A 115,343-nucleotide genomic window follows, 5' to 3' on the forward strand; every position below is an offset into this window, starting at 1 on the left:
TTCATGATGGCCCGAGCGCTCCGCGCTCACCCCAAGGCCGAATACACGACTGCAACCGATCCGCTTCGCCCGTCAATGATCACGCTGTGTGCTGTTGCAAAGGGAGTCCATACATGAATTGTTAGGCCTCTGCCCGGCCATCCGCCAGATTCTGCAGCCAAGCAGCCAAGTCATCAACGGCCAATTGGACGGTCTCTTGAAACTCTGCAAGAGGAAAGATCATTTCCACAGTTCGTCCAACGTACAGGTCTTGAACGAACTCGATTTGCGGGAGGCCGGCCTCCGAGAAGCGAAGGATGCAGAGTCGTTGCCCATTGAACTGGATCTCCGAAGCGGGAGTGCACTCGGAGCCTTCAGTGATAAAGAGGGTCGCGAAAGACATGTGCTGAGGACTAACGCCTAAGTTAAGCCGCGCCGCAGCGGGGCGTGAAGCACATGGCAAACTCTACCTGCCATGTGGTTTGCGCCCCGATGCGGTGTCGGCTTGAACGCATTGTTAGGCCTTACCTGCCAAAGCAGCTCCGGCACCCTTGGCGCAGCCCGGATTGCTCAGCTCAAGCAGGATTCCTGGATCACCAAGCTCCTCGACGCGATTGGCCCCGCCTCTGGCACCGAAGCCTTGAAGCGAGTTCTCACCTCCAAAGGTTTTCGATAGCTGGGGCTGATCTGGATCACTCATGCTGTGCAGCGAAATCTCGACTAGATTGTCATCTACGGTCGCAAGCTTGACACCTAGATTGAATCCGTTGGGCAGCTCAAAAGACTTCATCTCGCCGTCAGTTACGTCCCAAGTGGCAAGATGGCTTCCGTCCCATGACAATGAAACGGCTTGCTGAGACTTGCAGCTACTGCTTTCGTCTGCGAATGCAGCAGGACACCAAACCGCCGATGCGGTAATAGCTATCAAGGCCAGCGTGCTCTTCATCTTCAGTCCTCCGATTAACCCCAAGTAAGGCCTAACGCTTAGTAGTCCGCGGTTCCGCGGGATAACGCCGAGTATTCATTCGCGTGAAGGCATCGTCAATCAGGTAAATATCGCTCTCGATCAACGGCTTGGAGGGTGCCTTGGAGCTGCGCGGGTGTCGGACCCTCCCGTGCATACGAAGCGGAATGCGGTGCGATGTCTTATCACCCCCGGAATGCGGTGCCATCCGAGGGAAGGGGAGCCACGTAAGCCGCAGCTGCACGAGCAGGTCCGGCAGCGGATCCGGGTGACGCATGACAGCCTGCGCACCGAGCGCAGCCGGGTCGCGTGGATCCGGCGTTTCATTCTGGCCAACAGCAAGCGGGACCCCGCGCAGACGGGCATTTCCAGGTCGAGGCGTTTCTCATCACACTGGCCACCGAGCGGCAGGAGTTCGCCGGTGCCCGCATCAGGCGCTGTCGGCACTGCTGTTGCGCTAGCGGGAGATGCCCGCATCGCGCTGCCTTGGCTGGAGGACGTGATCCGGGCGAAGCGACCCCACCCGGCATCATGCTGGCGACGACCTTCGTCACCGGCTCTCTGTCGTGCTGTCGAGGGCGAGGAAATCCGGCTGCTTGGTGCGTAGTGCGGCCCCCGGTCCGATCAACAGATCGCCATGCCCGTCAGGCGTCGCGCCCGAAGCGCGTGAGTTTTTCCAGCCACGCCTGCGTCCAGCGCGCGGGTGCGTCCTTGACCCGGCCGATGCGCGTGACCCTCACCGGCCCGACGCCGCAGAACTGCAGGATGGTGCGCTTGATCTGGTTGACCCCGGCGTCCCGGTAGAACAGCCGGAAGTACCAGGGCGGCGTATCCATGGTGGTGATGACGTGCGCCGACTTCCCGGTGAGATACCGGTCCCACCAGGGCGATCCCTGTCGGTACTTGAACGCGAAGCCCGGCAGGAAGACGCGGTCGATGAAGCCCTTAAGCAGCGCCGGCATGCCGCCCCACCAGGTCGGGAACACGACGACGATGTGGTCTGCCGCGGTGATCTCGGCCTGGGCGCGGACCAGATCGGCTTCCAGCGGCTGGATGCTGGCGTATCCCTCGTGCAGGACGGGATCGAAGGCGAGCTCGCGAAGGCTCAGCAGGCTGACCGTGTGGCCCGCGTCCCGCGCCCCGTGTGCGTAAGCCTGCGCCAGGGCCGCGCAGAAGCTCTGCCGGGCGGGATGGCCCTGGATGATGAGGATGCGTTTGCCCATGCGCAGTCTCCGTCGTCTTGTCCCGGTCTGGATGGCCCCCTGACGGCACTGCCCGCGATCAGGCGCCCAGCTCGGCGGCAAAACGCGACAGGAAGTCGTCGCCGGCCGCCGATTCGCTCAGCAGATAGTGCCCGGACCAGATGTCCCGGCCGGCGGCCAGCAGAAAGCCGGCGCCCTGGACGCTGGGAAAGATCTGCGAATCGAAGCCGCCGACCGGCGCGCCGACCAGCGTGCATCCGTGTCCGTCCACCAGCCGCAGCACGATCGCCAGCCAGTCCGCAGCGGGAAGATCGCCGAACTCGAGCATCTGGTGGCCGTTGGCGGCCAGATGCAGATCCATGTCCATTCCGTGGTCCCGACGCGGGCAATCGCGGAGCGTCGCCCGGATGATCGCCATGCGCAAGCGGCCTGCGCAGCGTGCGGCTGAAGATCCGCAAGAGTGCCGTACCGACACCGGCATCGGGCGGTACGGTCGGGAACGGCAGCGCAGCGCGGCGGCGCTTCCGGCACCGTCAAACGCCCTGCAGTGCCTGCAGCACGCGTCGATGCGGAACACCGACCGCGAACCAGGCCGCGCAGTCCGCCGGTTCGGGAAGCGGGTTGAGCGCGACGATGAAGTGCAGCGTCGTCGTGCGGGCGGCGGGCACGAGCGGCAGCGTGATTGCCAGCCCGTCGGCGCGGTAGGCGACGGGATAGCGATCCTCGCTGAAACCGCACTCCGGCAGCCGTGCCGACAGCGCGTCGCCGTCCTCCGTGCCGATCACGACGCGCCAGCCCGCTGCATCCCATTCCTGCGCATCCAGCCATTCGCCCGAGGCTGGACCGCCCTGCACCGCCGGCGTGCGCTCCCAGACCAGACCGACCTGCAGATCATGGAGCGCCTGGCCGGGCTGCAGCGCGACCACGACGCCGACGCTTCCGGCCACGGACATTCCGGGCGGAAGCTCTGGCGGCAGCGGGCCGCCGCGCATCGACCAGGTTCCGGGAGCCGGAGACTGGCTGCCCGCATCGATCACGCACGCCAGCACGCCGATGGGCGTGGTCACACGCAGCGAACCGCGCGACAGACACTGGACCTGGAGGTGCATCCGGCTCATGCCCGGAACACCCGATCAGCCTGCACGGGCGTCCACGGTCGCGCCGGAGCGTTCCGTGGGCTGCTGTTCCCTCGCTTGGAGCAGGGTGCGGTCACGCTGCGCCACCTGGCCTGGCAGCGCGCACGCGCAGTTGCCTCGCGTCACCGGTCCGGATCCGTGGCCGATCAGACATCAGGCGCGTCCTGGAACGGGAGGTCGATCCGGTGCTGACGAAGGACGTCCTTGTCGTGCGACAGCAGGTCCTGCAGCCTGCGATGCAGCGCGTCCAGTTCGTCCTGCGCGTCCGGACCACCGGCGCGTGCTTCGGCCGCCTGCGCACACACTGCATGCAGCGTGTCGCCCTGCACGAGGATGCCGGGGAACGTCCGCGCCGGATGCCTGAGTACGGGCATGTTGGCCTGGTCGGAATGGATCCCGACGCTTTCCATACGCATGAGCGGATGCCTCGTCTCGGATGACCACGCCACCTGAGGGTTCGGGTGGGGCGACGTCTCACGACCCACGCTAGCGGATTTCATCCGCCGCCTGTAGAGCAGCCCACGTGTCTCCCGTTGTCGCGCGGCAGGTCGGGACGCAGCCACGCGGCATCTGGTTCCCCGCCGCGAACGACGCACCGCCGCCAGCGGAGTGGTGGCCGACACCTTCGTCCGTCAGCGGGTCCGCGCTACCACGGAGGCGCCGCGTGCGTGCTCAGCCCCCGGTCGTGGGTTGCGCCGCGGCAGCCCGCGCCAGGCCGGTGACCACGCCCAGCGACGCGTCGCCCGCCACCACCTCGATGCCGGGGAACATCGCGCGCACCTCCACCGGCACGTACGGCGAACGCGACATGCCGCCGGTCAGGTAGATGGTGTCCGGGGCGTGCTCGGCGATGTCGGTCTTGGCGGTCTGCATCAGGCTGCGCAGCGCGCGCACGAACGGATCGGCGGCATCGGTCAGGGTCTGCCCGGTCAGCGGCTGCTGCAGCGCCGGTTCGATGTACTCCAGCGGCACCGTGGCGTCGACGCCATCGCTGAGGCCGATCTTGGCGCGCTCGACGCTGCGGTTCAGGCGCACGGTGTGGCCGGGCTGCTGCAGCGCCTGCAGGCGTGGTCCGTACGGCGGGTCGATGCGGTCGAAGCTGGCCTGGCGGAAGTCGCGCTGGGCGATGACGTCCCAGACCGAGGCCGCATGCGCGTAGAAATGCACCGGCGTGTTGGTGTGGTACTTGCCGAACAGCGGCATCACCCCGCGCAGGGTCAGCTCGCGGTCGACATCGGTGCCACCGACCGGCGTACCCCACGAACGGTGCACCGCCGGCAGGCGCGCGTCGCCGCCCAGATCGGCCAGCGCCATGTCGGTGGTGCCGCCGCCGATGTCGACGATCAGCACGCGGCGCTGCTCGGTGAGCTGGCCGTGGTAGCCATACGCGGCCGCGGCCGGTTCCTCGAGGAATTCGACGTGCTCGAAGCCGGCGGCGATCGCGGCATCACGGATGGTCTGCAGCGCCAGCAGTCCGCCCTCCTCGCCGCGCGAGCTGCGGAATTCGACCGGGCGGCCCATCACCACCGAGCGCACCTCGGTGCCGAACTGGGCCGAGGCGGTCTCGCGGATGTGGCGCAGGATGAAGGAGGTGATGCGCAGCAGGTCGTCGCGCACCGGGCCATCGAGGTTGTAACCCAGCATCGACTTGGGCGAGACCAGCAGGCGGCCGCCGCCCTCGTCCATGAAGGCCTGGATCGCGGCATCGCCGTACAGCGCGTCTCCGACGTCGATGCGCGCGGCCATCGCCTCGCGGGTCTGCTCGGCGCCCCATTCGCGGCGCACGGTGGCGTTGGCGGCACGGCGCAGCTGGATGTCGGTCTGGGCGCGGAAGGTCGGCACCAGCGCCAGCTGCGCGCTGCGCTGCGGCTCGGGCAGGCGCATGGCGGCATCGCGCAGGCCCTGCAGGCGCGCGGCCTGCTGGGCCTGGTCGCGGCGACCGGACTCGACCAGCCGGTCGACCCGTGCGGCCAGCTCCGGGGTCAGCTCGAACTGGGCCAGGTCCGGCAGCCTGGTCGGGAAGAACACCGCGGTGCGGAACTGCAGGTCGTCGCCGAAGCGGACCAGTTGGACCTGGCCGTCGACCACCGCGCCGGCGGCGGAATAGCTGGTTCCAAAGTCGATGCCGATCCGCATGTGCTGCCCGCCTGTCTTCAAGGAGGCGCGGATTCTGCCATCGACGCGGCCGAAGCGCAGCGTGCGCCCGCACGACATGGACAGGCCGCGGTTCAGCCCGGCCGCCACGTGCGCATGCCGGCATCCCGCGTTGGGCGCGCGCAGGATCCAAGGGGCGTCACGGGTCGCCGTTCGAACGGGCGCGCGACGGCGCGGCGCGCCACTCCTTCTTCGCCTTGCATCGCGCTGCCGGGCTCATCCTGTCCAGACCGATCGCGATGCAGCCACCGCATCGCGCGGCCCTCGTCCGCCACGCTCCACACGCTGCGCAGAAGACCGTCCCGCCGCACGCATGCCGCGGCCGGGCGATGTCGTTAAAGTGGCCTCACTGCCCGGACCCCGATCGCAATGACGCACGCTGCCGCACCGCAACCGCCCTCACCCGAGTCCGCACCGCGCATGGACAGCGCCGATGGGCATGTGTCGCACATGGATGCGGCGCGGCGTCCGCGACATGCCAGCCTGCCGCAGCGGATCGGCGCTGCTGATCGATCTGGTCATCGTGATGGTGGCCGGCGCCATCCCGGTGATGCTGCTGCCGGCATCGTTGTCGGACGATGCAGTGATGCTGGTGGCCGCATTGCCGATGGCGGTGTATCTGCTGCTGCGCGACGGCCTTCCCGATGGCCGGAGTCTGGGCAAGCGCCTGCTGCGGATCCGGGTGGTGGACGCCGACGGCGCAGCGTGCACGGTGTGGCACTCGATCGTACACAACCTGTTCCTGCTCACGCTGTCCAACCTCATCACGCTGCTGCTGGACTACCTGTTCTGCTGGCAGTCGCGCTACCGGCGCCTCGGCGATCTGGTCGCCAATACCGCGGTGGTGACCGTCGCCCTGTACGACACGGACCACCCACAGGCCGCGCAGGAGTGAGCCGCGGCGGCGGTGGACCCGCCGCACGGATCCACCCCATGACGTCGGGCGCCTGCACGCCGGGTGCCGGTTCGATGGACGCATCGGAGCCGCGCTGACCGCGGCGCGGCGGCACGTCGGTCGGCGCCGGCACCGTTCGTCGGCGGTCACGGTCGCGACGCCTGCCGGGCGTATGCTCGGGCCGGATCAAGGAGGAACGACGATGAAGACATGCATTTCCGCTGCACTGGTCTGTCTGGCGTCGCTGCTGTCGGTGGCCGACGCACGGGCCGCTGTCCCGATGTTCAACGCGACCTGCCCCGGCGGTCTGGACGTCCACGCCGATGCCGGCGGCCCGGTCTACGTGAACGGGCGGGAGACCGCGTTGAAGCGCTTCAACGAGGATTACTACGAAGCCCGCGACGGCGCCAGCGCGGTCACTCTGTCGATCAGCCGCGCACCCGACGGCACGGCGAGCGTGTCCTACACCGGTGCCAACCGCACCAGCGGCACCTGCACGCTGGCCGACACCGGCGGTCAGGCGTCGGCGATGGCGTATCGGCCCGATGACCGATCCGATGACCGATCCGATGACCGGCCCGATGGCGAGGGTGGCGGCGACGTCACCTGCGCGTCCACGGACAGGCGCCAGACCGAATGCGGGATGGATACCCGGGGTGAGGTGCGCCTGGTGCGGCAGCTGAGCCACACGCCCTGCGAGCAGGGAGTGAACTGGGGCCTGAGCCGTCACTCGGTCTGGGTGAAGGACGGCTGCCGTGCGACCTTCCGCAACGTCTCGGTGGACGGCGACCGGCATCACGACCATCACGACGCGGTGGGCGCGGGTGCGGCCGGTGTGCTGCTCGGCGCCTGCAACGTCCGCGCCGGCGACCAGGGGGTGCTGGTCACCCGCGTGTCGGTCAATGACGAGGTGACCGAGCTGATCGTCGACTACGCCGACGGGCGCTACCTGTGCATGGTCCGCAACGACGGACTGGTTCAATCGCTGACGCGGCTGCGCAAGCGCTGACGCACGCGCCCGCCTGCCCCTGTTGCAGGGCTGGCGGGCGCTCGGACATGCGGCGTCCGCGCGTGGACGGGGCGCCAGGCGCGTCGGTTGCATGCGCCGACGCGGTGCGGGGTCGCAGACTCAGCGTGTCGGAGTCGGAGTCGGCTCCGGCGGCGGCGTGGTGCTCTCGTGCGGCGCACGGCTGGCGCGCTCGGCCGCATCGCGCAGGCAGGTGTCGCGCGCATCGCCGGTCATCTCGGCGCAGAGGGGATCGCTCGGCGGCGGTGCGGCGGGCGGCAGCGGCGACTGGGCACCGGCGGGATCGGGCTCGGCCGCGCCTTCAGGCGTGGTCGCGACGCGCTCGCCAGCAGGGGTGTTGCTGCCGGCCGCGGCGGCATCGTCGGACTGGCGGCGATCGCCGCAGGCACCGAGCAGCAGCACGATCGCGATGGCGGGAAGGAAGCGATGCATGGTCGATCTCCTGTACGGATGTGGCCCCAGCCTGCAATCCGCATTGGGTCGCCTGCGTGAAGCGTGGCGCCTTTGCTGCAGTTCCTCGCCATGTCGCGTCGAGCAGCCGGCGGCGAGCATCCCGCATCGGATTCTCGACCCTGCTGTCACGCCGGGGCCGGGCATGATGCACGTCGCGCAGGACGTCAGGTCGATCGACTTCATCGCAGGCCGATGCCCGCGACGCGTCCGCCTCCATCGCTTCGGCCACCAGCTGCGCTGGTGCTGGAGCCACCTGGCCCGAAGCCGACGACACGGGCGACGGTCCGGACACCTGCGCGCCGCGGCGCGACCGGATGAGGTCGCGCGATCCGTCCCACCCTGGAGTCACCGATGAGCATCACCGACCGCGCCACCCTGATCCGCAAGCTCGGCACCGCCTGCCATGTCGAGGTCCAGGCGTTGAACCTGCTGCGGGGACTGGCGGCGGACCGGCTGCTCTCCAGCGAGATCCGCGACCGCGCCGAACTGCACGCAACCGAAACCCAGGCGCAGCTCCGCTGCCTGTCCAGTTGCCTGACCACGTTCGGCGGGCCGGCGACGCCCTGGGCCGATGTGGCCAGCCGCATGATCGCCCCGGCTGTGTCGCCCGCCGCCTGGCAGGCGCTCGAGCAGCGCGAGATCCGGATGTACCAGCAGCTGATCGCCTGCGACACGCTCGCCGACGACCAGCGCTTCCTGAACGACTGTCTGTCCGCGCTCGACGTGCAGCGCTCGGTGCTGCGCTGGCTGGACGGCATCTGCGTGCGCCCGGCCCGGATCGCCGCGCCGCGCACCGTCGTCGCGTCGGCTGATACCGCCGGTGCGAATGCGCTGGCCTGAGCTGCAGGCGGTGCGGGAGGCGTGCGCGCCCGGGTGATGCGCGGCATCGATCGATCCGCGTCGGACACCACGACACCGTGACTCGAGGGGCAGGTGCGCCGCTTTCACGTTCGGCCTGCGCCCCGGCCGATCGACGTTCCGCAGCGGAACGCGATGGCGCGCATGCCCGGGCGCGGGCAGGTGAGCGCGCCGGACGCGACGGACCCCGCACGCAGGCCGCCACACCATCCATCGTCGTGCGGCCGTCGCACGGTCGTCGCGGACGCTGGACGGACCAGCGTCTGGATCACTCGAAGCACGTCGCTGCCACAGCGCATCGCGCGGTGCGTGCGTCGCGCGCCGCTGGACACGCGGCTCACCGGACCATCAACGACAAGACCGGATGCCCACCCGGCGGAGTGGACATCGCGCTGCCTGCGGCCCGGCGTCGCGTGCGGGTGGGTGGTGGCGGTGCGGCCGCGCAACGTGCTTCTGCTAAGGGACAGGCGCCCCACGCAGCGCCTGCAGTGGCACCCGCGTCACCGCGATGTCTTCCTTGTTCACCGCGTATGCGACGTACAGGTCGCCGTTCCAGACCAGGCTCTTCGGGTAGTGGTAGCCGGGGCGTTTGTAGCGGCCTTCATGCCGCAACGCAGGCAGATCGCTGCGGCCGCGCAGCAGGAACGCGCGGTCGAATAAGTGGCCATCGGCCGACAACGTCACGGCCAATGGAATGCGCACGCGGTCGGCGTTCGGCGCGTTGACCAGGAAGGCGCTGCCGTCGGGCAGGTTGCCGGCGCTCTGCTTGGCGCGTGAGTCGGGCATCGCGGTCAGCGTCGGCGAGGTCCACCCCAGGCCGCCGTCGCAGCTTTCGCTGGCCAGCTGGCGCCAGCTGTCGGCCTGGTCGCGGAACACCATCACCGCACAGTCCCGGCCGTCGCGGCGGCGCAGGAACACGCTGGGTTCCAGCTCGCGGCTGACCCGTGGCTCGTCATGCGGATGGTTGACCATCGCGCCACGTCGCCAGCCGCGGATGCCGAGCGGATCGTCGGTGACGTGCGGTGCCACATGCATGCCGGGCCGCAGATGGAAGGCGGTGACGATGCGGCCGTCGGCCAGCCGCTGCGGATCCTGTTCGATCACGCCCTCGACCGGCGTTCCATCCGCGTCCAGCACGCGCTGCGGCGGCGACCAGTTGCGGCCGTCGCGGCTGAGCATGTACTCGGTCCAGCCACCGTCCTTGCTCTGGAAACCGGTCGGCCAGACGTTGATGTAGGCCACCAGCGTCTCGCCGTCGGTCCACCAGCCGCCGTTGGAATGCATCACGCCATCGCGGCCGGCCGGCCGCAGCACCTGCGGCGTACTCCACTGGCGGCCATCGTCGCTGTGGCTCATCGCCACCCAGGTGTCGGCCGAATCCTCGTCCTGCCGCGAGCTCTGCCACTGTGCGTACAGCCGGCCCTTGAACGCGACCAGCACCGCGCCGTTGTTGAAGCGGTCCTGGTCCGGCGTCGGCGCGAACACCGTGATCGTCTCCGTGCCCGGCGCCGGCTGCAGGCCGAGGTCGGGCGCGGCCGGGTCGAACAGGCCCGACGCGACCGTGTACAGCGGTGTCGCCGTGGCCGCGGGATCGACGCGCGCAGCATCGACTGCCGTCGTTGGAACGAGCGGCGACGCTCCGTTGCCGGCCGTCGCGGGCACGGCGGCGTACGCGCTGCCGCAGGCGCAAGCCAACAGGGCGGCCAGCATGGATACGCGACGACGCATGACGCTGCCCTCAGCGGACCGTGAAGTCGTCGAAGTCGGCATGGCCGACCCGGGTCGCGGTGAACGCCGGCGTGCCCGACGGCGCCTGCGCGAATACGCCGACCTGCGAGCCGACCCAGCGCCCGGGCGTGACCACGACCTCCCCGCCCAGCGGCTGGAAGCTGCGGCCATCCAGGCTGTAGCTGAAGCGCGCGACCGCATGCACCGCGCGCGTCATCGACGGCCAGTAGCGGGTCGGGTCGGCCGGCGGATCGATCGTCACGGTGCGCGGTTCGACCTGCACCTGCAGCCACACCGGTGCATCGCCGACCGCGACATCGGCCGCGACCACGCGCTCGTCGGCGTGTGCCGCCGCATCGACGCGGGCGACCTGGACCAGACGCACACCGTCGGCGCCGCGCTCCAGCCCGATCCAGCCATACGAGGCGCCGAACAGGGTCAGGCCCGCGCGCTCGCCGACCGCGACCGGCGCGAAGCGCAGCTGGGTGGTCGCGGTGAAGGCCATGCCCGGCAGCTTCTGGGTCAGCACGTTGCCGGCTTCCCACAGATTCACCGGAGTCGACGCCGCATTCAGGCGCAATACGCCGCGCGCGCTGCGGTCGATCCAGGCATCGGACGGGTTGGCGTTCCACTGCCAGCCCAGGTGCGGGCCGCTGTCGAAGCCATCGTCGACCACCGGGATCGCGACCGGCTGCTGCGGCAGCGCCGGCTTGCGATGGCGGAGCACCGGCTGGCCGTAATGCTGGCCCGGCTGGCGCTGGCCGATCACCGGCCAGCCGTCGCGGCCCCACTGCATCGGCTGCAGGTGCACGCGGCGGCCGTAGGAATCCGCATCGGAGAAGTGCACGAACCAGTGTTCGCCGCGCGGCGTGTCGATCCACGCGCCCTGGTGCGGGCCGTTGACCGGCGAGCTGCCCTGGTCCATCACGTTGCGGTGTTCGTACGGGCCAAGGATGTTCCGCGAGCGGAACACGCCCTGCCAGCCGCCCTTGACCCCGCCGGCGGGGGCGAAGATGTAGTACCAGCCGTCGCGCTTGTGCACTTTCGCGCCTTCGATCACCACCCACTGCTTGGGGCCGTCGGAGGTCTGCACCGGAGGCAGCGTGTCGCCGTTGATGACCACGTGTTCCTCGCCGACGGTCTTCGTGCCGTCGGCGTTGAGGCGCTTGAGCAGCACCTCGTTGATCCGTCCCGAGCGCGACTTGGCGTACGAGTACGCCAGCCAGCCCTGGCCGTCGTCGTCCCAGAACGGGGCCGGATCGATCACGCCGCGCGAATCCTCGACCAGCACCGGCGCCGACCACGGGCCGGCGGCATCGCGCGCGGTGACCACGTAGATGCCGAAATCCGGATCCGGGTAGTAGATGCGGAACAGGCCGTCGTGATGGCGGATCGCCGGTGCCCAGACGCCGCCGCCGCGGCGCGGGGTGGCGTGATGGCCGTCCTGCGGCAGCCGCGCCAGCGCGTGGCCGATCAGGCTCCAGTTCACCAGGTCCTTCGAATGCAACACCGGCAGGCCGGGCACGTTCGCGAAGCTGGAGGCGATCATGTAGTAGTCGTCGCCGACGCGGATCGCATCGGGATCGGAATAGTCGCCGGCCAGGATCGGATTGCGGTAGGTGCCGTCGCCCTGGTCGGGCGTCCACACGCCGGCGGGCATCGGCAGCACCGCGCGGCCGGCCTCCGCTGCGGGCGCGTTGGCGGCGAGCGCCGCGGTGGCCGGAACGGCGGCCGCAAGGGCCAGGCTCAGCAGGGTGGTGCGCAGGGGCATGGTCGGGCTCCGGTCGGGGCCGCTGCGGCGCGACCGCCGGCCGCCACCGAAGCGACCGCGGCCGGGCGGCGGGCGCCCGGCCGGAAGGGATCACGGTGGCGATCCCCGATGGTCTGCTCCGAACCTGTCCAGTCTCCTGCCGCGCGTGCCGGCTGGCGTGCGTGCTGCCCGGAATGCCGGCGTATCAGCCATACGCCGTGCTTCCCGCGCGCCGCCACGCGCCATCTGCCGGTGCGCGCGACAGGCCTGGAGCGGGTTCTCAGTAATCGAGCGCGCGGTAGGTGAAGTTGCGGAAGTGGACCTTGCCCTCGCCGGCGGCATAGATCGCCGGCTTCAGCGCAAGGAAGCCACCGGCCACGTTGTGGTGGTAACCGGACACTTCCATCTGCACCGGGTACTTCTCCCAGGTACGGCCATCCTTGCTGGTGTGGATGGTGACGATGTGCTGGTCGTGCTTGACCCGGATCCACAGCGTGCCGCCCTTGCCTGCCGGCAGGCCGTTGCTCGGGCGCTCCAGGCCGTAGCGGTGCATGATCGTGCGCTCGCCGTTGCTGCCGACGCCGACGTACAGGCGGTCGCTGTAGAACAGCAGCGCGCCACCGATGGCGCCCGGTTCGATCTCCATCTCGATCTCGAACTCGTAGGCCTTGTCGCCGGCGATCACGGTCAGCGGCGAAGTGTCGCGCGGGGTGCGGCCCTTGCCCTGCAGGGTCATCGCGCCGTTGCCGAACGACAGGCGCTCGTACTCGTCCTGGGTCGGGTTGAAGAACGACCACTGGTGACCCAGCCTGTCGCCGTCGAAGCGGTCCGACAGCGCCATGCCGTGCTGGCCCACCGAGGTGCCCGCCGGCTTCTTCAGCGGCTGGCCCAGGTCGCCGCCCTTGGCGACGTACCAGCCATCGTCGGTCCATTCGATCGGCTCGAGCAGCGCCTGGCGGCCCAGCGTCCAATAGCCGTTCTCGTAGCCGTGGTAGATCATCCACCAGCGGTCGTCGGTGCCCTCGATCACGGTGGCGTGGCCACGCGACCACCACGGCTCGCTGCGGTCGACGGTGCGCATGATCGGGTTGTGCGGCGAGTTCTCCCACGGCCCGTGGATCGACTTCGAACGCGCCACGATCACCATGTGGCCGGTCGGCGGACCGGCGGTGCCGCCCACCGCGGTGGTCATGTAGTACCACTCGCCACGCTTGTTGATCTTCGGGCCTTCCTGCGCGTAGGCCTCCACGTCCCAGTCGGCCGGGTACTTCCAGCCGTCGTAGACGTGCTTGGGCTCGCCGACCACGCGCAGGCCGTCGTCGGAGATCTGCACGTAGTCGCCGCCGGACAGGAACAGGTAGCGCTTGCCGTCCTCGCCCACCGCGTGGCCGGGGTCGATGTAGCGGCCCAGGCCCATGTTGACCGGCTCGCTCCACGGGCCGCGGATGTCGTCGGCCCAGACCACGTAGTTGCTGCGCTCGCTGCCTTCGGTGCCGCCGGTGCGGGCCGGGAAGTAGATGAAGTAGCGGCCGTTGTGCTTGACGATGTCCGGCGCCCAGATCGAGCCGACGTTCCTGGTGATCGCATGGCCCAGCGGCTGCCAGTTGACCAGGTCGCGCGAATGCCAGATCGGCAGGCCCGGATAGGCGTCGAACGAGGACATCGTCATGTAGTAGTCGTCACCGTCCTTGACCACGGACGGATCCGGCCGGTCGCCGGCGAAGACCGGATTGAGGAAGGTGCCGTCGCCGAGGTCGGCCTGGCGCTGGTGCTCGATGCCGCGCTTCCACGGGCTGGTCGGCGTGGCGGCGCTGGCCACGGAGGCGACGCCGGCCAGCAGCAGGGCTGCCAGCACGGGGACGCGGCGGGTGAAGGACGTCGGCAGGGCCATGGCGTTCCTTGGAGTGGGGGAATGGAGGGCGTCGACGGGATGCGGCGAGGCCGCGGATGACACCGATGGTCAGGCGACCGTACCAAACCGCGCCGATGCGGACATTCTGCGGTGCAGCAAGGCATCGTCATCGCTGCTGGTTACAGTGCGGCGCATCCGGCAGGGCCTGTGCGGCGTCGAAATGACACCGCTGGTCACCCTGCTCCGCCCGTCTCCTGTCCAACTGGATGCCTGCCGATGACTGCGCGTTCCCGCCGTTTGCTGCCCTGTCTGCCCCTGTTGATGGCCGCGCTGGTCAGCCCCGCCCTGCCGGCCGCGACGCCGGACCCGTCCACCGATCCGTCGATCCGCGAGCGCCCGGCCGTCACTCCGATCCGGGCCAGCAAGATCGTGCTGGTCGGCGATTCGACCACCGCGGTGCAGGGCGGCTGGGGGCCGAGCTTCTGCGCCGACCACGTCGCCTCGTTCGTGTCGTGCATCAACCTGGCCCGTGGTGGCCGCAGCACCTACAACTACCGCGCCGAAGGGTCCTGGGACATCGCGCTGCAGGAAATGCGCCCCGGCGCGTACCAGGAGGTCTACGTGCTGATCCAGTTCGGCCACAACGACCAGCCCGGCAAGCCAGGCCGGTCGACCGACCTGGCGCGCGAGTTCCCGGACAACCTGCGCCGCTACGTGGCCGAGGTCCGGGCCGCGGGCGCCAGGCCGGTGCTGCTGACCCCGCTGACCCGCCGCCAGTTCGCCGAGGGCCGGTTGATCGACGATCTCGCCCCCTGGGCCGAGGCGACCCGCAAGGTCGCCGCCGAACTGGATGTCCCGCTGGTCGACCTGCATGCGCGCAGCACTGCCGCGGTCCAGGGCATGGGCCCCGTGCAGGCGATGCGCTTCGCCCAGGCGCCGGCGCTGCCGATGCAGGTCAGCGCGGCGCAGGCCGGCACCACGGTCGGCGCACCGCCCGCGGCCGGTACGCCCGTCGCGCCCGGCGCCGCCCAGAACAACGCCGCCACCGAGCCGATGGGCCAGGCCAAGATCGCCTTCGACTACACCCACCTCGGCCCGGAAGGCGCTGACTTCTTCGCCGCCATCGTCGCCGACGAACTCGCCCGCCAGGTGCCGGCGCTGCGCCGCAACCTGATTCCCTGACGGCCGCCGCCGCGATTCCACACGACGACGAGGACGACATGGTCGACACCAGCCGCCGCGGCTTTCTGACCGCCACCGCCTCCACCGTGCTGCTCGCGCATCTGCCGGGCAGCGCCTTCGCCCAGCGTGGAGCCGCCACCGGCGGCGCGGTGCGGGCCGACGACGCGCTCACGCTCTGGTACCGGCTGCCGGCCCGGCAGTGGGTCGACGCGCTGCCGCTGGGCAATGGCGGCTTCGGCGCGATGGTCTGGGGCGGCACCGCGCGCGAGCGGCTGCAGCTCAACGAGGACACCCTGTTCGCCGGCTCGCCGTACGACGCCAACCCGCGCGATGCGCAGCCGGCGCTGGCCGAGGTGCGCCGGCTGATCTTCGCCGGCCGCTACGCCGACGCCGAGAAGCTCACCAACGAGAAGCTGATGTCCTCCCCGGTGCGGCAGATGCCGTACCAGGCGCTGGGCGACCTGTGGCTGGACCTGGACGGCCTCGGCGCGACCAGCGGCTACCGGCGCGACCTGGACCTGGACACCGCGACCACGACCACGCGTTTCAAGGCCGGCGATGTCACCTATGTGCGCGAGACCTTCATCTCGCCGGTCGACCAGGTGCTGGTGCTGCGGCTGACCGCCGACCGTCCCGGCGCGATCACCGGCTGGATCTCGGCGGCGAGCGAGCAGGACAACCGCGTCGCCATCGAGAACGGCGAACTGCTGCTGCGCGGGCGCAACGGCACCCGCTTCGGCATCGAGGGACGGCTGCGCTTCACCCTGCGCAGCCGGGTGCAGGCCGTGGGAGGCCGGGTCGACGGCATCGGCGGCCGGGTGCGGCTGGAGAACGTCGACGAACTGGTCCTGATCGCCGCGGCCGCCACCAGCTACGTGCGCCACGACGATGTCTCCGGCGACCCCGACGCGATCACCGCCGCGCGCGTGCAGGCGGCCGCGCGCAAATCCTGGGCGACGCTGCGCGACGCGCACGTGCGCGAGCACCAGCGCCTGTTCCGGCGCGTGCACCTGGACCTGGGCCGCACCGAGGTCGCCGCGCGTTCGACCGAGGTCCGCGTCGAGCGCTTCGCCACCCAGGACGATCCGGCCCTGGCCGCGCTGTACTTCCAGTTCGGCCGCTACCTGCTGATCGCCAGTTCCCGGCCCGGCACCCAGCCGGCCAACCTGCAGGGCATCTGGAACGACCTGCTCGACCCGCCGTGGTCGAGCAAGTGGACCATCAACATCAACACCCAGATGAACTACTGGCCGGCGGAGATGACCGCGCTGCCGGAGCTGGTCGAGCCGCTGGAGCGGATGATCGCCGACCTGGCCGTGACCGGCCGCGAAACCGCGCGCCGCATGTACGGCGCACCCGGCTGGGTCGTGCACCACAACACCGACCTGTGGCGGCAGACCAGCGCGATCGACGGCGCCCGCTTCGGCCTGTGGCCGATGGGCGGCGCCTGGCTGCTGATGCACCTGTGGGACCACTACGACTACGGCCGCGATCTGGCCTTCCTGCGCCGGGTCTGGCCGCTGTTCCGCGGCGCCGCCGAGTTCTTCGCCGCGGTGCTGGTCGAGGATCCAGCCACCGGCGAACTGGTCACCTCGCCGTCGCTGTCGCCGGAGAACCGGCATCCGTTCGGCTCCAGCCTGTGCGCCGGGCCGGCGATGGATTCGCAGCTGCTGCGCGACCTGTTCGACACCTGCGTGCGCATCTGCGCGCTGCTCGATACCGATGCCGCGTTCGCCGGCCAGCTGCGTACGCTGCGCGCGCGCCTGGCGCCGGACCGGATCGGCAGGGCGGGCCAGTTGCAGGAGTGGCGCGAGGACTGGGACATGGATGCGCCGGAGATCCATCACCGGCATGTCTCGCATCTGTACGCGCTGCATCCGTCCAGCCAGATCAACATGCGCGACACGCCTGAGCTGGCCGCGGCCGCGCGCCGGTCGCTGGAGATCCGCGGCGACGACGCCACCGGCTGGGGCATCGGCTGGCGGCTCAACCTGTGGGCGCGGCTGCGCGATGGCGAGCACGCGTACACGATCCTCGAGATGCTGCTCAGCCCGGAGCGCACCTACCCCAACCTGTTCGACGCGCATCCGCCGTTCCAGATCGACGGCAACTTCGGCGGGACCGCCGGCATCACCGAGATGCTGATGCAGAGCTGGGGCGACACGATCTTCCTGTTGCCGGCCCTGCCCGCGCGCTGGCGCGACGGCGAGGTCCGCGGCCTGCGTGCGCGCAATACCGCGACGGTCGATTTCCGCTGGAAGGATGGCGCGATCGACACGCTGTCGCTGCACAGCGGCAAGGGTGGGCGCTACACCCTGCAGCACGGCGCCGCGACCAGCGTCTGGGAGCTGAAGGCCGGCCGCCGACTCAACCTGCGCTGGACCGGCAAGGACTTCCGGCGCATCTGAACGCGCCGCATGCGAGGCCCGGCACCCGGTGGCGGTCGCCATCGGGTCGCCCTGCAGGGCAGCGCGCGCCGGCACCGGCCGACGGGTTCGTTGGCTCGGGGCTTGTGTGAAGTGATCGAGGATCGCGACCCGCATGGGGCGGCGCACCGTGATCGGGTGCGTGCGACCGGCAGCGCTGCAGCGCGCACTGGAACCGGCGTACGCGCGGCGTGGCGCACGTCGCACGAGGCCCTTCCCCACATCGCACGCGTGGGCGCCGGCGACTGGCGAAGCAGGCGTCCCGGCGTCGCGCTGCGCCGCCGCCAGGCCGCGGCAGGCGTCGTGGGCTTCGACGCGGCAGGACCCGGCGCGTTGCGCGCCGGGTCCGTCGTGCTTACTTCAGCTCGACCACGTTGTTGAGGCGGGTGACTTCCTCGCCGTCGTCATCGAGCGCGACGCGCACGCGTGCGGCGCTGCTGCCGGCCGGCACCTGCAGCTGCACGGTGGTGGTCTTCGGCACCAGGTCGCTGGGTGCGGCCAGCGCCGGCACCGCCACGCGGGACAGCTCGCGGCCGCGGGCATCTTCCAGCACCGCATGCGCGCTGCCGGTGCCGACATGGCCCAGGCTGTGCACGACGACCTCGACGCTCTCGCCGGCCACGCGCACGTCGCCGCGGCCGATACCCAGGTCCGCGCGCTGCTCGACCGGCGTGCCCGGGGTGACCAGCTCGAACTCCATCACCACGGTCTGGCCGGCCGGGAACACCACGTCCACCGAGGCGCTCTTCTCCAGCGTGAACTCACGCGTGGTCGCCTTGCCGTCGATCGTGTCGTCGCCATCCCGGTCGATGCCCGAGGTCATACGCCACTGGCCGGCGTCGATGTTCCAGCCGGTCATGCTGGCGCGCTGCGCCTTGCCGCTGAGGTTGTAGCCGATCACCTTGAAGCGGTCGCGGCGCGCACCCGGCACCAGGATCGCGACCTGCTCGGCCGCATCGGCGTTCTCGAAGCGCCAGCTCACGGTATGGCCGGGCCAGCTCTGGTTGCGCTTGAGCGCGATGCCGCCCAGGCGGGTGCGCTGCAGGAACTCGCTCGGCGCTTCCACGCGGTCCGACCACCAGTGGCCGTCGGTGTTCATGTACTCGCGCTGGGCCTTGGCCTGGATGCCCTCGGCATAGAGGGCCTCCAGGTACTTCTTGTCGCCGGTCTGCTGCCAGGCCACCACGCTCGGGAAGCCGGTGCTGCCCTTGTCGGCGGCCTCCACCAGACGCTTGCCCCAGGTGTCGCGCTTGCCGAGCACGTCGATGAAGTTCTCGCCGAGGTTGCCCAGCCCGCCCGGGCCGCCGCGATCGACGCGGTACTCCAGCGCGCGCAGGTATTTGTCGTCGCCGGTCCAGCGCCATGCGGTCCAGAACATGTGCATGGTGTCGCCGCCGCCGGAGCCGTCGAACAGCGTGCCGCCGCGCGTCTCGCCGGTCGGCCAGTGGATCTCGTTCGGCAGCTGCCAGGCACCCTTCTCATCGGTGTAGGCGTGGGCGAGGTAGCCGTCGGCCAGGCCGGTGACCAGCCTGCGGCTGGTCGGGTCGCCGTTGTACGCGCCGATCAGGAAGGCCGGGTGCAGCGCGGGGAACGAGTACGGCTTCTGCCACTGCCAGTTCGGGTCGCGGTAGACCTTGTTGCCGCCGAACCAGTTGCTCGACCACAGCAGGTGGCCCTGCGGATTGGTCAGGATGATGCGCTCGTCGTAGGCCTTGACCGTCTCCATCAGGCGCTCGACGGTCAGCGGATCGCCCCAGTTGAGGTAGAGCATCGCGCTGTTGGTGTTGATGCCTTCCTCGTAGGCGTGCAGCTCGTCGGTCTCGATCGTGCTGAGGCCGTTGCTGAACATGCCATTGGTGTACGCCGCCTCGGCAAGCGCGGTCAGCGACGCGTTGAGCTTGTCCGGGATCACGCCCATCAGGGCCAGGCCCGGCCACTGCTGGCTGAGGTCGGAGTCGTCGGAGATGCCGCCGCCGAAATCGCCGTACTCGACCTGGCGATGGTCGATCCACCACTCGATGAAGCGACGCACGTACTTGAGGTCCTCGACCTGGCGGAACGCCCACAGCGGCACGCCCTTCGGCGCGACCGGCTGCTCGAACGGCGGCTTGCCCTGGCTGTTGTAGCTGATGTAGTTCCAGTACAGGCGGCCAAGCTCGTGGTCCGGGTCGATCCGCAGCAGGTCGGACAGGTCGGCGTAGACGCGCGCGTACAGGCGCTGGCGCTTGGAGGTGGTGTGCTCCTCGACCAGGAAGCCCCAGTTGTCGCGGACCTGGTTGAAGCGGTCGGCGACGTGCTCCTTGACCGCCTCGGCGCGCTCCTTGAACACCAGCCGCACCTCGCCGCCATCGAGCGAATGCGCGTTGAAGCCCGGCGCCGCCGACGCGATCGAGATCCACATGCTGTCCGGGGTCAGGATGCGGTCGCGCACGTCCAGGAACACGGTGCGCTTCTGGCCCGGCTTGACCGACACCGACACGTCGATCATGTCGCGTGCCGGCCAGATCGGATCCTTGACCCGGATGTTGAGCGGGATCAGGCCATCGTGCGTGGCCGGCAGGTCCAGCGCCGGGATGTCGATCGCCACGCCGTCCAGGCCGTCGTACATGTTCTCCCAGCTGTGCGCCCAGCTGCGGATCAGCGGCTGCGCGGCCGGCGCATCGCTGACCCCGGACGGAATCAGGATGTGCACGATCGGCGCCGGGTCGGACGGCAGCGTGTCGGCGGTGCGGGTGCGCGAGCCGGCGCGGCCGGGCAGCGCCATCACCGTGCTGCGCTCGGCGGCGGGGAAGCGGCCGTCGATGTAGTCGCGCAGGTCGGCGATGTTGGTGTAGTCCGGCAGCACGCTGCTGTCGATGGCATAGGTCTGCTTGACCGTGCCTTCCGGCTCGGCCGCATCGGTGACGTTGTAGGCCCAGATCTCCTGGATCGGGGTTTCCTGAGCGGTGTTGGTGAAGCGCAGGTGGCCGCCCTGGCGGGTGGCGAACTGGTCGACGCTGCGGACTACGCCCTGCGCGCGCTGGAACAGCGGCGCCTGCGCATCGGCGTCGGTGCCATAGGTCATGCTGCCGAACGCGGCGCCGCGCAGTTCGATCCGGTTGAACGGCTCGTCCGGCAGCGCCAGGTCCAGCGCCATGCCGCCTTCGGCGTAGGTGTTCCAGTCCGGCAGCTGGAAGTAGTCGTTGCGGCCCGGCAGGCGCGAGCGGTTGTAGACGCCCGGCCAGGTGGTTTCGGCGATGCCGTCCGTGCCTTTCCACATCCACTGCTTCTTGTCCATCGTGTCGGCGAACTCGACCTTGCGGATCGTGGTCGTCTTCGCCTCCAGCGCCGGCGGCGCCTTGCCGTCGTCCCAGCCGTAGCGGTGCAGCCAGGCCTGGTGCGCATCGGCCTCGGCGATCGCCGGCGCGGCGCCGACCTGGGTGCGGCCCGGCGCGGCGCGGCGCGCCAGCGCGGCCATGCCGTCGGCGCCGAGCATGCGGTCGTAGACGCGGATCTCGTCGAAGTCGCTGCCACGCAGGAAGTTGTAGCGGCTCTGCACCTGGTAGGGCGCCATCACCCGGCCGGCCAGGCCGAGCTGGTCCAGGGCGGCGTCGTAGTCGGCGGTGGTATCGACCCGCGCGGCCTCCTTGCCGTCCACGTACAGGCGCACGCCGGCGGTTTCGTCCCAGGCGAAGGCCAGGTGCGTCCAGTCCTGCGGGCCCGGTGCGGCGTCGAGCTTGAACGAGACCCGGGTGCGGGCCAGGTTGGCATCGGTCACGAAGGCGTCGAAGCCTTCGCCGTTCCAGTCGATCCGCAGCCAGGCCATGTCCCAGCTGCTGTGGTCGGCGTAGCCGACGCGGAAGATCACGAACGGCGCCTCGCCGACCGGATAGCGCGAGCGCCAGAAGAACGACAGCGTGCCGCGCTGGGTGTAGATGTTGCCGGGCGCGTTCCACGACAGCACACCGTCGTCGGCCCACTCGATCGCTCCGCCCTGGACGCCGTCGGCGACGATCTTCACCTTGTCCTGGAAGTTGGGCACCGCGTCGCCGGCAGCCGTGTCGGCGACGAAGCCTTCGTCCGCGGAGACGCGGAACAGCAGTTCCGGCGCATCGGCGGCGCTGGCCAGCGGCGCGTGCAGCAGCAGGCCCAGCGCACAGGCAAGGAGGGTGGGTCGCAACGGGGTCTTGGCAGTCATCGGCTCGCTCTTTCCACAGTGTGTCGTCGTGGCCGCCGGGGCGGCCGCCGCATCAGGGCGCGCGCCCGCTCGCGCGCAGCGCCTGCTGATGGGTCTTGTACCAGCGCGGCAGCTCCTGCTGCAGCAGCTTGTCGGCCCAGCTGCCGTACCAGGCATAGCCGACGCGGCGCTCGTTGGGCATGTCGGCGAAGCTGGCCACCTGCTCGCCCTCGCGGTTCACGAACATCGGTTCCTGGCGTTCGAGGTCGTAGAAGCGCGCCCACAGCGAGGCGCCCGGCTCGGCCACGATCACCACGTCCTGGCCGGTCTCCTCGCCGGGCGCGTCGATCTTGCGCCGGGCCAGGTCGCGCATGCGGTGCGCCTCCAGCCAGCGCGCGGCGCTGTCGACCGCCGCCAGCACCTGCGGCGAGGGCTGCGGCTGGCGCATCAGCACGCGCACCACGCCGACCGATTCGGACACCGCCAGCGACGGCAGTTCGTAGGAGCGGGCCTTGGCCGGCTGCAGGGTGGTTTCGTCGTACTGCGCGGCCCAGATCGTGAGCTGGCTGCCGATCCGCACCTGGGTGGCGAGCACGCAGGCGATGCCCTTGTCGAGCGCGACCCGGGCCCGCTCTCCGTATTCGGGCGTCAGCTGCGCGAGCGCGCCCTTGCCCTCGACGATGTCCTGCAGCAGCTCGAGCACGCGGGTCATCGCGTCGTCGTTGAAGGTGATCTGGTGCCGGTACAGCGAACGGTCCGGGTAGTACTGCGGCCAGCCGCCGTTCGGGTACTGCGCGGCCAGCAGGTAGTCCACGCCGCGGCGCGCTGCGGCCAGGTAGGCCGGGTTGCCGGTGCGCTGGTGCGCCTCGAGCAGATGGACGATCTCGCGCGTGGTGGCCTTGTTGTCGATCGTCGCGTCGTCCTTGCGGTCCGGTGCGCGCAGCGCGGCGCGCTCGGCCGGGGTGAACGCGTGGTCGTAGTCGACCGCCTTGCCCTGGTGGTGCTTGGACCAGCCGCCGGATGCGGTCTGCAGCAGCAGCATGTTCTCGGCCACCGCTTCGGTGCGGGCGGCGAAGGCCGGCAACGCCGGCGCGCACAGCGCCAGCAGCAACGGCAGGCAGGCGAGACGGCGCAGTGCGGGGCTCATTCGAACGGTCTCCAGTCGCCGAGGATCGCCTCGCGCGTGTAGTGGGCGGCTTCAGTGGCGTCCAGGCCGCGCGACCAGACGACCCGGGCGCTGCGATCGGCGCCCGGCCCGCGGTTGCCGTGCTCGACGTAGTCCGCGGTGGCCCGGTTGGCGGCCTTGCCCCAGTCGTGCCAGCCCAGCACCGCGACGTGCGGGCCCAGCTGGCTGTCGACGAAGGCGACCTTGGCGTATGGGCGCCAGGGTCGGCCGAGATAGACGTGTTCGACCCCGGGGGCGGCGCTGAGTTCGCAGTCGGCGAACACGTAGCCGAACGCGCGGCCCTGCGGCGTCGCCGCGGCGGTCACGTAGCCGTTGCCGACCGAGTGGATCGTGCAGCGCTCGAACAGCGCGGTGCCGGCGCCGAAGATGAAGTCGACCGTGCCCTCGATGTGGCAGTCGCCGAACCAGGCCAGGGTGTCCTGGCCCTGCAGGTACAGCGTGTCCTGGTGGCCGAGGAAGCGCACGTCTCGGAATGCGGCGCGGGTACCGGTGACCAGCAGCGCCACGGCCTGGCCGACCGGGCCGGCATCGTTGGCGAAGGTCAGCCGCTGCGCGCTGAAGTCGTCGCTGCGCACGAACACCGTGGCCGAGCCGAAGGTGCCGAATTCCTTGCCGGTGGCCGGGTTCGGGCGCGAGGCGAAGTTGTCGAAGACGATCGTGGTCGTGGCCGCATCGTCGCCGACCAGTTCGATCGGCGGCGCGCCGGCCGGAATGTCGACCACCTCGCGGTAGGTCCCGGCGCGGATGCGGATCGTCGCCGGCTGTGCGCGGGCGACGGCGTCGTCGATCGCGGCCTGCACCGTGCGATGGGCGGCCTGGCCGCCGTCGGCATCGACCGTGATCGACACCGGCAGGCTGCCGGCCAGCGCCGGGAAGGCGATGGCCAGCAGCAGGAAGAAGAATCCGGCCGTGCCCCGCAGGCGCCTGCGCGCATGCGGGGACGACGGCCGGAGAAGCCGGCCACGTCCTGGAGAGGAGGAGCGGGGGCGCGGCTGCAACACCACGTCAGAACTTGTAGCGCGCGCCGAGGTAGTACTGGCGCCCGGTGACGGTGTAGCGGTCCTGCATCTGCAGCTGCGAATCGACGTAGCGGCTGTCCTCGGTGTCCAGCAGGTTGATCGCTTCGAAGGTCAGCGACAGCTTCTTGTTGATCCGGTAGGACATGTTGAAGTCGACGTTGCGCACGCTGTTCTTGCCGGTCACGTCCGGGGTCGGCACCAGCTTGCCGTCCAGGTCCCACACGTTCTCGCGGCTCAGCACTTCGCTGATGTAGCCGTCGCGGTAGCTGGTCGACACGCGCGCGCTGAAGCTGCCGTCGTCGTAGTACAGCGTGGCGTTGTACGAGTTCGGCGACAGGTTGACCAGGTCGTTCTCGGTGTAGGTGGTGACGATGGTGTTGCCGGTGCCCGAGCTGAACAGGTAGTTGATGCTCGACTCGACGTGCGTGTAGTTCAGCTGGATGCCGAACTTGCTCCAGAAGCCGGGCAGGAAGGTGAACGGCTGCTGGTAGGTCAGCTCGTAGCCCTTCAGCGGGCCGCCCTCGGTGTTGTAGTAGCTCTGCACGTTGAAGATCGTGTCGGCGGTGAAGCCGGCCGGCAGCAGATCCAGCGAGTAGCCCATGTCCTCCCAGGTGCTCAGCAGGCGGGTGCGCTGCACGTAGCTGTCGATGTCCTTGTAGAACACCGCGCCGGCCAGCATCGCGCCCTCGGCGAAGTACCACTCCGCGCTCAGGTCGTAGTTGGTCGAGCGGAACGGATCCAGCTTCGGGTTGCCCAGGTTGATCGAGAACGTCCGGCCGTCGTCGAAGTACTGGCTCGGGCCGCCGCTGACGCTCGGCGACATGTAGGCCAGGGTCGGGCGGGCCATCGTCTTGGCCGCACCGAAGCGCAGGACCACGTTGTCGGCCACGTCCCAGGCCAGGTTCAGCGACGGCAGCACGTCGGTGTAGCTGTGGCCGACCTCGGTGCGCACCAGGTAGCGGTCGCCCGCGGCGCTGGTGGCGTTGGCCACGCCGAAGAACGCCTCGCAGTTGGCCGAGTTGTTGGCGGCGTTGGTGGCCGCGCACGGCGCCCAGCCCGAAGCGGTGATCTTGGTGTTGACCACGCGCGCGCCGATGTTGCCGCGGAAGGCGCGATCGAGCAGGTCGGTGTTGAAGTCCAGCTGCAGGTAGGTGCCCAGGCTGCGCTCGTTGACCTCGAAGTTGTTGTTCGAGGAGCCGAAGTGGCCCAGGCCCGCCAGACGGTAGTCGCCGCCCGGGATGCCGGTGTCGCAGTTGCAGTTGATGTTCAGCAGCTCGGAGACCTTGCTGAAGTCCGGGATCAGCCAGCTGCCGGGCACGTTGCCGGAGAGGTTCTTGCCGAAGCCGTCCAGCGTGGTGCTCATGTCGCCGACGGTGACGCCGGCCGGCAGCGCCTGGGCCAGGCGGCCGTAGCTGATGTGCCGGTACTCCTCCGTGGACATGTCGTAGTCCTTGTAGGCCAGACCGGTCCGGAAGGTGAAGGTCGGATTGATGTCGAACTGCAGGTCGACCTTCGCGGTGTCGAAGGTGTTGCTGACGTAGCTCGGGTTCAGGCGCACTTCGCTGATGTTGGTGCCGCGGGCGGTGCCGTTGCTGTTGACCGGCACGGCGCCGTAGCCCAGCCACTGCCAGGCGTTCGCGTCGTTGAGCGCGAACGGGAAGGTCATGCTCGGCATGCCGCCGCCACGGCCGTCGAACACGAAGCCGTTGAGGTTGCTGTTGTCGAAGCTGACCAGCGAGAACACCGGGCGCTCGTAGTCGGACGAGGAGTGGCCGATCACGGCATCCAGGCGGACCGCGTCGTTGAAGTGGTGCTCCAGGTTCAGGCTGTACTGCTGGAACTCGGTCGACTCCTGGATCAGGCTCGACTCGGTGCGGAAGTCGACATTGTCGAACACGCCGTAGACCAGGCGGTTCATCTCGTCCATCTGCGCTTCGCGCACGATGATCTGGGTCTTGCCGCCGAGGTTGGCGGCGCGGTGCATGTTGGCGCCCAGCGAATCCTCGCGCTGGTCCTTGTCCAGCTTGGAGTACATCGCGTCGAAGCTGAGCAGGGTGTCGTCGGACACGCGGAACTGCAGCGCGCCGGTCACGCCCAGACGCTCGATCTCGTGCGCGGTGCGGATGTAGCGCGGGTAGCGCGGCAGCCAGCCGTTGGTCGCGGCCTCGTAGGCGGCGATGTTCTCCGGCGTAGCGGCCGGGCGCGGCAGGCCGGTGCCGCAGTTGTTGGCGTCGATGCCGTAGCTGCCCCAGCCGTTGCTGCGGTCCTGGTTGGCCTGGCTGCCGGTGCCGGCGGGAGTCTCGTTGGCCAGCGGGTTGCGCGGGGTCTGCGGGTTGTAGCCGACCGGCGAGCAGAAGCCCATGGTGCCGTTGTTGTTGGCGTTGGACTGGTTGGAGTTGCGGTAGTTGCCGTGCTCCCAGCGGACCGGGTTGTAGCCTTCCTCGTACACGTTGCGCTTGCTGTACGACGCCGACAGCAGCGCGCCGAAGCGGCCGTCCGCCCAGGTGTTGCTGATCAGGCCGGACACGCGCGGATCGTATTCCTTGGCCAGCTCGCCGTAGCCGACCTGGGCGCTGGCCGAGGCCTGGAAGCCCTTGAAGTCGAACGGACGCGAGCCGCGCAGGTCGACGGTCGAACCCAGCGAGCCCTCGTCCATCTGCGCCGACTGGGTCTTGTTGACCTTGACCTGGCTGAACAGCTCGGAGGCGAAGGTGTTGAAGTCGAAGCCGCGGCTGCGGTTGACGCCGGAGCTGCCGCTGCCGGCGGTGGCCAGCGCTTCCAGGCCGTTCAGACGCACGCGGGTGAAGTCCGACCCCAGGCCGCGGATCGAGATGCGCTGGCCTTCGCCGCCCTCGCGGTCGATCGAGACGCCGGCGATGCGCTGCAGCGATTCGGCCAGGTTCTGGTCGGGGAACTTGCCGATGTCCTCGGCGAAGATCGCATCGACCTGCTCGGTCGAATAGCGCTTCTCGTCCATCGACTTCTGCAGGCTCTGGCGGTAGCCGGTGACCTGCACGCTGTCGAGCTGGGTGACATCCGGGCCGGACGCGTCCTGGGCGAAGGCCACTGGCGCGGTCAGGGCGACGGCGATGGCCGTGGCGAGCAAGGTAACCGGTGTCTTCCGGACGTGGCGATTGCGATCCATGTGACTCCCTCCCAGGAGGAAACTGCTGCGTTGGAAAGATGCGGCGCCGCGGGCGCCGGCCTGGACCAGCGGAATGACACCGATGGTCAAAAGTGGGCGTACCGTAGCAGCGCCGTCACGGCGGAGCATCTTGCAGCGCAGCACGGGAGTGCCCGTTTCAGAGGCTGCGGGCTGCGCAGGCGGCAGAAAGTGGTGGGATCCACGGCTGGATCGGCAAAAAAAAAGCTGGGTCGGCAAGGCCGACCCGGCTTCGATGTTGCGATGCAGCAGTGATCAGAACTTGTAGCGCAGGCCCAGCATGTACTGACGACCGGTCTCGCTGTAATCCAGCGGCAGCCGCGAGTTGGCGCCGACCCAGGTTTCCGATGCCTCGTTGGTCAGGTTGATGCCTTCCAGGCTCAGCTCCAGCTGTTCGCTGATCTTGTAGCGGATCGAGGCGTCGATGAAGGTGTTGCCGTTCTGGCCGTGCACGTCGTTGGTGAAGCCCTGCTCGGTGCCCGGTACCTGGATCAGGTAGTCGTCACGGTTGGTCGCCGAGATACGGCCCGAGAACGCCTGCCCTTCGTAGAACAGGGTCGCGTTCCACGAGTGCTTGGACAGACCTGTCAGATCGGTGTTCAGCGAATTGCCGCCGGCCGCAGTCAGGTACTGGATCTGCGAATCGACGTAGGTGTAGTTCAGCTGGACACCGAGGTTGCTCCACTTGCCCGGCAGGAAGGTGAACGGCTGGGTGTAGTTGGCTTCCAGGCCCTTGAGATCGCCACCGGGGGTGTTGACCGGTACCGAGAACACGAAGTCGTCGTTGACGCCCGCGCCGGTGCCGTCGAGCAGGCTGGCCGGCAGGCCACTGGAGGCGTAGGAGCGCACCTCGCGGGTGGTCTGGACGAAGCTCTCGATGTCCTTGAAGAACAGACCCAGGCTCAGCATCGCGCCTTCCTGGAAGTACCACTCCGCGCTCAGGTCGTAGGTGTCGGCACGGATCGGATCGAGCGCCGGGTTGCCGCCGCTGACGGTGCGTGCGCCGCCGGCCACGTTGACCGTCACACCGGGGGTCAGGCTGCCCAGGCCCGGACGCGACATCACCTTGGCGGCGCCGAAGCGCAGCAGGAAGTCGGGCGTCAGTTCGGCGACCAGGTTCAGCGAGGGCAGCGTGTCGCTGTACTCGCGGCTGACCGTGGAGCTCACCGGGCTGCCGCTGGCGGTGGCGATGCCGGTCGAGATCTGCTTGGTGCGCACGTAGCGCACACCGAAGTTGCCCGAGAACGGAACCGAACCGAGGTCGGTCGAGAACTCGCCCTGCAGGTAGACGCCGCGGTCTTCTTCCTCGACGGTGCGGGTGTTCACCGCGCGCTCGGCGACGGCGAAGGTGCCGCTGTTGCTGTAGATGTTGTAGAACGCGGCGATCGCGTCCAGATCCGGCACCACCCAGGTGCCCGGCGAGCCGTTGACGCCCTTCAGGCTGGCCAGGTGGGTGAAGTCGACCGGCACGATCTTGTTGCCGGACGGGAAGTTCGGCGCAGCGCTCACGTTCTCGCTGCCGCGACGCCATTCACGCGTCTGGAATGCGTAGTCCTTCGCCAGCACGCCGCCCTTCAGGCGGAAGCCGGGGCTGATGTTCCAGTTGAAGTCCAGCTGGGCCGTGTCGAAGTCGTTCTTGACGTACTGCGGACGGATGCGGATCTCGGCCAGGGTCCAGCCGGCCGGATTGGTCGGATCGATGCCGTAGTTCAGCACCGGCGCCCATTTGTTGCCGCGGTAGTCGTAGCTGTAGCCGTCGACGTCCAGCTTGTCCATGATGATCGTGGTCTGGATCGGATTCTCGTGCTCGGAGGTCGAGGTACCGATCTTGCCGCTGATCTGGAAGTCGTCGGTCAGCTTGTGGCTGCCGCTCAGGCTGAGCTGCTTGAAGACCGTGTTCCATTCGTCGTGACGGCTTTCGGAGCGCACGTCGACGTTGTCGAATTCACCGTAGAGCAACGCGCCGGTCGCCGGATCGATGTAACCGTCCTTGACGATGGTCTGCGGCTTGCCACCCTGCGAGGCGCCACGGCTGAACGAGATCGCCTCGATGTAGCGCTCGTCGCGGACCGCATCGATCTTCGAGTACAGCGCATCGAGCGCGAACTCGGTCCGGTCGGTCGGCTTGAACTGCAGCGAGCCGGTGATGCCGGTCCGCTCCTGCGAGTGCTGCATCTGCGTGTAGCGCGGGAAACGCGGGTGGAACGTGTTGGGCGACAGCGCCTGGGTGAACGGCGAGGTCGGGCTGAAGCCGTTGTTGCTCGGGCCGTTGGCCCAACGGCCGGTGCCGGTGCCTTCCTCGATCCAGTTCTTCTCGGAATAGGCGACCGACAGCAGCGCGCCGAACTTGCCGTCGGCCCAGCTGTTGGCGACCAGCGCGGCCACGCGCGGGTCGGCCTGCGCGGACATCTCGCTGTAGGCGGCCTGGCCGCTGGCGACGAAGGTGAAGCCGTCGTAGTCGAACGGACGCGCGGTGCGCAGGTCCACGGTGGCACCGAGCGAGCCTTCCTCGACTTCGGCCGACGCGGTCTTGCGCACGATCAGCTGCGAGAACAGGTCCGAGGCGAACACGTTGAAGTCGAAGCCGCGGCCGCGGTTGGAGCCGCCGCTCTGGTCGGACGCACCGACCGTGGTCAGCGCTTCCATGCCATTGATGCGCACGCGGGTGAAGTCCGGGCCCAGGCCGCGCACGGAGATGTTGCGGCCTTCGCCGGCGTCGCGGGTGATGACCACGCCCGGGATGCGCTGCAGCGACTCGGCCAGGTTCAGGTCCGGGAACTTGCCGATGTCCTCGGCGACGATCGCGTCGACCACGCCGGCTTCGCCGCGCTTGATGTCCAGGGCCTTCTCGACGCTGGCGCGGTAGCCGGTGACGACGATGGTGTCGAGGTCGGTGGTCTGGGTCGCGTCCTGGGCGAACGCGCCGGGGACATGGAGCGCCAGACCGATCGCGGCGGCGAGCAAGGTAACCGGTGTCTTCCGGCGGCTGCTACGGGTATGCATAACTCCCCTCCCAAGGGTTGTGCGAAGCAAGTTGTCAGGTGTCGTCTCTGACATCGGATTGACACCGATGGTCAAACGCGACGCTAACATCAGCCCCGGGGCGCAGCATCTTGCAGCGCAGCACGTCCGACCAGCGGTCGGCGAACGCCGGCATCCGGCCGGGCCGCGGGATGACACCGATGGCCAGCCATGCCGCTCCGCCGGACGCTGCCCGTGGCACCATGGCCGCCCGCCACCAAGGGCGGACCACCCGTTAGGAGAGAGAAGATGTCGGCTCGTGTCGTGTGTTTCGGCGAAATCCTGCTGCGCATGAGCGCGCCCGGCCGCGAGCGGCTGCTGCAGTCGCCGCGCCTGGATGTCCATATCGGTGGCGCGGAAGCCAATGTCGGCGTGTCGCTGGCCCAGTACGGCCATGACGTGTCGGTGGTCAGCACCGTGGCCGACAACGCGCTGGGCGAGGCCGCGCTGGGCGAACTGCGCCGCTACGGCGTCGATACCCGGCTGGTACGCAAGGTGCCGGGCCGCATGGGCATCTACTTCCTGGCACCCGGCGCGATCCACCGCCCGGCCGAGGTCCTGTACGACCGCGCCGGCGCCGCCTTCGCCGTCGCGCCGGCCGACAGCTACGACTGGCCGGCGCTGCTGCAGGGCGTGGACTGGCTGCACCTGTCCGGCGTCACCCCGGCGCTGGGCAAGGCCACCGCCGACGCGGCACTGGCCGCGGCGCGCGCCGCGCGCAAGGCGGGGGTCAAGGTGTCCTTCGACGGCAATTTCCGGCCCAAGCTGTGGGAGGTCTGGCAGGGCGACGCCAGGGGCATCCTGTCCGAACTGATGGCCGAGGCCGACGTGCTGTTCGCCGACTACCGCGACATGGGCGTGGTGCTGGGCGGCACGTATCCGCAGGCCGAGGCGCTGGAGCGGGTGCGCGCCGGTGCGGCCGATGCGTTCAACGCCTTCCCCAACCTGCAGTGGATGGCGTGCACGATCCGCGCGCCGCGCAACGTCGACCAGCACGCGCTGTCGGGTGTGCTGACCGGCCGCGACGGCACCCTGGCGCTGGCCCCGCAGGAAGAGATCGGCCCGATCGTCGACCGGATCGGCGGGGGCGACGCCTTCGCCGCCGGCGTGCTGCACGGCCTGGTCCGCGGTTGGGAGCCCGAGCGCACGATCCGCTTCGGCCTCGCCGCCGGCGCGCTGAAGCACTCGATCCCGGGCGACTTCAACCTGGTGTCCGAAGCCGACGTGGAATCCCTGGTTGGCGAAGGGCGCTACGACGTCAAGCGCTGATCCGGCGCCAGCGCAGGCGTCATCGGAAAGGCGGCCGCACGGCCGCCTCTTCGTCTGCGCCGTGTGCGGAATGCGCGTGCCGTGTCCGTCGCGCACGATTCGCCGCGCGCGCCTGCGGCTGCGACACTCGGCGGCCCCCTCTGCAGGACCCGCAGCATGCACCTGATGATCGTCGGCGCCAGCCGCGGCCTTGGACGCGCCTTCGTCGAAGGCCTGTGCGACCCGGGCGACACCGTCGTCGGCGTGTCGCGCCGCCGGCCCGCGGCGCTCGACATTCCCGATGGCGTCGCGCTGCAGTGGATCGAGGCCGACCTGTCGCAGCCGCAGCGGGCGGCCGACACCATCGCCGCGGCCGCCCCACCGGTCTTGGATGCGCTGATCTGCAACATCGGCATTTGGGAGGAGACCGCCTTCACCGACGCCTATGCGTTCGCCGCCGAGAGCGACGCGGCGATCGCCGGCATGGTCGACGTCAACATCACCGCGACCCTGCTGCTGCTCCGGCGCCTGGTTCCGCGGCTGCTGGCGTCGTCCCGGCCGCAGTTGGTGCTGACCGGTTCGACCTCGGCACTGCGCGGCAGCGGCCGGCCGGAAGTGGTCTTCGGCGCGTCCAAGTCCGCCCTCAACGGCATCGCCGATGCGATGCGCGAAAGCTACCGCGACAGCCGCCTCGCGGTGACCGGCCTGCAGTTGGGCTACCTGAACACCGACGATCCGCTGGCGACCCCGCGCGACGCGGCGGCCGCCCGCGGCCAGGGCGGCCTGGTCCCGGTGCACGACGTGGTGGCCATGGTCCGCCCGCTGCTGCGCCTGTCCGACGCGTCCTTCGTCCGGGAACTGGTGCTGCCGGCGCTGCTGGACGCGCGCTTCTGAGCCCCTCCGGACCCGTCGCGTGAAGGCGGCGGGCGGCTGAGGGCACCCCCGGCTGGCCATGGTTCGGGTGTAAAATGGCCGTTTTTTCGCCACCAGCATGCAGGAAGCCCCGCCCCGGGCGCCCCTCAGCGGCCCGACCTTCATCCGGCTGCTGGCGCGCCTGACCGACGCCGACGTCCAGCCACCGGGCCAGACCCTGTCCGAACGGCTGGGCCAGTGGATCGACTGGACCCACGCGGTGGCGCTGTCGCGTGCGCTGGATGGCAGTCCCGCGGTTCCGGATCCGGCGGCCGACCCCGATGCCGATGCCGATGCCTGCGCGCGTGCGCGCGGCGTCGTGGCCGGCGCGATCGCCGCGCATCGCGACTGGGCCGCCGGTCTGGACGACGGCAGCGACTACGGCGCATGCCGGGAGCGCTACCTGGTGCTGCAGCGTTCGATGCTGGCCGCCACCGGCAGGCTGCGCGGCGAACTGCGCGATGCCCTGGCGCGTCGCTCGCCGGCGCTGGCGCGCCTGGCTGAAGTCGACGCACTCATGGAACGGGTGCTGAGCCCGCGCGAGCATGCCCTGCTCGGCACCGTGCCCGACCTGCTCGGGCAGCACTTCGCGCGGCTGCGGCAAGCCGCTTCCCTCCCCGACACGGCCGGCGCGCCGGCGTCCACGTCATCCCCCTGGCTCGAGGTCTTCCGCCGCGACATGCACAGCGTGCTGCTGGCCGAGCTCGATCTGCGTTTCCAACCGGTCGAAGCGCTGCGTGCAGCGCTGCACACCTCCTAACCGGCATGTCCATGCAAAGAAATGTTCTCGACTTCGTGGTGTTCGCGCTCGGCCTGGCCGCGGTCTGCTGGATCGGCGCCGGCTACGTGGGCACCAACACGCTGGCGCTCGCGTTCACCCTGCTGATCGCGGTCTGCTACATCGCCGGCGCGCTGGAACTGCACCGCTACCGCCAGGCCACCGCATCGCTGGAGTCGGCCGTGGCCGGCCTGGCCGATGCGCCGTCCAGCCTGCGCGACTGGATCGCCGCGCTGCATCCTTCGCTGCGCAACGCCACCCGGCTGCGCATCGAAGGCGAGCGCGTCGCCCTGCCGGGTCCCACGCTGACCCCGTACCTGGTCGGCCTGCTGGTGCTGCTGGGCATGCTCGGCACCCTGCTCGGCATGATGGCCACGCTGCGCGGCACCGGCCTGGCGCTGGAGAGCGCGACAGACCTGGACGCGATCCGCGGTTCGCTGGCCGCCCCGGTCAAAGGCCTGGGTTTCGCCTTCGGTACCTCGATCGCCGGCGTCGCCGCCTCGGCCATGCTCGGCCTGCTGTCGGCGCTGAGCCGCCGCGCGCGCCTGCAGGCGGTGCAGCAGCTGGATGCGCGGATCGCGACCACCCTGCACGTCCACTCGCAGTCCTTCCAGCGCGAGGAGAGCTTCCGCCTGCTGCAGCGCCAGGCCGAGCTGATGCCGGACCTGGTCGAACGGCTGCAGGCGATGGTGGCGGCGATCGAGCAGCAGAACCAGGCCGGCAGCGAGCGCCAGCTGGCCAGCCAGGAGGCGTTCCATGCCCGGACCGAGGCGGCCTACACGCGTCTGACCGGCGCACTGGAACAGGCGCTGCAGGCCGGGGTGGCCGACAGCAGCCGCGCCGTGGCGGCCACGCTGCAGCCGATGGTCGAGGCGACCCTGGCCGGGCTGGCGCGCGAGAGCGCGCAGCTGCACGACGGCATCGGCCAGGCGGTGCAGCGCCAGCTCGACGGCGTGTCCAGCGGGCTCGAGAAGAGCGCGGCTGCAGTGTCGGATGCCTGGACCTCGGCGCTGGCCGAACAGCGCCGCACCAACGAAACCCTGACCAGCGGACTGCGCGCCACGCTGGACGCCTTCGGCAGCGGTTTCGAACAGCGCGCGGGCGACCTGCTCGATGCGGTCGCCACGCGTCTGGACAGCAGCACCAGCGGCATGGCCGACGCGTGGAACGCCGCGCTGACGCGGCAGGACGCCGGCAACACCGCGCTGGCCGAACGCAACCAGCAGGCGCTGGAGGGCGTCACCGCCCGCTTCGCCACCCAGGCCGATGCGCTGCTCGCCAGTGTCGACCACGCCCACACGCAGCTGCAGGCCGCGCTGGCCGACCACGATGCACAGCGCCTGGCGGCCTGGACCGAGGCGCTGGCCGCCGCTGGTGCAGGCCTGCGCGAGGACTGGCAGCGCGCAGGCGCGCAGGCAGCCGCGCAGCAGCAGGCAGCCAGCGATGCACTGCATCGGACCGCACAGCAGATCGCCGACCAGGCGCAGGCGCAGTCCGAGCAGACCATTGCCGGGATCGCGCAGCTGGCACGGTCCATCGCCGACGCCGCACAGGCCTCGGCCGAGGCCACCGCCGCCCGCCAGCAGGCCATCTGCGATGCGCTGGCAGGCACCGCCCAGACCGTGGCGACGGCGGCGCAGATCCAGAGCGAGCAGACCATCGCCGGCATCGCGGAGCTGGCACGGTCCACCGCCGAGGCCGCGCAGGCCTCGGCCGAGGCGACCGCCACGCAGCAGCAGGCGATCTGCGACACGCTGGCGCGCACCGCCCAGGACATCACCCGCCAGGCGCAGGCGCACGCCGAGCAGACCATCGCCGAGATCTCGCGGCTGGTGCAGACCGCCTCCGAAGCCCCGAAGGCCGCCGCCGACGTGGTCGCCGAGCTGCGCGAGAAGCTGTCCGACAGCATGGTCCGCGACACGGCGATGCTGGAGGAGCGCAGCCGGCTGCTGGCCACGCTGGAGACCCTGCTCGACGCGGTCAACCATGCGTCCACCGAACAGCGTGGCGCGGTCGATGCACTGGTCGCCACCTCGGCCGACCTGCTCGACCGCGTCGGCACCCGTTTCGCCGACCAGGTCCAGGCGCAGACCGGCAGGCTGGACGCGGTGGCCGCGCAGGTCACCGGCAGCGCGGTCGAGGTCGCCAGCCTCGGCGAGGCGCTGGGCGCCGCCGTGCAGCTGTTCGGCACTTCCAACGAGCAGCTGCTGGCGCGCCTGCAGGAGATCGGCGCCGCGCTGGACCGCTCGCTGACCCGCAGCGACGAGCAGCTGGCCTACTACGTCGCCCAGGCGCGTGAGGTGATCGACCTGAGCATGCTGTCGCAGCAGCAGATCGTCGCCGACCTGCAGCGGCTGGCGGCCACGCGTGGAGCCGGGCCGGCATGAGCGCCGAAGTCGAGGGCATCCACGATGGCGATGCGGAAGCCGGAACACCGGTCTGGGCCGCATTCGGCGACCTGATGTCGGTGGTGGTCGGCGCGTTCGCGCTGATCCTGGTCGGCGTGATCGGCGTGCAGCTGCAACTGTCCAGCCGCCTCGACGAGGAGATGCGCCAGCGCCAGGCCGAAACCCAGCGCCGCAGCGCGCTCGAGCAGGCGCTGGCGGTGCCGCTGGCCAGCGGCCGGGTGACCCTGGTCGATGGCCGCATCGGCATCCGCGGCAGCGTGCTGTTCGCGGTCAACTCCGACCAGCTGCAGCCGGAGGGCCGGAGCCTGCTGCAGGAACTGGCCGGCCCGCTGTCGGCCTACCTCGGCTCGCGCGAGGAGATCCTGATGGTCAGCGGCTTCACCGACGACCAGCCGATCCACGACGGCAACCGCCAGTTCGCCGACAACTGGGAGCTGTCGGCCAAGCGCGCGCTGACCGTGACGCGCGCGCTGATCGCCGCCGGCGTGCCCGCATCGTCGGTGTTCGGTGCCGCATTCGGCGCCGAACAGCCGGTCGCGTCCAACCAGGACGAAGACGGCCGCGCACGCAACCGGCGCGTGGAGATCGCCCCGGTGCCGCGGCCGAAGACGCCCGCCGATGCGCAGTAGCGGCGACATCGCCGCGCAGCTCGCGACATGGCGCGGCTGCGCGTCCGATCGCCTGGATCCCGTGCGCTTCCATTTCATCGAGGCGCTGCAGCGCCGGGCCGCCACCCAGGAAGCGGCGGTGCAGGCCCTGCTGGCGCCACGGCTGGAGGCTCTGGTCGATGCCTATGCCGATGCGCTGGAACGCGCGCTGGCCACGGGCTGGCAGCCAGGCACGACGCAGGTCGAGGCAGCGTCGCGCCCGCGCGGCCCGCTGGCGCTGCTGGTCGGGCGGCTCGATGCCGGCCAGGAAAGCGTGTCCGCGGCGACCCCATCGCCGGCGTCCGGCGTCGGCGATGCGCGTGGGGAACCGGATGCACCGGCCGCCGATGCCTGGCAGCCGCCGTCCGCGCTGGACGAGGCACGCCAGCTCTGGTCGAAGGTGCGTATCGAGCAGCAGATGCGCGAATCGCTCAGTCATCTGCCGGAGGACGCGGGGCCGCTCAACTCGGTCGTGCTGGTGCATCGCGCGCTGACCCTGATGAACACGCTGTCGCCGGAGTACCTGCAGCACTTCCTGACCTATGTCGATGCACTGGTCTGGATGCAGCGCCTGTCCGGCGAGGGGGGCTCCGTCGCCGAGCCTGCGCGTCCTGCCACGGCGAAGAAGCGCGCGGCCGCCAAACCCCGCAAGCCGCGCAGTCCGCGCACGAATACAACGCCGCCGGCCGAGTAACCGCCGCGGTGCCCGCGGCGGGCCGTCGACGGCGCGGGGACCACCGACCGGTCTGGATCATCACGGCCGCTGCGAGGGGGGTCACGGCCGCTCCGGAGCAATGCCGGCAGCGTGGATGCAGGCCGAACCACACGGCGCTCGCATCCCGCGCGCGGTGATCCATCCAGCCGCGCCTCCATCGTCATCGGACGACGGTCGACGCCTGGTCCGGCGCAGGCAGCCATCGAGGCCGCCCGGCCACACCCGGCCATCGCACGCGAAGCGTGGTGGCTCAGCGCATCAGCCAGTGGCGCAGCAGCGCCGTGGTCGCCTCGGGCTGTTCCATCGGCGGCAGATGACCGCACGCCGGCACCGTGTGCAGTGCCGCATCGCGGATGCCGGCGGCGATGCACTGCGCTTCTGCCGGTGGCGTCATCGCATCGTCGGCACCGACCACCACCAGCGTCGGCACCGCGATCGCCGCCAGCAGCGGCCGCGCATCGGCACGGCCGAGGATCGCGGTCTGCTGGCGCAGATAGGCCTCCGGGCCGACGCGCTGGGCCATCGCCTGTACCTGCGCCCCCACCGCGCCATCGACGTGGCGCGGATGCACCAGCCGCGGCAGCAGCTGCCGGGTGACGCCGACGAAGCGACCCTGCCGCATGGCCGTGATCCCCAGCCGCCGCTGGCGCGCGCGCTCCGGCGAATCCGGCGCGGCGCTGGTGTCGAACAGCGCCAGCCTCAGCACCCGCTGCGGCTGCTGGCGCAGGATCTCGAACGCGACATGGCCGCCCATCGACAGCGCACCCAGCGCGAAGCGCTCCGGTGCGCCAGCCAGCACCCGCGCCGCCATCGCCGCGATGCTGTCATCGGCGGTCAGATCGGGCACCGATGCATCGGCGACGCCGGCCAGCGCGTCGACCTGGTCGCGCCACAGCCGCCCGTCGCAGAGCAGGCCGGGGAGCAGCAGCAGCGGGATGCGGCCGCTCACCGCCCACACCTGCCGATGACGGCGCGATCCACCGGACCGGAACGAACCAGCGACGCGGCGACACGGGGCGTCGCGCGGACGCCGAACGCGGGCGGCATCACCCGGCACGCGCGACGATGGCGCGAACCGGGGTGCGGGGCGTCAACGGTCGGCAACCGCGTGCGAGGCGGAGCGTCGTGGTCGGGGTGGTCCGTGCCTTTCCCGGCCGCGGCGAGGGTGCAGGCGTCCGCGGCAGGCAGGCGGCCCGGCGCATGACACGGTATCGGCAGGCAGGAACGCGGGTGATCCATCGGCGCGTCATCGGGCGGCGCTGCAGTATCGCGGATGCGCCGTCTCCTTGCCGTGCCGGCGTCGCGCCGTGGAGCATCGACGCCGTGCCCTGGACGACCTCCTACAGTGTGCCGCGCTGCACGAACGGCGCCTGCCGCCAGAACGCACGCTCGGCACCGCGCGGATCGTCGGCCAGCGACGACGGCGCATCGAACAGCATGGTCTGCCGCCGCGCCAGCGCGTACGGCTCCCAGCCGGGCAGGCCGGCGTGGTTCGGGTCGCCGCTGCGGGCGAAGGCCAGCAGCGCCGCGCTCATCGCATCGGCCACCGCCTGCGCCTGGGCGCCGTCGCCGGTGCGCGAACCGGGCTGGGCGATGTTGTCGAACACCAGCGGGATGTCCAGTGTGTGGAAGGCGCGGAACTTCCCGTCGTCCAGCGGCGAGCCCCAGTCCAGCTGGTAGGCCCAGGTCGGTGCCGCCGTCGATGGCTGCCGCGCGCGCGCCTCCAGCTCCTCGACCGCGCCACGCCAGGAGCGACCGGCGGTGGTCGCGGCGAAGAACACCTCCGACGGCGTGTAGTGCGGATACAGACGCCGGTACTCGGCCACCACCAGGTCGGCGCGGATGTCGACGTACTGCTGGGCTTCCAGCTTGCCCGGCAGTTCCTCCCAGCTCAGTGCGAAGTTCTTCGGATCGCCGCCGAGGAAGGCGCGGGTCTCGTCGCGGGTGTTGCCGATCACCATCGGAATCGCCGCCGACTGCGCCGGTGCGTCCGGGAAGAACGGATGCCGCGGCAGGACGTCGCCATCCATCACCGGGCCGAAGTACAAGCGCGTGTTCTCGATTCGCGAGAAGTCGCGCGCGGCGGTGCCTTCCAGCAGTTTTTCCGGCGGCAGCGCACGCAGCCGCGCGATCGCGTCGGGCGCGGCCGGGTCGATGCCGAGCGTCTCGGCGAACAGGCGTGCGCGCTGGGTCGCCGCACGCGGCCCGGCGGCAGTGACCTGCTGGCCGCTCATCGTCCAGGCGCGGTGGAACAGGCCCTTCGCCGCCGGCATCGCCATCAGCGTGGCGATCTTGGCGCCACCGCCGGACTGGCCGAACACGGTCACGTTCCCGGCATCGCCACCGAACTCGGCGGCGTGGTCGCGCACCCACTGCAGGGCCAGCACCAGGTCGAGCTGGCCGGCGTTGCCGGACTGCGCGTAGGCCGGATCGCCGAACTGGCCCAGGTACAGGTACCCGAACGCATTGAGACGGTGGTTGACGGTGATCACCACCACGTCGCCGCGCCGGCAAAGGCGGCCGCCGTCGTACAGCGCGTCGCTGCCGGAGCCGCTGTCGAAGCCGCCGCCGTGGATGTAGAACAGCACCGGCCGTTTGCGGCCGTCGCGCAGGCCCGGCGTCCACACGTTGAGGAACAGGCAGTCCTCGCTGCCGGGGCCGTCGTTGCCGCGCTGCGGCGTGGAGGCGCCATAGGCGGTGGCGTCGAGCACGCCGCGCCAGGGCTGCGGCGCGCGCGGTGCCTGGAAACGCACCGGCGCGGTATCGGCACCGTAGCGCACGCCGCGGAACACGTGCACGCCATCCTCGGTGACGCCACGCACGCGGCCGCTGCGGGTGGCCAGCAGCGGCCGTGCGGTCGTCGCCTGCGCGGTCCACGGCGCGGCACCGAGCAGCAGCGCGCCTGCACCGAGGCCGGCCGCCTGCAGCAGCTGGCGGCGCTGGGGATCGTGCATGCCGGCAGTGGCCGGCCTGGAGGGATCGGACGACATCGGGTTACTCCGGAGAAGTCGGGGAAGGGGCGCGCGCGGTCTGCGCGCGGATCCAGGCGATGGCCAGCTGCGGCCACAGCGCGAGCGTGCCGCGCGCTTCGCGCACGCCGAAGCCGTGGCCGCCGTGCGCGTACAGATGCAGTTCGTGTTCGATGCCGGCACCACGCAGCGCGGCTTCGAACAGCAGGCTGTTGTCGACGCTCACCACGCTGTCGTCCTGCGCGTGCAGCAGGAACACCGGCGGCGTGGCCGCATCGACGCGCTGCTGCAGCGAGTAGCGGTCCACCGCCGCGGCATCGGGCGCATCGCCGAGCAGGCGCTGGCGCGAACCGGGGTGCGCGTGCGCGCCCATGTCGATCACCGGATACACCAGCACCGCATAGGCCGGGCGCGGGTCGAGCGCATCGGCCGCGTCGACCGGCGCGTAGACGCGCTCGGCATGGCGGGTGGCCAAGCTGGCGGCGACGTGGCCGCCGGCGGAGAAGCCCATCACCCCGACCGTGGCAGGATCGATGCCCCACTCTGCGGCCCGATGGCGGATCAGGCGCAGCGCGCGCTGCGCGTCGGCCAGCGGCACGTCGCGCGCGTTGCGGTGGCCTTCGCCCGGCAGCCGGTACTGCAGGACGAACAGGGTCAGCCCCGCCTCCTCGGCGAAGGCCGGCACCAGCGCGGTGCCCTCCTTGTCCAGCACCACGCGCTGGTAGCCGCCGCCCGGCACCACCAGCAGCGCGCGGCCATCAGGTTTCGCTGGACGGTAGACGGTCAGGTTCGGCTGGTCGATGCGGTCGACGAAGCGGTCCGGCAGTGCGGGATCGTCGCTGCGTTCGACGGTGCGCTGGCCCAGCGCCAGGCCTTCCGAGCCCGGCGGCGTGCCAGGCCACAGCGGCAGCACGGCGCTGGCGGTCGCCACACCGGGACCGGCACGGGTGGCGGACGTGCCGGCACAGGCGCCGGCGCTCAGGGCCAGCAGGCACAGCGCGATTGCGCGCAATGGCAGTCTCATCGTGCGTCGTCCTCGTCCAGTGCCGCGTAGCCATGGCGCGGTTCCATCGTGCGCAGGTCCCAGTCGGCCTCGACGAAGGCGCGCCGCGTCGGCGCGTATTCCGGGTAGCCGCCGACCTCGTCCTGGCTGTCGATGATGCGGCCGCGCCCTGCGGCTACGTCGGCCAGGATGCGCTGGTCGATCGGATCGCGCCGCCACGGGGTCGCACCGGCACGGGCGAGCACCGCCTGCGGCACATCGGCCGCGGCGATCGGCGCCAGGGCCGGGGCCAGCGCGATCCGGGCATCCCGCATCTGCGCATGGGTGTCGTGGTAACGGCCCTGCATCGGCAGCTCGCCGCCGGCCGGGTCGAACGCCAGGTTGTCGAGCAGCTGCAGGTCGACATCACCGTCGCCGCCGAGCATGAAGAACGCCAGCGGCCCGGTCGACGGCCCGGCCCTGAGCACGTTGCCCTGCACGCGCAGGCTGCCGGCGGCATGCGGGTGGTCCGTCCACTCGGTGCCGATCAGGTTGTAGTGCACGCCACGCTGGCCGGGGTTGTAGATCAGGTTGTTGACCACCTGGCCGCTGGCGCCGCCCTTGAACAGGGGATTGCGGTCGCGGTTGTGCGCGTACAGATTGCCGACGATCAGCACCTCGCCGACGTTGTCGTGGATCAGGCTGCCCTTGGAGTGCTCACCCTTGGCGTGGGTGGCGTGCGACAGGCCTTCGGCGACCAGGTTGTTGCTGAAGGTGATCCGCTGCGAGGTCGCGGCGCGCGCGGCCTCGAGCGTGGCGTCGCCGGCGCGCCCGAAGCGCGGGCCCGATGCGGACAGACCTTCGTCGGTGGCCCAGGTCAGCGAGCAGTGGTCGACGATCACGTCGCGCGCGCCGATGGTGGAGATCGCATCGAAATCCACGCCGGCGCGCTTCGGCAGGCCGGCATCGCCGGGGCGCACGCGGATGTGGCGGACCACCACGTCGTGCGTGGCGATGTCGATGCCGCCGCGGATGAAGGTGATGCCCGGCGCCGGCGCGGTCTGCCCGGCGATGGTCAGGAACGGCTCGCGGATGCGCAGCGCCTTCAGCCCCAGGTCGATCACCCCGCCCACCTCGAACACCACCATGCGCGGGCCCTGCGCCGCGACCGCCTCGGCGAACGACCCCGGTCCGTCGGCGGCCAGCGTGGTCACCCGCAGGATGCGTCCGTCGCGGCCTCCGGGCGTGGACGCGGCCCAGCCCTGCGCGCCCGGAAACGCCGGCTCGGCCGCGGCGGCGGCGCCGGCCAGCGACGCAGCGAACAGGAGGGCGGGGAGCAGCCAGGACGGCCGGTGGGGACGGGACAGGGGCTGGGACATCGCGTTCGCTGCAGGTTCGCCGGGGATGTTGCGACGCAGCGTGCGAATGGACTTGGCCGCGTGCACATTGTGTGATGACACCGGTTTACCATATACCGATTGCGCCGCACTGTCGTTTGGCAGTGCAGCAAAGCAACACCTGCCCCGAATACTGATCAGAGGACGACGCCTTGAGCACCGCCAACGGGATTGTGGACCACACCACGGACAGCGCCGCGCTGGCCGACATCGCCGAGCGCTTCGTCGGCGCACGCCTGCGTGGCGAATCGGTACCGGACTTTCCCGGCGCCATCCCCGACGATCTGGTGACCTCCTACAAGGTCCAGGACATCGCGATCTCGCGCTGGCCCGATGCCGTGGTCGGCTGGAAGGTCGGCTACATCGCCCCGGAGAAGCGCGACGTGTCCGGCGACGACCGCCTGCTGGGCCCGATCTTCGAAGGCAACTTCTGGAATGCCACCGGTAGCATGCAGCCGATTCCGGTGTTCGCACCCGGCGGTTTCGGCGCGGTCGAGGCCGAGTACGTGATGCGCCTGGATGCCGACGCGCCGGAAGGCAAGACCGACTGGACGCCCGACGAGGCCGCCGCGCTGCCTGCCACGCTGTTCATCGGCCTGGAAGTGGCCAGCAGCCCGCTGAAGACGATCAACGAGCTCGGCCCGCGCGTGGTGGTGTCCGACTTCGGCAACAACAACGGCCTGATCCTGGGCGCCGAAGTGCCGGCCTGGACCACGCTGGACGAAGCCAGCCTGCTGGCCGAGACCCTGATCGACGGCAGCAGCGTCGGCACCGGCGGTGCCCAGCGCCTGCCCGGCGGCCTGCGCACCGCGTTCGCGTTCGCGCTGTCGCGCTCGGCCAAGCGCGGCCGTCCGCTCAAGCGCGGCGAGTACATCGCCACCGGCAACGCCACCGGCATCCACGACATCGCCCCGGGCCAGCGCGCCACGGTGGTCTTCCAGGGCTACGGCACGCTCGAGGTCGAGGCCGTCGCCGCCACTCCGAAGGAGAGCAGTGCATGAATGGCAAGCTGACCCGACGCCAGCTGCTGATGGGCGCCGGCGCACTGCCGCTGGCCGCCGCCGGGGGCGCGTTCGCCGCCGGCGACGCGGCATCCGGCAGCGCGACCCACGTGCTGACCGCCACCGACGTGCACGTGTCGGACTATCCGACCGTCGAGGCGGTGCGCTGGATCGGCGAGACCCTGCGCGAGCAGACCAAGGGCCGCCTCGACATCCGCCTGTACTACGCCGGCCAGCTCGGCCGCGAGTCCGAGGCGATCGACATGGCCCGCTTCGGCGCGATCGACATCACCCGCGTCTACTCGGGCGCGCTGAACAACGCCTTCCCGCTGACCCGCGCACTGTGCCTGCCGTACGTGTTCGACTCGGTCGCGCACATGCGCCACGCGCTCGACAGCGGCGTGGCCGAGGACGTGCTGCGCGGCTTCGAGACCCGCGACCTGGTCGGCCTGGCGATCTACGACAGCGGTGCGCGCTGCTTCTACAACACCAAGCACCCGATCGTGGAACCGAAGGACCTGCACGGCCTGAAGCTGCGCGTGGCGTCCTCGGACATGTTCATCAAGCTGGTCCGCCTGCTGGGCGCCAACCCGACGCCGATGTCGCTGGGCGACACGTTCTCCGGCATGGAGACGCACATGATCGACGGCGCCGAGAACAACATGCGCAGCTTCCACTCCAGCCGCCACTTCGAGGCCTCGCACTACTGGTCGCAGTCCGACCATTCGTACGCGCCCGACGTGCTGCTGATCTCGCGTCGCAGCCTCGAGGCGCTGGCCCCGGCCGACCGCCAGCTGCTGCTGGAAACCGCCCGCGCCTCGGTGCCGGTGATGCGCAAGCTCTGGGATGCCTCCGAAGGCAAGGCGCGCGAGGAAGTGGTCAAGTACGGCGTGAAGACCAACGACGTCGACATGGCCGCCTTCCACAAGGCCGCCCAGCCGCTGCGCGACGAATACCTGCGCCAGCCGGAAATCGAAGCCCTCTACCGTCGCATCCGCGACTTCGCCTGACACACGGAACCCCGCGATGTCCTCCGAAGCCACGTTATCCCCTCCCGGCCCCGTCCAGCGCGCGCTGGACCTGGTCGCCTCCGTCACCATCGGCACCGCCGCCACCGCCCTGCTCGGGCTGGTCGTGGTCCAGGGCTGGCAGGTGTTCGCCCGCTACGTCATCAACGATTCGCCCAGCTGGACCGAGCCGGTGACCCTGCTGCTGCTGGCCACCTGCATGGGCCTGGGCGCCGCTGCCGGCGTCCACACCAACCGCCATTTCGGCTTCTACCTGCTGCACGACCACGTCAAGCCCGGCGTGCGCCGCGCGATCGACGTGCTGGTGCCGCTGATCATCGCCAGCCTCGGCGCGGTGATCGCGTACTGGAGCGTGGTGCTGCTGGTCGACGGCCTGTCGATCAAGGCCGCCGGCGCCGACCTGCCGCAGAGCATCAACTACCTGCCCCTGGCCATCGGCGGCGCGCTGATGGTGCTGTTCTCGCTCAATCGGATGGTGCTCGCCCTGGGTGCCCCGCGTCAGGAAGGAGCCCACTGACATGGAGATCGCAGTCCTCTTCGGTGTGTTCGCCATCCTGCTGATGATGGGCGTGCCGGTCGCGTTCTCGCTGGCCGCCGCATCGCTCGCCACCCTGCTGGTGCTCGACCTGCCCTCGATCGTGATGGTCCAGCAGATCTCGGCCGGTACCGGCTCGGCGTCGCTGATCGCCATTCCGCTGTTCATCTTCGCCGGCGAGATCATGATGCGCGGCGGCATCTCCGAACGCCTGATCGCGCTGGCGTCGTCGCTGGTCGGCCGCCTGCGCGGCGGCCTGGGCCAGGTCTCGATCCTGTCCTCGCTGTTCTTCGGCGGCGTGTCCGGTTCGGCCATCGCCGACGTCTCGGCGGTCGGCGGCACGATGATCCCGCAGATGGTCAAGCGCGGCTACGACCGCGACTTCGCGGTCAACGTCAGCATCACCGCAGCGCTGGTCGCGCTGCTGGTGCCGCCGTCGCACAACCTGATCCTGTTCTCGGCCGCGGCCGGCGGTGGCCTGTCCATCGCCGACCTGTTCGCCGCGGGCATCGTGCCGGCGCTGCTGATGACCTTCGCCCTGATGGTCACCGGCTACGTGGTCGCCCGCAAGCGCGGCTACGGCGTCGAGGCGTTCCCGGGCATGCGTGCGGTGCTGGTGCGCCTGGTCTCGGCCCTGCCGGGCCTGGGCCTGGTGGCGCTGATCTTCTTCGGCATCCGCGCCGGCATCTTCACCGCGGTCGAATCGGCCGCCATCGCGGTGGTCTACGCGCTGCTGGTGACGATCGTGCTGTACCGCCAGCTCAAGGTGAAGGAGTTCCTGGAGACGGTCACCCACGCCGCGCGCAGCACCGGCGTGATCCTGTTCGTGATCGCCACCGCCGCCGTGTTCGGCTGGCTGCTGGCGTACCTGCAGGTGCCGACCGCCGCGGTGGACTTCCTGCAGTCGTTCGCGCACAGCAAGTACATGGTGCTGCTGATGATCGTGATAATGCTGCTGCTGCTGGGCACCTTCATGGACCTGGCGCCGATGATCCTGATCTGCACGCCGATCTTCCTGCCGGTCGCCCGCGCCTACGGCATCGATCCGATCCACTTCGGCCTGGTGCTGGTGCTGACCGGCGGCCTGGGCCTGGTCACCCCGCCGGTGGGCTCGGTGCTGTTCATCGGCACCTCGATCGGCAAGGTCACCGTCGGCGAGGTGATGAAGACGATCTGGCCGTTCTGGTTCGCCGGCCTCGGCGTGCTGCTGATCGTGACGTTCTTCCCCGGCCTGTCGCTGTGGCTGCCGGGCGTCCTGCGCGGCTGATCCGATGCTCCACGTCCGGCCGGTTCGCACCGGCCGGACCCGCGGATGCCGCAACGGGATCCGCGCTCTGGCTCCACCGGTACCGGGCACCGCGACCGACGCGGGCACCGGCGTTCGCTGCGACGCAGCATCCGCGTTGCCCCCGGCCGGACCGGCGTGAACCTATCCGCCCATTGGCGACACGCCCTAGAATCCCCGGATACCGTCCGTGAACCCGAACATGCCCGTGCGCAAACCTTCCGAAAGCACCGCCACCGGGCTGGCCCCGGGCAAGACGGCGACGATCAACGACATCGCGCGCCTGGCCGGGGTTTCGAAGAAGACGGTTTCCCGCATCATCAACAACTCGCCGCTGGTCCGGAAGGACACCCGCGAGAAGGTCGAGACGCTGATGCGCGAGGTCGGCTACGTGCCCGATCCGCTGGCGCGCGGCCTGGCCTTCCGCCGCTCGTTCCTGATCGGCATGGTCTACGACAACCCGACCGCCCAGTACATCGTCGACATGCAGTACGGCGCGCTGGACGCGCTGCGCGAGTCGGGCTTCGAACTGGTGGTGCACCCCTGCGACACCCGCAGCCCGGGCTACATCGACGGCGTGCGCCGCTTCGTCCAGCAGCAGAAGCTGCACGGGGTGATGCTGGTGCCGCGCGCCTCGGAAGACCAGAACCTGGCCGACATGCTGGCCGAGATGAACTGCCGCTACACCCGCATCGTGCCGCTGGGCATCCACGACGACGATGCGCGCATGGTAGTCACACATGACCGCGACGGCGCCGCCGAGGCGGCCGACTACCTGCTGACCCTGGGCCACCGCGACATCGCCCTGATCACCGGTCCGCTCGCCTACCGCTCGGCGATCGAGCGCACCGAGGGCTTCGTCGACGCGCTGACCAGGCGCGGCATCGAGGTCCCCCGGGCGCGTGTGGTGGAAGCCGGCTACACGTTCGAATCCGGCGTGGCCGCGGCCGAGAAGCTGCTGGTCGGCAAGCAGCGCCCGACCGCGATCTTCTGCGGCAACGACGAGATGGCCGCCGGCGTCTACAAGGTGGCCATGCGCGCCGGGATCAGCATCCCGCGCGACCTGTCGGTGGTCGGGTTCGACGACAGCCCGCTGGCGGCGCGTCTGTGGCCGTCGCTGACCTCGGTCCGCCGCCATACCCGCGACACCGGCCGCATCGCCGCCGGCATGCTGATCCGCACCGACAACGCCCCGAGCCCGGTGGCCAGCGTGCGTCCGCACCTGATCGTCCGCGACTCCTGCCAGCCGCCCGCCTGACCCACCGTCCGAGCCCGCGCGCAGTGGGCCGGACATTATCGTGCAGCGCAAAATGACACCGGTTTCCGCGGTCCGGTAGAATGGCCCGCACAGGCGCGCGATCCCTCGCTGGACACCCCACCAGGAGCCGACCATGTACCAGAAGACCTACTACGCGACCCATCCCGGCGCGGTGCATGGCGCCAGCAACGACGCCCTGCGCGATCTGTACCTGATCGAGCAGCTGTTCGTCGCCGGCGAGATCCGCCTCAACTACACCCATTACGAGCGCTTCGTGATCGGCGGCGCCGCACCGGTCGATGCGCCGGTCGCGCTGCCGGCGCAGACCGAACCGGCCTCCGCCACGGGCAAGCCGTTCCTGGAACGCCGCGAGCTGGGCGTGATCAACGTCGGCGCCGGCAGCGGCACGGTCACCGTCGACGGCACCGTGCATGCGCTGGGCCCGAAGGACGGCCTGTACGTGGCGATGGGCAGCGCCGAGGTGGTGTTCGCCTCCGACGACGCGGCCAGCCCGGCGAAGTTCTACCTGACCTCGACCCCGGCGCATGCGCGCTTCGAGACGAAGCGGCTGTCGATCGCCGATGCGGTGGCGCTGGAGCGCGGCGCGCTGGAGACCAGCAACGAGCGCACCATCTACCAGTACATCGTGCCGGCGACCTGCCAGTCCTCGCAGCTGCTGCTGGGCCTGACCGTGCTCAAGCCGGGCAGCGTGTGGAACACCATGCCGCCGCACCTGCACGACCGCCGCAGCGAGGTCTACTTCTACTTCGACCTGGGCGGGAACGACCGCGTCTACCACTTCATGGGCGAGCCGGACCAGCAGCGCCACATCGTGGTGCGCAACGACGAGGCCGTGGTCTCGCCGCCGTGGTCGATCCACATGGGCTCGGGGACCAGCAACTACGCCTTCATCTGGGCGATGGGCGGCGAGAACCTCGACTACACCGACATGCACGTGCTGGACATCTGCCAGCTCAAGTGACCCGCACCGGCGCACCGCGCCGGCTTCTTAGAAAAAGCACCCGAACCATCGCAGGGAGAGGAACACCATGACGAATCCATTCAGTCTCGAAGGCAAGGTCGCGCTGGTCACCGGCGCCAACACCGGCCTCGGCCAGGGCATCGCGGTGGCACTGGCCGCCGCCGGCGCCGACATCGCCGGCGCGGGCATCGTCCCGGCCGACGAGACCGCCGAGAAGGTGCGTGCGCTGGGCCGCCGCTTCCTCAACATCGAAGCCAACCTGATCAGCATCGAGCCGGTCGACCGCGTGGTGAAGGAAACCATCGAGGGCCTGGGCCGTCTCGACATCCTGGTCAACAACGCCGGCCTGATCCGCCGCGCCGACGCGGTCGACTTCAGCGAGAAGGACTGGGACGACGTGATGAACGTCAACATCAAGTCCGCGTTCTTCATGTCGCAGGCCGTCGGCAGGCACTTCATCGCCCAGGGCAGCGGCAAGATCATCAACATCGCCTCGATGCTGTCGTTCCAGGGCGGCGTGCGCGTGCCGTCCTACACCGCGTCCAAGAGCGGCATCGCCGGCATCACCCGCCTGCTGGCCAACGAGTGGGCCGGCAAGGGCGTGACGATCAACGCGATCGCGCCGGGTTACATGGCCACCGACAACACCGCCCAGCTGCGTGCCGACGAGGACCGCAACAAGGCGATCCTGGACCGCATCCCGGCCGGTCGCTGGGGCAAGCCGGAAGACCTGGGCGGCACCGCCGTGTTCCTGGCCTCCAGCGCCTCGGACTACGTCAACGGCGCGATCATCCCGGTCGACGGCGGCTGGCTGGCGCGCTGACGCCGATGCCGCGGGCCGCATGAGCGGGCCGCGGCAGGTTCCACTCCGATCCAGCGCGTCCTCCGCCGGCGGCACCGATGCCATCGGCGGACCAGTACGCGGCGCGGGACGGCAGGGCGCGATCGCGCGCGCCGTCCCGGCATACTTTTCCAAACGAGCAAGAGAGTCCCCCGATGAAAATCGCTTTGATGCAGGAATTCAGCCAGGCCGCCAAGAACCCGGTCGTGCTGGAGCAGCTCAACACCGTCGCCGCCGCGCAGGGCCATGAGGTCTTCAACGTCGGCATGGACGGCGACAACGACCACCGCCTGACCTACATCCACCTCGGCATCTGCGCCTCGCTGCTGCTGAACGCCAAGGCCGTGGACTTCGTCGTCGCCGGCTGCGGCACCGGCCAGGGCGCGCTGATGTCGCTCAATGCCTGGCCGGGCGTGTACTGCGGCTACTGCATCGAGCCGACCGACGCCTTCCTGTTCGCCCAGGTCAACAACGGCAACGCGCTGTCGCTGCCGTTCGCCAAGGGCTACGGCTGGGGCGCGGAGATCAACATCCGCTACATCTTCGAGAAGGCGTTCGCCGGCGAGCGCGGCCAGGGCTACCCGGCCGAGCGCAAGGAATCGCAGATGACCAACGCCGGCATCCTGGCCCAGCTCAAGGCCGGCGCCTCGAAGGACTTCGTCGAAGGCCTGAAGTCGATCGACCAGGAGCTGGTGAAGCAGGCCGTCGGCGGCGAGCGCTTCCAGAAGGCGTTCTTCGACAACGCCAAGGACGAGGCGATCGTCGCCTACGTCAAGGGCGTGCTCGGCAAGTAAGTGCGGCAACGGGCGCCCCCGCGGCGCCCGGTTCCATCCGACGCGGCCCCGGCATGCCGGGCCGCGTCGTCGTTCGATTCCGATGCGACCAGACCCCGGGACCCGGCCGTCATGAACCGCCTGCTGCCCCTGCTGTTGCCGGCGCTGCTCGCGCTGGGCGCGATCTCCGATGCCGTTGCCAGGCCGGCCGCCGATGCGCGCCGCGTGCTGATCGCCGGCGATTCCACCGCCGCCACCTACGGCCCCGAACGCGCACCGCGCCAGGGCTGGGGCCAGCAGCTGCAGGGCTTCCTCGACCCGGCCGTGTGGGAGGTGCGCAACCACGCGATGGGCGGGCGCAGCGCGCGCAGCTTCATCGACGAAGGCCGCCTGGACACGCTGGCGAAGGAGCTGCGCCGCGGCGACGTGCTGCTGGTCCAGTTCGGCCACAACGACGCCAAGTACGAAGATCCGCGCCGCTACGACGAACCGGTCACCGCGTACCCGCAGTGGCTGATGCGCTACGTGACACTGGCGCGCGAACGCGGCGCCACGCCGGTCCTGATCACCCCGGTGTCGCGGCGCGTGTTCGACTTCGGCTCGCTGCTCGACACCCACACCCGCTACACCGATGCGGTGCGTGCGCTGGCGCAGCGCGAGCAGGTCGCGCTGATCGACCTCAACGCCAGCAGCACCGACTGGCTGCGCGCGCTCGGCGACGCCGCCTCGAAGCCCTACTTCGAGCATGTGCCCGAGCGTGGCATCGCCGACGACACCCACTTCAGCGGCGCCGGCGCGACCATGGTCGCCTGCCTGGTGGTGCGCGACTGGAAGACGCTGGATCCCGCCCTGGCCGCCACGGTCATCCGCGACACCGACTGCGGCGCGCCCGCCAGCGCGCGCAGCGACCAGGCCGCGCAGCCGCGCCCTTCGTCGGTGGTGCACGAAAGCACGCTGGCCCGGCAACAGCCCGGCCCGCACGGCGGCCCCGGCACCACCACCGCCTATCCGCTGTTCGCCGACGCCGAAGGCCTGTCGTTCGTGATGCGCAAGCGGGTGCTGCACAAGGGCGCCGGCATCGGCCTGCACCAGCACCACAAGGACGAGATCTACTACGTGCTCAGCGGCCAGGGCCGCTACGTGCTCGACGGCCAGGTGCACGATGTCGGCCCCGGCCACGCGATGCTGACCCGGCCGGGCAGCACCCACGCGATCGAGCAGACCGGCGAGGCCGACCTGGTCCTGCTGCTGGCCTATCCCGCCGCTGTCCGCTGAATCCGATCAGCTTGCTGAAGCGGGCGACTGTCCTGTCGCCCATGCCGCCGGCGTTTGTTCCCGTTGAACGGACCTGCATCCGCACGCCTGCGCGTCGATGCCCATCGGGGGAGCAGTCATGCTGTCGACACGATCCACATCGCCCACGCCGCCGCCTGCGGCCGGCCATCGTCCACGCGCCGCACGCCTGACCATCCGATGCTGACGGCCGATGCCGGCGGCAGCGACGGCCGCCGATGGCGGACGCTGCGCCAGGGCCACCCCGCGGGTCCGGATCGACCGACCATGCGCGCCCGGCGTGCGTCCACCCGCGCGGGATGAGGGCGAGGGCGAGACGATGGCGGCGACCACCGGAACACGACGCAACTGCCTGCTCTGGCTGGGCAGGCCGCAGCCGCGCGAACGCGAGGTGCTGGCCGCCGCCGGCTGGGACCTGCGGGTGATCGAGGATCCGCGCGGGGTCTGCATCGGCCTGCGTGGCGGCGACCGGGTCGCGGCCCTGGTCGATCTGCGCCAGGCCGATCCGGCCTGGCTGGACGCCGTGCACGAACTGCTGGTGCACCACGCCGAACTGCCGCACTGCGTGCTGGGCCCGGCGCCTGGTGGCGACCCGCTGCTGGACGGCCCCGGCACGCACGCGCTGTCCGCGCCGCTCGACCTCGGGCAGGCCACCGCCCTGCACCGCCTGCTGGATGCGCCGCTGCCGCGCGACGACGCCCTGGTCGGCGACAGCCCGGCGATGCTCGCGGTCCGCGCCAGCCTGCACCGCTACGCGCCGGTCGAGCTGCCGGTCCTGATCACCGGCGAAACCGGGACCGGCAAGGAACTGGCGGCCCAGGCGCTGCACGCGCTGTCGCCGCGCGCCGGGCGTCCGTTCATCGCGATCAACTGCGGGGCCCTGCCGGCCAATCTGGTCCAGGCCGAACTGTTCGGCCACGAGCGCGGCGCGTTCACCGGCGCCAGCGCGCGCAGGATCGGCCTGTTCGAAGCGGCCGACGGCGGCACCGTGTTCCTGGACGAGATCGGCGACCTGCCGGCCGATGCCCAGGTCAACCTGCTGCGCGTGCTGCAGGAAGGCACGATCGAGCGGATCGGCAGCCACCAGCCGATCGCGGTGGACGTGCGGGTTCTCGCCGCCACCCACGTCGACCTGGAACAGGCCGTCGCCGCCGGCCGCTTCCGCCAGGACCTGTACTACCGGCTGGATGTGCTGCGCCTGCCGATGCCGCCGCTGCGCGCGCGCGGCGACGACATCGTGCTGCTGGCCCGCCACTTCCTCGCCCAGTTCCGCGCACGCCACGCGGTCCGTGCGCGCGGATTCGATGTCGGCGCCTGCCGGCGGCTGCGCACGCACGCGTGGCCGGGCAACGTGCGCGAACTGCTGAACCGGGTCCGGCGCGCGGCGGTGACCTGCGATGGCGAGCTGATCGGCGCCGACGCGCTGGCACTGGACGCGGCCGAGGCGGCGCCGGCCAACGACGCACTGGACGCCGCCCGGCTGCAGGCCGAACGCGACGCCGTGCTCGCCGGCCTGCGCGAGAGCGGCTTCAATGTCAGCGCCTGCGCACGCCGGCTCAAGGTGTCGCGGGTGACGCTGTACCGGCTGTGCCGCAAGCATGGGCTGGAGCTGGAGGCGCTGCGCTCCTGAGGAGGCCGGTCGCACCGCGCGCGTGCGCCGGGGCTGACGTATCGCGCCGCTGGACGACGCCGTTTGCGCAGCGTGCGCCGTCGCCGCCGGGCGATGCGCAGGCACCGCGCGGCCGGTGGATCCGGGTCCGCCGGCGGCCGGCATGGGCGCGCGGACCGGCGGTCCGCGCTACAGCGAGTACGGCAGCTTGAAGCCCAGGCTGAAGTCCGGCGCATCCGGCGTCAGGCCGATCCCGAGCAGGCCGACCAGGGTCGACTTCGGGCTCAGCGCGTAGGTCACGCCGAGATTGAACATGGCCGCGTTGGCATCGCTGCCGATCACCTTGCTCCACGGACCGCCCGCATAGCGGGTGCGCGCGCGCGCGCTCATCCGGTCGCTCAGCGAGATGCTCAGGCTGGTGCGCTCGTTGAAGGCGAACGCGACGCCGGCACCGAAGTAGAACGAGCGGCCCAGGCGCACGTCGCCCGGATTGACCGTATCCGGGTTGTTGTCCAGATCGTCGAAGCTGCCCTTGAACGAGTGGGTGTAACCGATGTTGCCGAACAGGATCGCCGGGTCGGTGGTCTTGACCGCCGACAACCCCAGGCTGGCCTGCCAGACACCGTTGCCGGTGGGCTGCTCGTCGGGCACCGCGAAGCGGATGAAGTCGTCGTCGTCGCGCTCGAGCACCGTCCATGGAATGCCGTAGGGCTCGCGCCCGGTCGGTGCGGTCACGCCGAGGTTGAGCACGGTGTCCGGGCGCCAGCCGCGCTCGCCGAACAGCTTGTAGTTGGCGCTGACGGTGACATCGCCCAGGCCGGTGCCGCTGGTCTCCTCCTGCGCGATCGCCGCGGCCGACCCCCCGGCGCCGCCCTTCTGGTAGACGGTCTTGCGCGCGATGTAGGGCACGTCCAGGTTCAGGGTCAGGCGCGGGCCCAGGCCCCAGCGCGCGGCGGCGTTGTAGGTCGCGGTATCGGACTCGACGTTCTCGATCGCGATGTTGCCCAGGAAGATCGCATCCAGCGCCAGGAAGCCGTTGAGGCTGAGCTGCTTGCGGTCGTAGCGGTTGTAGGTCAGCCCGTTCTCCAGCACCAGGCGCTGCTGGAACAGGGTCCGGGTCTGCTCCTTGACGTCGGCGACGCTGCGGCTGATCGCCTCCTCGCGCGCCTGCTGCGCCTCGGCGGCCGTGCTGGCGTAGCCTTCGCTCCTGGGCGGCGACGGGGCCATGGCGTCGGCCTGCTGCGGCGGTTCGGCCGCGCTGCCCGGGGCGGCCAGGTCGGGGGCGATGCCGGCCGTGGCCGGCGTGGCCGCCTGGACCCGGCCGGCCAGCCGGGCCTGCAGCGCCTGCACCTGCATGTCCAGCTCGCGCAGGCGGCGCACCTCCTGCGCATAGCTCGACTTCAGCGCGGCCAGCTGCGCGCTGAGCTGCTGCAGATCGGCGGCGTCGGCCGGGTCGGGGGCCTGCTGGGCCAGCGCCGTCGGTGCCGCCAGCACCAGCAGCAGCGCGGCGACCAGCGGCGTGTGGACGCGTCCATGGACGCAATGCGAAGTCCTGTTCACCGGTTGTCTCCCCCGTGCTGCGCTCAGTAGCCGATCGCGATGCCGCGACCGAACGAAATGGCCTGGGCGACGTTCTGCCCGAGCGGCGCGCGGGCGCTGCCGCTGCCACGTACCAGGTCGATTTCCATCCAGTTGCTGGCCACATGCCCGTCGCCGCTGAGCTGGATGGTCTGGCCCAGCCCGCTGCGGCCGATCCACTGCTCGACCGCGCCATGGCCGTCGATCTGCAGCAGCACGCGCGCCGCGTTGTCCTGCAGCAGCGCGCTGGCCTGCATCCCCGGCGCCTGCACGCTGGCGCTCTGGCTGCTGACGGGCGCGGCATCGGCGATGACATCGGCATCGCCCTGCCCGCGCACGCTGACCCGGGCGATGTTGCTGGCGCGGTTGGCGTCGCCGGCCACCTGCACGCTCTGGACCAGGCCCGAGGCGTTGGCCAGCCCGCTGGCGTCGATGGTGCGCGCGCCGTCCGGCGCCGGCAGTGGCGCATCGGCCGCGGTGATGCTGACGTGCGGCTGGAACACCAGCTTCGGCGCACCCGGTGCGCTCACGTCCAGGCCCACGCTCATGCGGCTCTGCAGCAGCTGGCCGTTCTGCGCCTGCCAGCTCGACACCATGGTGACGCCGAACCAGGCGACCGCGTTGTCGCCGACGGTGTAGCGGCCGCGCATGCCGCCCAGTTCCTCATCGCTCAGTTCGGTCAGTCCCGCACCGGGGGGGGGAGGTGGTGCCGGCGCGGCGTCCTGCGCGAAGGCAGGCAGTGCGAGCGGGGCGGCGGCCAGGCCGATGGCCAGGCAGAGCGGGTGGCGGGTGTTCATGCGCAGGTCCTCAGAACAGGTCGGCATGGGTGAAGCCGAAGTCGATCAGCTCGGCATCGGTGATCGGGCCCTGCCGGGCATACAGCGCACGTGCGCTGGGTTTTCCGGTCGGTTGCAGCAGCACGGTGTTCTTGTCGAAGTCGCTGCCGATCACGATGAACACGGCGCGCGACGGCCAGGCCTCGAGGAATTCGGGCAGCGGGATCAGGCGGTTGCCCAGGATCGGGTCGCCGACCTCGACCAGGTCCTCGCGGACCTGCTTGAGCACCACGAAGTGGCGGAAGCCGCGCACGTCCATCAGCACCAGGCCGGGGACGCGCAGCGAGCGCAGCCGGTCCTCGTCGACGCGGTAGCCACGGCCGCGCATGCCCAGCGACTCGACGTAGCGCTTGATGTCCAGCAGCGAGAAGCCGCGCTCGCGCACCACGTCCGGATCGGCCAGGGTCAGCATGCCTTCGATCACCGTGTCCTCGTCCGCGTCCAGGTGATAGGCGTAACGCAGGATCGTGGCCAGGGAGGCCGCGCCGCAGCTGTAGTCGGTCTGCTGCCGCACCAGGTGGCGGAAGCGCGCCTCGTGCATGCTCTCGACCGGGCGGGTGTACAGCGCGCCGTTGGGCAGCACTCCGGAGAAGCCGATGTCGGCCGCGTGCAGCGGCGACGCGGCGAGCGCGCCCAGCACGAGCGGCAGCCACGACAGGACGGAACGACGCATGGCGGAACTCCACGGGGCACGGCAGGAGGGATGGAAGCCCCGTCCCGCGGGGGAGGCGGGACGGGGCGTTCCGTGAGTTCCCGGCCACGGCGGATGGCCGGGAGTCACCTTGTCGCGGCGGGTGTCACTCGCCGTTGCCACCACCGCCACCGCCGCCCGTGGAGGGCTGGGCGACGGCCAGCGCCAGGCTGTTGGCCTGCAGGTTGCCGGTACCGGCGGCGACGTTGACGCCGATGTTGCCGCTGGCTCCGGAGAAGGCGCCGCCGGACAGCGACGCGGAGTTGGTCGCCGCGGCCACCACCTCGGTGCTGCTGAACATCAGCGTGCCGCTCAGGCTGGCTTCCAGGTCGGCGGTGCCCATCTCGTCGAACGACAGCTCGCCTTCCTCGCCGGTATCGAACGCGATGCCGCCGATCGGGTCGCCGTCGGCGTTGTTGCCGCGCCACGGGTTGTCCTTGGCGTTCTGGATCTCGCCATCCATGTCGATGTGGCCGGTCGCGTCGCCGCTCGGATGGTCGAGGCCGCCGTCCCAGGTATCCAGGTAGAAGTTGTCCTGCTGGTAGGCCTCGCCGCGGCCGGAGTAGCTGCCGCTGCCGCTGGACGCGGTGGTACCGGTGATCGCGCCCTGCAGCGAGATCTCCACCGACTCCTGCACCTCGCGGGTCTTCGGCGCGTTGGCCACCGCGTTGCCCTGCGAGATCTGGTTGGAGCTGACGCTGGCCTGGGCGTAGGCGCTGGTGGCCACCGAGGCCGACAGCGCGTTCTTCTGCGCGTTGTTGTTGCCCGAGGCGACGTTGACGCCGATGTTGCCGGCCGCGTCGGAGAACGCGTTGCCCGACATCGCCGCGGCGTTGCTCGTGCCCTCGTTCATCGTCTGGTTGCCGCTGCCCTGCTGGTTGACGAAGACCTCGGCATCGGCGAGGCCGAACGAGAAGCTGGCGTCGGCGGCCGACAGCGCGGCGGCGTTGTCCTGCGCGTTGTTGTCGCCGGCGGCGACGTTGAACTGCAGGTTGCCCGACGCACCGCTGGCGGTGTCCTCGCTGATCGAGGCGTCGTTGCTCAGCTCGTCGTTCAGGCCCATGTTCCCGCTGACCGACTGGCGGTTGTCGATGACGGCGATGGCGGCCGAGTCGATCTCGATGTCGCCGCTCAGGGTCGGGTCGCCGCTGAAGGAGATGTCCGAACTCAGCGACAGGTCCTTCTCCAGGTTCACCGACACGCCATGCTCGTTGCGCTCGCGCCGCACGTCGGACTGGACGTTCTCGTACTCCTCGTAGGTCTTCAGGGTCTGGTCGACCCAGGTGTTGACCGTGGTGTTGGCTTCCTCGTTGATCGTGGTGTTCCACTCGAAGTTGTCGGTGTAGTTCACCGTCTCGGTCACGTCCGAGGTGTAGCTCTGGCTGACGCTGTTGTCGATCGTGTCGGTGTAGCTGGCGGTCTGGGTGACGCTCGTATCGACGTTGGTGTTGGTATTGGTATTCGTGTTGGTGTTGGTGTTGGTGTTGGTGGTCGTATTGGTGTTGGTGACGTTGGTTTCGTAATTGCGGGTGTCGTCGATGGTGATGTCGTGGTCGACGACCAGGATGTCCTCGACGGGATCGGCCGAGGGCGTCTCGGCATTGGCGACCGAGGCGGTGGCCGCGACGATCGCGGCGGCCAGCACGGTCCAGCTCATGGTCTTCTTCATGGTGTCCTCTCTCTCTTCATTCCGGTTTGATGGATGACCGCCCCTCACGGGCCGGGCGCCACGGACAGCAACACGCGGTTGTCCGTGGCGTTGGCCGATCCCGCGATCTGATTGAGCTGCAGCACGCCCTCGAACCCGCGCAGCGCGGTGGCCTCCACGGCCACGTTGCGGCTGGCGGTTCTCCCCGCCGGGATCGCTACGGTCTGTCGCTCCGCCGACGCGACGACGGCCACGGGTCGATGCCCCGCCTGCGTCCCGCGTGTGCTCCTTCCGGCCGCCTGCAGCACCACCGCGTTGAGTTCCGCGTTGGCGCTGCCGCTGGCCTGGTTGATCGATGCGATGCCACTGGCGCCGGCCAGGGCATGGCCGCCGATGCGCGCCTGCGCATGGGCGGATACGTCGTAGTGTTCGCCGCCGCGGCGCTGCAGCGCGTTCGCGGAGGCCAGCGCGTCGCGGCCCACCGCCAGGCTGCGCAGGTTGGCCTGCTGGTTGAGGTCGCCCGCCGCCTGGTTGGCGGCGATCGCGCCGCGCGCACCGGACAGCGCGTTGCCGTCGATCCGGCTGTCGGCCAGGTAGCCCAGCATCTGCGCGTAGTCGTCGCCGGCCAGCGCCGGTCCTGCGGCGCCAGCGGCCAGCAGGACGGCGGCCGCGACCAGGCCGCGCCCGGTCACCGGCCACCTCCCGGGGTGCCGGCGCCGGCGGCCGGCGCCGCGCCGAGCGGGAACTGCGCCAGGGCGCCGGTGATGCGGTCGCCAATGCCACGGGTGGCGCCGCCGACCGCGCCCATCGGCACGCCGATCGTCCGGCCCAGACCGCTGCCGGACAGTGCGCCGCCCTCGCCGGTCGCCCGGCCGAGCGTGCCCGCCAGCGCCTGCCCGGTCAGCCGGGCCGGCACGGCGGCATCGGTGTGATCGGAGGCCAGCTGCTGGCCGGACGACAGGGCCGCGAAGTCGTCGTCGGACAGTTCGCCCGTGCCCAGGCTCTGCGCCAGTTCGCGCCTGGGCGTGGGGTCGACGATCAGGGCGATGCCGGGTGGCGCCGGGCGATACGCCGGGCGGGCGTTCACGTCGCGCAGCAGGACCATCTCACCGTGGCGGGGCTGCACGCCGACGTGGGCATCGGCCGCCAGCGCGGCCAGCGGCGCGCCTGACAGGGCGAGCAGCAGGAGCTGGGTGGGGCGTGGGCTTGGCATGGTCGGGTCCCCGCGGTGATGGCGGGAACACCAGCGCAGATCGCGTGCCAATTCTTGAAACCCATTTTTTTCAATGACTTGCATTGCCGGCTGCGCAAGCGGGCGCGGGTGGGGTGTATCACCGGCTTGCCAGCGCGGAGGGCGTCAGCGGCCGCGCATGCCGCGCCAATGCTGGCTGCATGCCCCTGTTCCAGCGCTGATACACCGCTGGCACAGCGGTTACAGCAGCACGCGAACGGTCCGGTCGCGCCGCGCCGCCGCTCCTCGGGGCCGATCCCCTGTCGGGTTCAGGCCACACGTGGAGCATGGCTTGCCGCCCCCGCAATTAGCAAGAATACTAACGAAATGAACTCCCCCGAGGATTTACGCACCACACCGCATTTCGCGCTGCCCGATGCCGCGGGCCGGCCGCGCGTGCCGATCAAGGGCCGCGGCGCGGCATCGTCGGTGCCGGGCCGGTTCGCGGTGACCACGGCACTCGAGGTCGACGATGGCTGGGACGCCCAGGACGGCGAGGAGTTCGGCCCCTCCAGGCCGCGCACCGTGGTGAGCGCGGAAACCGCGCGCAGCATCATCAGCCGCAACAGTTCGCCGGACGTAGGGTTCTCGCAGTCGGTCAATCCCTATCGCGGCTGCGAGCATGGCTGCATCTACTGCTTCGCCAGGCCGTCGCATGCCTACTTGGACCTGTCGCCGGGGCTGGACTTCGAGACGCGGATCTTCGCCAAGCACAATGCGGCGGCCCTGCTGCGCGCCGAACTCGCGCGTCCGTCCTACGTGTGTTCGCCAATCGCGCTGGGCATCAACACCGACGCCTATCAGCCGGCGGAGCGACGGCTGGGGATCTCGCGCGCCTGCCTCGAGGTGCTGGCCGATGCGGGGCATCCGGTCAGCTTCGTCACCAAGGCGGCGCTGATCGAACGCGACATCGACGTGCTGGCGGCGATGGCACGGCGCCGCCTGGTCACCGTGCACTTCTCGGTGACCACGCTGGACAACCGGTTGGCGGCGAAGATGGAGCCGCGCGCGGCGGCCCCGCACGCGCGGCTGCGCGCGATGCGGGCGCTGCACGAGGCCGGCATTCCGGTGGGCGTGCTGGTGGCGCCGGTGATTCCGATGATCAACGACCGCGAACTCGAGCAGATCCTCGAAGCAGCCCGCGCGCACGGCGCACGCTCGGCCGGTTACGTGCTGCTGCGGCTGCCGCACGAACTGGCGCAGCTGTGGCGCGAATGGCTGGAGCTGCACTATCCGGACCGGGCCAGGCACGTCATGAGCCTGGTCCAGCAGATGCGCGGCGGCAGGGACTACGACGGCCGCTTCGGCGCGCGCATGGTCGGCGAGGGCCCGTTCTCGCAGCTGATCGCGCAGCGCTTCGCCGCGGCCCATCGCCGGTTCGGATTCGGCCGGATGCCGCGCCTGGACACCAGCCAGTTCGTCCCGCCGCGGCCGACGACACCGCAGCTCGATCTGTTCTGATCCTGCTGCGCGGTCCCTGCGTGATCTCGCATGGAAGTGGCCGCCGCACGCGCGCCCGGCGTGCAGTGCGTGAGGCGGCAGCGCCGCACGCCCGGTGCCGGCACCGCGTGTCGCGGTCAGGACCGGCATCGCGTCCGCTCGACCCGTAGCGGCTGCAGACATCCACGCGCGTGCCGGTCATCGCGTCCGACGGCGAAGCGGGATACGACGAGGCGCGATCGCCGGAAGCCGCGGACGGCATCGGGGGCGACCGGCCGGCGCGATGCGGCGCCCGTGGGCACGGCCGTGCGTTCTGCCATCGTGATCCGAAGCGGGCAGGAAAGGCCGCCACGGCGATCGACCTGCCACGTCGCTGTCCCGCCACTTCTGCGTCTCGGCTTCGCTGCAGGGACATCGCACCGGACCGCCATGCGGCCGCCTACCGACCGGTCGCCAGGCCGGTCGACGATCCCCGCGTTTCGCGGATCGCCTGGCCCGGATCGCGCCGATGCAATCCGGCGCGGCCTTCCGGGACGCCAGCCCAGCGGGCGGCCGGCGCCGCGCCCTGTCGTTGACGACCGCCCGTGGCCCGGGCACTCACCCGCTTCGTGCGATGTCGTCCCGGAAGCACGCCATCGCGGTCCCGGCATCCGGGCACCGGACCGGCACCAGCGCGGCCAGGCCTGCGCGCGCCCGTGCCGCATTGCCTCGCGTCCTTCCTCGTCCTTCCACACAGCCGATGTGACAGGCACACCCGGAGACCTGCCTGCAGCAGCGTCCCGGCATCGGCCGCGCCGTGCCATCGCCGGCATCCGGCCGGCACTCTAGAATCGGCGGATGCCCGAGCCGCTCATCGACGCCTGGAACCAGCTGGTCGACCTGTCCAACCTGCCGCTGTATCTGGTGCTGGCCTGGCTGGTGTACATGGTCTGGCTCAGCGTCTGGATCGTGCTGCAGAAGCGCGAACCGGTGGCCACCCTGAGCTGGCTGCTGTCGCTGGCGGCGCTGCCCTACATCGGCTTCCTGATCTATTTCCTGCTGGGCCCGCAGAAGATCAAACGCCAGCGCCTGCGACGCGGCCGCTCGCGCTCGGGTCTGCAGCACTTCTCCAGCAGCTGCCCGCCCGACGACGGCGCCTGCGGCGAGCTGGCCCGGCTCGGCCAGGCCAGCACCGGGCTGCCGATCTCTTCGGCGACCCGGCTGGACTGGCTGGTCGACGGCGCCGCCACTTACGATGCGCTGCTCGAGGCAGTCCGCACGGCCAGGCACCACGTGCACCTGGAGTACTACATCTGGACGCCGGACCACTGCGGCACGCTGCTGCGCGATGCGCTGATCGAACGCGCCCGGGCCGGCATCAAGGTGCGCCTGCTGCTGGACGCGGTCGGTTCCTCGCGCGTGCGCCGGGCGTTCCTGCGGCCGCTGCTCGAGGCCGGCGCCGAGTTCGCCTGGTTCCATCCGACCAGGCTGCGTCCGTTCCGCCGGCCCTGGGTGAACCTGCGGACCCACCGCAAGATCGTCATCGTCGATGGCCGGGTCGGCTTCAGCGGTGGCATCAACGTCACCGACGAGCAGGACGAACGCCGCAACATCCGGGCCTACCGCGACCTGCATGCGCGGATCGAGGGCGCGGTGGTGCGCAGCCTGCAGCTGGTGTTCGTCGAGGACTGGGTCTATGCCGGCCGCTGCGATCCCAAGGCATTCAACGCGCCGGAGTACTGGCCGGACGCGCCACGCGGGCCGGTCGATGCGCAGGTGCTGGTCTCCGGGCCGGATTCGTCGTGGGAGGCGATCCACCGCCTGCACGTGGCGGCCATCCACGAAGCCAGGCGGCGGGTCTGGCTGGTCACGCCCTATTTCGTGCCGGGCGAGGCCGCGCGCATGGCGCTCACCTCGGCGGCGCTGGCCGGCTTGGAGGTGCGTCTGCTGGTCCCGCGGCGCAGCGACTCGCTGCTGGTCACGCTGGCCGCACGCTCGTACTTCGACGAACTGCTGCATGCGGGCGTGCAGGTGTACGAGTACGCACCGCGGATGCTGCATACCAAGGCGATGCTGACCGACGACGAGCTGTGCGTGGTCGGCAGCGCCAACTTCGACCAGCGCAGCTTCCGCCTCAACTTCGAAGTCTCGATGCTGGTCCGCGACACGCGTGCCTGCGCGGGTCTGGCGCAGCTGCTCGAACAGGAATTCGCCGACGCCCGCCGGGTGTCCCTCGATCGGCGCCAGGGCCTGTGGCGCCACCGGCTGCCGGAGGCCTTCGCGCGCCTGCTGTCGCCATTGCTGTAAGTCGCGGCCCCGACCGCTGGGGCGCGTCCACTGGCGATGCAGGCGTGTCATGTCGGAGACCAGGCGCCTGATTACGGTGCGCCCAGCAGACGCATTCCGCCGCGGATGTGATGCCGGCGCACGACGCGGTCCGGCAGCGCAGCGACGGCGAACAGCAGCTCCATGCGCCAGGGTGCCGCGCAACCGCGATCGGCCGGGCGCGGTGCCGGGTCGCCTGCCGCGAGGAGTCCGGCCTGCCCAGGTCACTGCGCAGCCGAAGACGGTCACCTGCGTCCAGCCCGGGAACCAGGCCTCGCCGTCGGCTCCTGCGGCGGCGGCTCACGCGCTGCACGGTGCGCTGGAAGTGCGCCCTCTCGACGGACGGTCGCGCGGCGCGATGCGTGGAGCCGAGCGCGGACGGCCAGCAGGCATCATGGCGCCATTCACGGCCTTACACTGGGCCCACCTCCGGGAGATTCCGATGCACTGGCTCTACCTGCTCCTCGCGTTCGGCACCCTGCTGCTGGCGATCTTCTCCACCAGCGGCACCCTGATCGCGCTCTGGCTGGTGGCCTCGCTCGTGCTGCTGCTGGCGTGGGCGCGCGGCTTCTATCTGGACCGGGTCGGCGGGACGGAACAGGATCCGTCCACGATGATCGATCCGGTCGAACTGCGCCGCCTGCGCGAGCTGGCCGAGGCCCGCCGCCAGCAGGCCCGACAGGCCGTGCCGGGCGCAGGAACGGAGCCGCCGCAGGCATGACCCGGCTCAGCGTCAACGTCAACAAGATCGCAGTGCTGCGCAACTCGCGCGGCGGCGGCGAGCCCGACGTGGTCCGCGCGGCGGCGGCCTGCCTGGAGGCCGGCGCGCATGGCATCACCGTCCATCCGCGGCCGGACCAGCGGCATATCCGGGCGGACGATGTGCTGGCGCTGGCCGGACTCACCGCACGGCACCACGTGGAACTCAACATCGAAGGCAATCCGTTCGCGCCGCCACGCCCCGGATATCCCGGCCTGCTGGCGCTGTGCGAGCAGGTGCGCCCGGCGCAGGTCACCCTCGTGCCCGACGACGATGGCCAGCTGACGTCCGATCACGGGTTCGATTTCGAGCATCACGACCAGGCGCTGGCCGACCTGATCGCCGCCTTCAACGCACTCGGCGCGCGGGTCAGCCTGTTCGTCGATGCCGGCGTGGCCGGACTCGAACGCGCGAGGGCGATGGGCGCGGCCCGGATCGAGATCTATACCGGACCGTTCGCGGCAGAGGCCGCCACGCAGCCGCGGCAGGCCGACGCGCTGGCCCGCTGCGTGCAGACCGCCCGCGATGCGATGGACGCCGGCCTCGCGGTCAACGCCGGCCATGATCTGGCCCAGTCCAACCTCGGCCTGTTCCTCGCCACCGTGCCGGCCGTGGAGGAGGTCTCGATCGGACACGCCCTGATCGGCGAGGCCCTCCATGCCGGGCTGGGCGACACCGTGCGTGCCTACCTGGACATCATCTCTCGGGTACATCGCCCGGCCTGAGCCGCATGCCCGCGGCGCGCAGACCTGCTCTGCGGTGCCTCGGCCTGTTCCCGGCCAGCGTGCCTGCGTTTGAAGAAGTCGCGATCGGACACGCCCTCGTCGGCGAAGCCCCCTACGCCGGGCCTGGCGACACCGGGCACGCTACCCGGACATCATCGCGCCGGTGCAGCGCCCGACCTGACCCGTGCACTCGCGGTACAGCCAACCTGTTCTGCGGCGCCTCGGCCTGTTCCCGGCCAGCGTGCCTGCGTTTGAAGAAGTCGCGATCGGACACCCCCTCGTCGGCGAAGCCCCTACGCCGGGCTTGGCGACGCCGTGCGCGCTTACCCGGACATCATCGCGGTGCATCGCCCGACCTGACCTGTATGCTCCCGGCGCACGGATCTGTTCTGCAGCGCCTCGGCGTGTTGCTCGCCAGCGTGCCGGCCATGGAGAAGGTCCCGAACGGATGCGGCCCTCCTCGGCGAGCCCTTCATGGCGGGCTTGGCGACACCGGGAGCGCCGACCTGGACATCATCGCGGTGCATCGCCCGACCTGACTTGTATGCTCCCGGCGCACGGATCTGTTCTGTAGCGTCTCGGCGTATTGCTCGCCAGCGTGCCGGCCATGGAGAAGGTCCCGACCGGATGTGGCCCTGCTCGGCGAGCCCTTCATGGCGGGCTTGGCGACACCGGGAGCGCCGACCTGGACATCATCGTGCGGGTACATCGCCCGGCCCGAGCGTGGTGCGCGCGAGATGCGGACGGAGCTGTTCTGCGGCGCATCCGCATAGGCACGTTCAACGTCACCCGGTGATGTCTCGGCGAATGCCGCACGGGAGGCATCATGCCGCTCGAACAGACGCGCTGGTTCCAGCGCCGGGCCAGCGGTGTGTGGTGTGCCCGTTACGACGAACCAGTAGGGACCCAGTGTGTCGCTGCGTTCGCCGGTCCGGGTCAGCCCGGGTGCGCGCTCGACCAGCACATGGCCGTCGGCCAGCAGCGCGATCAGGAGCCGTTCGACCAGGGCCGACTGGCCGACGATCGTGGTGGAGCGCTGGCTGATCAGGGCCAGGAAGGCGGCATGCAGATGACCGTCGCCGGACGGTGGTGGCGTCGTGTCCATGTCCCGATTCCGGCCCTGAGGCAGCGACCGTACGGGCAACGTCGACTGCCGACCGCTGGCGCGCCGGATCCTGCACGGCGTCCGCTGATGCCGCGAATCGCCACCGATAACGAAAGACACACACACGAACACGCCGCCCGGAGGCGGCGTTCTCGTTCCAGCGCATCCATCGCTCCGCTGCAGGGGGAGCGATGGCGCGACGGGGTCTTACTGGTTCACGAACTCGATCTTCTTCATGTCCGCGTTCTTGGCGGCTGCCAGGACCTTGGCCATGGTTTCGTACTGCGAGTCGGCGCTTGCGTCGATACGCAGGCTCGGCTGATTGGTCGGGTCCTTCTGGACCTCGGTCTCCATCAGCTGCTGCAGGTTGTTCACGGACACCGGGCCGTTGTTCCAGAACACCTGGCTGCTCGCGTCGACCCGCAGGTCGATCGGCGGCGGCGGTTCACGCAGCTGCGGCGGCGGGTTGATGACCCGCTGCGGCAGGGCCACGTCGATCGGATAGGTCATGATCGGCGCGGTCACGATGAAGATGATCAGCAGCACCAGCATCACGTCCACGAGGGGCGTGACGTTGATGTCGGCCATGGGGCCCTTGTTGGAACCGGAACTGAAAGCCATGGCTTACGGACCCTTCTCTTTGGTTGCAACGAAGCCGATGTCCAGCATGCCCTGGTTCTGCGCGATCTTCGTGATCTCGTTGATCGTGCCCATCCGCGTGGTGCGGTCACCACGCAGATTCAGCGGCGGCTGGGGGGTCTGCTGCGCAACGCTCGACAGACGCGATTCCAGGATTTCCTTGGTGATCGCCTCGTCGTTCCAGTACAGGGAACCGTCCTCCTTCACCGCGAGGGTGATCGGCGGAGCGCGCTTCTCGGCTTCCTCTTCGTTGCGATCGAGGTTGGCCTGCGGAAGCTCGACCTGAACCTTGTGCGACATCAGGGGCGCCGTGATGATGAAGATGATCAGCAGCACCAGCATCACGTCCACGAGGGGCGTGACGTTGATGTCGGACATGGGTCCGCCGCTGTTGTCCGAACTGAAGGCCATGCTACGGGCTCCGTTGTCTGTCCTGGAACGACGCTTCTAGACCGCGACTCAGCGAACGCGCGAGCCGGTGGCGAAGAAGTCGTGCAGATCGTGCGCGAACGAATCGAACTTGGCGATCGTGGCGCTGTTGATCTTGCTGAAGAAGTTGAAGGCGAACACGGCCGGGATCGCGACGAACAGACCGATCGCGGTCATGATCAGCGCTTCACCCACCGGGCCGGCGACGGCGTCGATCGAGGCCGAACCGGTCGCACCGATGCTGATCAGCGCGCCGTAGATGCCCCACACCGTACCCAGCAGACCCACGAACGGCGCGGTCGCACCGACGGTGGCGAGCAGGATCATGCCGGACTGCAGGCGGGCGCTCTCGCGGGTGACGGCCTGGCGCAGGGCGCGGTCGACGAACTCCGAACGGGTCAGGGTCTCGCCCAGGCCGGTGCTCGCGCCTTCGGTGCGCTGGTGGTGGGCGGCAGCCTGGGCAGCGTCCAGGGCGATCTTCGAGAACGGCTCGCTACGCGGCTGCTCTTCCATCACGCGGATGGCTTCCTGCGCATTCGGGGCTTCCCAGAACGAGTTGACCACGCGGTCGGCGGCCGACTTCAGACGCGAGTTCTTGATCGTGTTGAAGATGGTCCAGTACCAGGAGGCAGCGGACATGAACACCAGGCAGAGCAGCACGATCCAGGAGACGGCGAATTCGCCCGGCTTGGCGGCCATCTCCGAGATCATGTGGTCGAAGCCCATCTTCGAGAGGCCCGAAGCGTTGCCCCCAGCAGCGGCGGCGATGAAGAGTTCCTGCAGCATGACGCTTACCTTTGTTTGATTAAGGAGATTAAAGAGGCGGAAGACCTTGGGCCCGGTTCCGCCCGGGGACAACTTTGATCAATTCAGGGTGAAATTCACCGGGACGCGCACGCGGCCTGCGGCGGGGTTGCCACTGCTGTCCTTGCCCGGGTTGAAGGTCCAGCGACGAGCGGCTTCGATCGCGGCGCGGTCGAGGTCACGGTTGCGGCTGGACTTCTCCACCGACACGTCGGTGACCTTGCCCGAGGCATCCACGGTGATCACCAGGATCACCTCACCCTCGATGCCCGAACGGGCGGCGGCGGGCGGGTAGCGCGGCGGGTTGCGGTTCTTCGACGAGATGTCGACGCTGGCCTCGATGCTGGTCACCGGGGCCGGCGGAGCCGGCGGGGCCGGTTCCTGGTACACGTCGGTCGGACGCGGTTCGGCGACGTCGATCGGCGGCGCTTCCGGCGGCGGCGGCACCGGCGAGGGCTTCGGCGGCGACAGCTCCTTGATCGGCGGCGGCGGCTTGTCCTGCGGCGGCGGCGGCGGCGGCGGCGGGGGTGGCGGCGGCGGGACGTCGACCAGCGTCACGATGATGTTGCGCTCCTGCTCCACGGCGGCCTTGGGGGCCACGGCGGGAATCAGCAGGAGCATGAGCGCGGCAAGATGCAACGCGATCACGAACGCAATACCAACGATACGCGGCCAGCTCAGCCCGCTGTCTTCGTTTTCTTCGTAGTTCCTGTGAACGATCAGCTGTTCGGTCATGCGCCAGAGGCTCTGTGTGGGGCAGGGCTCCGAGATCGGATCCCGGGTTCACGCGGCGATGACACCGCAGGAACCGCCAAGCATATACCAATACCGTACCGCTGTGCCTAGGGTACGGCGCGATTCTCGAAAATTACTTCAAGTTGATGATTTTCTTGGCATCTTCCGGCTTGCGCACACCCTTTGCGAGCGCCTGCTGGGCTGCCTGGCGGGCTTCCGGAATGCGGTTTTCGCCGTGCAGGACGCGAGCCAGGTTGAGGTAGGTCTCGCCATCATTCGACAGCGGCGCCGCCTTCTGCCAGGCATCGATCGCCTGCGGGATCTGATCGCTGTAGTAATACGACTGCGCCAGCGCCAGATACGTCTGGTAATCCTGCTTGAGCACGCCCTTGGAGATGCCTTCGTTGATGACCGCGATGACGTCCTTCTCGCGCCCGTCCATGTTGGCGTAGGTCACGTAGAGCTGGCGGTACTCGCGCTCTTCGGTGAGCTGGCCGGCGGCACGCAGCTTCTCGAGCACGGCGGCGGCCTTGTCCATCTGCTCGGCCTGTGCATAGACCGAGGCCAGGTTCATCTGCGCGCGCTTGTCGTCCGGCGTCTTGGCTGCCAGCTGCTCGGCAACGGCCAGCGCCTGCGGGATCTGCTCGGAGGACAGGTAGCTGGCCATCAGCATCTGGGTCCAGCTGGCCGGTGCGTCCGGGTTGGCGTCGATCGCCTGCTTCAGGACCGGGATCGCATCCTGATAGCGCTCCTGCTGGTACAGGGCCTGACCCTTGAGCACCAGGTCCTCCGGCTTCTGCGACTTGGTCTCGGCCAGGTACTTGTCCAGCGTGGCGACGCCGGCATCGAGCTCGTCGTCGGCCAGCTGCAGCTGGGCCAGCATCATCATCGACTGGTAATGGCCGTTGTTGTCCAGGCCATTGGCGTCGATCGCACGCTGCAGGTAGCTCTTCGCGGCGGCGGTGTCGTCCTGGTTGTAGGCGGCCTGCGCGGCCAGCTGGGCGGCGATCGCGATGTCGTACGCGCCCGCGCCTTCGGTCGCGAGGATGTCGTCGGCCAGCGTGCGGACCTCGGCGTCCTGGCCGTCCTTGTTGTAGGCGGCGAACAGCTTGGAGATCTTCGAGTTCAGGCGGCTGGACGGCTTGGCCGCCGGCTCGGTGCGCGTCGCTTCCGGATAGCGCACCTCGGCCTTGGTGCTCTTGCCGCGGCTCGAACGGGAGGACTGGGCTGCCGCGTCAGCGACGACCACACCACCGAGTGCGGCGGCGATGAAGATCGAGAGAAGGGCTTTCTTGCTGCTGCGGGAACTCATGGATCACCTCGTGCAAGCCGCGCTGGAGCGGCGACGGAATTTGGGCAAGCGCGCAAAACTATCAGAAGTTTCTTACGTTGGTAAACGTTATCGGCTGAAGGAAATCAGCATTATTGTTTGCTGCAGCGCGGCAAATTCCCGGCTTTCCTGGCTTCCTGGTAGATCGGCTGCAGCGACGGCGCCCGCTGCTGCAGGGCGTGGATCCGGTTCTGCGGGTCGGGATGTGTCGACAGCAGCTCCGGCGAACGACCACTGCTCGAGGCCTGGACCATGTTCTGCCACAGGTTCACCGCCTGCGCCGGATCGAAGCCGGCCTGCGCCATCAGTCGCTGGCCGATCTCGTCGGCCTCGGTTTCCTGGGTACGCGAGAACGGCAACAACAGACCGAGCTGGGCCGCCATGCCGCCCCCTTGCGTGACCAGGTCGGACCCGGCCTGACCGTAGCGCGCGCCCGCCAGCGCACCGACCACGGACAAGCCCATCGAGGTCGCCTGCTGGCGCGAGACGCGCTCGTTGGTGTGCCGCGCGTAGACGTGGCCGATCTCGTGGCCCAAAACGGCAGCCAGCTGGTCCTGGGTCTTGGCGACGGTGAACATGCCGGTGTGCACGCCGACCTTGCCGCCCGGCAACGCGAATGCGTTCGGACTGTCGTCGACGAACACCACCGTTTCCCAGGGCAATCCCTGCCAGTCCGGCGGCAGATGCTTGACCAGCGCGCCCACGACGCACTGCACGTACGCGTTCTGGGTGCCATCGCGCCCGACGGTCTGCTTGGCCTTCATCTCGTTGAAGGCCTGCGCGCCCATCGTGTTGAGTTCGCTGTCCGAGAACGCGGTGTACTGCTTGCGTCCGGTCGGCGACGTCGTCGTCGCGCACGCTGCCAGCACGGCCGTTGCCGCGGCAGCAAGTATCCAGCGTTTCATCGATCCCACCCTCGAGGTTCCGGGATGGATTCTGGTCAATCGGTGCTTAACTTTTCGTCAAGCGGCCCGGGGGCGTTCAGCCCAGCCCATGGAACGCCAGCGCCAGTCCGTTGTTGAGCGCGTGCGCGGCGATCGGTGCCCACAGGGTGCCGGTGCGCCAGTACAGCCAGGCGAAGAGCGCGCCCATGCCGCCATACACCAGCCAGAGCTGCAGTACCGCCAGCGGGGCGTTGGCGCTCAGGCCCGGCACCTCGTGGATCAGCGCGAATGCCAGGCTGCTGAGCACCAGCCCCAGCCAGGGCCGTCCGGCGGCGACGAAGCGGCCGAACAGCACGCGTCGGAACAGCAGTTCCTCGTAGAGCGGCGCCAGGACTACGGCGAACAGGACCAGGAAGACCGGCCAGCGCTGCACCGCTTCCTCGACCATCGCCAGGTTGGTGGGCACCGGCTCGCTGCCCATCAGCCGCGCCAGGTGAGCGATCAGACCACTGCCGACGAACGCCGCCACGCCGACCAGCACGGTCCAGCCCCAGGTCGCGCCGCGGCGCGCCGCGGTGAAGGACGCAGCGCGCTCGGCCGCATCGGCACGACGCCGCCAGAGGTACAGCAGCAGCGCGGCGGCCGACATGCTGATCAGCGCCATCAGCATCTGCGCCAGAGCGCCAGGTTGGCCGATGCCTGCGGCCAGGCTGGCCGGGTCCTGCACCTGTCCGCCGGAGGCCATGCCGATCAGGAAGGCCTGGTAGAACGCCCAGACCACGCCGGCGGCGAGGCTGACACCGAGCACCACGGCGATCGCGATCACGCCATCGAGCGCGAATGCGCCCAGCAGCGGGCCGGTGGCGGGCCGTGACGGGAGCGATGCGGGAACGGGCGGCGGCGTGGTGTCCAGAAGCGTGGGCCGTGCGGAAGAGTGGAAGACGCGCGGCGCGGCAGCATCGGCTGCCGCGTCCACGTGGAACGCGCGCTCAGACGTCGAGGTTGGCGACCTTCAGCGCGTTGGTCTCGATGAACTCGCGGCGCGGCTCGACCACATCGCCCATCAGCGTGCTGAAGATCTGGTCGGCGGCGACGCCGTCCTCGATCCGCACGCGCAGCAGACGCCGGGTGTCCGGGTTGACCGTGGTGTCCCACAGCTGCTCCGGGTTCATTTCACCCAGACCCTTGAAGCGCTGGATCTGGCGGCCCTTCTTGGCCTCGTCCAGCAGCCATGCCTGGGCTTCGGCGAAGCTGGCCACCGGCTGGGTCTTGTTGCCACGCACCACCTGCGCGCCGGCGCGGACCAGGCCATGCAGCAGCGCCGCCGCATCGCGCAGCGGACGCAGCTCGCCGGTCTCGAAGATCGAGAACGGCAGTACCTGGAGCAGTTCCTCGCCCATGTGGCGGCGGGTGACCTGCAGTGCGGCCGGACGCGCATCGGTGGCCGGCATCAGCTTCAACGCGAAGCGCGGGCTGCCGAGCTTGCCGCGGTTGAGACGGGCTTCCAGCGCCTGCAGTTCATGCAGCTCGTCGGTGTTCTCGGCCAGATGCGCGGCATCGAGCGGAGTGAAGTCGATCAGCGACTCCAGCAGCAGCGGATCGAAACGGTGGCTGTTGCGGGCGATCGCCTCGCGCGCGCCGGCATAGGCCAGCAGCAGCTTTTCCAGTGCCTCACCGGTAATCGGCGGCTCGTTCGCGGCCGGCACCAGCCCGGCGTTGTCGACCGCGCTGCTCGCCAGGTAGCTGTCCAGCGCCTCGTCGTCCTTCAGGTACAGCTCCTGCTTGCCCTGCTTGATCTTGTACAGCGGCGGCAGGCCGATGTAGACGTGGCCGCGCTCGAGCAGTTCCGGCATCTGCCGGTAGAAGAACGTCAGCAGCAGGGTGCGGATGTGGGCGCCGTCGACGTCGGCGTCGGTCATGATGATGATGCGGTGGTAGCGCAGCTTGTCCGGGTTGTACTCGTCGCGGCCGATGCCGGTGCCCAGTGCGGTGATCAGCGTGCCGACCTGGTCGGACGACAGCATGCGGTCGAAACGCGCACGTTCCACGTTGAGGATCTTGCCGCGCAGCGGCAGCACCGCCTGGTTCTTGCGGTTGCGGCCCTGCTTGGCCGAGCCGCCTGCCGAGTCGCCCTCGACAATGAACAATTCAGAAAGCGCGGGATCCTTTTCCTGGCAGTCGGCCAGCTTGCCCGGCAGGCCGGCGATGTCCAGCGCACCCTTGCGGCGGGTGAGCTCGCGCGCCTTGCGCGCGGCCTCGCGTGCACGCGCGGCGTCGACGACCTTCTCCGCAATGATGCGGGCTTCGTTCGGGTGCTCCTGCAGGAACTCCTCCAGGCGCTGGCCGAAGGTGTTCTCCACCGCCGGCTTGACCTCGGAGCTGACCAGCTTTTCCTTGGTCTGGCTGGAGAAGCTCGGGTCCGGCACCTTCACCGACAGCACCGCGATCAGGCCTTCTCGCATGTCGTCGCCGGAGAAACCGACCTTGGCCTGCTTGGCCAGGCCGTTCTGCTCGATGTAGCTGCTGATCGTGCGGGTCAGCGCGGCGCGGAAGCCGGCAAGGTGGGTGCCGCCATCCTTCTGCGGGATGTTGTTGGTGAAGCAGTACATCGTCTCCTGGTAGGAGTCGGTCCACTGCAGCGCCACCTCGACCACGATGCCGTTGTGCTCGCCGGTCACCGAGATCACGTGCGGATGCAGCGGGGTCTTCAGCTGGGCAAGATGCTCGACGAAGCTGCGGATGCCGCCTTCGTAGTGGAAATCGTCGCGGCGGCCTTCGCCGCGCTCGTCGACCAGGACGATCTTGACGCCGGAATTCAGGAACGACAGCTCGCGCAGGCGGCGGGCCAGGATGTCGTAATGGAACTCGACGTTGTTGTGGAACGCGGTGACCGACGGCCAGAACCGCAGCGTGGTGCCGCGCTTGTCGGTGCTTTCCAGCTGCTGCAGCGGGCCAAGCGCAGCGCCGTTGCTGTATTCCTGCTGGTAGTGCGCACCGCCCTGGAAGATGTCCAGCAGCAGCTTTTCCGACAGTGCGTTGACCACGCTGACGCCAACGCCGTGCAGGCCGCCGGAGACCTTGTAGCTGTTGTCGTCGAACTTGCCGCCTGCATGCAGCACGGTCATCACCACCTCGGCGGCGGAGACCTCGCGGCCGAGCTTGGCGCTCATCTGCGCGTGCTTGCCGGTCGGGATGCCGCGACCGTTGTCGGACACCGAGACCGAGCCGTCCTCGTGGATCGTCACCGCGACGTGATCGGCGTGGCCGGCCAGGGCTTCGTCGATGGAGTTATCCACCACCTCGAACACCATGTGGTGCAGGCCGGTGCCGTCATGCACATCGCCGATGTACATGCCGGGTCGCTTGCGGACAGCCTCCAGGCCTTCCAGGGCGGTGATGCTGTTGGCGTCGTAGTTGCCGTTGCCGGGGGGGGAACTCGGAGTCTGTTCGCTCATGCCTTCGCCGTGCTCGTGGCCCGCGCCGCGGACCGGGGACGGTCGCGGGCGCGTGGCGCCAGGGGTGACGGGCGATTATAGCAGTCCGCCCCCTGCCCGCTCCGACCCGTCGCTGCAGGCCGCACAGGGGGCCACAGGCGCGTCGCGGCCCCGTCCTGGTGCCGGTCGGCCATGCGGCACAGCCTGCAGCCTGTCGTACGCCAGACTGCGAGCAACCGGCATCCACGGCACCGCTGGCCAGCGCTGCCGGCGCATGCGCGCAGTGAAACTGCCCGTTTCACGTGGAACCTGCCACACCCCAGCTGCCGGCAGCGCACGATGGCGTATTCCTGTCAGGAAGCAAAGCCTGCTTGGGGCTGGGCACGCCCTTGTTGGATCGCAGAGGCATTGCCGCCCACCTGCCGCGGGCGGCAACGCTCATGTGCCGTGGCCGGACCAACCGCAATGGGCCAAATCGAGCCCGCGCCGCGCAAACGCGGACGAGGCGACAACGCGGCTGAGACAGTCGCAGGACCCTGACCAGCCATGGGCTCCATTGACCCGCGATGGCCGGCTAAGCCCGCGGAACGGCCGAGGGGGCGTCGTCCCCGCTGGCATCCCCTCTCCACTTCCGCTGCTCGGCAGCGAATCCGGAGGTTTCGATGCGGTAAGCCGGCGGCGCCCGGCTGGCATGGCTCAGCCCGGCTCCACCCTGCCCTGTTCCACGTGAAACACGTGTGGCTGGAGGGCCAGCTGTTCCAGCACAGGTGGCGACTCGGTGGCTGTGATGAAGATCTGCACATCCGGCCAGCCGTGCAGCTCCGTGAGTACCCGCTGTTGGTGACTGCGATCCAGTTCGGAGGGCAGATCATCGAGGCAGATCACCGGCCACTGTCCCAGCCGCTTGCCCAGATCCTCAGCCTGACCCAGCAGCATCGACAGGGCCACCAGCTTGGTCTGCCCGCGCGACAGCGCCTCCCGCCCCGGCAGGCCGTCGAGTTCCAGACTCCAGTCGGCGCGGTGCGGCCCGACGCTGGTGAAACCGGCGGCGCGATCACGATCGCGCGCCAGTAACAGCGCATCGGCCAGCGACATCTCGCTGCGCCGCCAGCCGGGTTGGAAGGTCAAACCGACCAACCGCAGGCCATCGGTGAACGCCTGGTTCTTCGCCAGCACCCGGGGGGCCAGCTGCTCGAGGTAGCTACCGCGGTACCGGGTCAGTGTTTCGCCCGATTCAGCCAGCTCATGGTCCCAGGCGTCCAGCTGGCCAGGGCCGGAACCCGCCTTCAGCAAGGCGTTGCGCTGCTTCAGCGCACGCGCATATCGGCGCCACACGGACATGAACTGCTGTTCCACGTGGAACAGGCCCCAATCCAGATAGCGGCGACGATGCTCGGCCGCCCCGCTGATCAGCCCGTGACTGCCTGGCTCGAAGGTCACCACCGCCAGCGCCGCGCACAGCTGGCCCAGATGGGCCACGTCCGCGCCGTCCAGACGTCCACTCCAGCGCTGCCCCGCATGGCGAAGCCCCGCGCGACGGGTGCGGTCGGCGCCGTCCTGCCATTCCACGAAGACCTCCAGCGCTTCGGCGCCCTCCCGGACCAGCCCGTCCCGGACCCTGCCACGGAAGCTGCGTCCATAGGCCATGAGGTGCAGAGCCTCGAGCACACTGGTCTTGCCCGCGCCATTGCGGCCGGTGATCAGGTTCAGACCGGCAGCGGGATGGACCTCGGTGGCTTGGAAACGGCGCAGATCGCGCAGATCCAGCCGGGTTACACGCATCCTCTGTCCTCCATCGCCGGGTGCCTCATGCGAAGACGCCCGGCATTGGCCGGGCGTCCTGCCTGTTCCACGTGAAACACGTGGACCATGTGTGGTGGCTGCATCGTCAGAGACGCAGCGGCATTACCACGTGCCGGCACTTCTCGCTGCCTGCCTCGCGGACCAGCGCCGAGGAATTGGCATCACGCAGCTGGATCACGATGAACTCGTCGCGCAGTGCCCCCAGGGCATCCAGCAGGTAGTTCACGTTGAAGCCGATCGCCAGGTCGCTGACCACGGTATCGGCCTCGATCTCCTCCTGGGCCTCCTCCTGCTCCGGATTGTGGGCGTTGATCTTCAGCTGCCCGGGCGAGACCTCCACACGGACGCCGCGGTACTTCTCGTTCGACAGGATCGCGGCGCGCTGCAGGGCGGCACGGATGACTTCGCGGTCCAGCTTCACTTCCTTCTCGGCGCCGATCGGGATGACGGCCTCGTAGTCGGGGAAGCGGCCATCGATCAGTTTCGAGGTGAAGGTGACATCGTCGCGCTTGACCCGGATGTGGCTGCGTCCGATTTCCAGCTCCAGCGAGCGGTCCCCGCCTTCGAGCAGGCGCTGCAGCTCGGTCACACCCTTGCGCGGGACGATGATCTGGCGCTTCGCCGCGACCGGCTGGCCGAGCGTCGTTTCGCACAGCGCCAGGCGGTGACCATCGGTGGCCACGCAGCGCAGCGTCTCGTCGCGCAGGTCGAACAACAGGCCGTTGAGGTAGTAGCGCACGTCCTGCTGGGCCATCGCGAACGCAGTGCGCTCGATCAGCTCCTTCAGCCCGGCCTCGGCCACGCCGATCCGCTCGGTGGCCTCGACCTCGTCAACCGACGGGAAATCGTTGGCAGGCAACGTGGCCAGCGTGAAGCGGCTACGACCGGCCTGTACCGAAATCTTGTCACCGCTCTGCGACACCGTGACGCGGCTGCCATCGGGCAGCGCACGCACGATCTCGAACAGCTTGCGGGCCGGAATCGTGGTTTCGCCATTCTCGGCGTCGTCCACGGCGGTCCTGGCGATCATCTCCACTTCCAGATCGGTGCCTGTCAGCGACAGCTGCCCGTCCTGTACCTGGACCAGGAAATTGGCCAGCACCGGCAGGGTCTGCCTGCGTTCGACGACATTGACGACCTGGGCCAATGGCTTGAGAAAGGCCTCGCGTTGCAGTGTGAAACGCATGGATTCCGTGCCTCTTAAGCTTTTAAAAGAAAGTGGAATAAATCTAAATGTGGTGGTGCTGGAGGGAGCCTTTTGCTGTGGATAACAGCTTCAAGCACCTGATTTGTAACGCTTTATCGGGAACAACAAGTCTGGGCGGAAGATGCCTTCGGCGACAGGGACAAGCTGTGGATGGTTTGGCAGTGCCGATTCTATCCCCGGTTTATCCCCAGCTCCTCCCCTGTTCACTCACTGAGTTTGCGAATCAGCTTGTCCCAGTCCTCGCGCATCTTGCCGTCGGTCTCCATCAGGGTGCGGATCTGGCGGCAGGCATGCAGCACGGTGGTGTGGTCACGGCCGGCGAATGCGTCCCCGATCTCCGGCAGGCTGTGCTCGGTCAGCTCCTTGGTCAGCGCCATCGCCATCTGCCGCGGACGCGCCAGCGAGCGGGTCCGCCGCTTGGACAGCAGGTCCTTGACCTGCAGGCCGTAGTAATCGGCCACGGTCTTCTGGATGTTGGGCAGGCCGATCGCCTGCTGCTGGGCGCGCAGCAGGTCGCGCAGGGTTTCCTGGGCGAACTCGATGCTGATGGCGCGGCCGGTGAAGTTGGCACGGGCGGCCAGCGTGTTGAGCGCGCCTTCCAGGTCGCGCACGTTGCTGCGCATCTTCTTGGCCAGCAGGAAGGCCACCTCGTCCGGCACCTCGGTGCCGCGCTCGCGGGCCTTGGCCAGCACGATGGCGGCGCGGGTCTCGAAGTCAGGCGGATCGATCGCCACCGACAGGCCCCAGGCCAGGCGCGACTTCAGCCGCGGCTCCAGGCCATCGACCTCGCGCGGGTAGCGGTCGCAGGTCATGATGATCTGCTGGCGGCTGTCGAACAGCGCGTTGAAGGTGTGGAAGAACTCTTCCTGGGTGCGGTCCTTGCCGGCGAAGAACTGGATGTCGTCGATCAGCAGCGCGTCGATCTGCTGGAACTGGCGCTTGAACTGGTCGGCGGTCTTCTCCTGCAGCGAACGGAAGAAGGCGTTGTAGAACTGCTCCGAGCGCAGGTACAGCACGCGCGCGCCCGGGTTGGCCTGGCGCATCGCGTTGCCGGCGGCGAACATCAGGTGGGTCTTGCCCAGGCCGGTGCCCCCGTACAGCAGCAGCGGGTTGTGCGCGCGGTCGCCCGGCTTCTGCGCGGCCTGCATCGCCGCGGCCAGGCCCAGCTGGTTGCTGCGGCCCTCGACGAAGTTGGCGAAGACGTAGTGCGGGTCCAGATTGCCGTTGAAGGGCTCGGCCGGCGCCGGGCGGGCGGCGGCCGCGGTCGTGCCGGCCGTGACCGTGGCGGTTGCCGGCGTTTCGGCCCGTGGCTTGGGCCGCGAACCGACCTCCAGCGAGACGTTCGGATGGCCGGCGAAATGCTGGGCCAGCTCGCGGATCCGCGGCAGGTACTGGTCGCGGACCTGGTCGACGATGAAGGAATTCGGGGCGTACAGCACCAGGCCGTCGTCGCGCTCGTCCACCTGCAGGGGCTTCAACCAGGTGTGGACATCCTCGGCCGGAAGTTCGGCTTCGAGGCGTTCGAGACAGCGGGGCCAGGCATCCATCGGCAAGACAGGACTCATCGGGCGATCGCCGCGCCGCGCTTGCGTCGCCGGCCGATCGGAGGTGGGAATCGGGACTGGCCAGACTACCATCGGGGGGCGGGTTTTCCCAGATTTATACACAGGGCATCCACAGCGTCGCCCACTGTGCATGTGAGCGCGTTGTCAAGCAGTGCTTGACCGGAGGGGGCGGACCTCTCTAGAATTTCCGGTTCTTTCGATCCGAACAGCCGAGCGCCACCATGGCCACCAAGCGCACCTACCAGCCCAGCAACCTCAAGCGCAAGCGCGACCACGGTTTCCGTGCCCGCATGAAGACCGCCGACGGCCGCAAGATCCTGGCGCGCCGCCGCGCCAAGGGCCGCGCGCGTCTGAGCGCCTGAGCATCTCGCGGCCAGAGGCCGCGGTGCTCCGCAGTCCCGAGATGACTCCGAACCCGTGCGCGCGATTTCCTCGCGACGCGCGGGTTCGTCTGCGTGCGGAATATACACGTGTCTTCGAGGGCGGGCGCCGGATCGGCGATCCCCTGCTCGCCCTGCACTGGTTGCCGGGCGACACGCCGCCGCGCCTGGGACTGGCGGTCTCGCGCAAGGTCGACCCGCGTGCGGTCGGCCGCAACCGGATCAAGCGGATCCTGCGCGACAGCATGCGCAAGCTGCGTCCGCAACTGAAGGGGGGCGACTACGTGATCGTCGCCCGTCCGCCGGCCGGCAGCGCCGACAACGCCCGTATTCTGGAGGCCTGGCTGCGTCTGCTGCAGCGGGCCGGCGCGTTGCCCCACCCGTCCACCGGCGGCACAATGCCCGCGGCCCCTGCGCCGACGTCATCCGATTCCCCTTCCAAGCCGGCTGCTTCCGCCGGCTGAGCATGCCTGCCCGATGAACCAGACCCGCGTATTCCTGATCCTTGCCTGGCTGATGGTGGCCCTGCTGCTGTGGATGGAATGGGGCAAGGAGCAGGCCGCTCCCGCTACCGTCCAGACCAGCGGCGTCAGCGCCGATACCAGCGACGCCTCGGTGCCGGCGGCCATCCCGGCCGCGACCCCTGTCGGCGCCAGCGCCGATCCGTCGGTACCCAGTGCAGTGCCGGCCGCGGCCGCGCCTGCGGTCGAAGCCACGGCGACGCCGGCCACCAGCGCCGCCCGTGTCACCGTGAACACCGATGTGCTGCGCCTGGTCGTCGACGGCGGCAGCGTGCTGCAGGCCGACCTGCTCGAGTTCCCGCAGAGCAAGGACGACGGTGCCGCGCCGGTACGCCTGTTCAGCACCGCGCCTGACCACTTCTATACCGCGCAGAGCGGCTGGGTCAGCGCCGGCGGTGCCGCGCCGAACCACCAGAACGGGTTCGTCCCGGCCGAACCGGCGCGCGAGTACGTGCTGGCCGAGGGCCAGGACAGCGTCGCCGTGCCGTTCGTCTGGCAGGGCGAGAACGGTGTCAGCATCCGTCGCACCTATACCTTCAAGCGCGCCAGCTACGCGATCGAAGTGCGCGACGAGGTGGTCAACCAGGGCGCACAGCCGTGGCAGGGCCAGGTCTACCGCCAGCTGATCCGCAAGCCGCCGGTGATCAAGCGCGGCATGACCAGCCCGGAGTCCTTCAGCTTCAACGGCGCCGCCTGGTACGACGGCAAGTACCAGCGCCGCAAGTTCGACGAGGACTATCTCGAGGACGGTCACGTCAACAAGCAGACCACCCAGGGCTGGGTGGCGATGCTGCAGCATCACTTCTTCAGCGCCTGGATTCCGGAAGGCGTGCAGCCGTCGACGATCTCGATCGACCAGGTGCCCAATGGCCCGCTGGTGCGCGAGCTGAGCGCGCCGCTGCAGGTCGCCCCGGGTGCGACCGCGACCAGCGATGCGCGTCTGTTCGTCGGCCCCAAGCTGGTCTCGCAGATCCATGCCCAGGACGTCCCGGGCCTGGAGCGTGCGGTCGACTACAGCCAGTTCTCGATCCTGGCGATCGTCGGCGAAGGCCTGTTCTGGGTGCTGAGCCACCTGTACGGCCTGCTCGGCAACTGGGGCTGGTCGATCATCGGCCTGGTGATCGTGGTCAAGCTGATCATGTATCCGCTGTCGGCCGCGCAGTACAAGAGCTTCGCCAAGATGCGCAAGTTCCAGCCGCGCATCCAGCAGCTCAAGGAACGTTACGGCGACGACAAGCAGAAGTTCCAGGTCGCCATGATGGAGCTGTACAAGAAGGAGAAGATCAACCCGATGGGCGGCTGCCTGCCGATCCTGGTGCAGATGCCGGTGTTCCTGGCGCTGTACTGGGTGCTGGTGGAGTCGGTCGAGCTGCGCCAGGCGCCGTGGTTCGCCTGGATCAACGACCTGACCGCACGCGACCCGTACTTCATCCTGCCGGTGCTGAACATGGCGGTGATGTGGTTCACCCAGAAGCTGCAGCCGGCGCCGGGCATGGACCCGATGCAGCAGAAGATGATGCAGTTCATGCCGCTGGCCTTCGGCGTGATGATGGCCTTCTTCCCCGCCGGTCTGGTCCTGTACTGGGTCACCAACGGTGCGCTCGGCCTGCTGCAGCAGTGGTGGATGATGAAGCGCCACGGCGAACCGGCCCCGAAGGCCACGCCGGCCAAGTAAGCGCCCGCGTCATGCGATACCCGGAACCCGCCGCATGGCGGGTTCTTCGCATCCGCGTTCCGCTGCGCGGGCCGGATCGCATCCCGCGGCCGCATCCACGTGCAGGCATCCGTACATGGATGCATGTCCGGCATCGGGTGTCCGCCGCGTGCCGTGCCGGCCGCCCGTGCCGGGCTGGCTTAGAATCGTCGCCCTCGCTCCGGTGCCGATGACGCCACGCCGCTCCATGCCTGCCTTCCCTGCTTCGCGCCGCCTGCTGCCGCTGCTGCTGTGGATGCCATTGCTGCTGGTCGGCTGCGGCGATCGCACCGCCGCGGCAGGCGAGGACCACCCCGCCGCCGCTGCAGTCGCCGACGGTGACGACGCTGCGGCCGCGCCGCTGCTGGATGCATTGCGGCAGCAGCTCGACGGCCACCGCCGGATCATCGTCCTGCTGGCCGACGAGGCCGCGCAGTCGGCCCCTGACCGCGCCACCTCCACCGGCATCGGCCAGCAGCTGTTCCATGAGGGGCTGGAGCGGCAGCAGGCCATCGCCGACCGGTTCGATACGCTGCTGCGCTCGCCCGACCCGCGCCGCTTCGCCACGCTCGGCCATGTGCTGGACTACATCGAATCGGCGCCCGAGCTGTACGACGCCGACCGCCTGGCCTTCCGCGAAGTGCTGCGCGATCTGCACGAGCGCGTCGGCGCCGACTCCTCGCTGCCGGCGGTGAAGCTGCACCAGCGCATCGGCGAGGATCTGGACGCGCTGGACGGGATCGAGCGCCACTACGACCAGGAAATCACCCGGATCTTCAGCCGCTTCGACCGCACCCGCGCGATCGTGCCCAAGCGCGAGAAGTGGGACGACTACGTCGCCCATCTGCGCAGCCTGTACAGCCGCGAGGCGATCCTGCGCGACCACGGCGTGATCGAGCCCTATCCGATGTCGATGCAGGACAGCGAGCGCGAGATCTTCGGCCGCGACCTGCCGCGCAAGACCGTGGTGCTGACCTTCGATGACGGTCCGCACCGCGTGCATACCGACGAGATCACCGCGATCCTCAAGCGCTACGACGTGCCCGGCGTGTTCTTCCAGGTCGGCCGCAACGTCGGCGCGATCGGCGACGACGGCACGCCGACGCTGGGTCCGATGGCCGGCATCAGCCGCCAGCTGATGGCCGACGGCTACGCGGTCGGCAACCACAGCCAGACCCACGCGCAGCTCTCGCGCACCAGCGGCGACGCGCTGCGCCACCAGGTGCTCGACGCCGATGCGCTGCTGCGCCAGGTCGGCGAGCGCCGCGCGCCGCTGTTCCGCTTTCCCTACGGCGCGCGCAATGCCGAAGGGCTGCAGCTGCTCGGCGAGGCCGGCCTGAAGTCGATCATGTGGAACATCGACTCGATGGACTGGGCCGACCCGGTGCCCGAGTCCATCGTCCAGCGCGTGCTGGCGCAGGTGGAGAAGGAGCAGCGCGGCATCATCCTCTTCCATGACATCCACGACCGCGCGGTCAAGGCGCTGCCGCAGATCCTCGACCGCCTGATCGCCGACGGCTACCAGTTCGCCGGCTGGAACGGCCGCGAGTTCACCGTCAGCCGGCCCCGCGCCGGCACGGCCGCCGAGGCGGCCAGCACCGTCACCACCGGCTACGAGAACTCGTGGGCGATCGTCGTCGGCATCGACGAGTACACGCACTGGCCCAGGCTCGAGTACGCCAGCCGCGACGCCCAGGCCGTGGCCGACACCCTGACCGGCCAGTTCGGTTTTCCGTCGTCGCAGGTGATCGTGCTGAAGAACCAGCAGGCCACCCGCAACAACATCCTGGCCGCGTTCCACGACCGCCTGGCCGACGAGCGCACTGGAAAGAACGACCGCGTGTTCGTGTTCTTCGCCGGCCACGGCGCGACCCGCCGGCTCGCCTCGGGCCGCGACCTCGGCTACATCATTCCGGTCGATTCGGATCCGGACGAGTTCGCGACCGACGCGATCGCGATGACCGACATCCAGAACATCGCCGAGAGCCTGCGCGCCAAGCACGTGCTGTTCGTGATGGACGCCTGCTACAGCGGCCTGGGCCTGACCCGCGGCGGGCCGGCCTCCTCGGCATTCCTGCGCGAGAACGCGCGCCGCAGCGCGCGGCAGATGCTCACCGCCGGCGGCGCCGACCAGCCGGTGGCCGACGGCGGCCCCAACGGCCACTCGGTGTTCACCTGGGTGCTGCTGCAGGCGCTGTCGGGCAAGGGCGACCTCAACGGCGACGGCCTGATCACCGGCACCGAGCTGGCCGCCTATGTCGCGCCGGCGGTGTCGGCGGTGTCGCAGCAGACGCCCGCGTTCGGCAGCCTGCCCGGCTCGCAGGGCGGCGAGTTCGTGTTCCAGGTGCCCGACAGCCAGGAATTCCTCAACGCCGACACAGCCCAGCTGCCGGCCGATGCGATCGCGCTCAACAGCCGCGTCGACGCCGCACAGGGCGATGGCGATGCGCCGGTGCGCGTGACCGACCTGCTGGGCGGCAGCAGCACCCTGGTGGTGCCCACCGCGGTGAAGGCGTCCGATCGCCAGCGGGCGCAGCAGGCCAACGACCGCGGCCTGCAGCTGTACCGCGAAAAACGCTACGACGAGGCGGTGGCGCAGTTCACCGAGGCGTTGAAGCTGCGCCCCGACTTCGCCCAGGCGGCCAACAACCTCGGCTTCGTCTACTACCGCCAGCAGCGCTACGCCGAAGCGGCGCGCTGGCTGGAGAACACGCTGAAGATCGATCCGTCGCGCGCGGTCGCCCATCTCAACCTCGGCGACGCTTACCTGCACGGCGGCGACACCGCCAAAGCGAAGCAGGCCTACACCACCTACCTGGAGCTGCAGCCCCAGGGCAGCGGCGCCGAGCAGGCGCGCGCGCAGCTGCGCAAGCTGCAGCCATGATCGCCGAGTCGGACGACGACACCATCGCCGCGATCGCCACCGCACCGGGGGCGGGCGGCATCGGCGTGGTGCGCCTGTCCGGCCCGCAGGCACTGCCGATCGCCGCCGCGCTGTGCGGCCGCGCCCTGCCGCCGCGCCGTGCACTGCGCGCGCGCTTCGATGACGCCGATGGCACGCCGATCGACGACGGCCTGGTACTGGCCTTTCCAGGCCCGCACAGCTTCACCGGCGAGGACGTGGTCGAACTGCAGGCGCATGGCAGCCCGGTGCTGCTGCGGCGTCTGGTCGAACGCTGCTGCGAGCTCGGCGCGCGCGCGGCCGGTCCGGGCGAGTACAGCCGGCGCGCCTTCCTCAACGGCAAGCTCGACCTGGTCCAGGCCGAGGCCATCGCCGACCTGATCGCCGCCGCCGACCTGCGCGCCGCCCGTGCTGCGCGGCGCACGCTGGAAGGCGTGTTCTCGGCCCGGGTCGATGCCCTGGCGCAGCGGCTGCTGGGCCTGCGCATCCACATCGAGGCCTCGATCGATTTCGCCGACGAGCCGATCGACACGCTCGGCGGTCCGGCCGTCCGCGCCGGCCTGGCCGAGTGCGATGCGCTGCTGCGGCAGCTGCTGGTCGAGGCCGAACGCGGGCGGCGCCTGCGCGACGGCCTGCATGCGGTGCTGCTGGGCCTGCCCAACGCCGGCAAGAGTTCGCTGCTCAACGCGCTGGCCGGCGATGCCCGCGCGATCGTCACCGACGTAGCCGGCACCACCCGCGACGTGCTGCGCGAGACGGTGCGCATCGACGGCCTTGAGCTGGTGCTGGCCGACACCGCCGGCCTGCGTGACGGCGGCGACGCGATCGAGCGCGAAGGCATGCGTCGCGCGCATGCCGAACTGGAGCGCGCCGATCTGGTGCTGCTGGTGGTCGACGCCCGCGATCCGGCGCCGGCCCGCGCGGCGCTGGACACGATCGCCGCGGCCGCGCCGGCGCGGCTGTGGATCCACAACAAGTGCGATCTGGTCGCGGCCGACGCGGCGGCGGCCGATGCCGACGACACCGTCCACGTCTCCGCGCTGACCGGGGCCGGCATGGCCGACCTGCACGCGGCGCTGCGCCGGCTCGCCGACCGTGGTGCCCCGGAAGCGGCCGATGGCGAATTCAGTGCCCGCGCACGCCAGATCGAGGCGCTGCAGCGCACCGCGGCGCACGTGGAACAGGCGGCCGCCCAGCTGCGGGACGAGCAGCTCGAACTGGCGGCCGAGGAACTGCGCCTGGCGCACCAGGCCCTGGGCGGCATTACCGGACAGGTCAGCGCCGACGCCCTGCTCGGGCACATCTTCTCGAGCTTCTGCATCGGCAAGTGAGTGCGCGCACCGCATGATGCGCGTCACAGTTCGGGGCGCCAGGCGTTGATCGCGCCGCTTGTGGCTGGCGGTCACCCGGTTGACAATCGGAACCGGATCACGCGTCCTGACTTCTGTCGTCACGACGTCACATTGCTCTGCAACGGGGGAGAACCGATGCTGTCCTTCACGATTTCGCCGAAGTCGCGGCTCTGCGCGTGCCTGCTTCTCGCGGTCTTCGCCGCCGCCTGCTCCAAGCAGGAAGAACCGGCGGCCGACGCCGCCCAGCCCGCGGCCGCCACGCCGGCTGCCAGCCCGGCCGCGCCTGCACCGGCCGTCGCCGCCAGCGTGCAGGCGATGGGCGCCGACCAGTTGCGCGATTCGGCCACCCAGGCGCTGCGCGAGAACCGCATGTACGCGCCGGCCGGCGACAACGCGATGGAGTACTACCTGGCGCTGCGCGACAAGCTGCCCGACGACGCGGCGGTGTCCAGCGCACTGACCGACCTGCTGCCCTACACGCTGATCGCCGCCGAGCAGGCGGTGGGCCGCGAGCAGTTCGACGAGGCCTCGCGCCTGGCTTCGCTGATCGAGAAGACCGATCCCAGCGCCCCGGCGCTGCCGCGGATCAAGCAGAGCATCACCACCTCGCAGCAGGCGGTCGCGCAGCGCAGCGAGGCCGATGCCGAACGCGCGCGGCGCGAGACCGAGAGCCGCGCCCAGGCCGAACAGCAGCGCGCGGCCAGCCAGCAGGCGGCCGAAGCCGAAGCCGCGCGCCGGCTCGCGGCCGAGCAGGAAACCGCCCGCCAGGCCACCGCCGCGCGGCAGGCGGCCGAACAGCGCGAGGCCGAGCAGCGCGCCGCCGCCGCCCGCCAGGCCGCCGCCACGCCGGCACCGCGCCCGGCGGCCGCACAGCCGGCCCTGCGCCCGATCAGCATGCCGGCGCCGCGCTATCCGGCCGATGCGCTGCGCGCCGGGACCTCCGGCGAAGTGCTGGTCGAATTCACCGTCGGCACCGATGGCGCGGTCACCGATGCCCGCGTGCTGCGCGCCAACCCGGCCCGCACCTTCGATCGCGAAGCGCTCAATGCGGTCCGCCGCTGGCGTTTCGAACCGCTGGACGCGCCGGTGACCACGCGCCGCACGGTGGCCTTCAGCAACGGCGGTTGATCGGCTGACGATGGACGATCGCCGGCCGGCACCATCCGTGCCGGCGGCGGCGACCGTCGCATCGCGGTCGGTGAGCATCACGAAGGCCCGGGAGCGATCCCGGGCCTTCGTGCATCCGCGGCATCGTGGCGCATCGCCGGGCACCATTGCGGACGGCGAGATGAAACCGGATGAGGGCGGCGTGCGCTCCAGATGGCGGATCACCCTGGTCGCCGGCATGGTCGCGCCGCCGCGCCACTGTCACCGGCGCCACGCACGCATTTGCGTCCTGTGCCCGACGGCCGCGTCCGCCCGCGTGACCGGTACGTATCCGCCACCAGCCTGCCATGCGTGGGCCGCGGCGATCCATCGACGATCTCTTCGTCCTCGTCCTCGTCCTCGTCCTCGTTTCGTCTCAGGTCAGCCCAGCCCACGCTGGCGCAGCGTGCGGCCTCGACACCGGGCGTGGTGCTGCACGAAAGCGTATCGGCCGCCACCCACGTACGCGCATGAAAAAGCCCGGGATCGCTCCCGGGCCTCGTGTCCGCAGCGCTACCGCCGCGTGCCAGCCGCCGTGGCTGCACACGTGGCGGCGCTGGCGACTCAGGTGGAGATCGCCAGCTTCTCCTGGCGGTAGCGCCAGACCGCGCCGGCCCACAGCAGCAACGCCAGGCCGACGCTGCAGCCCAGATACACCGCCCAGGTCTGCGCATCGATCGGCTCGCTGCGGATCACCTTCAGCAGCAGCTGGTTCTGCGCCAGGAACGGCACCGAGAACTGCCACAGCTGGGTCTTCACCGGATTGACCATCAGCACAATGGTCGGAATCATCGGCAGCAGCATCAGCCAGCTCATGTGGCTCTGCGCTTCCTTCAGGCTCTTGGCGCCGGAGGCCAGGAAGGTCAGCAGCGAGGTGCCGATCAGCAGCATCGGCATCAGCACGAACAGCAGCTTGGCGATCGCCAGCAGCGACACGTCGAGCTGGCGGGCCATCGCGCTGGAGGCCTGGGCGCTGAGTTTGAGCGCGATCAGGGTCAGCAGCAGCGACAGCGCGCCGAGCAGGCAGGCGGCCAGGATCTTGCCGGAGACGATCGCGCCGCGCGATGCCGGCGTGGCCAGCAGCGGTTCCAGCGACTGCCGCTCGCGTTCGCCGGCGGTGGCGTCCAGCACCAGTGCCGCACCGCCGAGGAAGGCCGAGATGATCAGGAAGTACGGCAGCATCACCGACAGCAGCATGCCGCGCTTGGCTTCCGGCGTGGCCAGGTCGATCTGGCCGACGTTGACCGGCTGCGCGACCGACGCGTCGATGCCGCGGGCGAGCAGGCGCAGCGCGCCGACCTGGCCACCGTAGGCGGCCAATGCGGCCTGCACGCGACGGCTGGGAATGCCCGAATCGCGCCGGGTGGTGTCGAGCATGATCTCGACCAGCGCCGGGCGTCCGGCCTTCCAGTCCTCGCCGTAGTCCTCGGAGATGCGCAGGGCCACGTCGACCCGCTGCGCGCGGATGTCCTGCTCCAGCGTGTCGGTCGCCGGTATCGCCTTGATGCCCTGGGTGCCGAGGAAGGCGACCAGGTTCGGCGCGTGCTCGATGCCGATCGTCGGCACCTCGAGCACCTTGTCGAGCTGGGTCTTGGCGCGCTTCTCGGCCAGCGTGCCCATGCCCAGGATCAGCGCGGGCAGCAGGATCGGACCCATCAGCACGGTCAGCGCCAGGGTGCGGTGGTCGCGGCCGATGTCGCGCAGCTCCTTGAGCAGCACGGTCCACAGCGTGGAAAGCATGTTCATGCCAGCAGCCCCTCTTCCGAACCGATCGCCTTGACGAAGGCGTCTTCCAGGTTGCTCTCGCCGGTCTGCTCGCGCAGCTGGTCGGCGGTGCCTTCGGCGACCACCTGGCCCTTGGCGATGATGACGATGCGGTCACACAGCGCGGCGACCTCCTGCATGATGTGGCTGGAGAAGATCACGCAGCGGCCCTCGTCGCGCAGCTGGAACAGGAACTGGCGCAGCGCGCGGGTGGTCATCACGTCCAGGCCGTTGGTCGGCTCGTCCAGGATCACGTTGCGCGGGTCGTGCACCAGCGCCCGCGCGATCGCGGTCTTGGTGCGCTGGCCTTGGCTGAAGCCCTCGGTCTGGCGGTCCAGGATCTCGCCCATGTCCAGCGCCTCGGACAGCGCCGCGGTGCGCGCGGCGATGGCCGCCGGCGACATGCCGTGCAGGCGGCCGAAGTAGGCGATGTTCTCGCGCGCGGTCAGCCGCTTGTAGACGCCGCGGGCATCGGGCAGCACGCCCAGGCTGCGGCGCACCGTCATCGGGTCGCGGGCCGGGTCGACGCCGTCGACCTCGATCCGGCCCTGGTCGGCCTGCATCAGCGTGTACAGCATGCGCAGCGTGGTGGTCTTGCCGGCGCCGTTGGGGCCGAGCAGGCCGGTGATCTGGCCGTCGTGGGCGTCGAAGCCGACGCCACGTACGGCCTGGACCAGGCCGGATTTGGTCTTGAACTGCTTGTGCAGGTCGTGGGCGCGGATCATCGGCCGGCCTCCGCGGTCGTGGTCTGGCGCATCAGGGTTCCCATCCGTTGAAGCTGGTGAAGGGCGGCACGTAGGTCATCGTGTCCAGGCACGAGGCATCCAGTGCAGCGGCGTCGCTGGTGTCGATGAAGCGGCCGACCAGCTTGGGCATGCAGCCCTGGCCGAGTGCGCCGTGGCCCTGGCCGCGCAGGACCAGGTGGCGGCCGTTGGGCAGGCCCTCGAGCACGCGCTCGCCGTAGCGCGGCGGCGTCACCGGGTCGAGTTCGCCGGACAGCAGCAGCACCGGCAGCTCGGACCGGAACGGCGCGTTGAAGCCTTCCGGGCGACTGCCGTGCGGCCAGCTCGGGCAGGCGGCGAAGAACATCCGCGCGACCTCCGGGCCGAGCACGGTGTCGCCGGCGGCGACGTCCTGGTGGCGATCGGCGTCCTCGGCGCAGATCACCGACCACTGCATGCCGCGCGCCATCGAGTCGCCGGTGTTGCGGCCCATCAGGTCGGTCAGCGACAGCAGCGAGCCGTAGCGGCCGTCCATCGCCTCGTCCAGCACCAGCGGCAGCAGCGCGGCGGTCTGCGGCATGTACGAGAACATGAAGGCCAGGCCGGTGACCGTGTCGGCGCTGACCGTGCCGGTGCGCACCTCGCCGGTGGCCGGGTCGCGGTACTCGGTCTGGACCGGTGCGTCGCGCAGCCGGGCGACCAGCTCGCGCAGCTGCTCGCGCGCGTCGCGGCCGAAGCGCTCGGCGCAGGCCGGCAGCTTGCTGCACTGGGCCGACTGCAGCGCCAGCGCGTCCTCGAAGGTGTTGGCGAACTCGCCGCCGACGACCAGGTCGTTGGGCGCGACGCCGTCGAGCACGATGCTGCGCACCTGCTGCGGGTAGCGCATCGCGTACTGCTGGGCGACGCGGGTGCCGTAGGACACGCCGACCAGGTCGACCTTCGCCGCGCCGACCGCGGCGCGCACCGCATCCAGGTCGCGGATCGCATCGGTGGTCGTGTACAGGCGGGTGTCGGCGCGATCGGCGACCGCCGCGGCGCAGCGGGCGGCGAACGCGGCCAGCGCCGCTGCGTCGACCTCGCCGGTCGGCGGCTCCTCGTCCTTCAGCTCATGGCAGTCCAGCGCATTGGAGCCGCCGGTGCCGCGCTGGTCGACCAGCACGATGTGGCGCTGCTTGCGCACCTCGGAGAAGGCCCGGTCGATCACCGGCCACACCGACACCGCGGCCTGGCCGGGCCCGCCGGCCAGGAAGAACACCGGCTCGTCGGCGGCCGAGGCCTCCTCTTCCGCGGGCAGCCAGGCCACGCGCAGCGCGATCCGGCGCCCGTCCGGCGCGTCGTGGTTCTCGGGCACCTCCAGGCTGCCGCACTGCGCTTCCACGGTCGACGCGCCGCTGGTGAGCGTGCACGGGGTGAACGCGATCTGGCCGTAGTGGCGGGTGGCGGTGGTCGTCGGCGCTGCCGGGTCGGCGGCGGTGCCGCAACCGCCGAGCAGGCCGCCGGCCAGCATCGCGGCGAGGAGCAAGCGGGTCTTTCCTGGATTCATCGAATCGTGCCCGTGGATGTGTATGGCGAATGAAGGAGCGTACGTGAAGCGGGTTCAGTTGGCATCGGGGTCGAACACGTCCTCGATGCGCAGGTGGAACAGGCGCGCGATGCGGAACGCCAGCGGCAGGCTCGGGTCGTACTTGCCGGTTTCCAGCGCATTGACCGTCTGCCGCGACACCTCCAGGCGTTCGGCCAGTTCGCCCTGCGACCAGCCCTGCCGGTCGCGCAGCTCGCGCAGGCGGTTGTGCATCAGCGGTACCGCCGCGCGACCACGGCCTTGGCCACGCCGTATCCCATGCACAGCAGCGGAAACACCCAGAGCATCGCCACGCCGGCAGGCAGGTCGATCACGCCGGCGGCCTGCAGCAGGCCGCCGCTCATGTAGCTCACACCGACGAATGCGGCCGCCAGCCCGATCGATTCCAGTTCGATCCGCTGCTGCATCTCGTCGACGTCGCGGATGTAGCGCAGCATCGCCCGCAGTGCCATCGCGATCGGCGGCACCGGCAGCAGCGCGACCAGTGCGCGTAGCGGCGTCGTCAGCGACAGCTGTTTGAGCAGCTGGGTCGAGACCAGCAGCACCACCACGTAGACGCCCATCGCCAGCAGCGTTTCCCGCGTGTAGCGCCGGCGCAGCGCCGGCGGCGCGGCATCGCAGGCGTCCGGCAGCTGCCAGGCCAGCAGCGCGGCGAACGCCAGCCCGATCCCGACCCCGAGCAGCAGCCCACGCAGCAGTCCGGACACACGGTCCGGTGCCAGCTGCTGCAGCACGAGCGCACCCATGCCACAGGCCACGGCCAGCGCGAGCAGCCGCCACGACGTGGAGATGCGGGAGCGCATCGGCCTGCCGGTCATGCGCTGCGGCTGCCGCCGCGCGCGCAGGTCGCCGCCGCGCGTGGCAAGAGGGCGCGACCACGGACGTGAGGTCCAAGGCCGTTCCGGCCGGTCCGAATCGTCTGCACTGCCGCCCCTGTCAAGTGACCTTGACACATGCTGGGCGGGCCGCCGCGATCTGTCAAGCGTGCTTGACAGCATGCCGGCACCCCGGCCGCCATCCGCGCGGGCCGCGCCGTCAGGCCGTCGACGGGCGGGGGGTCTGCAGGCGTGCCGCCAGTGCCGCCAGCCATTCCTCGAGCAGCAATGCGGTGGCGCGGTCCTGCAGGCGCGGCAGCGCCTCGCGCGCCTGTTCGAGCGCGGTGAGCGCATGCCGCAGACGACCTTCGCCAGCGGCCAGCTCGGCATCGAACCAGTGCCGCCAGGCCGAGAGGTCGACCAGCCCGCCTTCGCACAGCGGACGCCAGGCGGCCAGCAGCGCCAGGTCGCGCCGGCCGGTCACTGCGTGCACGGCCATCACCACCGCCAGATGCTGGCGGAAGCCGTCGGGTGTCTCCCACAGCAGTGGAGTCAGCTCGCGCGCGTGCCGGTCCGCGTCCTCGTGCCGGCCACGGTCGGTGGCCTGCAGCACCAGCAGGATGCCGGCCGCGGCGCGGGCCACTGCCGGCGCCCGGTCGGCCAGCCCGGTCGGCAGCAGCGTGTCCGGCCAGTCGCGCGGGCGTGTGCCGGCGATGCTCAGCGCGGTCAGCTGGTTCATCCGCAGCATCGCGGTGGCGGTGCCGGGATCGCGCACCAGGTCGAGCAGGCCGCGGCCGTCCGAGCGCCAGCCGCCACTCTGCAGCGGCAGCAGGTTGACCAGGCCCAGCAGCAGCGCGCCGAGGCCGAAGCCTTGCAGCGCCGCGGCCATCCAGCCGTCGGCCAGCGACGCCAGCGGCAACGCCAGCGCCGCGGTCAGCAGGTTCGCGCCGGGGCCACCGGTCAGCATCACCGCCATGTCCGCACGCGAGCCGCTGCCGGCCGCCGGCACCAGCGCGGCGAACCCGCCCAGGCCCTGGATCATGCCGCCGCGCCGGACCTCCCAGCCGTCGGCCAGCCGCTCCAGCCGCAGCGGGCCGATGCCGGCGGCGATCACGCGCATGCCGCGGGCCATGCCGGCCAGGGCATGGCCGGCCTCGTGCAGCACGATGTTGGGCCATAGCCCGAGCAGCAGGCCGGCCAGCAGCACGAAGGGGACGCCGTCGCCCGCCAGGGTGAAGCCGAAATGGGCCACGGCCATGCCGAAGACCAGGCCGGCCAGCATCCCGGCCATCAGCCGGAGCAGGCTGCGCCAGATCCCGCCGCCGGAGGCGCCGGTGCCGGCGACGGGACGCGGGGGCGGATACAGCGACGCGTGACCGGCCGCGGCGGCCGGGTGCGGAACGTGATCGTGCATGGCGCCGAGTGTGCCATGCACGCCCATGACGGCCCGGTCGTGCTCTGGAGATTCTCTTGAGATTCGGCGCGGCGCGCGGACCCCCCGCCGACAATGCCGGCAGCCTGCCCGAGCCGCGAGCCGATCATGAGTGTGCTGCCGACGCTGCCCCCGATGCCCAGCCTGGAATCGCTGCTGCCTGGCGAACTGGCCAGGCCGGCGGCCAACCCCCGCGAGAACGGGACGGCCGACTTCGGCGGCCTGTTCACCCGCGCGCTGAACGGCGTCGATGCCCAGGCGCATGCGGCCAGCCGCCAGGTCGAGGCGGTCGAGACCGGCGCCAGCGACGACCTGATCGGCGCGATGCTGGCCAGCCAGCAGGCCGGGCTGTCGTTCTCGATGCTGGTGCAGGTCCGCAACAAGGTCATGTCCGCCTTCGACGACGTCATGAAGATGACGGTCTGATGGAGCGCCGGACGTGATCGCCAGACTCAAGCCGCTGGCCGGCCGCCTGTTGCCGGCCAATGCCCGGCTGCCGAGCTCGGCCACGCTCGGCCGCCTGCTGCCGGTGGTGCTGCTGGCGATCGCGCTGACCGTGCTGGCGATGCTGTACCTGCGCCACGCCGACTCGCAGTACAAGCCGCTGTTCGGCATGCAGGAGAAGATCGCCGCCGCCGACGCGATGGCGGTGCTCGACGCCGAGGGCATCCCCTACCGGCTGCATCCGGACAGCGGCCAGGTGCTGGTGCCCGAGTCGCGCCTGGGCCAGGCACGCATGCTGCTGGCGGCCAGGGGCGTCAACGCGCAGCAGCCGGCCGGCCTGGAAGTGGTCGACCGCAGCGACCCGCTGGGCGTGAGCCAGTTCGTGCAGGACGTGCGCTTCCGCCGCGGCCTGGAAGGCGAGCTGGCGCAGAGCATCATGACCCTGGACCCGGTCGCCTCGGCGCGGGTCCACCTGTCGGTGGCCAAGTCGTCCTCGTTCATTCTCAGCAATGGCGACAAGAGTTCGGCCTCGGTGGTGCTGTCGATGAAGCCCGGCCGCCGCCTGAGCAAGGAACAGGTCTCGGCGATCGTGTCGATGGTCTCCGGCAGCGTCGCCAACCTCGACCCGGCACGGGTGTCGGTGGTCGACCAGGCCGGCAGCTTCCTGTCCGCGATGATCGACCCGACCGATCCGACCGCCGGCGACAGCAGCGAGCTGGCCACGCGCCTGCGCGAGGAAACGCTGCGCAACATCCACGAACTGCTCGCGCCGACGCTGGGTGAAGGCAACTTCCGCGCCTCGGTGGCGGTGGAGGTCGACCACGACCGGATCGAGGAGACCCACGAGCAGTTCGGCGAGGCGCCGCGCCTGACCCAGGAGGCGACCCGCGAGGAGAACGACACCGGCACCACGCCGATCGGCGTGCCCGGTTCGCTGTCCAACCGGCCCGCGCCGGCCGCCGCCGCGCCCGCCGATGGCGCCGACGGCCCGCGTTCGCAGCGCAACGCGATCAGCCGCCAGTACGCCTACGACCGCAACATCGTGCAGATCAAGCGCAGCCCGCAGCGGGTCAAGCGGCTCAGCGTGGCGGTGGTGCTCAACAATGCCGCCGCCCCGGTCGCGGCGGGCGCCGCCGCCGGCGCAGCGGCGCGCTGGACGCCGGAGCAGATCGCCACCATCGAGGGCATCCTGCGCAGCGGCATCGGCGTCGATGCACAGCGCCAGGATGCGCTGGTGGTGTCGGCGCTGGACTTCCAGCCCACCGCCGAGCAGCTGACCCCGCCGTGGTGGCGCAATCCCGAGACCCTGGTGATGGCGCTGCCCTGGCTGGGCTATGCGCTCGCCTTCCTGCTCGCGTTCTTCCTGGTGGTGCGCCCGCTGCTGGGCATGCTGCGGCAGTGGACCGACGCCAATACCGGCCGCGCCGAACCGGCCCTGGTCGGCGGCCCCGGCGGCACGATCGAGGCGGTCGCCGTCCCCGGCCGCAGCCGGCCGGCCCTGCTCGATGTCGAACCCGAACTGCCGCCGATGGGGTCGGAGGCCGACGTGATGGTCGAGCACCTCAAGGCCCTCGCCACCCAGGCGCCCGAGCGCGTGGCCGAGATCATCAAGCCCTGGATCCGCAAGCATGGATAACGCCAGCCCCGCGGCCGCCGCGCAGACCGAGCTGGTGCCCGCGCGCCGGGTCGAGGTCACGCCGCTGGAGCGCGCCGCCATCACCCTGCTCAGCATGGGCGAGGAGGCGGCCGCCGCGGTGATGCGCTGCCTCTCGCGCGAGGAACTGCTCGAGGTGACCCGGGTGATGTCCGGCATCAACGGGGTCAAGATCGACGCGGTGCAGGACACCCTGCAGCACTTCTTCGATGCCTGGCGCGAGCAGAGCGGCGTCAACGGCGCCTCGCGCGGCTACCTGCAGCGCTCGCTGGACATGGCGCTGGGCAGCACCGTGGCCAACAGCGTGCTCAACGGCATCTACGGGGACGTGATCGGGCCGAAGATGTCGCGCCTGCAGTGGGCGCAGCCGCAGTGGCTGGCCGAGCGCCTGGCGCGCGAACACGTGCGCATGCAGGCGATCTTCCTGGCCTTCCTCAAGCCCGAGCAGGCCAGCCAGGTCATCGCCGCGCTGCCCGAATCGCGGCGCGAGCTGGTGATGCTGCACATCGCCCGGCTCAAGGAGATCGACCACGAACTGCTCGAGGACCTCGAGGCCGTGGTCGACGCCTGCCTGGAGAACATGGGCAACCAGAGCGCCTCGGTCGAGGGCGTGCGCCAGGCCGCCGAGATCATCACCCGCCTGCCGGGCAACCGCGCGCAGCTGATCGAGACGCTGCGCGGCCACGACCCGGCGGCCACGGCCCAGATCGAGGACCGTGTGTACTCGATCGACCTGCTGGCCCACCAGAGCCCGGCCAGCATCGCCGCGATCATGGAAGCGGTGCCGTTCGAGAGCTGGGGCGTGGCCCTGAAGGGCACCGACGTGGCCCTGCGCGACGTGCTGTCGGCCTCGATGCCGCGCCGTCAGGTGCAGGCCTTCGAGGAGATGCTGCGCCGGACCGGTCCGCTGCCGATGAGCCGGATCGACCAGGTCCGCCGCGAGGTCATGGAGCAGGTCCGCGACCTGGCCGAGAGCGGCGAGATCGAACTGCAGCTGTTCTCCGAGGACGTGGTCGAATGACCCCGCATTACCGCCGCCACGTGTTTCCCTCGCTCGCCCGGCTGCGTGCCAGCGTGCGCGACGACGGCATGCCGGCGCTGCTGGACGAGCCGCAGCTGGCCATTCCCAACCCCGAGCTGCTCGAGGACGCGCGCCAGCAGGGCCTGGCCCAGGGCCGCGAGGAAGGCCGCGCACTCGGCATCGAGGAAGGCACCGCGCGCGCGCGCAGGCTCGCCCAGGAAGGCCTGGATGCGCTGTCGCAGCCGCTGGAACAGCTGATCGCCAGCTTCCGCACCCTGCAGGACCAGCATCGCGACGCGCTGCGCCAGGAAGTGGCCGACCTGGTCGAACAGGTCGCGCGCCAGGTCGTGCGCGGCGAGCTGGAGCAGGATCCGGAGCGGATCCTGACCTTCGTCGACGAGGCGCTGGCCACGTTGCCGGCACCGGCCGACAGCATCGAGGTGCGCCTGCACCCGGACGAATACCGCAGGATCCTCGCCGCCGCGCCGGAGCAGGCCGCGCGCTGGCAGCTCAGCGCCGATGAGCGCCTGGCGCCGGGCGAATGCCGGATCAAGGCCGGCGTGCGCGAGCTCGACGCCGGCTGCGGCCAGCGCCTGGCCGCGTGCATGGAACAGATCCGCGCGCAGACCGGCGGCAGCGCACGCGCATGAGCGGCCCGACGCGCACGCTGCGGCTCGACGACATCCCGGTCGCCCGTCCGGTCGGGCGCCTGACCGGCGTGTCCGGGCTGCTGCTGGAAGCCAGCGGCTACGCCTTCGAGACCGGGCAGCGCGTGCGCATCGAAACCGCCTCCGGCGGCTGGCTGGCCGCGCGCGTGGTCGGCTTCCGCGAACACAGCTGCTTCCTGATGCCGTTCCGCAAGCCGTCCGGCCTGGTCGCCGGCGCGCGCGTGGTCGCCGACCAGGAGGATCAGGGCCTGCTGATCGGACCGGGCTGGCGCGGGCGGGTCATCGACGGTCTGGGCGAACCGATGGACGGGCTCGGCCCGCTGACCGGCGCCGCGCCGCTCAACCTGCACCCGCCGCGGGTCAATCCACTGAAGAAGCAGCCGGTCCGCGGCGTGCTCGATGTCGGCGTGCGCGCGATCAATGGCGCCCTGACCCTGGGCCGCGGCCAGCGCGTGGGCCTGTTCGCCGGCAGCGGCGTCGGCAAGAGCGTGCTGCTGGGCATGATCACCCGCCAGACCACCGCTTCGGTGGTGGTGGTCGGCCTGATCGGCGAGCGCGGCCGGGAGGTGCGCGAGTTCATCGAGCGCGCGCTCGGCCCCGAGGGACTGCGCAAGGCGGTGGTGGTGGTCGCGCCGGCCGACGAATCCCCGCTGATGCGCTTGATGGCCACCGAACTGTGCCACGCGATCGCCGCCCACTTCCGCGATGCCGGCGAGCACGTGCTGCTGCTGGTCGATTCGCTGACCCGCTACGCGATGGCCCAGCGCGAGGTCGCGCTGGCGCTGGGCGAGCCACCGGCCACGCGCGGCTACCCGCCCTCGGTGTTCGGCCTGCTGCCGCAGCTGGTCGAAGGCGCCGGCAACGGCGAGGGCGACGGCAGCATGAGCGCGATCTACACCGTGCTGGCCGAGGGCGACGACGAACAGGATCCGGTGGTCGACACCGCCCGCGCGATCCTGGACGGCCACATCATGCTCTCGCGCGACCTGGCCGCGCAGGGCCACTACCCGTCGATCGACGTGCTGCGTTCGGTCAGCCGCTGCATGGACCTGGTGGTCGACGAGGCGCACATGGCCCGCGTGCGCGAGCTGAAGGAACTGCTCGCCCGCCACGCCCAGGTGCGCGACCTGATTCCGCTCGGCGGCTACGTCCCGGGGGCCGATCCGGCCACCGACCGCGCGGTCGAGCTGCACCCGCGTCTGTCCGCCTGGCTGCGCCAGGCCACCCACGAAGCCGCGCCGCTGGAACGCACCCGCGCGCAACTCGAAGAGGTCCTGGCATGAACCTGCAGCACACCGTGACCAATCTCGGCCGCCTGGTCGAACTGCGCAGCCGCGAGGTCGACACGCTCACCGCCGAACTGGCCAGGCAGCATGCGGTGGCCGAGCGCTACCGGCGCAACCTGCAGCGCATGCGCGAGATGCTGGTCGAGGTCGGCCGCAGCAGCGCCGGCTGCCCGATCCTGGCCAGCAACAGCGCGCACTACAAGGCCTCGCTGGTGGACATGATCGCCGCGCACCGGCGCGACCTGGCCAGCCAGGACACCGTGATCGAGGCGGCCCGGGTCGCGCTCGAGCGCGCCACCCTGCGCCGCGAGCGCGTCGACCGGGCGCTGCAGGGAAAGCAGCGCGCGCTGCGTCACGAGCGCGAGGTGCGCGACCAGAAGCGCCAGGACCAGCTGGCGATCCAATCGTGGGTACACGCCCGTCACTTCGCGACGGCGTCCTGAGACAGCACAAGGGGAAACACGCGTGGACATCTCCGATTCCAACTATCCGCACACCATGGCCAAGGCCTACGCGGACCGCTACGCGATCGGTGCGCAGGAGCGCCTGGCGCAGCAGAAGGCCGCAGCGACCGCGGGCAGCAAGGCGCTGGGCGACCTGCGCACCGCGCTGAACCGCTTCAACACCGCGCTGTCGACCCTGACGTCCAAGCCCAACGGCATGGTCCAGTACGGCGGCACCGTGTCCGACGCCGCGCGCGGCAGCGTGGCGATCTCGGCCGGCGCCGCCCCGGGCAGCTACCGCTTCCACGTCGAAACACTGGCTTCCTCGCACCAGCTCACCAGCGGCACGCTCGGCGCCACCGTGCCGGCCGCCGGTGCCGGCAGCATCACCCTCCAGCTGCAGGACGGCAGCAGCATCGACGTCGATCTGTCCGCGGCCGACGGCAACGGCAACGGCGAGCTGACCCCGGCCGAGATCGCGCGTGCGATCAACCAGGCCTCCGGCGGCAAGGTCAGCGCGTCCACCCTGACCATCGACGGCCAGCAGCGCCTGGTGCTGAGCTCCGGTGTCGGCGGCGCGGCCGGCGAGATCACCATCGATGCCGGCGCGGTCGGCGATGCCGGCCTGCGCGCGGCGCTGCAGGGTAGCACCGAGACCAGCGCGGCGCGCAATGCGGTGTTCCACCTCGGTGGCCTGGGCGGTACCCGCATCGAGCAGGGCAGCAACACCTTCACCGGCATCGAAGGCGTGCAGCTGACCTTCGCCCAGGCCGGCGGCGAGGTGGGCCTGACCGTGGCCCGCGACGACAGCGCGACCACCGCCAACGTGCAGGCCTTCGTGGACGCCTACAACGCGCTCAAGACCAGCCTGGACACGCTGACCCGTTCCGGCGATTTGGCCGGTGGCGACAGCGGCGGTCCGTTCTCCAGCGATGCGGGCGTGCGTGCGTTGCGTACCCGCCTCAACGACATCCTGCGCCAGGCGGTCGACGGCAACCGCCTGTCCGACATCGGCGTCAGCGCCGACAAGAAGGGCCTGTTGTCGCTGGACGGAACCCGTCTCAAGGCGGCGCTGGAGCGTGATCCGGACCTGCCCGGCACCCTGGTCGGCGACGGCAGGACCGGACTCAGCGGCGCGTTCAACACCTACCTGGACAGCTGGCTGTCGACCAACGGCCAGCTCAAGAGCCGCCAGGACGGCGCCGACACGATTCAAAAATCGTTGAGCAAGCGCGAGCTCGCGGTGAACGATCAGTACGATCGCCTCTACGCGCGCTATCTGGCCCAGTTCACCCAGGTGCAGGTGATGGACGCCCAGATGAAGGACACGCTGTCCCTGCTCGAGGCCATGCTGCCAGGCAACAACAAGTGACCATGGACCAGTTCGGATACGGAAGCTATCAAACGGTCGGGCTGAACACCCAGACCGCCAGCGCCTCGCCGGTACAACTGGTGCTGGTGCTGATGGACGGGCTGCTCGACGAGCTGGCGCGCGTGCGCGCGCACATCGAGGCCCGCCGCTACGAGGCCAAGGGCCTGGGCATCAACAAGTGCATCGACCTGCTGACCGCGCTGTCCAGCTCGCTGGATTTCGAGCTCGGCGGCGAGCCGGTCAACGACCTGGCGCGGCTCTACGAATTCATGACCCTGCGCCTGAACGAGGCGGGCATCGCCATGGAGCCGGGCATGGTCGATGAGGTCCATGGGCTGGTGGTGACCCTGCGCGACGCATGGCGGACGCTGGAAGCGAGGTCCGCATGAACGCGCCTGCGCGCCCCGTGCGCCTGCTGCCGGCGGCGGTCGACGGCCTCGACCAGGCCGTGGCGTCGGGCGACCTGACCGCGATGGCCGCGGCCGACCGGGTCCTGCATGCAGTGCTGTCCGATCTGGATCCGGCCGCCGACGTCGCCGAAGCGCTGCACGCGTCGCTGCGGCGCGCCGAACAGGCGCTGCTGGCCGCACGCGCCGCCGCCAGCGCCGAGATGCGCCGCCTCGGCGACGAGATGGAGGCATTGCAGCGGCAGCGTGTGGGCACCCAGGCCTATGCCAGCCACGAGCAGGTGCACGAGGACGGCGCATGATCGCGGTGCCGCCGCTGCTGGCGACCACCGGCGCGCAGGCGCAGGGCCAGGTCGCACCGGCCTCCCAGCCCGCGGGCGCGGCGGCGTTGCCGCCGTTCGGCCGGGCGCTGGCCACCGGTGCCGGCGATGCCGGCCTGCACGACCTGCAACACCTGCTCGCCGGGCTGCAGCACGATGCGCCTGCGCCGGCCGAGGATGCCGCCGTATCGGCCCCGGGCACCGACGCCGCGGCGGCCACCGATTCCAAGCATGCGGCGGCGCGCTCGCTGATCGCGGCGCTGTTCGCCCCGGCCACCGGGCAGACCGAAGACAGCGAGGGCGAGCCCGCCGGCATCGACGGTGCCGTGTTCGCCGCGCTCGCCGGCACCGATCTCGAAGCGGTGCTGGCCAGGGCGCTGCCCCCGGTTGCGCCAGCCGCCCCAGTGCCGGGCCTGGTCCCGGAACGTCTGCCGTCCATCGCGCTGGCCGATCTTTCCGCATCCGCGCGTGCCGGCGCCACAGCGGGCACCACGCCGTTGCCCGCATCTCCGTCACCGGCACTGCCGCTGCCGGCCTCGCCGATCGCGGCCGTGGACGCGGGCGATGGCGCCGGTGCGACGCCCGCACCGCGCATCGCGGCCGCTGCGGAGCTGCTGCTGCCCGCGACTGCCGGCACGTCCACGACCGCCGCCCACGCGGGCGTCGCCACGGCGACGGGCGCGACCCGGCCGGAGGCGGGCCAGTCCACATCCGAGGCGGGACTGCTCGGACTGCTCGGCCATCGCATCGCGCTGCAGAGCCAGCAGGGCGTGCAGCAGGCCGTGGTCCGGCTCGAGCCCTACATGGCCGGCACGGTGCAGGTGGAGATCCGGCATGAGGCCGGCGCGCTGCGCATCCTCCTCACCGCCACCAACGACGACGTGGTCCGCCAGCTGCAGACCGTCGGCGAGGGCCTGCGCCAGGAGCTGGGCGCGCGCCAGTTCACCGAGGTCAGCGTGCAGGTCGGGCAGCAGCGCCATTCCGGCGGCGATGCCGGCCAGGGGCGCCACGGTCGCGAAGACGGCGGCGCGTCCGAACAGAAGACACCGGGGCGCGCGCTTGGCGACTCCGACGATGCCTACGCCGCATTCGCCAGCGTCCTGCGGCGGATGAACGGAGCCGGAGACTGACATGCGTACCCTGGTCATCGTGCTCGCCACGCTGCTGCTCGTGGTCCTTGGCGGAGGCGGCTACGCCTGGTACGCCAGGCTCGGCCCGTTCGCGTCCGCGATGGCCGCCGGGTCCACCGAGGCTGTGCCCCCGCCGCCGCCCGCGGCACCGCCCGAGCATTTCGTCACCCTCGACAAGCTGGTGGTGATGCTGCGCACCGAACCGCAGCAGACCCGCGCGCGCTACCTGGCGATCGACCTGGTGTTCGCCTGTGAGGACAAGAAGAAGGCGGCGCGGGCCAAGGCCCAGCTGCCGCTGCTGCGCAGCGTGGCCCATCGCAGCCTGGCCGGGTACCGCGCCGACGAGATCCGGCAGATGGAGATCGACGATCTGGTCGGCATGCTCGAGTCCGAGTACCGCAAGGTCTACGGCAGCGAGAAGGAAACCCCGTTCTCGCAGGTGATGATCGCCAGGATGATGCTGGAATGAGCCTGCATCATGCCGAGTACATGCATGTGCAGTGCGTCGGCGATGCGGTCGATCCCAGCGTCGAGCGGGACTGGATGATCAGCTACATGCCGCTGGTCAAGCGCGTGGTGCGCAGCCTGTCCTCGCACGCCGGCAGCGTCATGGACCGCTCGGACATGGAGCAGATCGGCCTGGTCGGCCTGCTCGAGGCGCTGCGCCGTTACGGCGCGCCCGACGCGAAGTTCGGTGCCTACGCCAGCCTGCGCATCCGCGGCGCGATCCTCGACGAACTGCGTCGCCAGGACTGGCGCCCACGTACCGCACGCCAGGGCGCGCACCGGCTGCGTGCGGTCGAGCGCAGCCTGCGCCGCGAGCTGGGCCGCGAGCCCGAGCGCGCCGATGTCTGCCAGGCCATGCAGATCAGCGCCGAGGAGTACGACCGCCTGCAGCGCGACGACTGCGCCGAGGAGTTCGCCAGCTTCGACGCGATGATCGCCGAAGGCCTGGACATTCCGGGCCAGCAGGCCGGGCCGGAGAAGCGCGCGGTCGACAAGGCCAGCCTGGCCCGCGCGCTGGTGGCGCTGGACGAGCGCGAGCAGAAGGTGATCCAGCTGTACTACGAGTTCGACCTCAGCCTGGAAGAGATCGCGCGCGTGCTGGACCTGACCGCGGCCCGCATCTGCCAGATCAACAAGCGGGCGCTCGCCAAGATGCGCGCGCTGCTCGAACAGGATTAGGGCGGGCCACGGCCGCCGGGAGACGTCCCGGTGGCCGCGCCACGCCCAGGAACGACCGGCGCCATGCCGGCACATCGGAAGCATCCACCATGCAACAGTTGTTCGGCATCCTCATCGTCCTCGGCTGCGTGTTCGGCGGCTTCCTCATCATGGGCGGCACCTTCGACCTGCTGTGGCAGCCGGTGGAGCTGCTGATCATCGTCGGTGCGGCCGCGGGCGCGCTGGTGGTCGGCAATCCGCGCCACGTGCTGATCGAGCTGCTGGCCCAGGTGCGCAAGGTGTTCGTGCGCTCCAAGCCCGGCACCGAGCACGAGATGGAGCGCCAGCTGCTGCTGGTGATGTACGAACTGCTGCAGCTGGGCCGGGACCTGAAGGCGCTGGACGAGCACGTCGAATCGCCGGCGCAGAGCTCGATCTTCCAGCGCTATCCGCTGATCCTGGAATCGTCGCGGCTGCTGCCCTTCATCGTCGACAACTTCCGCCTGATGGCGCTGGGCAAGATCACCGCCCACGAGCTGGAGGGCGTGCTGGAACAGGAGCTGGAATCGATCCACCGCGACCTGGAGCAGCCGTCCAAGTCGCTGCGCAAGATCGGCGAGGCGATGCCCGGCTTCGGCATCGTGGCCGCGGTGCTGGGCGTGGTGATGGCGATGAGCATCGTCGCCGAAGGCGCCAGTTCGGGCGAGATCGCGGCCAAGGTCGCCGCGGCGATGATCGGCACCTTCCTCGGCGTGTTCCTCTGCTACGGCGTGCTCGACCCGATCAGCAACGTGATCGCGCAGGTGGTCAAGAGCGAGGTCGCCGAACTGGAGTGCATCAAGGTGGTGCTGGTGGCCTATGCGGCCGGCAAGCCGCCGCTGCTGGCGCTCGATGCCGGGCGCCGGCTGGTGCCGCTGAACAGCAAGCCCAGCTTTGCCCAGCTCGAAACCTGGATCAACCAGCTGGATGAGGCGGTGGCGTGAGCGCCGACGACGCCGCGTCTGCCGGCAAGGGCCGCGGCGGCAAGGGCGGCCACCACGAGACCATCGTCAAGCGTGGCCGCAGCCATGCGCACGACGACGACCACGGCGGCAGCTGGAAGGTGGCGTTCGCCGACTTCTGCCTGGCCCTGATGTGCCTGTTCCTGGTGCTGTGGCTGCTCAACGCGCGCGAGGACGAGGCGGTGCGCGACATGGGCCGCAGCACCATGTTCGAGGGCAGCACCGGCCTGCTCGACGGCCAGGGCGGACACATCGAGAGCCTGCACGTGCCGCCGGAGGCCACCCGCGTCTACGAGACCCGCGAGGACCTGGAAGAGCTGGCCGAGCGGCTGCGCCAGCTGGGCGAGGAGGCCGGCCTGGAGGAGAACCTGGGCCTGGAGGTCACCGACGCCGGCCTGCGGGTGATGCTGCACGACACCGAGCGGCGCGGCGTGTTCCGGCTCGGCAGCGCGATCCCCACCGAGCGCTTCCGCGACCTGCTGCGGCGGCTGGGCACGCTGTTCGCCGGGGTCGGCAATCCGATCCTGGTGGTCGGCCATACCGACGCGGTGCCCTACCGCTCCGCGATCGGCACCCGTTCCAACTGGCACCTGTCCAGCGAACGGGCGCTGTCGGCCCGGACCCTGCTGCTCGATGGCGGCATGCCGTCCGGAGCGATCCTGCAGAGCGTGGGCATGGCCGACAACGCGCCGCTGACCCCGGACGACCCGGATGCGGCGGTCAACCGCCGGATCGAATTCATGATCCTGGGCCCGGCCAGGGCCCGGGCGATCCGGCAGATGTTCGGCGTGCCGGACAACCCGACCCCGCTGATCGACGGCGTCCAGGCGGTCGGGCGGATGCCCGGGACCGCACCGGCGGAGGCGCAGGACGCGACCCCGTAGGGAGGCGTTTAAGTCCCTGCCCCGGCCGGTCGTCTAGGACAGGCATCGCAGGAGATTTCATTCAGCTTTTGGCCTCCCCCCCACCGAACCCGCGTAAGGTAGCCGCCATGAAGATCGTCTTCCCGCCACCCGTCCAGCCGGCCGCCAGCAGCCGGCCCGCGTCCGTCGACAAGGCCGTTGCCGCGGTCGAACGGTGGGTGCCGGTGGCCGCGGGCGAGCCGCAGCCGCACGACGATGCCGACATCGTCCGCGCTGCCGAGGCCGCGCTGAAGGCCGGTTCGGATTTCGACAGCCGCGTCAGCGAGATCAAGAAGGCGGTGCAGGCCGGCCGCATCCGCTTCGATGCCGACGTGCTGGCCGCCAGCATCCTGCGGCACCACGGCAAGCAGGACTGACCCGGTGGCACAGAGCGCGACCCTGTCCCGTGTGTTCGAGGAGCTCGACCGGGAGCTGGCGATCTACCGCGGCCTGGCCGGGATGCTCGAGGAGCAGTATCTGGTCGCGACCCGGCTCGACACCTCGGCCATGGTCCGGATCAGCGACGCGATCGCCCGCGAGGTGCGCGCACTCGACGCCAACGGCAGCGCGCGGCATCCGCGCCTGCTCGACGTGGTCGCGCTGATCTGCCGGCGCGGCAACGACGCCTCGGTATCGCCGCAGCTCGATGCCAGCCAGCACGCGCAGCTGGAGGCCCGCTGCCGCGAACTGCGCCAGCTCGCCGTCCAGTGCAAGGCGCTGACCGTGCGCAACGGCAACCTGCTGGCCTCGCAGTTCGAGGGCATGCACCAGGTGCTGCACGGCGAAACCCATACCTATGCTCCGGGCTGAGCGTCCAGGCATCACGACCATGCCGGCGACGCCCGCGGCGCCGGTGAGCCCGGCGCGGATGGGCGGCCAGGGCTTTTCCGGCGTCTACGCGCAGCTGCGCGGCGAGGTCGCCGACACGATCCTCCATGGTTTCCCGGCCGCCTCCAGGGCGATGTCGGTGCCGGCGTGGACGCCGCCCGCCGCGCCCGCTCCGGCGGCCACCGCCGCCGTCGGCACGCCGGCCGGCGAGGACGAGCGCCGGAGCTTCCTGGCGCAGATCGCACCGTGGGCAGAACGCGCCGCGCGCCGGCTCGGCGTGTCCAGCGACCTGATCGCCGCGCATGCCGCGCTCGAATCGGGCTGGGGCCGGCAGCCGGTCAGGACCGGCGACGGCGCGTCCACGCACAACCTGTTCGGGATCAAGGCCGGCAGCAGCTGGGACGGGGCCAGCGCCGACGCGATGACCACCGAGCACCTGGGCGGCGCCGCGCTGCGCATGGTCCAGCGCTTCCGCGCCTACAGCGATTACGGCAGCGCGTTCGACGACTACGCGCAGCTGCTGCAGCTGCCGCGCTACGCCGGCGCGCGCGATGCCGGCGGCGACGTGCGCAGCTTCGCCCGCGGCCTGGTCGATGGCGGTTACGCCACCGATCCGGGCTACGCGCACAAGCTCGAACAGGTCGCGCGCCAGGTCCAGCGCCTGTCCATCCCCTGATCCGCACGGCGGTTCCGTCCACGCGAGCTGCATGCCTCCGTGCCGCGTCCGCGTGATGTCAGCGCGTCCGCCGCGCGCGGATGTGACCGCAGGCACAGATTCGGATGTCCGCCGATAAAAAGCCGCCGACGCCTTAATCGGTCGCTCCGGCCGGTCGCCTTGCAGTGATGTGGGCGATGGCGTCCACGCCCAAATCCCCTGTTTCCAAAGACTTCCAAGGACACCTCGCCATGAGTCTGAGCCTGCATACCAATGCCGCCTCGCTGAGCATCCAGAACAACCTGGCCAGCAACCGCGTCGCCCTGAACACGTCGATGACCCGCCTGGGCACCGGCTACAAGATCAACTCGGCCAAGGACGACGCGGCCGGTCTGCAGATCGCGACCCGCCTGCTGGCCCAGACCCGCGGCATGAGCGTCGCCGCGCAGAACACCCAGAACGGCATCTCGCTGATGCAGAACGCCGAAGGCGCGTTCAACGAGTTCACCAACATCCTGCTGCGCATGAAGGACCTGGCCACCCAGTCCGCCGACGGCTCGGCCACCGACAAGGACCGTACCGCCCAGCAGAGCGAGTACGACGACCTGGTCAAGGAACTGAACAACATCTTCAGCAACACCACCTACGGTGGCGAGAAGCTGCTGGCGGCGGACGGCAAGCTGGGTTCGGGTACGGTGACCTTCCAGATCGGCGCGACCGCCGCCGAGACCATGGAAGTGGACATCTCGACCGCGCTGGGCACCATCAGCGGCTCGATCGCCAGCACCGGCTCGATCGGCGCATCGGGCGCGATCAGCACCCAGACCGCCGCCAACGCCCTGATCACCACCCTGAGCGATGCGCTGGACGACGTCGGTGAAGTCCGTTCGCAGCTGGGTGCGGCGCAGAACCGCCTGACCCACACCTTCAACAACCTGCAGAACATGAGCACCAACACGACCGATGCGCGCGGCCGCATCACGGACGTGGACTATGCGTCGGAAACGGCGAACATGACCTCGAAGAACATCCTGATGCAGGCCAGCACCTCGATGCTGCGCCAGTCGTCGCAGATGAGCCAGATGGTCCTGTCGCTGCTGCAGTAACAGACAGCGTCGCCTCCGCCCGGTGCATGCCCGGGCGGGGCGCGATCCATCGCTGTAACGGACTGCGTGGCCCCGGCCGCGCGGTCCGTTCGCGTCTTTGGATTGCGTTGAGAATCGCCCCGGGCCCAAATCGCCGCCACCACAATGCAGCCTCCTGAGCTGCCTCCGGCGTCCGCGCTGCCCATGGCCCGACCGCGTCCACAACCCGGCACCGCACAGCGTCGCATCGCACCGCTGGACCCGTGCACGCTGGGGCGGCCGTTCCATCTGCTGGACGACTATCTGCGGCGCCTGGTCGCGCACCTGGACCGGCTGTTGCAGCAGCGCTTCAACCGCCGCTGCGATGCCGCCTTCCAGCCCGGCGCGGCGCATGTCGCCGCCTTCCTGGCCGGCACCGGCGAAGGTGCGGTCTGGCGCGGCTACCGCGACGACACCGGCGCGGTCGCGGTGCGGATCGACCGCCCGCTGCTGCTGGCGATGCTCGACTTCCATTACGGCGAGGCCACGCGGGCCGGATCCGGACACGCCGACGAGGTGCCCGAGACCGAGACCGAACACCGCTTCGCCAGCGCCCTCCACCTGCAGTTCCTCGACGCGCTGTCGCTGTGCGCCAGCGGCGCGGCCGGGCGCTTCGCCGCCGATCCGGTCGCGTTGCCGCGCGCCGGGCACCGCATCGTGCGCATCGAACTGCGCGAACAGACGTTGGGCCTGTCGGGCAGCATCGAATTCGCGCTGGACGAGGCCTGGCTGACCCGCCTGTTCGACTGCGTGGTCCCGCAACGCGCGCCCTCGCCGCCCTCGGCCGATGCGCGCGTGCCGCTGCAGCGCCGGCTGCCGGTGCGGATCGAGGCGCAGATCGCCAGCCGCGACCTGGCCTTCGAGGACCTGCTGCGGCTGCGCGTCGGCGACGTGCTGCCGATCCGGCCCGTGACCAGCGCCGAGGTGCTGGTCGAGGGCGTGCGCCTGTACCGGGCCAGCATCGCCGAACAGGGCGGACTGCTGTGCCTGACCTTCTTCGAGCCTGCCGAGTAAGCCATGAGCAACCGCGACTTCGATCCCGATGCCCTGCTGGGGGCCCTCACCGGCCAGCCGGGCGCCGACGCCGAGGCCGGCCAGGCCCGCCGCGAACCGCTGCAGCTGCTGCGCCGGATTCCGGTCAAGCTGACCCTGGAAGTCGGCGCCGCCACCCTGCCGCTGTCGGAGCTGATCGCGCTGGAGCACGGCTCGGTGGTCGAGCTGGACCGGCTCGCCGGCGAACCGCTGTCGATCAAGGTCAACGGCACGCCGATCGGACGCGCCGAGGTGGTGGTGTCCGGCGAGAACTACGGCCTGAAGATCGTCGAGCTCGACGACCTCGGCGCGCTGACCCCATGAACACGGCGGCCCGCCCGCCACGCGCCGCCGGCGCCCGCTGGCTGCTGCCGGCGCTGCTGTGCGGCGTGGCGCTGCCGGGATCGGCGCTGGCCGCGGTCACCGCGCCGCTGGTGTCCGGCTCGATCGAGGAAGGCTTCACCGTCAAGACCCAGATCCTGGTCCTGATGACGCTGCTCGGGCTGCTGCCCGCGCTGCTGATGACGATGACCAGCTTCCTGCGCTACGTGATCGTGCTGTCGCTGCTCAAGCAGGCGCTGGGCCTGCAGCAGGGCCTGCCGCAGCGGGTCATCACCGGCGTCGCCCTGGTCCTGACCCTGCTGGTGATGAAGCCGGTCGGGCAGCAGATCTGGGACAACGCGCTGATGCCGTACGACCAGGACCAGATCACGATGCAGGAGGCCCTGCGCCGCGCCGACGACCCGCTGTCGCGCTTCATGCTGGCGCAGACCGACAAGGCGACCCTGGCCCACATCGCGCGCATCTCCGGCGAACCGGCCGACCTGGCGCCGCAGGACTACTCGTTCACGGTCAAGCTGGCCTCGTTCGTGCTCAGCGAACTCAAGACCGCGTTCCAGATCGGCTGCATGCTGTTCATCCCGTTCCTGGTGATCGACATCGTGGTCGCCTCGGTGCTGATGGCGATGGGCATGATGATGCTGTCGCCGCTGGTCATCTCGCTGCCGCTCAAGCTGCTGCTGTTCGTGCTGGTCGACGGCTGGTCGCTGACCGTCAACACGCTGGTGACCAGCATCCAGGGCTTCTAGGGACGCGCACATGACTCCCGACATCGTCGCCCAGCTGGCCGTCGAGGCGCTGCGCCTGATCATCCTGCTGGTGGTGGTGCTGATCACCCCCAGCCTGGTGGTCGGCGTGGTCGTGAGCCTGATCCAGGCCGCGACCCAGATCAACGAGCAGACCATGAGCTTCCTGCCGCGCCTGATCGCCACGCTGCTGATCATCGGCTTCGCCGGCAACTGGCTGGTCGGCAAGCTGATGGAATACACGGTCCAGCTGTTCCAGCGCGCCGCCCAGCTCGTGGGCTGAGGCAGGCATGGAAGCGGTCCTGCGCGAACTGCAGACGCTGTACCTGGGGCTGCTGTGGCCGTTCGTGCGGATCGCCGCCACCCTGGCCAGCGCGCCGGTGCTGGGCGAGATGATGATGCCGCTGCGCGCGCGGCTGCTGGTCGCGCTGATCCTGGCGGTGGCGGTGCAGCCGGCCCTGCCCGACCTGCCGGCGATCAGTCCGTTCTCGCTGCTGGGCGTGATGACCGTGTTCGAGCAGGTCCTGCTCGGCGGCCTGATCGGCCTGGTGTTCCATCTGGTGCTGTCGGTGATGCTGCTGTTCGGCGCGCTGGCCTCCTCGCAGATGGGCCTGTCGATGGCGGCCCTCAACGACCCGATGAACGGCACCTCCAGCGACGCGATCTCGGCGCTGATGTACGTGGTGTTCGTGCTGCTGTTCTTCTCCTCCGGCGGGCATCTGGTGCTGACCCAGGTGCTGGCGCGCAGCTTCCATGTCTGGCCGGTCGGCAGCTTCTGGTTCGACGCCGCCGCGCTGCTGCGGCTCGCGCTCGGCGTGGGCTGGATCTTCGCCGCCGCGCTGATGCTGGCGCTGCCGCTGGCCTTCGCCGCGCTGGCGGTGCAGCTGGGCGCGGGCATGCTCAACCGGGTCGCGCCGCCGCTGAACCTGTTCGCGCTGGGCTTCTCGATCACGATCATGTTCGGCCTGCTGCTGGTCTCGCTGCTGGTGCCGTCCCTGCCCGACCACTTCATGCGCATGCTCACCCACGTGGTCGGGCTGCTCGACAGCCTGGCGCCCGCGCCGCCGGTGACGCCGTGAGCGGGTCGCAGACCGGCGACAAGACCGAACAGCCGACCGCACAGAAACTGCGCAAGGCGCGCCAGGAAGGCCACGTGCCGCGTTCGCGCGACATCGGCACCGCGGTGGGCATCCTGGTCTGCCTCAAGCTGACCCTGTGGATGCTGCCGTGGTGGCTGGAGGACTTCCGCCGGCTGTTCGCGCTCGGCATGGCCGATCACGGCGGCATGGGCAGCCTGGATTCGGCGACCTCGCAGCTGTTCCCCTCGACCCTGGTGCTGATCGCCAAGATGCTGCTGCCGCTGGCGGCGGTGCCGTTCTGCATCGCGGTGGCCTCGCTGTTTCCCGGCGGCCTGCTGCTGTCCAGCCACCAGCTGATCCCCAAGTTCAGCCGCGTCAACCCGATCACCAACCTCAAGAAATTCGTCTCGCCGCGGCACTACGCGCAGACCGGGATCATGATCCTCAAGGCGCTGTCGGTGATCGCGGTGCTGTGGTGGCTGTCGCGCCGCAACCTGGCCCATTTCGCGCAGCTGCAGGGCGCGCCGCTGGAAGTGGCGCTGCTGCACGGCTCGCGCCTGCTGACCGACACCGTGCTGTGGCTGTGCGCGGTGCTGATCGTGTTCGCGCTGATCGACGTGCCGGTGCAGCGGCTGCTGTTCATGCGCGAGCAGCGCATGAGCAAGCGCGACATCAAGGACGAGCACAAGACCAGCGAGGGCCGGCCCGAGGTCAAGCAGCGCATGCGCCAGCTGCGCCGCGCGATGGCCCACAGCGGCATCCGCCGCAGCGTGCCCGGTGCCGACGTGGTGGTGGTCAACCCGACCCACTACGCGGTCGCGCTCAAGTACGACGAGTCGCGCGCGCAGGCGCCGTTCGTGCTGGCCAAGGGCGTGGACGAGACCGCGCTGTTCATGCGCCAGGTCGCCGAGCAGCACGGCGTGGAGATCCTGACCCTGCCGCCACTGGCGCGGGCGGTCTACCACACCAGCCAGGTCAACCAGCAGATTCCCGCCGCGCTCTACGACGCGGTCGCGCAGGTGCTGATCTACGTCCTGCAGATCAAGGCGTTCCGCCGCGGCGAACGCCGCGCCAGGCCGCAGCTGCCCGCGCACTTCGACATTCCCGCCGCACTGACCGATCCGGAGCCGGCATGAGCCAGTTCACCGCCTTCCTCGCCCCGCTCCGCCGGTTGAAGCTGGCCGCGCCCGTCGGCGTGCTGCTGTTGCTGGGCATGCTGATCCTGCCGCTGCCGCCGGCGGTGCTCGATACGCTGTTCGTGTTCAACATCGCGCTGGCGATCGTGGTGATCCTGGTCAGCGTGACGGTGCGCAGGCCGCTGGAGTTCTCGGCGTTCCCGACCATCATCCTCGGCGCGACGCTGATGCGGCTGATGCTCAGCGTCGCCTCGACCCGCGTGGTGCTGCTGCACGGCCACGAGGGCACCGACGTCGCCGGCCGGGTGATCGAGTCGTTCGGCCACGTGGTGATCGGCAGCAACTTCGTGGTCGGCCTGGTGGTGTTCGTCATCCTGATGATCATCAACTTCGTGGTCGTCACCAAGGGCGCCGAGCGCATCTCCGAGGTGTCGGCGCGCTTCACCCTCGATGCCCTGCCCGGCAAGCAGATGGCGATCGACGCCGATCTCAACGCCGGCCTGCTGACCCAGGAACAGGCGCAGCAGCGGCGCTCGGAGGTCGCGGCGGAGGCCGACTTCTACGGCGCGATGGACGGTGCGTCCAAGTTCGTGCGTGGCGATGCCATCGCCGGCATCCTGGTGCTGATCGTCAACATGGTCGGCGGCCTGCTGATCGGCGTGGCGATGAACGACATGAGCCTCGGCGACGCGTTCCGCCAGTACGGCCTGCTGACCATCGGCGACGGCCTGGTCGCGCAGATCCCGGCGCTGCTGCTGTCGGCGGCGGCGGCGATCATCGTCACCCGGATCAGCGCCACCGGCGATTTCGAACAGCAGGTCAGCCAGCAGCTGCTGGCCTCGCCGAACGTGATGTACGGCGCGGCCGGCCTGCTGTTCCTGCTGGCGATGCTGCCGGGCATGCCGGCCTTCATCTTCCTGGCCTTCGCCGGGTTGATCGGCTACGTCGGCTGGCGCCTGCAGCAGCACCAGCCGGCCGAGGCGGTGGCCGAGAACGTGCGCGAGGCCGAGGCCGCGCTGCTGACCCCGCCGCCCGGCACCCTGGACTGGAGCGCGATCCCGTACGTCGAGCCGCTGGCGGTGGCGCTGGGCTACAAGCTGATCGGCCTGGTCGACGAAGGGCAGGGCGCGCCGCTGACCAAGCGCATCCGCGGCATGCGCCAGAGCCTGTCGGAGCAGCTCGGCTTCCTGGTGCCGCAGATCGGCGCGCGCAGCGACCTGTCGCAGCCTCCGGCGCAGTACGCGATCCTGCTCGGCGGCGCGGTGGTGGCGCAGGGCCAGGTCCATGCCAGCCAGCTGATGGCGATTCCTTCGCCGAACGTGTACGGCCAGCTCGACGGCATCCCCGACGTCGATCCGGCCTACGAGATGCAGGTCACCTGGATCGACCCGGACCGCCGCGCGCATGCGCTCGGCCTCGGCTACCAGGTGGTCGACTGCTCGACGGTGATCGCCACCCATCTGTCGAAGGTGGTGCGCGAGAGCATCCACGAGCTCTTCAGCTATGACGACGTGGCCGCGATGCTGGAGCGGCTGACCGCGCTGGCGCCGGTGCTGGCCGAGGCGCTGGGCAAGGCGCTGACCCATGGTCAGCTGCGCCGGGTGTTCACCCTGCTGCTGGTCGAGCACGTCTCGCTCAAGGACATCCAGACCATCGCGTCGGCACTGATCGAGGCGGCCGAGACCACCAAGGATCCGATCCTGCTGGCGGCCGAGGTGCGCTGCGCGCTGCGCCGGCAGATCGTCACCGACCTGGTCGGACAGAAGCGCCAGATCCAGGGCTTCGGTCTGGGCAGCGAACTGGAAAGCCTGCTGCTGGGCGCATTGAGCAGCGCCGAGAGTTCGGGCGGGCGGCTGCCGCTGGACAACTATCCGATCGATCCCAACGTGCTGACCCAGCTGCAGCTGAACATGCCGGCCACGCGCGAGCAGATGAAGCAGCAGGGCCTGCCGCCGGTGCTGCTGGTGATCCCGCGCCTGCGGCCGATCCTCGCGCGCTACGCGCGGCTGTTCGCGCCGGGGCTGAGCGTGCTGTCCTACAACGAGATCCCCGAAGGCAAGGAAGTGAGCCTGGTCGGCGCGCTCGGCTGACCGGCCTGCGTGTGCATCCTGCCGGAGCGCGCCATTGATCCGGCGCAATGCGGCGCGCGCGCGCGCCTCGCCGATGCTGCATGTCCTGCCGAAGCGACGGTTGTCCGACCCGACGACCGTCGGGATGTGCGTGCGCGCACAGAACGGCAGCGCCGTCCTCAAGAAAATCCGCCGCCTGACGATCAGTGAGGGCGATGAGGAATCTGCTTTCCGATCAACGACTTTCGGAATGTAGATCGAGCAGGACCATAAGTTTGATGGAGTTCGCATTGTTTCCATGAAGCCAATCACGCTTCGTGGAGCCCTTCGCCGGGAGGACGAAGGGGACGTGCCTGGACGCGGAGGGTCCGGCACGACTCGTGCATCCGTCGGACCGAGGTCGCTCGTCGGCCGCACCGGTTTCTCCCGTCCACTGGACCGGACGAAGACGCTGCGGTCGCGCCCCCGCATCGACCTCCACTGAACAGGATTTCACCCAAGATGCGCGTCGCGATTCTGGAAGACACGATCCGGCAGGCCATGTCGGTCGCGAGCTGGTTGGACCGGGCCGGTTACAAGAGCGTGGTGCGCCACGACGGCAACAGTTTCATCAAGCTGCTGGAGACCGAGCAGGTCGACATGCTGCTGCTGGACTGGGAAGTGCCCGGCAGGAGCGGCATCGACGTGCTGCGCTGGGCCCGCGAGCGGCACGCCGACACCCTGCCGGTGATCATGCTGACCCAGCACGACACCGAGGACAGCATCGTCGAGGGCCTGGAGAGCGGCGCGGACGATTACCTGATCAAGCCGGCCGGCGAGCGTGAGCTGATCGCGCGGATCCGCGCGCAGGCGCGCAAGTACTTTCCCGAGAAGCTGCGCGGCGACGTGCTCACCGTCGGCGCCTACACGCTGGACCCGAACGCGCGCAGCGTGCGCGTCGATGCCGGTGCGGCCAGCCGCCTGGTGCACCTGCCGTCGCGCGAGTTCGCCCTGGCCCAGCACCTGTTCCGCAACCTCGGCCGGATCGTCAGCAAGGACGAGCTGATCGGCTGCATCTGGGGCGAGGTCGAGCGCAAGTACGACGCCACCCTGGCCACCTACGTCAGCAAGCTGCGCAGCAGCCTGGAGCTGCGGGCCAAGAACGGCATGATCGTCTCGACCGTCTACAACCACGGCTACCGGCTCGAACAGCTGCCCGGCGCGCGCCAGCGCGGCCGCGAGGCCGGCGCCGGCCATCCCGGTCACCTGGCCCTGCGCGTCAGCTGATGGCGGTGCCGATCGGCCGGGACACGCCGGCAGGCGGCGGGCGTCGCCATGCGTTCGTGCCGGGCGCTGCACTCATGGTGCTGGCCGGCCTCGGCCTGCTGCTGGCGAGTGAGGCGCAGGCCGCGGCCCTGGCCGCGGCGGGCACGCTGCCGGCCTGGCTGACCCTCGGCGCGCTCGCGGTCGGCAGTGCCGCCGCCGGTGCCGGCGCGGCCGGCCTGCGTCATCGCCGACGGCGCAGCCGCGACCGCGCGCTGCTGCAGGCGGCGATGCTCGAGCGGGTGCCGTATCCGGTGTTCCTGCTCGATGCCGATGGCCGGGTGGTGCTGCACAACCAGCGTGGCCGCCGCCTGGCCACCGCCGCCGGCATGCCGGCCGACGCGGGCGGACTGGAGACCTTCCTGGCCGGACTGGAGCAGGACGATCCGCAGGGCGGGGTAGGGGTGCGCATCGATGGCCGCCGCTGGCTGCCGCTGCACCTGCCCTATGCGCTGCCGGCGACGACCACGCAGCTGCCGCACAGCCTGCTCTGTCTGGTCGATCTGGAGGCCAACGGCTGCGGCTGCGACAAGGTCGCGCTGCGCCACATCGCGCACGACCTGCGCAGCCCGCTGACCACGATGCTGGCGCTGATCGAGGAGCACTCGGAACGGATCAGCGAACGCCCGGTGGTGCCGACCGGCATCGACCTGTCCTTCCTCGACGAACTGCGCCGCCAGGCCGACTACTCGCTGCGCCTGTCGCGCGATTTCCTGCAGCTGTCGCGCGCCGAGCAGCTCAACCGCACCCAGTTCTCACCGGTGTGCCTGGCCGACGTGGCCGCCGAGGCGATCGACCAGATGTGGATCGCCGCCGAGCAGCGCGCGATCGAGCTGGTCGGCCCGCTCAGCGACGCCGAGAACACTTGGATTTCCGGCGATGCGGCGATGCTGGTGCGGGTGCTGGTCAACGTCATCGACAACGCGATCAAGTACTCGCCGCGGCAGACGCG

The 115,343-nt window shown here is 70.1% G+C and carries 102 protein-coding genes and 1 pseudogene (1 of these 103 running past the window's edge); 59 read left to right on the plus strand and 44 right to left on the minus strand.

The annotated features are described in order from the left end of the window. Positions 1–121 precede the first annotated feature (121 nt). From IB242_RS19385 to IB242_RS19415, 7 genes are all read right to left on the minus strand, one after another. Positions 122–382, minus strand: coding sequence for a hypothetical protein (locus tag IB242_RS19385; protein ID WP_192283438.1), 261 nt, complete (start codon positions 380–382; stop codon positions 122–124). Positions 383–496: 114 nt separating this feature from the next. Next, a complete protein-coding gene (locus IB242_RS19390; RefSeq protein WP_192283440.1) occupies positions 497–925 on the minus strand; it encodes a hypothetical protein in 429 nt (142 codons plus the stop codon). Between the two features lie 662 nt (positions 926–1,587). Then, entirely contained in the window at positions 1,588–2,166 is a 579-nt protein-coding gene (locus IB242_RS19395; protein WP_192283442.1) for an NAD(P)H-dependent oxidoreductase, read from the minus strand. Positions 2,167–2,224: 58 nt separating this feature from the next. Continuing rightward, positions 2,225–2,506 (minus strand): hypothetical protein, encoded by a 282-nt coding sequence (locus tag IB242_RS19400; protein ID WP_192283444.1) that lies wholly within the window; start codon positions 2,504–2,506, stop codon positions 2,225–2,227. A 172-nt stretch (positions 2,507–2,678) separates the two neighbouring features. Further along, positions 2,679–3,263, minus strand: coding sequence for a hypothetical protein (locus tag IB242_RS19405; protein WP_192283446.1), 585 nt, complete (start codon positions 3,261–3,263; stop codon positions 2,679–2,681). A 164-nt stretch (positions 3,264–3,427) separates the two neighbouring features. Then, a complete protein-coding gene (locus tag IB242_RS19410) occupies positions 3,428–3,781 on the minus strand; it encodes a hypothetical protein (RefSeq protein WP_192283448.1) in 354 nt (117 codons plus the stop codon). Between the two features lie 172 nt (positions 3,782–3,953). Further along, positions 3,954–5,417, minus strand: a complete 1,464-nt coding sequence (locus tag IB242_RS19415; protein WP_192283450.1) for an Hsp70 family protein — start codon at positions 5,415–5,417, stop codon at positions 3,954–3,956. Positions 5,418–5,910: 493 nt separating this feature from the next. Here IB242_RS19415 and IB242_RS19420 point away from each other — a divergent pair, with 493 nt between their 5' ends. Continuing rightward, entirely contained in the window at positions 5,911–6,330 is a 420-nt protein-coding gene (locus tag IB242_RS19420; protein WP_192283452.1) for an RDD family protein, read from the plus strand. Positions 6,331–6,532: 202 nt separating this feature from the next. Beyond that, positions 6,533–7,339 (plus strand): DUF3011 domain-containing protein, encoded by an 807-nt coding sequence (locus IB242_RS19425; protein WP_192283454.1) that lies wholly within the window; start codon positions 6,533–6,535, stop codon positions 7,337–7,339. 120 nt (positions 7,340–7,459) lie between these two features. Here IB242_RS19425 and IB242_RS19430 read toward each other — a convergent pair whose 3' ends face one another. After that, on the minus strand, positions 7,460–7,789 hold the full coding sequence (locus IB242_RS19430; protein WP_192283456.1) for a hypothetical protein: 330 nt from the start codon (positions 7,787–7,789) through the stop codon (positions 7,460–7,462). A gap of 372 nt (positions 7,790–8,161) precedes the next feature. On the opposite strand from IB242_RS19430, the gene IB242_RS19435 reads away from it, so the two are divergent. Next, positions 8,162–8,650 (plus strand): DUF892 family protein, encoded by a 489-nt coding sequence (locus tag IB242_RS19435; RefSeq protein WP_192283458.1) that lies wholly within the window; start codon positions 8,162–8,164, stop codon positions 8,648–8,650. A gap of 474 nt (positions 8,651–9,124) precedes the next feature. Here the strand turns inward: IB242_RS19435 and IB242_RS19440 are convergent, their stop codons facing one another. The 3 genes from IB242_RS19440 to IB242_RS19450 all read right to left on the minus strand — a co-directional run bounded on the left by IB242_RS19440 (position 9,125) and on the right by IB242_RS19450 (position 14,037). Further along, entirely contained in the window at positions 9,125–10,330 is a 1,206-nt protein-coding gene (locus IB242_RS19440; RefSeq protein ID WP_343237180.1) for a sialidase family protein, read from the minus strand. A 76-nt stretch (positions 10,331–10,406) separates the two neighbouring features. Next, the gene (locus IB242_RS19445) at positions 10,407–12,167 is read right to left on the minus strand and encodes a glycoside hydrolase 43 family protein (RefSeq protein WP_192283462.1); all 1,761 of its coding nucleotides are present in this window, start codon (positions 12,165–12,167) and stop codon (positions 10,407–10,409) included. Positions 12,168–12,426: 259 nt separating this feature from the next. Further along, a complete protein-coding gene (locus IB242_RS19450) occupies positions 12,427–14,037 on the minus strand; it encodes a family 43 glycosylhydrolase (protein ID WP_192283463.1) in 1,611 nt (536 codons plus the stop codon). 237 nt (positions 14,038–14,274) lie between these two features. On the opposite strand from IB242_RS19450, the gene IB242_RS19455 reads away from it, so the two are divergent. Beyond that, the gene (locus IB242_RS19455) at positions 14,275–15,180 is read left to right on the plus strand and encodes a rhamnogalacturonan acetylesterase (RefSeq protein WP_225540883.1); all 906 of its coding nucleotides are present in this window, start codon (positions 14,275–14,277) and stop codon (positions 15,178–15,180) included. A gap of 38 nt (positions 15,181–15,218) precedes the next feature. Next, a complete protein-coding gene (locus IB242_RS19460; protein WP_192283464.1) occupies positions 15,219–17,588 on the plus strand; it encodes a glycoside hydrolase family 95 protein in 2,370 nt (789 codons plus the stop codon). Between the two features lie 373 nt (positions 17,589–17,961). On the opposite strand, the gene IB242_RS19465 is transcribed toward IB242_RS19460, so the two are convergent. The 5 genes from IB242_RS19465 to IB242_RS19485 all read right to left on the minus strand — a co-directional run bounded on the left by IB242_RS19465 (position 17,962) and on the right by IB242_RS19485 (position 30,133). Beyond that, complete coding sequence (locus IB242_RS19465) at positions 17,962–21,783, minus strand: LamG-like jellyroll fold domain-containing protein (protein WP_192283465.1); 3,822 nt, start codon at positions 21,781–21,783, stop codon at positions 17,962–17,964. Between the two features lie 52 nt (positions 21,784–21,835). After that, positions 21,836–22,909 (minus strand): pectate lyase, encoded by a 1,074-nt coding sequence (gene pelA / locus IB242_RS19470; protein ID WP_192283466.1) that lies wholly within the window; start codon positions 22,907–22,909, stop codon positions 21,836–21,838. Continuing rightward, a complete protein-coding gene (locus IB242_RS19475) occupies positions 22,906–23,946 on the minus strand; it encodes a pectinesterase family protein (RefSeq protein WP_192283467.1) in 1,041 nt (346 codons plus the stop codon). The genes pelA and IB242_RS19475 overlap by 4 nt, the downstream gene beginning before the upstream one ends. 7 nt (positions 23,947–23,953) lie before the next feature. Further along, complete coding sequence (locus tag IB242_RS19480) at positions 23,954–27,112, minus strand: TonB-dependent receptor (protein ID WP_192283468.1); 3,159 nt, start codon at positions 27,110–27,112, stop codon at positions 23,954–23,956. 273 nt (positions 27,113–27,385) lie between these two features. Further along, entirely contained in the window at positions 27,386–30,133 is a 2,748-nt protein-coding gene (locus IB242_RS19485) for a TonB-dependent receptor (RefSeq protein WP_192283469.1), read from the minus strand. Between the two features lie 267 nt (positions 30,134–30,400). On the opposite strand from IB242_RS19485, the gene IB242_RS19490 reads away from it, so the two are divergent. The 6 genes from IB242_RS19490 (at position 30,401) to IB242_RS19515 (ending at position 36,838) form a co-directional block, all read left to right on the plus strand. Next, positions 30,401–31,420: a sugar kinase gene (locus IB242_RS19490; RefSeq protein WP_192283470.1), complete on the plus strand. Its 1,020-nt coding sequence runs from the start codon at positions 30,401–30,403 to the stop codon at positions 31,418–31,420. A 156-nt stretch (positions 31,421–31,576) separates the two neighbouring features. Further along, positions 31,577–32,293: an SDR family oxidoreductase gene (locus IB242_RS19495; protein WP_192283471.1), complete on the plus strand. Its 717-nt coding sequence runs from the start codon at positions 31,577–31,579 to the stop codon at positions 32,291–32,293. Between the two features lie 97 nt (positions 32,294–32,390). After that, positions 32,391–33,071 (plus strand): DUF3348 domain-containing protein, encoded by a 681-nt coding sequence (locus IB242_RS19500; RefSeq protein ID WP_192283472.1) that lies wholly within the window; start codon positions 32,391–32,393, stop codon positions 33,069–33,071. A gap of 11 nt (positions 33,072–33,082) precedes the next feature. Further along, complete coding sequence (locus tag IB242_RS19505; protein WP_192283633.1) at positions 33,083–35,476, plus strand: DUF802 domain-containing protein; 2,394 nt, start codon at positions 33,083–33,085, stop codon at positions 35,474–35,476. Beyond that, positions 35,473–36,126, plus strand: a complete 654-nt coding sequence (locus tag IB242_RS19510; RefSeq protein ID WP_192283473.1) for an OmpA family protein — start codon at positions 35,473–35,475, stop codon at positions 36,124–36,126. Before IB242_RS19505 ends, IB242_RS19510 begins: the two co-directional genes overlap by 4 nt. Next, on the plus strand, positions 36,116–36,838 hold the full coding sequence (locus IB242_RS19515; RefSeq protein ID WP_192283474.1) for a DUF2894 domain-containing protein: 723 nt from the start codon (positions 36,116–36,118) through the stop codon (positions 36,836–36,838). The genes IB242_RS19510 and IB242_RS19515 overlap by 11 nt, the downstream gene beginning before the upstream one ends. A gap of 271 nt (positions 36,839–37,109) precedes the next feature. Here the strand turns inward: IB242_RS19515 and IB242_RS19520 are convergent, their stop codons facing one another. The 4 genes from IB242_RS19520 to IB242_RS19535 form a co-directional block, all read right to left on the minus strand. Beyond that, positions 37,110–37,808: an alpha/beta fold hydrolase gene (locus IB242_RS19520; RefSeq protein ID WP_343237181.1), complete on the minus strand. Its 699-nt coding sequence runs from the start codon at positions 37,806–37,808 to the stop codon at positions 37,110–37,112. 391 nt (positions 37,809–38,199) lie between these two features. Beyond that, the gene (locus tag IB242_RS19525; protein ID WP_225540884.1) at positions 38,200–39,849 is read right to left on the minus strand and encodes a carboxylesterase/lipase family protein; all 1,650 of its coding nucleotides are present in this window, start codon (positions 39,847–39,849) and stop codon (positions 38,200–38,202) included. 4 nt (positions 39,850–39,853) lie between these two features. After that, positions 39,854–40,852, minus strand: coding sequence for an alpha/beta hydrolase (locus IB242_RS19530; protein ID WP_192283475.1), 999 nt, complete (start codon positions 40,850–40,852; stop codon positions 39,854–39,856). Further along, entirely contained in the window at positions 40,849–42,189 is a 1,341-nt protein-coding gene (locus IB242_RS19535; RefSeq protein ID WP_192283476.1) for a pectate lyase, read from the minus strand. Before IB242_RS19535 ends, IB242_RS19530 begins: the two co-directional genes overlap by 4 nt. Before the next feature lie 170 nt (positions 42,190–42,359). Here IB242_RS19535 and IB242_RS19540 point away from each other — a divergent pair, with 170 nt between their 5' ends. The 10 genes from IB242_RS19540 to IB242_RS19585 all read left to right on the plus strand — a co-directional run bounded on the left by IB242_RS19540 (position 42,360) and on the right by IB242_RS19585 (position 52,833). Continuing rightward, a complete protein-coding gene (locus IB242_RS19540) occupies positions 42,360–43,208 on the plus strand; it encodes a 2-keto-4-pentenoate hydratase (protein ID WP_225540885.1) in 849 nt (282 codons plus the stop codon). After that, on the plus strand, positions 43,205–44,218 hold the full coding sequence (locus tag IB242_RS19545; protein WP_192283477.1) for a TRAP transporter substrate-binding protein: 1,014 nt from the start codon (positions 43,205–43,207) through the stop codon (positions 44,216–44,218). The genes IB242_RS19540 and IB242_RS19545 overlap by 4 nt, the downstream gene beginning before the upstream one ends. Before the next feature lie 16 nt (positions 44,219–44,234). Further along, positions 44,235–44,753 (plus strand): TRAP transporter small permease, encoded by a 519-nt coding sequence (locus tag IB242_RS19550; protein ID WP_192283478.1) that lies wholly within the window; start codon positions 44,235–44,237, stop codon positions 44,751–44,753. Between the two features lies 1 nt (position 44,754). Further along, the gene (locus IB242_RS19555) at positions 44,755–46,038 is read left to right on the plus strand and encodes a TRAP transporter large permease (protein WP_192283481.1); all 1,284 of its coding nucleotides are present in this window, start codon (positions 44,755–44,757) and stop codon (positions 46,036–46,038) included. Positions 46,039–46,258: 220 nt separating this feature from the next. Next, positions 46,259–47,314 (plus strand): LacI family DNA-binding transcriptional regulator, encoded by a 1,056-nt coding sequence (locus tag IB242_RS19560; RefSeq protein WP_192283483.1) that lies wholly within the window; start codon positions 46,259–46,261, stop codon positions 47,312–47,314. Positions 47,315–47,447: 133 nt separating this feature from the next. Continuing rightward, positions 47,448–48,296 (plus strand): 5-dehydro-4-deoxy-D-glucuronate isomerase, encoded by an 849-nt coding sequence (gene kduI / locus IB242_RS19565; RefSeq protein WP_192283485.1) that lies wholly within the window; start codon positions 47,448–47,450, stop codon positions 48,294–48,296. A 67-nt stretch (positions 48,297–48,363) separates the two neighbouring features. Next, complete coding sequence (kduD, locus tag IB242_RS19570; protein WP_192283486.1) at positions 48,364–49,119, plus strand: 2-dehydro-3-deoxy-D-gluconate 5-dehydrogenase KduD; 756 nt, start codon at positions 48,364–48,366, stop codon at positions 49,117–49,119. A gap of 173 nt (positions 49,120–49,292) precedes the next feature. Further along, entirely contained in the window at positions 49,293–49,931 is a 639-nt protein-coding gene (locus tag IB242_RS19575; protein WP_192283488.1) for an RpiB/LacA/LacB family sugar-phosphate isomerase, read from the plus strand. Between the two features lie 111 nt (positions 49,932–50,042). Next, positions 50,043–51,185 carry a GDSL-type esterase/lipase family protein gene (locus IB242_RS19580; protein ID WP_192283490.1) on the plus strand — a complete coding sequence of 381 codons (1,143 nt, stop codon included), beginning with the start codon at positions 50,043–50,045 and terminating at the stop codon, positions 51,183–51,185. Between the two features lie 337 nt (positions 51,186–51,522). Next, positions 51,523–52,833 (plus strand): sigma-54 dependent transcriptional regulator, encoded by a 1,311-nt coding sequence (locus tag IB242_RS19585; protein WP_192283492.1) that lies wholly within the window; start codon positions 51,523–51,525, stop codon positions 52,831–52,833. A gap of 168 nt (positions 52,834–53,001) precedes the next feature. Here IB242_RS19585 and IB242_RS19590 read toward each other — a convergent pair whose 3' ends face one another. The 6 genes from IB242_RS19590 to IB242_RS19615 all read right to left on the minus strand — a co-directional run bounded on the left by IB242_RS19590 (position 53,002) and on the right by IB242_RS19615 (position 58,778). After that, a complete protein-coding gene (locus tag IB242_RS19590) occupies positions 53,002–54,315 on the minus strand; it encodes a transporter (RefSeq protein ID WP_343237186.1) in 1,314 nt (437 codons plus the stop codon). A gap of 80 nt (positions 54,316–54,395) precedes the next feature. After that, a complete protein-coding gene (locus tag IB242_RS19595) occupies positions 54,396–55,187 on the minus strand; it encodes a hypothetical protein (RefSeq protein WP_192283494.1) in 792 nt (263 codons plus the stop codon). A gap of 10 nt (positions 55,188–55,197) precedes the next feature. Beyond that, on the minus strand, positions 55,198–55,899 hold the full coding sequence (locus IB242_RS19600; protein WP_192283496.1) for a C39 family peptidase: 702 nt from the start codon (positions 55,897–55,899) through the stop codon (positions 55,198–55,200). A 124-nt stretch (positions 55,900–56,023) separates the two neighbouring features. Further along, the gene (locus IB242_RS19605) at positions 56,024–57,586 is read right to left on the minus strand and encodes an adhesin (protein ID WP_192283498.1); all 1,563 of its coding nucleotides are present in this window, start codon (positions 57,584–57,586) and stop codon (positions 56,024–56,026) included. Between the two features lie 44 nt (positions 57,587–57,630). Further along, positions 57,631–58,257 carry a hypothetical protein gene (locus IB242_RS19610; protein WP_343237183.1) on the minus strand — a complete coding sequence of 209 codons (627 nt, stop codon included), beginning with the start codon at positions 58,255–58,257 and terminating at the stop codon, positions 57,631–57,633. Then, positions 58,254–58,778, minus strand: coding sequence for a hypothetical protein (locus tag IB242_RS19615; RefSeq protein WP_192283500.1), 525 nt, complete (start codon positions 58,776–58,778; stop codon positions 58,254–58,256). The genes IB242_RS19610 and IB242_RS19615 overlap by 4 nt, the downstream gene beginning before the upstream one ends. 387 nt (positions 58,779–59,165) lie before the next feature. Between IB242_RS19615 and IB242_RS19620 the strand changes: the two genes are divergently transcribed. The 4 genes from IB242_RS19620 (at position 59,166) to IB242_RS19635 (ending at position 64,025) form a co-directional block, all read left to right on the plus strand. After that, the gene (locus IB242_RS19620; RefSeq protein ID WP_225540890.1) at positions 59,166–60,257 is read left to right on the plus strand and encodes a PA0069 family radical SAM protein; all 1,092 of its coding nucleotides are present in this window, start codon (positions 59,166–59,168) and stop codon (positions 60,255–60,257) included. 816 nt (positions 60,258–61,073) lie between these two features. Beyond that, a complete protein-coding gene (gene cls, locus IB242_RS19625; protein ID WP_192283504.1) occupies positions 61,074–62,522 on the plus strand; it encodes a cardiolipin synthase in 1,449 nt (482 codons plus the stop codon). 460 nt (positions 62,523–62,982) lie between these two features. After that, the gene (locus tag IB242_RS19630) at positions 62,983–63,261 is read left to right on the plus strand and encodes a hypothetical protein (RefSeq protein ID WP_192283506.1); all 279 of its coding nucleotides are present in this window, start codon (positions 62,983–62,985) and stop codon (positions 63,259–63,261) included. Then, a complete protein-coding gene (locus tag IB242_RS19635; RefSeq protein ID WP_192283508.1) occupies positions 63,258–64,025 on the plus strand; it encodes a pyridoxine 5'-phosphate synthase in 768 nt (255 codons plus the stop codon). The genes IB242_RS19630 and IB242_RS19635 overlap by 4 nt, the downstream gene beginning before the upstream one ends. 928 nt (positions 64,026–64,953) lie before the next feature. On the opposite strand, the pseudogene IB242_RS19640 reads toward IB242_RS19635, so the two are convergent. The 12 genes and pseudogenes from IB242_RS19640 to dnaA all read right to left on the minus strand — a co-directional run. Then, positions 64,954–65,130, minus strand: a pseudogene (locus IB242_RS19640) (AAA family ATPase); the annotation flags it as partial. 207 nt (positions 65,131–65,337) lie between these two features. Beyond that, a complete protein-coding gene (locus tag IB242_RS19645) occupies positions 65,338–65,751 on the minus strand; it encodes a biopolymer transporter ExbD (protein WP_192283510.1) in 414 nt (137 codons plus the stop codon). A gap of 3 nt (positions 65,752–65,754) precedes the next feature. Then, positions 65,755–66,180: a biopolymer transporter ExbD gene (locus tag IB242_RS19650; protein WP_192283512.1), complete on the minus strand. Its 426-nt coding sequence runs from the start codon at positions 66,178–66,180 to the stop codon at positions 65,755–65,757. A gap of 48 nt (positions 66,181–66,228) precedes the next feature. Next, positions 66,229–66,984, minus strand: a complete 756-nt coding sequence (gene exbB / locus IB242_RS19655; RefSeq protein WP_192283514.1) for a TonB-system energizer ExbB — start codon at positions 66,982–66,984, stop codon at positions 66,229–66,231. A gap of 78 nt (positions 66,985–67,062) precedes the next feature. Further along, positions 67,063–67,737 carry an energy transducer TonB gene (locus IB242_RS19660; RefSeq protein WP_192283516.1) on the minus strand — a complete coding sequence of 225 codons (675 nt, stop codon included), beginning with the start codon at positions 67,735–67,737 and terminating at the stop codon, positions 67,063–67,065. Positions 67,738–67,870: 133 nt separating this feature from the next. Next, complete coding sequence (locus tag IB242_RS19665; protein WP_192283518.1) at positions 67,871–69,049, minus strand: tetratricopeptide repeat protein; 1,179 nt, start codon at positions 69,047–69,049, stop codon at positions 67,871–67,873. A 110-nt stretch (positions 69,050–69,159) separates the two neighbouring features. Then, positions 69,160–69,972, minus strand: a complete 813-nt coding sequence (locus tag IB242_RS19670; RefSeq protein WP_192283520.1) for a M48 family metallopeptidase — start codon at positions 69,970–69,972, stop codon at positions 69,160–69,162. 76 nt (positions 69,973–70,048) lie between these two features. Then, entirely contained in the window at positions 70,049–70,864 is an 816-nt protein-coding gene (locus IB242_RS19675; RefSeq protein ID WP_192283645.1) for a type II CAAX endopeptidase family protein, read from the minus strand. Between the two features lie 76 nt (positions 70,865–70,940). Further along, complete coding sequence (gyrB, locus tag IB242_RS19680; protein ID WP_192283522.1) at positions 70,941–73,406, minus strand: DNA topoisomerase (ATP-hydrolyzing) subunit B; 2,466 nt, start codon at positions 73,404–73,406, stop codon at positions 70,941–70,943. A gap of 675 nt (positions 73,407–74,081) precedes the next feature. Then, a complete protein-coding gene (recF, locus tag IB242_RS19685) occupies positions 74,082–75,167 on the minus strand; it encodes a DNA replication/repair protein RecF (RefSeq protein ID WP_192283524.1) in 1,086 nt (361 codons plus the stop codon). Between the two features lie 106 nt (positions 75,168–75,273). Next, on the minus strand, positions 75,274–76,374 hold the full coding sequence (gene dnaN / locus IB242_RS19690) for a DNA polymerase III subunit beta (RefSeq protein ID WP_192283526.1): 1,101 nt from the start codon (positions 76,372–76,374) through the stop codon (positions 75,274–75,276). Positions 76,375–76,598: 224 nt separating this feature from the next. Next, positions 76,599–77,942: a chromosomal replication initiator protein DnaA gene (gene dnaA / locus IB242_RS19695; RefSeq protein WP_192283647.1), complete on the minus strand. Its 1,344-nt coding sequence runs from the start codon at positions 77,940–77,942 to the stop codon at positions 76,599–76,601. Between the two features lie 239 nt (positions 77,943–78,181). On the opposite strand from dnaA, the gene rpmH reads away from it, so the two are divergent. The 6 genes from rpmH to IB242_RS19725 all read left to right on the plus strand — a co-directional run bounded on the left by rpmH (position 78,182) and on the right by IB242_RS19725 (position 85,936). Next, positions 78,182–78,322: a 50S ribosomal protein L34 gene (rpmH, locus tag IB242_RS19700; protein ID WP_129470973.1), complete on the plus strand. Its 141-nt coding sequence runs from the start codon at positions 78,182–78,184 to the stop codon at positions 78,320–78,322. A gap of 41 nt (positions 78,323–78,363) precedes the next feature. Further along, entirely contained in the window at positions 78,364–78,804 is a 441-nt protein-coding gene (rnpA, locus tag IB242_RS19705; protein WP_192283528.1) for a ribonuclease P protein component, read from the plus strand. Positions 78,805–78,817: 13 nt separating this feature from the next. Continuing rightward, a complete protein-coding gene (gene yidC / locus IB242_RS19710) occupies positions 78,818–80,536 on the plus strand; it encodes a membrane protein insertase YidC (RefSeq protein WP_192283530.1) in 1,719 nt (572 codons plus the stop codon). A 226-nt stretch (positions 80,537–80,762) separates the two neighbouring features. Further along, positions 80,763–83,438 carry a polysaccharide deacetylase family protein gene (locus tag IB242_RS19715; RefSeq protein WP_192283532.1) on the plus strand — a complete coding sequence of 892 codons (2,676 nt, stop codon included), beginning with the start codon at positions 80,763–80,765 and terminating at the stop codon, positions 83,436–83,438. Next, positions 83,435–84,787: a tRNA uridine-5-carboxymethylaminomethyl(34) synthesis GTPase MnmE gene (gene mnmE, locus IB242_RS19720; RefSeq protein WP_192283534.1), complete on the plus strand. Its 1,353-nt coding sequence runs from the start codon at positions 83,435–83,437 to the stop codon at positions 84,785–84,787. The genes IB242_RS19715 and mnmE overlap by 4 nt, the downstream gene beginning before the upstream one ends. Positions 84,788–84,943: 156 nt before the next feature. Continuing rightward, the gene (locus IB242_RS19725) at positions 84,944–85,936 is read left to right on the plus strand and encodes an energy transducer TonB (protein ID WP_192283536.1); all 993 of its coding nucleotides are present in this window, start codon (positions 84,944–84,946) and stop codon (positions 85,934–85,936) included. A gap of 582 nt (positions 85,937–86,518) precedes the next feature. On the opposite strand, the gene IB242_RS19730 is transcribed toward IB242_RS19725, so the two are convergent. From IB242_RS19730 to IB242_RS19755, 6 genes are all read right to left on the minus strand, one after another. Then, complete coding sequence (locus IB242_RS19730; protein ID WP_192283538.1) at positions 86,519–87,700, minus strand: ABC transporter permease; 1,182 nt, start codon at positions 87,698–87,700, stop codon at positions 86,519–86,521. Then, positions 87,697–88,443 carry an ATP-binding cassette domain-containing protein gene (locus IB242_RS19735; RefSeq protein ID WP_192283546.1) on the minus strand — a complete coding sequence of 249 codons (747 nt, stop codon included), beginning with the start codon at positions 88,441–88,443 and terminating at the stop codon, positions 87,697–87,699. The genes IB242_RS19730 and IB242_RS19735 overlap by 4 nt, the downstream gene beginning before the upstream one ends. A gap of 31 nt (positions 88,444–88,474) precedes the next feature. Next, positions 88,475–89,947 (minus strand): alpha/beta fold hydrolase, encoded by a 1,473-nt coding sequence (locus tag IB242_RS19740; RefSeq protein ID WP_225540891.1) that lies wholly within the window; start codon positions 89,945–89,947, stop codon positions 88,475–88,477. A 90-nt stretch (positions 89,948–90,037) separates the two neighbouring features. Next, the gene (locus tag IB242_RS19745; protein ID WP_192283550.1) at positions 90,038–90,235 is read right to left on the minus strand and encodes a helix-turn-helix transcriptional regulator; all 198 of its coding nucleotides are present in this window, start codon (positions 90,233–90,235) and stop codon (positions 90,038–90,040) included. Beyond that, complete coding sequence (locus IB242_RS19750; RefSeq protein WP_192283552.1) at positions 90,235–90,825, minus strand: hypothetical protein; 591 nt, start codon at positions 90,823–90,825, stop codon at positions 90,235–90,237. Before IB242_RS19750 ends, IB242_RS19745 begins: the two co-directional genes overlap by 1 nt. A gap of 232 nt (positions 90,826–91,057) precedes the next feature. After that, complete coding sequence (locus IB242_RS19755; protein ID WP_192283554.1) at positions 91,058–92,251, minus strand: hypothetical protein; 1,194 nt, start codon at positions 92,249–92,251, stop codon at positions 91,058–91,060. Between the two features lie 126 nt (positions 92,252–92,377). Between IB242_RS19755 and IB242_RS19760 the strand changes: the two genes are divergently transcribed. From IB242_RS19760 to IB242_RS19895, 28 genes are all read left to right on the plus strand, one after another. Continuing rightward, a complete protein-coding gene (locus IB242_RS19760; protein WP_192283556.1) occupies positions 92,378–92,695 on the plus strand; it encodes a flagellar hook-basal body complex protein FliE in 318 nt (105 codons plus the stop codon). A 13-nt stretch (positions 92,696–92,708) separates the two neighbouring features. Continuing rightward, positions 92,709–94,349: a flagellar basal-body MS-ring/collar protein FliF gene (gene fliF / locus IB242_RS19765; RefSeq protein WP_343237185.1), complete on the plus strand. Its 1,641-nt coding sequence runs from the start codon at positions 92,709–92,711 to the stop codon at positions 94,347–94,349. Continuing rightward, complete coding sequence (locus IB242_RS19770; RefSeq protein WP_192283558.1) at positions 94,342–95,388, plus strand: FliG C-terminal domain-containing protein; 1,047 nt, start codon at positions 94,342–94,344, stop codon at positions 95,386–95,388. The genes fliF and IB242_RS19770 overlap by 8 nt, the downstream gene beginning before the upstream one ends. Continuing rightward, positions 95,385–96,038, plus strand: coding sequence for a FliH/SctL family protein (locus IB242_RS19775; RefSeq protein ID WP_192283560.1), 654 nt, complete (start codon positions 95,385–95,387; stop codon positions 96,036–96,038). Before IB242_RS19770 ends, IB242_RS19775 begins: the two co-directional genes overlap by 4 nt. Beyond that, on the plus strand, positions 96,035–97,339 hold the full coding sequence (locus IB242_RS19780) for a FliI/YscN family ATPase (RefSeq protein WP_225540886.1): 1,305 nt from the start codon (positions 96,035–96,037) through the stop codon (positions 97,337–97,339). The genes IB242_RS19775 and IB242_RS19780 overlap by 4 nt, the downstream gene beginning before the upstream one ends. Next, positions 97,336–97,785 carry a flagellar export protein FliJ gene (locus IB242_RS19785; RefSeq protein ID WP_192283564.1) on the plus strand — a complete coding sequence of 150 codons (450 nt, stop codon included), beginning with the start codon at positions 97,336–97,338 and terminating at the stop codon, positions 97,783–97,785. Before IB242_RS19780 ends, IB242_RS19785 begins: the two co-directional genes overlap by 4 nt. A 22-nt stretch (positions 97,786–97,807) precedes the next feature. Further along, on the plus strand, positions 97,808–99,157 hold the full coding sequence (fliD, locus tag IB242_RS19790; protein ID WP_192283566.1) for a flagellar filament capping protein FliD: 1,350 nt from the start codon (positions 97,808–97,810) through the stop codon (positions 99,155–99,157). 2 nt (positions 99,158–99,159) lie between these two features. Beyond that, positions 99,160–99,546 carry a flagellar export chaperone FliS gene (fliS, locus tag IB242_RS19795; RefSeq protein WP_192283568.1) on the plus strand — a complete coding sequence of 129 codons (387 nt, stop codon included), beginning with the start codon at positions 99,160–99,162 and terminating at the stop codon, positions 99,544–99,546. Next, positions 99,543–99,866, plus strand: a complete 324-nt coding sequence (locus IB242_RS19800) for a hypothetical protein (RefSeq protein ID WP_192283570.1) — start codon at positions 99,543–99,545, stop codon at positions 99,864–99,866. The genes fliS and IB242_RS19800 overlap by 4 nt, the downstream gene beginning before the upstream one ends. After that, positions 99,863–101,014, plus strand: a complete 1,152-nt coding sequence (locus IB242_RS19805) for a flagellar hook-length control protein FliK (protein ID WP_192283572.1) — start codon at positions 99,863–99,865, stop codon at positions 101,012–101,014. The genes IB242_RS19800 and IB242_RS19805 overlap by 4 nt, the downstream gene beginning before the upstream one ends. Position 101,015: 1 nt before the next feature. After that, on the plus strand, positions 101,016–101,483 hold the full coding sequence (locus IB242_RS19810) for a flagellar basal body-associated FliL family protein (protein ID WP_192283575.1): 468 nt from the start codon (positions 101,016–101,018) through the stop codon (positions 101,481–101,483). After that, positions 101,480–102,199, plus strand: a complete 720-nt coding sequence (locus IB242_RS19815) for a FliA/WhiG family RNA polymerase sigma factor (protein ID WP_192283577.1) — start codon at positions 101,480–101,482, stop codon at positions 102,197–102,199. The genes IB242_RS19810 and IB242_RS19815 overlap by 4 nt, the downstream gene beginning before the upstream one ends. Before the next feature lie 89 nt (positions 102,200–102,288). Further along, positions 102,289–103,161 (plus strand): flagellar motor stator protein MotA, encoded by an 873-nt coding sequence (gene motA / locus IB242_RS19820; protein ID WP_192283579.1) that lies wholly within the window; start codon positions 102,289–102,291, stop codon positions 103,159–103,161. Then, a complete protein-coding gene (locus IB242_RS20880) occupies positions 103,158–104,063 on the plus strand; it encodes a flagellar motor protein MotB (RefSeq protein ID WP_192283581.1) in 906 nt (301 codons plus the stop codon). Before motA ends, IB242_RS20880 begins: the two co-directional genes overlap by 4 nt. Before the next feature lie 107 nt (positions 104,064–104,170). After that, on the plus strand, positions 104,171–104,458 hold the full coding sequence (locus tag IB242_RS19830) for a flagellar biosynthesis anti-sigma factor FlgM (protein WP_192283582.1): 288 nt from the start codon (positions 104,171–104,173) through the stop codon (positions 104,456–104,458). A 4-nt stretch (positions 104,459–104,462) separates the two neighbouring features. After that, complete coding sequence (flgN, locus tag IB242_RS19835) at positions 104,463–104,891, plus strand: flagellar export chaperone FlgN (protein ID WP_192283584.1); 429 nt, start codon at positions 104,463–104,465, stop codon at positions 104,889–104,891. A gap of 19 nt (positions 104,892–104,910) precedes the next feature. Further along, positions 104,911–105,585 (plus strand): glucosaminidase domain-containing protein, encoded by a 675-nt coding sequence (locus IB242_RS19840; protein ID WP_225540887.1) that lies wholly within the window; start codon positions 104,911–104,913, stop codon positions 105,583–105,585. A gap of 230 nt (positions 105,586–105,815) precedes the next feature. Continuing rightward, positions 105,816–106,670 (plus strand): flagellin, encoded by an 855-nt coding sequence (locus IB242_RS19845; protein ID WP_192283588.1) that lies wholly within the window; start codon positions 105,816–105,818, stop codon positions 106,668–106,670. Between the two features lie 183 nt (positions 106,671–106,853). Then, positions 106,854–107,702 (plus strand): FliM/FliN family flagellar motor C-terminal domain-containing protein, encoded by an 849-nt coding sequence (locus IB242_RS19850; RefSeq protein ID WP_192283590.1) that lies wholly within the window; start codon positions 106,854–106,856, stop codon positions 107,700–107,702. A 3-nt stretch (positions 107,703–107,705) separates the two neighbouring features. Continuing rightward, positions 107,706–108,044: a flagellar motor switch protein FliN gene (fliN, locus tag IB242_RS19855; RefSeq protein WP_192283592.1), complete on the plus strand. Its 339-nt coding sequence runs from the start codon at positions 107,706–107,708 to the stop codon at positions 108,042–108,044. Then, positions 108,041–108,808 carry a flagellar type III secretion system pore protein FliP gene (gene fliP, locus IB242_RS19860; protein ID WP_192283594.1) on the plus strand — a complete coding sequence of 256 codons (768 nt, stop codon included), beginning with the start codon at positions 108,041–108,043 and terminating at the stop codon, positions 108,806–108,808. Before fliN ends, fliP begins: the two co-directional genes overlap by 4 nt. Positions 108,809–108,818: 10 nt before the next feature. Next, the gene (fliQ, locus tag IB242_RS19865) at positions 108,819–109,088 is read left to right on the plus strand and encodes a flagellar biosynthesis protein FliQ (protein WP_192283596.1); all 270 of its coding nucleotides are present in this window, start codon (positions 108,819–108,821) and stop codon (positions 109,086–109,088) included. Between the two features lie 7 nt (positions 109,089–109,095). After that, entirely contained in the window at positions 109,096–109,884 is a 789-nt protein-coding gene (gene fliR, locus IB242_RS19870; protein WP_192283598.1) for a flagellar biosynthetic protein FliR, read from the plus strand. Next, a complete protein-coding gene (locus IB242_RS19875) occupies positions 109,881–111,020 on the plus strand; it encodes a flagellar type III secretion system protein FlhB (protein ID WP_192283600.1) in 1,140 nt (379 codons plus the stop codon). The genes fliR and IB242_RS19875 overlap by 4 nt, the downstream gene beginning before the upstream one ends. Further along, positions 111,017–113,110, plus strand: a complete 2,094-nt coding sequence (locus tag IB242_RS19880; protein WP_192283602.1) for a flagellar biosynthesis protein FlhA — start codon at positions 111,017–111,019, stop codon at positions 113,108–113,110. Before IB242_RS19875 ends, IB242_RS19880 begins: the two co-directional genes overlap by 4 nt. A 34-nt stretch (positions 113,111–113,144) precedes the next feature. Further along, positions 113,145–113,345 carry a hypothetical protein gene (locus tag IB242_RS19885; RefSeq protein WP_192283604.1) on the plus strand — a complete coding sequence of 67 codons (201 nt, stop codon included), beginning with the start codon at positions 113,145–113,147 and terminating at the stop codon, positions 113,343–113,345. A gap of 245 nt (positions 113,346–113,590) precedes the next feature. Further along, positions 113,591–114,355, plus strand: coding sequence for a response regulator transcription factor (locus IB242_RS19890; protein WP_192283605.1), 765 nt, complete (start codon positions 113,591–113,593; stop codon positions 114,353–114,355). Next, positions 114,355–115,343, plus strand: the 5' portion of a protein-coding gene (locus IB242_RS19895; RefSeq protein ID WP_192283607.1) for a HAMP domain-containing sensor histidine kinase. It continues 262 nt past the right edge of the window; the window shows 989 of its 1,251 coding nt (coding positions 1–989); it begins with the start codon at positions 114,355–114,357; its stop codon lies beyond the right edge, outside the window. Before IB242_RS19890 ends, IB242_RS19895 begins: the two co-directional genes overlap by 1 nt.

Origin of the sequence: Xanthomonas sp. XNM01, assembly GCF_014851915.1 — a bacterium.
In the GTDB taxonomy this organism is placed as follows: Bacteria; Pseudomonadota; Gammaproteobacteria; order Xanthomonadales; family Xanthomonadaceae; genus Pseudoxanthomonas.

Coding starts and splice junctions, on each gene's coding strand:
- cls (WP_192283504.1), top strand. CDS start 61,074: ATGCCCGAGCCGCTCATCGACGCCTGGAACCAGCTGGTCGACCTGTCC.
- IB242_RS19810 (WP_192283575.1), top strand. CDS start 101,016: ATGCGTACCCTGGTCATCGTGCTCGCCACGCTGCTGCTCGTGGTCCTT.
- IB242_RS19530 (WP_192283475.1), bottom strand. CDS start 40,852: ATGAGACTGCCATTGCGCGCAATCGCGCTGTGCCTGCTGGCCCTGAGC.
- IB242_RS19645 (WP_192283510.1), bottom strand. CDS start 65,751: ATGGCTTTCAGTTCCGGTTCCAACAAGGGCCCCATGGCCGACATCAAC.
- IB242_RS19545 (WP_192283477.1), top strand. CDS start 43,205: ATGAATGGCAAGCTGACCCGACGCCAGCTGCTGATGGGCGCCGGCGCA.
- fliS (WP_192283568.1), top strand. CDS start 99,160: ATGGACCAGTTCGGATACGGAAGCTATCAAACGGTCGGGCTGAACACC.
- recF (WP_192283524.1), bottom strand. CDS start 75,167: ATGCGTGTAACCCGGCTGGATCTGCGCGATCTGCGCCGTTTCCAAGCC.
- IB242_RS19770 (WP_192283558.1), top strand. CDS start 94,342: ATGGATAACGCCAGCCCCGCGGCCGCCGCGCAGACCGAGCTGGTGCCC.
- IB242_RS19805 (WP_192283572.1), top strand. CDS start 99,863: ATGATCGCGGTGCCGCCGCTGCTGGCGACCACCGGCGCGCAGGCGCAG.
- IB242_RS19385 (WP_192283438.1), bottom strand. CDS start 382: ATGTCTTTCGCGACCCTCTTTATCACTGAAGGCTCCGAGTGCACTCCC.
- IB242_RS19495 (WP_192283471.1), top strand. CDS start 31,577: ATGCACCTGATGATCGTCGGCGCCAGCCGCGGCCTTGGACGCGCCTTC.
- mnmE (WP_192283534.1), top strand. CDS start 83,435: ATGATCGCCGAGTCGGACGACGACACCATCGCCGCGATCGCCACCGCA.
- dnaN (WP_192283526.1), bottom strand. CDS start 76,374: ATGCGTTTCACACTGCAACGCGAGGCCTTTCTCAAGCCATTGGCCCAG.
- IB242_RS19500 (WP_192283472.1), top strand. CDS start 32,391: ATGCAGGAAGCCCCGCCCCGGGCGCCCCTCAGCGGCCCGACCTTCATC.
- fliN (WP_192283592.1), top strand. CDS start 107,706: ATGAGCAACCGCGACTTCGATCCCGATGCCCTGCTGGGGGCCCTCACC.
- IB242_RS19760 (WP_192283556.1), top strand. CDS start 92,378: ATGAGTGTGCTGCCGACGCTGCCCCCGATGCCCAGCCTGGAATCGCTG.
- IB242_RS19445 (WP_192283462.1), bottom strand. CDS start 12,167: ATGCCCCTGCGCACCACCCTGCTGAGCCTGGCCCTTGCGGCCGCCGTT.
- IB242_RS19890 (WP_192283605.1), top strand. CDS start 113,591: ATGCGCGTCGCGATTCTGGAAGACACGATCCGGCAGGCCATGTCGGTC.
- IB242_RS19505 (WP_192283633.1), top strand. CDS start 33,083: ATGCAAAGAAATGTTCTCGACTTCGTGGTGTTCGCGCTCGGCCTGGCC.
- IB242_RS19785 (WP_192283564.1), top strand. CDS start 97,336: ATGAACCTGCAGCACACCGTGACCAATCTCGGCCGCCTGGTCGAACTG.
- IB242_RS19455 (WP_225540883.1), top strand. CDS start 14,275: ATGACTGCGCGTTCCCGCCGTTTGCTGCCCTGTCTGCCCCTGTTGATG.
- IB242_RS19800 (WP_192283570.1), top strand. CDS start 99,543: ATGAACGCGCCTGCGCGCCCCGTGCGCCTGCTGCCGGCGGCGGTCGAC.
- IB242_RS19400 (WP_192283444.1), bottom strand. CDS start 2,506: ATGGATCTGCATCTGGCCGCCAACGGCCACCAGATGCTCGAGTTCGGC.
- yidC (WP_192283530.1), top strand. CDS start 78,818: ATGAACCAGACCCGCGTATTCCTGATCCTTGCCTGGCTGATGGTGGCC.
- IB242_RS19845 (WP_192283588.1), top strand. CDS start 105,816: ATGAGTCTGAGCCTGCATACCAATGCCGCCTCGCTGAGCATCCAGAAC.
- IB242_RS19585 (WP_192283492.1), top strand. CDS start 51,523: ATGGCGGCGACCACCGGAACACGACGCAACTGCCTGCTCTGGCTGGGC.
- IB242_RS19580 (WP_192283490.1), top strand. CDS start 50,043: ATGAACCGCCTGCTGCCCCTGCTGTTGCCGGCGCTGCTCGCGCTGGGC.
- IB242_RS19715 (WP_192283532.1), top strand. CDS start 80,763: ATGCCTGCCTTCCCTGCTTCGCGCCGCCTGCTGCCGCTGCTGCTGTGG.
- IB242_RS19635 (WP_192283508.1), top strand. CDS start 63,258: ATGACCCGGCTCAGCGTCAACGTCAACAAGATCGCAGTGCTGCGCAAC.
- IB242_RS19745 (WP_192283550.1), bottom strand. CDS start 90,235: ATGCACAACCGCCTGCGCGAGCTGCGCGACCGGCAGGGCTGGTCGCAG.
- IB242_RS19830 (WP_192283582.1), top strand. CDS start 104,171: ATGAAGATCGTCTTCCCGCCACCCGTCCAGCCGGCCGCCAGCAGCCGG.
- IB242_RS19630 (WP_192283506.1), top strand. CDS start 62,983: ATGCACTGGCTCTACCTGCTCCTCGCGTTCGGCACCCTGCTGCTGGCG.
- exbB (WP_192283514.1), bottom strand. CDS start 66,984: ATGCTGCAGGAACTCTTCATCGCCGCCGCTGCTGGGGGCAACGCTTCG.
- IB242_RS19485 (WP_192283469.1), bottom strand. CDS start 30,133: ATGCATACCCGTAGCAGCCGCCGGAAGACACCGGTTACCTTGCTCGCC.
- dnaA (WP_192283647.1), bottom strand. CDS start 77,942: ATGGATGCCTGGCCCCGCTGTCTCGAACGCCTCGAAGCCGAACTTCCG.
- IB242_RS19725 (WP_192283536.1), top strand. CDS start 84,944: ATGCTGTCCTTCACGATTTCGCCGAAGTCGCGGCTCTGCGCGTGCCTG.
- IB242_RS19490 (WP_192283470.1), top strand. CDS start 30,401: ATGTCGGCTCGTGTCGTGTGTTTCGGCGAAATCCTGCTGCGCATGAGC.
- IB242_RS19815 (WP_192283577.1), top strand. CDS start 101,480: ATGAGCCTGCATCATGCCGAGTACATGCATGTGCAGTGCGTCGGCGAT.
- IB242_RS19650 (WP_192283512.1), bottom strand. CDS start 66,180: ATGGCCTTCAGTTCGGACAACAGCGGCGGACCCATGTCCGACATCAAC.
- IB242_RS19415 (WP_192283450.1), bottom strand. CDS start 5,417: ATGCGGATCGGCATCGACTTTGGAACCAGCTATTCCGCCGCCGGCGCG.
- IB242_RS19670 (WP_192283520.1), bottom strand. CDS start 69,972: ATGAAACGCTGGATACTTGCTGCCGCGGCAACGGCCGTGCTGGCAGCG.
- IB242_RS19550 (WP_192283478.1), top strand. CDS start 44,235: ATGTCCTCCGAAGCCACGTTATCCCCTCCCGGCCCCGTCCAGCGCGCG.
- IB242_RS19750 (WP_192283552.1), bottom strand. CDS start 90,825: ATGCGCTCCCGCATCTCCACGTCGTGGCGGCTGCTCGCGCTGGCCGTG.
- IB242_RS19850 (WP_192283590.1), top strand. CDS start 106,854: ATGGCCCGACCGCGTCCACAACCCGGCACCGCACAGCGTCGCATCGCA.
- IB242_RS19465 (WP_192283465.1), bottom strand. CDS start 21,783: ATGACTGCCAAGACCCCGTTGCGACCCACCCTCCTTGCCTGTGCGCTG.
- gyrB (WP_192283522.1), bottom strand. CDS start 73,406: ATGAGCGAACAGACTCCGAGTTCCCCCCCCGGCAACGGCAACTACGAC.
- IB242_RS19735 (WP_192283546.1), bottom strand. CDS start 88,443: ATGATCCGCGCCCACGACCTGCACAAGCAGTTCAAGACCAAATCCGGC.
- IB242_RS19405 (WP_192283446.1), bottom strand. CDS start 3,263: ATGAGCCGGATGCACCTCCAGGTCCAGTGTCTGTCGCGCGGTTCGCTG.
- IB242_RS19430 (WP_192283456.1), bottom strand. CDS start 7,789: ATGCATCGCTTCCTTCCCGCCATCGCGATCGTGCTGCTGCTCGGTGCC.
- IB242_RS19600 (WP_192283496.1), bottom strand. CDS start 55,899: ATGCGTCGTTCCGTCCTGTCGTGGCTGCCGCTCGTGCTGGGCGCGCTC.
- kduI (WP_192283485.1), top strand. CDS start 47,448: ATGTACCAGAAGACCTACTACGCGACCCATCCCGGCGCGGTGCATGGC.
- IB242_RS19460 (WP_192283464.1), top strand. CDS start 15,219: ATGGTCGACACCAGCCGCCGCGGCTTTCTGACCGCCACCGCCTCCACC.
- IB242_RS19880 (WP_192283602.1), top strand. CDS start 111,017: ATGAGCCAGTTCACCGCCTTCCTCGCCCCGCTCCGCCGGTTGAAGCTG.
- IB242_RS19595 (WP_192283494.1), bottom strand. CDS start 55,187: ATGAACACCCGCCACCCGCTCTGCCTGGCCATCGGCCTGGCCGCCGCC.
- IB242_RS19605 (WP_192283498.1), bottom strand. CDS start 57,586: ATGAAGAAGACCATGAGCTGGACCGTGCTGGCCGCCGCGATCGTCGCG.
- fliP (WP_192283594.1), top strand. CDS start 108,041: ATGAACACGGCGGCCCGCCCGCCACGCGCCGCCGGCGCCCGCTGGCTG.
- kduD (WP_192283486.1), top strand. CDS start 48,364: ATGACGAATCCATTCAGTCTCGAAGGCAAGGTCGCGCTGGTCACCGGC.
- IB242_RS19740 (WP_225540891.1), bottom strand. CDS start 89,947: ATGCTGGCCGGCGGCCTGCTCGGCGGTTGCGGCACCGCCGCCGACCCG.
- IB242_RS19480 (WP_192283468.1), bottom strand. CDS start 27,112: ATGGATCGCAATCGCCACGTCCGGAAGACACCGGTTACCTTGCTCGCC.
- IB242_RS19575 (WP_192283488.1), top strand. CDS start 49,293: ATGAAAATCGCTTTGATGCAGGAATTCAGCCAGGCCGCCAAGAACCCG.
- IB242_RS19535 (WP_192283476.1), bottom strand. CDS start 42,189: ATGTCCCAGCCCCTGTCCCGTCCCCACCGGCCGTCCTGGCTGCTCCCC.
- fliQ (WP_192283596.1), top strand. CDS start 108,819: ATGACTCCCGACATCGTCGCCCAGCTGGCCGTCGAGGCGCTGCGCCTG.
- IB242_RS19555 (WP_192283481.1), top strand. CDS start 44,755: ATGGAGATCGCAGTCCTCTTCGGTGTGTTCGCCATCCTGCTGATGATG.
- IB242_RS19840 (WP_225540887.1), top strand. CDS start 104,911: ATGCCGGCGACGCCCGCGGCGCCGGTGAGCCCGGCGCGGATGGGCGGC.
- IB242_RS19560 (WP_192283483.1), top strand. CDS start 46,259: ATGCCCGTGCGCAAACCTTCCGAAAGCACCGCCACCGGGCTGGCCCCG.
- pelA (WP_192283466.1), bottom strand. CDS start 22,909: ATGAGCCCCGCACTGCGCCGTCTCGCCTGCCTGCCGTTGCTGCTGGCG.
- IB242_RS19730 (WP_192283538.1), bottom strand. CDS start 87,700: ATGAACATGCTTTCCACGCTGTGGACCGTGCTGCTCAAGGAGCTGCGC.
- IB242_RS19395 (WP_192283442.1), bottom strand. CDS start 2,166: ATGGGCAAACGCATCCTCATCATCCAGGGCCATCCCGCCCGGCAGAGC.
- IB242_RS19435 (WP_192283458.1), top strand. CDS start 8,162: ATGAGCATCACCGACCGCGCCACCCTGATCCGCAAGCTCGGCACCGCC.
- IB242_RS19775 (WP_192283560.1), top strand. CDS start 95,385: ATGACCCCGCATTACCGCCGCCACGTGTTTCCCTCGCTCGCCCGGCTG.
- IB242_RS19390 (WP_192283440.1), bottom strand. CDS start 925: ATGAAGAGCACGCTGGCCTTGATAGCTATTACCGCATCGGCGGTTTGG.
- IB242_RS19755 (WP_192283554.1), bottom strand. CDS start 92,251: ATGCACGATCACGTTCCGCACCCGGCCGCCGCGGCCGGTCACGCGTCG.
- rpmH (WP_129470973.1), top strand. CDS start 78,182: ATGGCCACCAAGCGCACCTACCAGCCCAGCAACCTCAAGCGCAAGCGC.
- IB242_RS19660 (WP_192283516.1), bottom strand. CDS start 67,737: ATGACCGAACAGCTGATCGTTCACAGGAACTACGAAGAAAACGAAGAC.
- IB242_RS19665 (WP_192283518.1), bottom strand. CDS start 69,049: ATGAGTTCCCGCAGCAGCAAGAAAGCCCTTCTCTCGATCTTCATCGCC.
- IB242_RS19525 (WP_225540884.1), bottom strand. CDS start 39,849: ATGTCGTCCGATCCCTCCAGGCCGGCCACTGCCGGCATGCACGATCCC.
- IB242_RS19420 (WP_192283452.1), top strand. CDS start 5,911: ATGCCAGCCTGCCGCAGCGGATCGGCGCTGCTGATCGATCTGGTCATC.
- IB242_RS19410 (WP_192283448.1), bottom strand. CDS start 3,781: ATGAAATCCGCTAGCGTGGGTCGTGAGACGTCGCCCCACCCGAACCCT.
- IB242_RS19780 (WP_225540886.1), top strand. CDS start 96,035: ATGAGCGGCCCGACGCGCACGCTGCGGCTCGACGACATCCCGGTCGCC.
- IB242_RS19425 (WP_192283454.1), top strand. CDS start 6,533: ATGAAGACATGCATTTCCGCTGCACTGGTCTGTCTGGCGTCGCTGCTG.
- IB242_RS19515 (WP_192283474.1), top strand. CDS start 36,116: ATGCGCAGTAGCGGCGACATCGCCGCGCAGCTCGCGACATGGCGCGGC.
- fliR (WP_192283598.1), top strand. CDS start 109,096: ATGGAAGCGGTCCTGCGCGAACTGCAGACGCTGTACCTGGGGCTGCTG.
- IB242_RS19450 (WP_192283463.1), bottom strand. CDS start 14,037: ATGGCCCTGCCGACGTCCTTCACCCGCCGCGTCCCCGTGCTGGCAGCC.
- rnpA (WP_192283528.1), top strand. CDS start 78,364: ATGACTCCGAACCCGTGCGCGCGATTTCCTCGCGACGCGCGGGTTCGT.
- motA (WP_192283579.1), top strand. CDS start 102,289: ATGCAACAGTTGTTCGGCATCCTCATCGTCCTCGGCTGCGTGTTCGGC.
- IB242_RS19615 (WP_192283500.1), bottom strand. CDS start 58,778: ATGCCAAGCCCACGCCCCACCCAGCTCCTGCTGCTCGCCCTGTCAGGC.
- IB242_RS19510 (WP_192283473.1), top strand. CDS start 35,473: ATGAGCGCCGAAGTCGAGGGCATCCACGATGGCGATGCGGAAGCCGGA.